This window comes from Cellulomonas sp. P4_A2, assembly GCF_056402515.1.
In genome coordinates, this window is record NZ_JBFUHG010000003.1 from 1 (window position 1) to 114,525 (window position 114,525).

Annotated in this window: 102 protein-coding genes, 2 tRNA genes and 2 riboswitches (1 of these 106 only partly in view); of the genes, 65 read left to right on the plus strand and 39 right to left on the minus strand. The window is 72.5% G+C overall.

What is annotated here, in order from left to right:
* The 5 genes from AC1DUE_RS03980 to pcrA all read left to right on the plus strand — a co-directional run.
* Positions 1-404: HNH endonuclease signature motif containing protein (locus AC1DUE_RS03980; protein WP_477038102.1), on the plus strand; the 404-nt coding region annotated here is incomplete at its 5' end.
* A gap of 224 nt (positions 405-628) precedes the next feature.
* Positions 629-1,051 carry an NUDIX hydrolase gene (locus AC1DUE_RS03985; protein WP_477038103.1) on the plus strand — a complete coding sequence of 141 codons (423 nt, stop codon included), beginning with the start codon at positions 629-631 and terminating at the stop codon, positions 1,049-1,051.
* 55 nt (positions 1,052-1,106) lie between these two features.
* Positions 1,107-1,457, plus strand: a complete 351-nt coding sequence (locus AC1DUE_RS03990) for a hypothetical protein (RefSeq protein WP_477038104.1) — start codon at positions 1,107-1,109, stop codon at positions 1,455-1,457.
* Between the two features lie 125 nt (positions 1,458-1,582).
* Entirely contained in the window at positions 1,583-2,065 is a 483-nt protein-coding gene (locus AC1DUE_RS03995) for a DUF456 domain-containing protein (protein ID WP_477038105.1), read from the plus strand.
* Positions 2,066-2,126: 61 nt separating this feature from the next.
* On the plus strand, positions 2,127-4,652 hold the full coding sequence (gene pcrA / locus AC1DUE_RS04000) for a DNA helicase PcrA (RefSeq protein ID WP_477038106.1): 2,526 nt from the start codon (positions 2,127-2,129) through the stop codon (positions 4,650-4,652).
* A gap of 49 nt (positions 4,653-4,701) precedes the next feature.
* Here the strand turns inward: pcrA and AC1DUE_RS04005 are convergent, their stop codons facing one another.
* The 3 genes from AC1DUE_RS04005 to AC1DUE_RS04015 form a co-directional block, all read right to left on the minus strand.
* Complete coding sequence (locus tag AC1DUE_RS04005) at positions 4,702-5,079, minus strand: hypothetical protein (protein WP_477038107.1); 378 nt, start codon at positions 5,077-5,079, stop codon at positions 4,702-4,704.
* A gap of 112 nt (positions 5,080-5,191) precedes the next feature.
* Positions 5,192-5,740 (minus strand): Clp protease N-terminal domain-containing protein, encoded by a 549-nt coding sequence (locus AC1DUE_RS04010; protein ID WP_477038108.1) that lies wholly within the window; start codon positions 5,738-5,740, stop codon positions 5,192-5,194.
* Positions 5,740-5,952, minus strand: coding sequence for an RNA polymerase subunit sigma-70 (locus AC1DUE_RS04015; RefSeq protein WP_477038109.1), 213 nt, complete (start codon positions 5,950-5,952; stop codon positions 5,740-5,742). The genes AC1DUE_RS04010 and AC1DUE_RS04015 overlap by 1 nt, the downstream gene beginning before the upstream one ends.
* A 189-nt stretch (positions 5,953-6,141) precedes the next feature.
* Here AC1DUE_RS04015 and sucC point away from each other — a divergent pair, with 189 nt between their 5' ends.
* The 3 genes from sucC to AC1DUE_RS04030 are packed head-to-tail and all read left to right on the plus strand — an operon-like array spanning position 6,142 to position 9,544.
* The gene (sucC, locus tag AC1DUE_RS04020) at positions 6,142-7,317 is read left to right on the plus strand and encodes an ADP-forming succinate--CoA ligase subunit beta (RefSeq protein ID WP_477038110.1); all 1,176 of its coding nucleotides are present in this window, start codon (positions 6,142-6,144) and stop codon (positions 7,315-7,317) included.
* A 33-nt stretch (positions 7,318-7,350) separates the two neighbouring features.
* Positions 7,351-8,226, plus strand: a complete 876-nt coding sequence (gene sucD / locus AC1DUE_RS04025; RefSeq protein WP_477038111.1) for a succinate--CoA ligase subunit alpha — start codon at positions 7,351-7,353, stop codon at positions 8,224-8,226.
* 40 nt (positions 8,227-8,266) lie between these two features.
* A complete protein-coding gene (locus tag AC1DUE_RS04030; protein ID WP_477038112.1) occupies positions 8,267-9,544 on the plus strand; it encodes a cell division protein PerM in 1,278 nt (425 codons plus the stop codon).
* A 3-nt stretch (positions 9,545-9,547) separates the two neighbouring features.
* On the opposite strand, the gene AC1DUE_RS04035 is transcribed toward AC1DUE_RS04030, so the two are convergent.
* The gene (locus AC1DUE_RS04035) at positions 9,548-10,099 is read right to left on the minus strand and encodes a hypothetical protein (RefSeq protein ID WP_477038113.1); all 552 of its coding nucleotides are present in this window, start codon (positions 10,097-10,099) and stop codon (positions 9,548-9,550) included.
* 146 nt (positions 10,100-10,245) lie between these two features.
* Between AC1DUE_RS04035 and purN the strand changes: the two genes are divergently transcribed.
* A complete protein-coding gene (gene purN, locus AC1DUE_RS04040) occupies positions 10,246-10,830 on the plus strand; it encodes a phosphoribosylglycinamide formyltransferase (RefSeq protein ID WP_477038254.1) in 585 nt (194 codons plus the stop codon).
* A 4-nt stretch (positions 10,831-10,834) separates the two neighbouring features.
* Positions 10,835-10,923, plus strand: a riboswitch (ZMP/ZTP riboswitch).
* Positions 10,919-12,538 carry a bifunctional phosphoribosylaminoimidazolecarboxamide formyltransferase/IMP cyclohydrolase gene (purH, locus tag AC1DUE_RS04045; RefSeq protein ID WP_477038114.1) on the plus strand — a complete coding sequence of 540 codons (1,620 nt, stop codon included), beginning with the start codon at positions 10,919-10,921 and terminating at the stop codon, positions 12,536-12,538. It overlaps the preceding riboswitch by 5 nt.
* A gap of 9 nt (positions 12,539-12,547) precedes the next feature.
* On the opposite strand, the gene AC1DUE_RS04050 is transcribed toward purH, so the two are convergent.
* Positions 12,548-13,792, minus strand: coding sequence for an NAD(P)/FAD-dependent oxidoreductase (locus AC1DUE_RS04050; RefSeq protein ID WP_477038115.1), 1,245 nt, complete (start codon positions 13,790-13,792; stop codon positions 12,548-12,550).
* A gap of 35 nt (positions 13,793-13,827) precedes the next feature.
* Here AC1DUE_RS04050 and AC1DUE_RS04055 point away from each other — a divergent pair, with 35 nt between their 5' ends.
* A complete protein-coding gene (locus AC1DUE_RS04055) occupies positions 13,828-14,277 on the plus strand; it encodes a DUF3017 domain-containing protein (protein WP_477038116.1) in 450 nt (149 codons plus the stop codon).
* A gap of 74 nt (positions 14,278-14,351) precedes the next feature.
* Here AC1DUE_RS04055 and AC1DUE_RS04060 read toward each other — a convergent pair whose 3' ends face one another.
* Entirely contained in the window at positions 14,352-15,371 is a 1,020-nt protein-coding gene (locus AC1DUE_RS04060; RefSeq protein WP_477038117.1) for an MIP family channel protein, read from the minus strand.
* Positions 15,372-15,676: 305 nt separating this feature from the next.
* Between AC1DUE_RS04060 and AC1DUE_RS04065 the strand changes: the two genes are divergently transcribed.
* The 4 genes from AC1DUE_RS04065 (at position 15,677) to AC1DUE_RS04080 (ending at position 18,671) form a co-directional block, all read left to right on the plus strand.
* Positions 15,677-16,894 (plus strand): NADP-dependent isocitrate dehydrogenase, encoded by a 1,218-nt coding sequence (locus tag AC1DUE_RS04065; protein ID WP_477038118.1) that lies wholly within the window; start codon positions 15,677-15,679, stop codon positions 16,892-16,894.
* Between the two features lie 104 nt (positions 16,895-16,998).
* The gene (locus AC1DUE_RS04070) at positions 16,999-17,988 is read left to right on the plus strand and encodes a malate dehydrogenase (protein WP_477038119.1); all 990 of its coding nucleotides are present in this window, start codon (positions 16,999-17,001) and stop codon (positions 17,986-17,988) included.
* Position 17,989: 1 nt separating this feature from the next.
* Entirely contained in the window at positions 17,990-18,400 is a 411-nt protein-coding gene (locus AC1DUE_RS04075) for a hypothetical protein (RefSeq protein ID WP_477038120.1), read from the plus strand.
* 1 nt (position 18,401) lies between these two features.
* Positions 18,402-18,671, plus strand: coding sequence for a DUF167 domain-containing protein (locus AC1DUE_RS04080; protein WP_477038121.1), 270 nt, complete (start codon positions 18,402-18,404; stop codon positions 18,669-18,671).
* A gap of 105 nt (positions 18,672-18,776) precedes the next feature.
* Here AC1DUE_RS04080 and AC1DUE_RS04085 read toward each other — a convergent pair whose 3' ends face one another.
* A complete protein-coding gene (locus tag AC1DUE_RS04085) occupies positions 18,777-19,403 on the minus strand; it encodes an alpha/beta fold hydrolase (RefSeq protein WP_477038122.1) in 627 nt (208 codons plus the stop codon).
* Positions 19,404-19,568: 165 nt separating this feature from the next.
* Between AC1DUE_RS04085 and AC1DUE_RS04090 the strand changes: the two genes are divergently transcribed.
* The 6 genes from AC1DUE_RS04090 to biuH all read left to right on the plus strand — a co-directional run bounded on the left by AC1DUE_RS04090 (position 19,569) and on the right by biuH (position 25,752).
* A complete protein-coding gene (locus tag AC1DUE_RS04090) occupies positions 19,569-21,119 on the plus strand; it encodes an ABC transporter ATP-binding protein (RefSeq protein ID WP_477038123.1) in 1,551 nt (516 codons plus the stop codon).
* Entirely contained in the window at positions 21,116-22,237 is a 1,122-nt protein-coding gene (locus tag AC1DUE_RS04095; RefSeq protein WP_477038124.1) for an ABC transporter permease, read from the plus strand. The genes AC1DUE_RS04090 and AC1DUE_RS04095 overlap by 4 nt, the downstream gene beginning before the upstream one ends.
* Positions 22,234-23,145, plus strand: a complete 912-nt coding sequence (locus AC1DUE_RS04100) for an ABC transporter permease (protein ID WP_477038125.1) — start codon at positions 22,234-22,236, stop codon at positions 23,143-23,145. Before AC1DUE_RS04095 ends, AC1DUE_RS04100 begins: the two co-directional genes overlap by 4 nt.
* A 59-nt stretch (positions 23,146-23,204) precedes the next feature.
* A complete protein-coding gene (locus AC1DUE_RS04105; protein WP_477038126.1) occupies positions 23,205-24,362 on the plus strand; it encodes a BMP family ABC transporter substrate-binding protein in 1,158 nt (385 codons plus the stop codon).
* Between the two features lie 62 nt (positions 24,363-24,424).
* Entirely contained in the window at positions 24,425-25,018 is a 594-nt protein-coding gene (locus AC1DUE_RS04110; protein ID WP_477038127.1) for a cysteine hydrolase family protein, read from the plus strand.
* Complete coding sequence (gene biuH, locus AC1DUE_RS04115) at positions 25,015-25,752, plus strand: biuret amidohydrolase (protein ID WP_477038128.1); 738 nt, start codon at positions 25,015-25,017, stop codon at positions 25,750-25,752. Before AC1DUE_RS04110 ends, biuH begins: the two co-directional genes overlap by 4 nt.
* On the opposite strand, the gene AC1DUE_RS04120 is transcribed toward biuH, so the two are convergent.
* On the minus strand, positions 25,749-26,192 hold the full coding sequence (locus AC1DUE_RS04120) for a MarR family winged helix-turn-helix transcriptional regulator (protein ID WP_477038129.1): 444 nt from the start codon (positions 26,190-26,192) through the stop codon (positions 25,749-25,751). The genes biuH and AC1DUE_RS04120 overlap by 4 nt on opposite strands.
* 213 nt (positions 26,193-26,405) lie before the next feature.
* Here AC1DUE_RS04120 and pulA point away from each other — a divergent pair, with 213 nt between their 5' ends.
* The gene (gene pulA / locus AC1DUE_RS04125) at positions 26,406-32,198 is read left to right on the plus strand and encodes a pullulanase-type alpha-1,6-glucosidase (RefSeq protein WP_477038130.1); all 5,793 of its coding nucleotides are present in this window, start codon (positions 26,406-26,408) and stop codon (positions 32,196-32,198) included.
* A 66-nt stretch (positions 32,199-32,264) separates the two neighbouring features.
* On the opposite strand, the gene AC1DUE_RS04130 is transcribed toward pulA, so the two are convergent.
* The 3 genes from AC1DUE_RS04130 to AC1DUE_RS04140 all read right to left on the minus strand — a co-directional run bounded on the left by AC1DUE_RS04130 (position 32,265) and on the right by AC1DUE_RS04140 (position 35,533).
* Positions 32,265-33,158, minus strand: a complete 894-nt coding sequence (locus AC1DUE_RS04130; RefSeq protein WP_477038131.1) for a carbohydrate ABC transporter permease — start codon at positions 33,156-33,158, stop codon at positions 32,265-32,267.
* Positions 33,155-34,060, minus strand: a complete 906-nt coding sequence (locus AC1DUE_RS04135; RefSeq protein ID WP_477038132.1) for a carbohydrate ABC transporter permease — start codon at positions 34,058-34,060, stop codon at positions 33,155-33,157. Before AC1DUE_RS04135 ends, AC1DUE_RS04130 begins: the two co-directional genes overlap by 4 nt.
* Positions 34,061-34,225: 165 nt before the next feature.
* The gene (locus AC1DUE_RS04140; protein WP_477038133.1) at positions 34,226-35,533 is read right to left on the minus strand and encodes an ABC transporter substrate-binding protein; all 1,308 of its coding nucleotides are present in this window, start codon (positions 35,531-35,533) and stop codon (positions 34,226-34,228) included.
* A gap of 414 nt (positions 35,534-35,947) precedes the next feature.
* On the opposite strand from AC1DUE_RS04140, the gene AC1DUE_RS04145 reads away from it, so the two are divergent.
* Genes AC1DUE_RS04145 through AC1DUE_RS04160 form a run of 4 tightly spaced genes read left to right on the plus strand, consistent with a single transcriptional unit; the run spans position 35,948 to position 40,222 of the window.
* Positions 35,948-37,132: an ROK family transcriptional regulator gene (locus AC1DUE_RS04145; protein WP_477038134.1), complete on the plus strand. Its 1,185-nt coding sequence runs from the start codon at positions 35,948-35,950 to the stop codon at positions 37,130-37,132.
* Positions 37,129-38,223 carry a substrate-binding domain-containing protein gene (locus AC1DUE_RS04150; RefSeq protein WP_477038135.1) on the plus strand — a complete coding sequence of 365 codons (1,095 nt, stop codon included), beginning with the start codon at positions 37,129-37,131 and terminating at the stop codon, positions 38,221-38,223. The genes AC1DUE_RS04145 and AC1DUE_RS04150 overlap by 4 nt, the downstream gene beginning before the upstream one ends.
* The gene (locus tag AC1DUE_RS04155) at positions 38,220-39,002 is read left to right on the plus strand and encodes an ATP-binding cassette domain-containing protein (RefSeq protein WP_477038136.1); all 783 of its coding nucleotides are present in this window, start codon (positions 38,220-38,222) and stop codon (positions 39,000-39,002) included. Before AC1DUE_RS04150 ends, AC1DUE_RS04155 begins: the two co-directional genes overlap by 4 nt.
* Complete coding sequence (locus AC1DUE_RS04160; RefSeq protein WP_477038137.1) at positions 38,999-40,222, plus strand: sugar ABC transporter permease; 1,224 nt, start codon at positions 38,999-39,001, stop codon at positions 40,220-40,222. Before AC1DUE_RS04155 ends, AC1DUE_RS04160 begins: the two co-directional genes overlap by 4 nt.
* A gap of 3 nt (positions 40,223-40,225) precedes the next feature.
* On the opposite strand, the gene AC1DUE_RS04165 is transcribed toward AC1DUE_RS04160, so the two are convergent.
* The gene (locus AC1DUE_RS04165) at positions 40,226-40,678 is read right to left on the minus strand and encodes a hypothetical protein (RefSeq protein WP_477038138.1); all 453 of its coding nucleotides are present in this window, start codon (positions 40,676-40,678) and stop codon (positions 40,226-40,228) included.
* Positions 40,679-40,685: 7 nt separating this feature from the next.
* Positions 40,686-41,549: a formyltetrahydrofolate deformylase gene (gene purU / locus AC1DUE_RS04170; protein ID WP_477038139.1), complete on the minus strand. Its 864-nt coding sequence runs from the start codon at positions 41,547-41,549 to the stop codon at positions 40,686-40,688.
* A 47-nt stretch (positions 41,550-41,596) separates the two neighbouring features.
* Here purU and AC1DUE_RS04175 point away from each other — a divergent pair, with 47 nt between their 5' ends.
* The 10 genes from AC1DUE_RS04175 to AC1DUE_RS04220 all read left to right on the plus strand — a co-directional run bounded on the left by AC1DUE_RS04175 (position 41,597) and on the right by AC1DUE_RS04220 (position 52,479).
* Complete coding sequence (locus tag AC1DUE_RS04175; RefSeq protein ID WP_477038140.1) at positions 41,597-42,088, plus strand: GNAT family N-acetyltransferase; 492 nt, start codon at positions 41,597-41,599, stop codon at positions 42,086-42,088.
* A 39-nt stretch (positions 42,089-42,127) separates the two neighbouring features.
* On the plus strand, positions 42,128-43,606 hold the full coding sequence (locus AC1DUE_RS04180; RefSeq protein ID WP_477038141.1) for a hypothetical protein: 1,479 nt from the start codon (positions 42,128-42,130) through the stop codon (positions 43,604-43,606).
* 36 nt (positions 43,607-43,642) lie between these two features.
* Positions 43,643-43,733: riboswitch (ZMP/ZTP riboswitch) on the plus strand.
* Between the two features lie 64 nt (positions 43,734-43,797).
* The gene (glyA, locus tag AC1DUE_RS04185) at positions 43,798-45,081 is read left to right on the plus strand and encodes a serine hydroxymethyltransferase (RefSeq protein WP_477038142.1); all 1,284 of its coding nucleotides are present in this window, start codon (positions 43,798-43,800) and stop codon (positions 45,079-45,081) included.
* The gene (locus AC1DUE_RS04190) at positions 45,081-45,965 is read left to right on the plus strand and encodes a bifunctional methylenetetrahydrofolate dehydrogenase/methenyltetrahydrofolate cyclohydrolase (protein WP_477038143.1); all 885 of its coding nucleotides are present in this window, start codon (positions 45,081-45,083) and stop codon (positions 45,963-45,965) included. Before glyA ends, AC1DUE_RS04190 begins: the two co-directional genes overlap by 1 nt.
* Positions 45,966-46,016: 51 nt before the next feature.
* A complete protein-coding gene (locus AC1DUE_RS04195) occupies positions 46,017-46,496 on the plus strand; it encodes a VOC family protein (RefSeq protein WP_477038144.1) in 480 nt (159 codons plus the stop codon).
* A 14-nt stretch (positions 46,497-46,510) separates the two neighbouring features.
* Positions 46,511-47,323 (plus strand): exodeoxyribonuclease III, encoded by an 813-nt coding sequence (locus AC1DUE_RS04200; RefSeq protein WP_477038145.1) that lies wholly within the window; start codon positions 46,511-46,513, stop codon positions 47,321-47,323.
* Between the two features lie 68 nt (positions 47,324-47,391).
* Positions 47,392-50,082 carry an Ig-like domain-containing protein gene (locus AC1DUE_RS04205; protein WP_477038146.1) on the plus strand — a complete coding sequence of 897 codons (2,691 nt, stop codon included), beginning with the start codon at positions 47,392-47,394 and terminating at the stop codon, positions 50,080-50,082.
* A 102-nt stretch (positions 50,083-50,184) separates the two neighbouring features.
* Entirely contained in the window at positions 50,185-51,387 is a 1,203-nt protein-coding gene (locus tag AC1DUE_RS04210; RefSeq protein ID WP_477038147.1) for a sensor histidine kinase, read from the plus strand.
* Complete coding sequence (locus AC1DUE_RS04215; protein WP_477038255.1) at positions 51,384-52,046, plus strand: response regulator; 663 nt, start codon at positions 51,384-51,386, stop codon at positions 52,044-52,046. Before AC1DUE_RS04210 ends, AC1DUE_RS04215 begins: the two co-directional genes overlap by 4 nt.
* A gap of 46 nt (positions 52,047-52,092) precedes the next feature.
* Positions 52,093-52,479, plus strand: coding sequence for an SHOCT domain-containing protein (locus tag AC1DUE_RS04220; protein WP_477038148.1), 387 nt, complete (start codon positions 52,093-52,095; stop codon positions 52,477-52,479).
* A 32-nt stretch (positions 52,480-52,511) separates the two neighbouring features.
* On the opposite strand, the gene AC1DUE_RS04225 is transcribed toward AC1DUE_RS04220, so the two are convergent.
* Positions 52,512-53,777, minus strand: coding sequence for an MFS transporter (locus tag AC1DUE_RS04225; RefSeq protein ID WP_477038149.1), 1,266 nt, complete (start codon positions 53,775-53,777; stop codon positions 52,512-52,514).
* A 56-nt stretch (positions 53,778-53,833) separates the two neighbouring features.
* Here AC1DUE_RS04225 and AC1DUE_RS04230 point away from each other — a divergent pair, with 56 nt between their 5' ends.
* A complete protein-coding gene (locus AC1DUE_RS04230) occupies positions 53,834-54,346 on the plus strand; it encodes a helix-turn-helix domain-containing protein (protein WP_477038150.1) in 513 nt (170 codons plus the stop codon).
* Here AC1DUE_RS04230 and AC1DUE_RS04235 read toward each other — a convergent pair whose 3' ends face one another.
* The 9 genes from AC1DUE_RS04235 to AC1DUE_RS04275 form a co-directional block, all read right to left on the minus strand.
* On the minus strand, positions 54,347-55,597 hold the full coding sequence (locus AC1DUE_RS04235) for an ABC transporter permease (protein ID WP_477038151.1): 1,251 nt from the start codon (positions 55,595-55,597) through the stop codon (positions 54,347-54,349). It abuts the gene before it with no gap.
* Positions 55,594-56,388, minus strand: a complete 795-nt coding sequence (locus tag AC1DUE_RS04240; protein ID WP_477038152.1) for an ABC transporter ATP-binding protein — start codon at positions 56,386-56,388, stop codon at positions 55,594-55,596. Before AC1DUE_RS04240 ends, AC1DUE_RS04235 begins: the two co-directional genes overlap by 4 nt.
* Complete coding sequence (locus tag AC1DUE_RS04245) at positions 56,385-57,413, minus strand: permuted SH3 domain-containing protein (RefSeq protein WP_477038153.1); 1,029 nt, start codon at positions 57,411-57,413, stop codon at positions 56,385-56,387. Before AC1DUE_RS04245 ends, AC1DUE_RS04240 begins: the two co-directional genes overlap by 4 nt.
* A 209-nt stretch (positions 57,414-57,622) precedes the next feature.
* A complete protein-coding gene (galK, locus tag AC1DUE_RS04250) occupies positions 57,623-58,837 on the minus strand; it encodes a galactokinase (protein ID WP_477038154.1) in 1,215 nt (404 codons plus the stop codon).
* Positions 58,834-60,027 carry a galactose-1-phosphate uridylyltransferase gene (galT, locus tag AC1DUE_RS04255; protein WP_477038256.1) on the minus strand — a complete coding sequence of 398 codons (1,194 nt, stop codon included), beginning with the start codon at positions 60,025-60,027 and terminating at the stop codon, positions 58,834-58,836. The genes galK and galT overlap by 4 nt, the downstream gene beginning before the upstream one ends.
* 2 nt (positions 60,028-60,029) lie before the next feature.
* Positions 60,030-60,854, minus strand: a complete 825-nt coding sequence (locus tag AC1DUE_RS04260; protein ID WP_477038155.1) for a DeoR/GlpR family DNA-binding transcription regulator — start codon at positions 60,852-60,854, stop codon at positions 60,030-60,032.
* Positions 60,855-60,929: 75 nt separating this feature from the next.
* Positions 60,930-62,084: an Mrp/NBP35 family ATP-binding protein gene (locus tag AC1DUE_RS04265; protein WP_477038156.1), complete on the minus strand. Its 1,155-nt coding sequence runs from the start codon at positions 62,082-62,084 to the stop codon at positions 60,930-60,932.
* 40 nt (positions 62,085-62,124) lie between these two features.
* Complete coding sequence (locus AC1DUE_RS04270; RefSeq protein WP_477038157.1) at positions 62,125-62,676, minus strand: DUF1003 domain-containing protein; 552 nt, start codon at positions 62,674-62,676, stop codon at positions 62,125-62,127.
* Positions 62,669-63,943, minus strand: coding sequence for a magnesium transporter MgtE N-terminal domain-containing protein (locus tag AC1DUE_RS04275; RefSeq protein WP_477038158.1), 1,275 nt, complete (start codon positions 63,941-63,943; stop codon positions 62,669-62,671). The genes AC1DUE_RS04270 and AC1DUE_RS04275 overlap by 8 nt, the downstream gene beginning before the upstream one ends.
* Positions 63,944-64,051: 108 nt before the next feature.
* On the opposite strand from AC1DUE_RS04275, the gene AC1DUE_RS04280 reads away from it, so the two are divergent.
* The gene (locus AC1DUE_RS04280) at positions 64,052-64,708 is read left to right on the plus strand and encodes a YflT domain-containing protein (protein ID WP_477038159.1); all 657 of its coding nucleotides are present in this window, start codon (positions 64,052-64,054) and stop codon (positions 64,706-64,708) included.
* Between the two features lie 195 nt (positions 64,709-64,903).
* Here AC1DUE_RS04280 and AC1DUE_RS04285 read toward each other — a convergent pair whose 3' ends face one another.
* A complete protein-coding gene (locus AC1DUE_RS04285) occupies positions 64,904-66,418 on the minus strand; it encodes an aminopeptidase P family protein (RefSeq protein WP_477038160.1) in 1,515 nt (504 codons plus the stop codon).
* 44 nt (positions 66,419-66,462) lie between these two features.
* Here AC1DUE_RS04285 and AC1DUE_RS04290 point away from each other — a divergent pair, with 44 nt between their 5' ends.
* Together AC1DUE_RS04290 and AC1DUE_RS04295 are read left to right on the plus strand one after the other, a co-directional pair.
* A complete protein-coding gene (locus AC1DUE_RS04290) occupies positions 66,463-67,305 on the plus strand; it encodes a PHP domain-containing protein (RefSeq protein ID WP_477038161.1) in 843 nt (280 codons plus the stop codon).
* Positions 67,302-67,925: a MarC family protein gene (locus tag AC1DUE_RS04295; protein WP_477038162.1), complete on the plus strand. Its 624-nt coding sequence runs from the start codon at positions 67,302-67,304 to the stop codon at positions 67,923-67,925. The genes AC1DUE_RS04290 and AC1DUE_RS04295 overlap by 4 nt, the downstream gene beginning before the upstream one ends.
* 66 nt (positions 67,926-67,991) lie before the next feature.
* Here AC1DUE_RS04295 and AC1DUE_RS04300 read toward each other — a convergent pair whose 3' ends face one another.
* A complete protein-coding gene (locus AC1DUE_RS04300) occupies positions 67,992-69,794 on the minus strand; it encodes a DEAD/DEAH box helicase (RefSeq protein WP_477038163.1) in 1,803 nt (600 codons plus the stop codon).
* A gap of 341 nt (positions 69,795-70,135) precedes the next feature.
* On the opposite strand from AC1DUE_RS04300, the gene AC1DUE_RS04305 reads away from it, so the two are divergent.
* Entirely contained in the window at positions 70,136-70,861 is a 726-nt protein-coding gene (locus tag AC1DUE_RS04305) for a ferritin-like fold-containing protein (RefSeq protein ID WP_477038164.1), read from the plus strand.
* Positions 70,862-70,924: 63 nt separating this feature from the next.
* On the opposite strand, the gene AC1DUE_RS04310 is transcribed toward AC1DUE_RS04305, so the two are convergent.
* On the minus strand, positions 70,925-71,149 hold the full coding sequence (locus tag AC1DUE_RS04310; RefSeq protein ID WP_477038257.1) for a DUF3107 domain-containing protein: 225 nt from the start codon (positions 71,147-71,149) through the stop codon (positions 70,925-70,927).
* A gap of 74 nt (positions 71,150-71,223) precedes the next feature.
* Positions 71,224-71,844, minus strand: a complete 621-nt coding sequence (locus AC1DUE_RS04315; RefSeq protein ID WP_477038165.1) for a TetR/AcrR family transcriptional regulator — start codon at positions 71,842-71,844, stop codon at positions 71,224-71,226.
* 168 nt (positions 71,845-72,012) lie between these two features.
* Between AC1DUE_RS04315 and AC1DUE_RS04320 the strand changes: the two genes are divergently transcribed.
* From AC1DUE_RS04320 to AC1DUE_RS04330, 3 genes are all read left to right on the plus strand, one after another.
* Positions 72,013-72,888 (plus strand): DUF3152 domain-containing protein, encoded by an 876-nt coding sequence (locus AC1DUE_RS04320; protein WP_477038166.1) that lies wholly within the window; start codon positions 72,013-72,015, stop codon positions 72,886-72,888.
* A gap of 83 nt (positions 72,889-72,971) precedes the next feature.
* A complete protein-coding gene (locus AC1DUE_RS04325) occupies positions 72,972-76,172 on the plus strand; it encodes a PD-(D/E)XK nuclease family protein (protein WP_477038167.1) in 3,201 nt (1,066 codons plus the stop codon).
* A complete protein-coding gene (locus tag AC1DUE_RS04330) occupies positions 76,169-79,729 on the plus strand; it encodes an ATP-dependent helicase (protein WP_477038168.1) in 3,561 nt (1,186 codons plus the stop codon). The genes AC1DUE_RS04325 and AC1DUE_RS04330 overlap by 4 nt, the downstream gene beginning before the upstream one ends.
* Positions 79,730-79,750: 21 nt before the next feature.
* On the opposite strand, the gene AC1DUE_RS04335 is transcribed toward AC1DUE_RS04330, so the two are convergent.
* Entirely contained in the window at positions 79,751-80,605 is an 855-nt protein-coding gene (locus tag AC1DUE_RS04335) for an NmrA family NAD(P)-binding protein (protein ID WP_477038169.1), read from the minus strand.
* A 91-nt stretch (positions 80,606-80,696) separates the two neighbouring features.
* On the opposite strand from AC1DUE_RS04335, the gene AC1DUE_RS04340 reads away from it, so the two are divergent.
* The gene (locus AC1DUE_RS04340; RefSeq protein WP_477038258.1) at positions 80,697-81,425 is read left to right on the plus strand and encodes a TetR/AcrR family transcriptional regulator; all 729 of its coding nucleotides are present in this window, start codon (positions 80,697-80,699) and stop codon (positions 81,423-81,425) included.
* Positions 81,426-81,439: 14 nt separating this feature from the next.
* Here AC1DUE_RS04340 and AC1DUE_RS04345 read toward each other — a convergent pair whose 3' ends face one another.
* Entirely contained in the window at positions 81,440-82,393 is a 954-nt protein-coding gene (locus tag AC1DUE_RS04345; protein WP_477038170.1) for a phosphotransferase, read from the minus strand.
* 127 nt (positions 82,394-82,520) lie between these two features.
* On the opposite strand from AC1DUE_RS04345, the gene nudC reads away from it, so the two are divergent.
* Positions 82,521-83,483 (plus strand): NAD(+) diphosphatase, encoded by a 963-nt coding sequence (gene nudC, locus AC1DUE_RS04350; RefSeq protein ID WP_477038171.1) that lies wholly within the window; start codon positions 82,521-82,523, stop codon positions 83,481-83,483.
* Here the strand turns inward: nudC and AC1DUE_RS04355 are convergent.
* Positions 83,480-83,740, minus strand: a complete 261-nt coding sequence (locus AC1DUE_RS04355; protein ID WP_477038172.1) for a mycoredoxin — start codon at positions 83,738-83,740, stop codon at positions 83,480-83,482. The two genes, nudC and AC1DUE_RS04355, sit on opposite strands and share 4 nt — an antisense overlap.
* Positions 83,741-83,865: 125 nt before the next feature.
* Here AC1DUE_RS04355 and AC1DUE_RS04360 point away from each other — a divergent pair, with 125 nt between their 5' ends.
* The gene (locus AC1DUE_RS04360) at positions 83,866-85,833 is read left to right on the plus strand and encodes an ATP-dependent helicase (protein ID WP_477038173.1); all 1,968 of its coding nucleotides are present in this window, start codon (positions 83,866-83,868) and stop codon (positions 85,831-85,833) included.
* A 480-nt stretch (positions 85,834-86,313) separates the two neighbouring features.
* The gene (locus tag AC1DUE_RS04365; RefSeq protein WP_477038174.1) at positions 86,314-86,661 is read left to right on the plus strand and encodes a WhiB family transcriptional regulator; all 348 of its coding nucleotides are present in this window, start codon (positions 86,314-86,316) and stop codon (positions 86,659-86,661) included.
* A gap of 3 nt (positions 86,662-86,664) precedes the next feature.
* Here AC1DUE_RS04365 and AC1DUE_RS04370 read toward each other — a convergent pair whose 3' ends face one another.
* Positions 86,665-87,594 (minus strand): ThiF family adenylyltransferase, encoded by a 930-nt coding sequence (locus tag AC1DUE_RS04370; protein WP_477038175.1) that lies wholly within the window; start codon positions 87,592-87,594, stop codon positions 86,665-86,667.
* A gap of 114 nt (positions 87,595-87,708) precedes the next feature.
* Entirely contained in the window at positions 87,709-87,867 is a 159-nt protein-coding gene (locus AC1DUE_RS04375) for a DUF5679 domain-containing protein (RefSeq protein WP_175348182.1), read from the minus strand.
* 193 nt (positions 87,868-88,060) lie between these two features.
* Here AC1DUE_RS04375 and AC1DUE_RS04380 point away from each other — a divergent pair, with 193 nt between their 5' ends.
* Positions 88,061-88,681, plus strand: coding sequence for a YgjP-like metallopeptidase domain-containing protein (locus tag AC1DUE_RS04380; protein ID WP_477038176.1), 621 nt, complete (start codon positions 88,061-88,063; stop codon positions 88,679-88,681).
* 6 nt (positions 88,682-88,687) lie between these two features.
* On the opposite strand, the gene AC1DUE_RS04385 is transcribed toward AC1DUE_RS04380, so the two are convergent.
* Entirely contained in the window at positions 88,688-90,070 is a 1,383-nt protein-coding gene (locus AC1DUE_RS04385; protein ID WP_477038177.1) for a zinc-dependent metalloprotease, read from the minus strand.
* An 83-nt stretch (positions 90,071-90,153) separates the two neighbouring features.
* On the opposite strand from AC1DUE_RS04385, the gene AC1DUE_RS04390 reads away from it, so the two are divergent.
* Together AC1DUE_RS04390 and AC1DUE_RS04395 are read left to right on the plus strand one after the other, a co-directional pair.
* Complete coding sequence (locus AC1DUE_RS04390; protein WP_477038178.1) at positions 90,154-91,233, plus strand: NAD-dependent epimerase/dehydratase family protein; 1,080 nt, start codon at positions 90,154-90,156, stop codon at positions 91,231-91,233.
* Between the two features lie 29 nt (positions 91,234-91,262).
* Entirely contained in the window at positions 91,263-92,384 is a 1,122-nt protein-coding gene (locus AC1DUE_RS04395; RefSeq protein WP_477038179.1) for a YlbL family protein, read from the plus strand.
* Between the two features lie 19 nt (positions 92,385-92,403).
* On the opposite strand, the gene AC1DUE_RS04400 is transcribed toward AC1DUE_RS04395, so the two are convergent.
* The gene (locus AC1DUE_RS04400; protein WP_477038180.1) at positions 92,404-92,955 is read right to left on the minus strand and encodes a PPA1309 family protein; all 552 of its coding nucleotides are present in this window, start codon (positions 92,953-92,955) and stop codon (positions 92,404-92,406) included.
* Positions 92,956-93,127: 172 nt separating this feature from the next.
* On the opposite strand from AC1DUE_RS04400, the gene AC1DUE_RS04405 reads away from it, so the two are divergent.
* Positions 93,128-96,106, plus strand: coding sequence for a UPF0182 family membrane protein (locus AC1DUE_RS04405; protein WP_477038181.1), 2,979 nt, complete (start codon positions 93,128-93,130; stop codon positions 96,104-96,106).
* Positions 96,107-96,200: 94 nt separating this feature from the next.
* Positions 96,201-96,274, plus strand: a tRNA-Met gene (locus AC1DUE_RS04410).
* Between the two features lie 61 nt (positions 96,275-96,335).
* Here the strand turns inward: AC1DUE_RS04410 and AC1DUE_RS04415 are convergent.
* Positions 96,336-99,590: an ATP-binding protein gene (locus tag AC1DUE_RS04415; RefSeq protein WP_477038182.1), complete on the minus strand. Its 3,255-nt coding sequence runs from the start codon at positions 99,588-99,590 to the stop codon at positions 96,336-96,338.
* Between the two features lie 195 nt (positions 99,591-99,785).
* Between AC1DUE_RS04415 and AC1DUE_RS04420 the strand changes: the two genes are divergently transcribed.
* The 3 genes from AC1DUE_RS04420 (at position 99,786) to AC1DUE_RS04430 (ending at position 101,724) form a co-directional block, all read left to right on the plus strand.
* A complete protein-coding gene (locus AC1DUE_RS04420) occupies positions 99,786-100,355 on the plus strand; it encodes a TetR/AcrR family transcriptional regulator (RefSeq protein ID WP_477038183.1) in 570 nt (189 codons plus the stop codon).
* A 151-nt stretch (positions 100,356-100,506) separates the two neighbouring features.
* Complete coding sequence (locus AC1DUE_RS04425; RefSeq protein ID WP_456824895.1) at positions 100,507-101,226, plus strand: alpha/beta fold hydrolase; 720 nt, start codon at positions 100,507-100,509, stop codon at positions 101,224-101,226.
* Between the two features lie 424 nt (positions 101,227-101,650).
* Positions 101,651-101,724 (plus strand) — tRNA-Met (locus AC1DUE_RS04430).
* Between the two features lie 59 nt (positions 101,725-101,783).
* Here AC1DUE_RS04430 and ligD read toward each other — a convergent pair.
* Complete coding sequence (ligD, locus tag AC1DUE_RS04435; RefSeq protein WP_477038184.1) at positions 101,784-102,749, minus strand: non-homologous end-joining DNA ligase; 966 nt, start codon at positions 102,747-102,749, stop codon at positions 101,784-101,786.
* A 367-nt stretch (positions 102,750-103,116) separates the two neighbouring features.
* Between ligD and AC1DUE_RS04440 the strand changes: the two genes are divergently transcribed.
* The 4 genes from AC1DUE_RS04440 to AC1DUE_RS04455 all read left to right on the plus strand — a co-directional run bounded on the left by AC1DUE_RS04440 (position 103,117) and on the right by AC1DUE_RS04455 (position 107,247).
* Positions 103,117-104,472 (plus strand): ABC transporter substrate-binding protein, encoded by a 1,356-nt coding sequence (locus AC1DUE_RS04440; RefSeq protein WP_477038185.1) that lies wholly within the window; start codon positions 103,117-103,119, stop codon positions 104,470-104,472.
* An 84-nt stretch (positions 104,473-104,556) separates the two neighbouring features.
* Positions 104,557-106,473, plus strand: a complete 1,917-nt coding sequence (locus AC1DUE_RS04445; protein ID WP_477038186.1) for an alpha-amylase family protein — start codon at positions 104,557-104,559, stop codon at positions 106,471-106,473.
* Between the two features lie 137 nt (positions 106,474-106,610).
* A complete protein-coding gene (locus tag AC1DUE_RS04450) occupies positions 106,611-106,808 on the plus strand; it encodes a hypothetical protein (protein WP_477038187.1) in 198 nt (65 codons plus the stop codon).
* A gap of 127 nt (positions 106,809-106,935) precedes the next feature.
* The gene (locus tag AC1DUE_RS04455) at positions 106,936-107,247 is read left to right on the plus strand and encodes a hypothetical protein (RefSeq protein ID WP_477038188.1); all 312 of its coding nucleotides are present in this window, start codon (positions 106,936-106,938) and stop codon (positions 107,245-107,247) included.
* A 4-nt stretch (positions 107,248-107,251) separates the two neighbouring features.
* On the opposite strand, the gene AC1DUE_RS04460 is transcribed toward AC1DUE_RS04455, so the two are convergent.
* Entirely contained in the window at positions 107,252-107,869 is a 618-nt protein-coding gene (locus AC1DUE_RS04460) for a class I SAM-dependent methyltransferase (protein WP_477038189.1), read from the minus strand.
* Positions 107,870-107,928: 59 nt separating this feature from the next.
* On the opposite strand from AC1DUE_RS04460, the gene AC1DUE_RS04465 reads away from it, so the two are divergent.
* The 3 genes from AC1DUE_RS04465 (at position 107,929) to AC1DUE_RS04475 (ending at position 110,676) form a co-directional block, all read left to right on the plus strand.
* Positions 107,929-108,909 (plus strand): helix-turn-helix transcriptional regulator, encoded by a 981-nt coding sequence (locus AC1DUE_RS04465; RefSeq protein WP_477038190.1) that lies wholly within the window; start codon positions 107,929-107,931, stop codon positions 108,907-108,909.
* 231 nt (positions 108,910-109,140) lie between these two features.
* Positions 109,141-110,175 (plus strand): hypothetical protein, encoded by a 1,035-nt coding sequence (locus AC1DUE_RS04470; protein WP_477038191.1) that lies wholly within the window; start codon positions 109,141-109,143, stop codon positions 110,173-110,175.
* An 18-nt stretch (positions 110,176-110,193) separates the two neighbouring features.
* Entirely contained in the window at positions 110,194-110,676 is a 483-nt protein-coding gene (locus AC1DUE_RS04475) for a hypothetical protein (protein WP_477038192.1), read from the plus strand.
* An 81-nt stretch (positions 110,677-110,757) separates the two neighbouring features.
* Here the strand turns inward: AC1DUE_RS04475 and AC1DUE_RS04480 are convergent, their stop codons facing one another.
* Positions 110,758-112,224, minus strand: coding sequence for an MFS transporter (locus AC1DUE_RS04480; RefSeq protein ID WP_477038193.1), 1,467 nt, complete (start codon positions 112,222-112,224; stop codon positions 110,758-110,760).
* A gap of 121 nt (positions 112,225-112,345) precedes the next feature.
* On the opposite strand from AC1DUE_RS04480, the gene AC1DUE_RS04485 reads away from it, so the two are divergent.
* Positions 112,346-112,963, plus strand: a complete 618-nt coding sequence (locus tag AC1DUE_RS04485) for a TetR/AcrR family transcriptional regulator (RefSeq protein ID WP_477038194.1) — start codon at positions 112,346-112,348, stop codon at positions 112,961-112,963.
* Between the two features lie 150 nt (positions 112,964-113,113).
* Positions 113,114-113,569, plus strand: coding sequence for a DUF5658 family protein (locus AC1DUE_RS04490; protein WP_477038195.1), 456 nt, complete (start codon positions 113,114-113,116; stop codon positions 113,567-113,569).
* 6 nt (positions 113,570-113,575) lie between these two features.
* Here AC1DUE_RS04490 and AC1DUE_RS04495 read toward each other — a convergent pair whose 3' ends face one another.
* Positions 113,576-114,525: the 3' portion of a glycosyltransferase 87 family protein gene (locus tag AC1DUE_RS04495; protein ID WP_477038196.1), read on the minus strand. The gene runs 568 nt beyond the window's last position; only the last 950 of its 1,518 coding nucleotides appear in the window; its start codon lies off the right edge, out of view; its stop codon occupies positions 113,576-113,578.

Here is a 114,525-nt window from a genome sequence, read left to right on the forward strand (position 1 = left end):
GGCTGGTCATCGACACCGGGACGGTCGGCTACCGGCCGGGTGCGGACCTGACCCGGACCGTGATCGCCCGGGACGTGACCTGCACGTTCCCCGGATGCCGACAACCCGCCACCCGCTGCGACCTCGACCACATCACCCCCTACGACCCCGCACTACCGGGCGCCGACCAGACCCACGCGAACAACTTGCACGCGTTGTGCCGGCACCATCACCAGGCCAAGACCAAGAAGCACTGGAACGTGCACCGCAACCCCACCACCGGGGTCACCTGGTGGACCAGCCCCGACGGCATCACCTACGCCCGACACCCCGCGCCACTCCTCATCAACCCCGACACACTCACCTGCCCACCCGGCAAGCACCGCCACCAACCCCACGAGGATGACGACGAACCACCCTTCTAGACGACGAACGGTCCACCCTTCTAGACGACGACGAACGTCCCCCTTCTAGACGACGACGAACGTCCACCTTCTAGACGACGACGAACGTCCACCCTCTAGACGACGACGAACGCCCACGCTTCTAGGCGACGACGAACGTCCATCCTCCTCAGGGAGAGCAGCGCTAGGCGCCGGTCGGCGCCGCCTCGGCTGCGTCGTCGTGCTGCCTGCGGAAGGGTGGGCGCATGGAGCAACGGGTTGCCGCGTATGCCGTGATCGTCGAGGCCGGGAAGGTTCTGCTTCCGCACTGGAACGAGTCCGGGCACTCGGCCTGGACGCTTCCCGGCGGCGGTATCGACTGGGGCGAGGATCCGGCAGACGCGGCGGTCAGAGAGGTGCTCGAGGAGACCGGGTTCGTCGCGGTTCTCGACGAGCTCCTCGGGATCGACTCGCTGGTCATCCCCGCCGAGGAGCGCTTCGAGCCGGGACGCGGACCGGCCCACGCGATCCGCATCGTGTACCGCGCGCACATCGTCGGCGGTGAGCTGCGCGACGAGCCGGACGGTTCGACGGACAAGGCGGCGTGGTTCGACCTGGCGGAGGTGGGCGACCTCGAGCGGGTCGAGCTGGTGGACACCGGGTTGCGGTGGGCGGGGTACCCAGGGTGACGCAGGTGGTCGGCGGCGTGGATTTATCTGACTCCGCGTCAGATAGACTCGCGCCATGCACCTCGTCTACGAACTGATCGTCGTCCTGCACCTCCTCGGCTGGGCGATCGTCCTCGGCGGCAGCCTGGTGAGCCTGCGCGAGCCGCGGATCGCGCCCGGCGTGCTGCACGGCATGCTCACCGCGCTGGTCACCGGGATCATCCTGGCCGGGCTCGCCTCGGCTGACGGCTGGACCGACCACGAGCCCAGCAGCACCAAGCTCGCGGTCAAGCTCGTGATCGCGATCATCGCGACCGTCCTCGTCGTCCGCGGCGTGCGCAAGCCCGCGGTGGTGACCCGCGGATACCTCGGTGCCATCGTCGGGCTCGTCGTGGTGAACGTGGGCATCGCCGTCATCTGGCACTGACCACCTGGCGTTGGCGATGTGGCACTGACGATGTGGCACTGACCATCTGGCACTGGCCCTCTCGCACGACCATCAGGCACTGACGCGCCGGGCCGCCGGTCCCGGTCTGATCTAGGGTTCCCGCCGTGGGAACCCTCGGAGAAGTCCTCGTCGGACTTGCGATCCTGGTCGGCCTGGTCGGGGTCGTCGTGCAGATCCTGCCCGGGCTGTTCCTCGTCGCGGCCGCCGTGATCGTCTGGGGGATCGTCACGGGCGGCCCGGTCGGCTGGACCGTCGTCGCGGTCGCGGTGCTGGCCACGGGGCTGGCGTTCGTCGGGGAGTACCTGCTCGCTGGCAGGCACCTCAAGCGAGCCGGAGTGCCGTTCTCGACGATGGTCGTGGGCGGGCTGCTGGGCATCGTCGGGTTCTTCGTGATCCCTGTCGTGGGCCTGGTCATCGGTTTCGTCGTCGGCGTCTTCCTGGCCGAGTGGCTGCGCTCGCGTGACCATCGGACGGCGTGGCGGTCGACCGTCGCGGCACTGCAGGCCACGGGGCTGACGATCCTCGTCGAGCTGGCGGGGGCGTTGATCACCACCGCCGCGTGGATCGTCGGGCTGCTCGCGTCCTGAGTCCCGCCGCGTCCACAGGCGGGCCGTCGATGTGGGCGGCGACGCCTACTCTTGGAGGGCCATGACCTCGCTCTTCGACAGCCTCTCGCTCTCCGTCCCCGGCGTGCCCTCGCGGCCGCCCAAGGACGCGTCCGCCGTCCTCCCGTCGGGCCTCGCGCCGCGCGGCACCGATGAGGACTCCGAGGCTGAGGCGGAGGAGAGGCGGGCTCGTCGGCAGGCCAAGGCCGACGCCCTCGTCGACGGGCTCAACCCGCAGCAGCGCGAGGCCGTGCTGCACCAGGGCGGTCCGCTGCTGATCGTCGCGGGTGCCGGCTCGGGCAAGACGCGCGTGCTCACGCACCGCATCGCGTACCTCATGGCCACGCGTCGGGCGCGGGCGGGCGAGATCCTCGCGATCACGTTCACCAACAAGGCCGCCGCCGAGATGCGGGAGCGGGTCGAGCAGCTGGTCGGGCCGGCCGCGGGCCGCATGTGGGTGTCCACGTTCCACTCCGCGTGCGTGCGGATCCTGCGCCGCGAGGCCGGCACGCTCGGGCTGCGGTCCAGCTTCTCGATCTACGACTCGGCGGACTCGCAGCGTCTGCTGACGCTCGTCGCGCGCGAGCTCGACCTGGACCCCAAGCGCTACCCGGCCAAGGCTCTGGCCAACAAGATCTCCAACCTCAAGGACGAGCTGGTCGACCCCGAGACGTTCGCGGCGACCAACGGCCACGGCGCCACCAACGACTTCGACGCGGCGCTCGCGCAGGTCTACACGCGCTACCAGGCGCGGCTCAAGCAGGCGCACGCGCTCGACTTCGACGACCTGATCATGTCCACGGTGCACCTGCTCCAGGCCTACCCTGCCGTGGCGGAGCACTACCGGCGGCGGTTCCGGCACGTGCTGGTCGACGAGTACCAGGACACGAACCACGCGCAGTACGTGCTGGTGCGGGAACTCGTAGGGCCAGGCGGCGGGGGCAGTTCGGAGGGCACAGCCGACGAGGAGGTGCCGCAGGGTGAGCTGACCGTCGTCGGCGACGCGGACCAGTCGATCTACGCGTTCCGCGGCGCCTCGATCCGGAACATCCTCGAGTTCGAGCACGACTACCCGGACGCCCGGACCATCCTGCTCGAGCAGAACTACCGCTCCACGCAGAACATCCTCTCGGCTGCGAACGCCGTGATCAGCCGCAACCCCGGCCGCGCCGGCAAGCGCCTGTGGACCGACTCGGGTGCCGGCGCGCAGATCGTCGCCTACGTCGCGGACACAGAGCACGAGGAGGCGCGGTTCGTCGCCGAGGAGATCGACCGGCTCGGCGACTCCGACAGCGTCCGGCCCGGCGACGTCGCGATCTTCTACCGCGCCAACGCGCAGTCCCGGGCGCTGGAGGAGGTGCTCGTCCGCGTCGGGCTGCCCTACAAGGTGGTCGGCGGCACGCGGTTCTACGAGCGCAAGGAGATCAAGGACGCGATCGCCTACCTGCGGGCGATCGCCAACCCCGACGACGACGTCAACCTGCGCCGCATCCTCAACGTGCCCAAGCGCGGGCTGGGGGACCGGTCCGAGGCGATGGTCGCGGGGTTCGCGGAGCGTGAGCGCATCTCGTTCGGGGCGGCGCTGGAGCGTCTCGACGAGGTCCCGGGACTGGGCACCCGCGCGATCGTCGGGCTCGGCTCCTTCGCGGAGATTATGTCCGAGCTGCGCTCGCTGGCCGCGGAGGCAGGCCCGGCCGAGGTGCTCGGTGCCGTGCTCGACCGGTCGGGCTACCTGGCCGAGCTGCGCGGGAGCGACGACCCGCAGGACGCCTCCAGGGTGGAGAACCTGGCCGAGCTGCACGCCGTCGCGGCCGAGTTCTCTCAGAGCGACCCCGAGGGCGACCTGGCCGACTTCCTCGAGCGCGTCTCGCTGGTGGCCGACTCCGACCAGATCCCGACGCCCGACGAGGCGGACCCGGACGCCCCGGCCCGCCCCGACCCGGGCGTGATCACCCTGATGACCCTGCACACCGCCAAGGGCCTGGAGTTCCCGGTGGTGTTCCTGACGGGTATGGAGGACGGGACGTTCCCCCACCTGCGCTCGCTGTCCGACTCCGACCAGCTCGAGGAGGAGCGGCGGCTGGCGTACGTCGGCCTGACCCGCGCCCGGGAGCGGCTGTACATCTCGCGCGCCGCCGTCCGCACCGCGTGGGGCGTGCCCAACGAGTTCCCGCCCAGCCGATTCCTCGACGACCTTCCCGACGAGCTGATCGACTGGCGCCGGCGCGAGTCGTCGACCTCACAGCTGCGCGGCGGGTGGGGCTCCGGCTACGGGACGAGCGGCGGCTACCGCAACCAGTCCTCGGGCGGCGGGTACCGCAAGGCCCCGGTCCGCGACGACCGTCCGGCGCTGCCCTCGACGGGCGCGACGTTCGGTTCCGCTACTCCGCGTCCCGATGCGGCGATCCCGCAGCTGGCGATCGGCGACCGGGTCACGCACGACTCCTACGGCCTCGGCACCGTGATCGCGATCGAGGGCGCCGGTCCCAACGCGGTGGCCAAGGTCGACTTCGGCACCGACGGGACCAAGCGCCTGCTGCTGCGGTTCTCGCCGGTCACCAAGCTCTGAGCCAGGGCCAGAGCCAGAGCCAGAGCCAGGGCGTGAGCCTGAGATCGCGCTAGACGTACCGGTGCAGCTCGACGGCCTGCTCGTAGGTCAGGGTCGGGATCTGACGGCGGATCTCGGTGATGCCGGCGGACTCGCCGTGCTCGACGCGCGCCGTGTGGACCTTCTCGACGTCGAGCGCGGCCCGCGCCTCGTCGAGCGGCCCGGGACGGCGGCGGGTGCGTCGCCGGTCGCCGCCGGCCGTCAGCGCCCAGGCGGCCAGCAGGACCGCGACCAGGATCACCACGGTGGTGACCGTCGCCGGCAGGTTGTCGGTCGAGACGTACACCAGGAAGGCGAGCGCGAGCACGCCGATCCCGAGCACGGTCAGCATGGTCCGGCGGCCGTTCGACCGACCTCGTCGCGCCCCGGGGACGTCCTGTGCCATCACGAGCCGAGCGTACGTCCCCGGCCTGGGCGGTCCGGTCCGTCGTCGCGCCGCGGCGGGCGGGTGCCCGACGGCGGACGCGGCGGGCGGAGCGTCCCCGACGACGGCAGGAAGATCACGACCGGCCGACCGGGGTCTGCGACCAGGCGACGGCGACGGCCTGGCGGACGTCGTCGTCGGCGAGGCCGAGCGAGTCCAGCGCGGCGGCCGCCCGCGGGTCGTCGAGACGGACGGCCGCGAGCAGCAGGTGCCCGGTGTCGATCCGCTTGTGCTTGAGCCGGACGGCCTCCCGCAGCGAGAGCTCGAGCATCTTGCGGGCGGCGACGTCGAGCGGCTTGCGGCCGCTGGTGCGCCCCGTGGCGACCACGTCGTCGAGCGCGCCGGGCCCGAACTCGGCCTCGACCTGCGCCCGGACGGCGTCGAGGTCGATGCCCACTCCCGCCAGGGCGTCGGCGTCGAGGCCGTCGGACGCCAGGGCGTCGACCGCGGCGCGCAGCCTGGTCCTGTCGACGCCGAGCTGCGCGAGCGCCCGGGCCGCGACCGTGTCGGGTGTGCGGACGGTGCCGAGCAGGAGGTGCTCCGCACCGATGCGGTCGGCGCTCGGCGCGTCCTCGACCGCGTAGGTCACGGCCTCGCGGGCGTCGCTCGCGAATCTCTCGAACATCAGCTGAACCTCTTCCCGTACTTCTTGTGGACCGCCTGACGTGACACCGCGAGCTCCGCGGCGACCTCCTGCCACGACCAGCCGAGCTCGCGGGCGCGTTGCACGTGCAGCGCCTCGAGCCGGTCGGCCAGCGCACGCAGGGCGCGCACCGCGCGCAACCCCTCGGCCGGCTCGGACGCCCCCGCCGCAGCGGTCATGAGTTCCTCGGACATGACTGTCAACCTACGTTGACAGGCAGGATGTGTCAACCCAAGTTGACGCCGTGGTGCGAATTCCGCATGAACGTCGCGCACGCCACATCTCTCGACGTCGAGGGATCTCCCCCCGGCCGCTACCATCGACCGGGGCGTTTCGGCCGTACCGAGGCCGTCGAGCGCCGGTGATGAGAGGACCCAGACCAGGTGGACCTGTTCGAGTACCAGGCACGTGACATCTTCGAGAAGCACGGCGTACCCGTGCTGGGTGGCGTCGTCGCCACGACCACCGAGGAGGCTCGCGCTGGCGCTGAGCAGCTCCTGGGCGGCCAGCCCGGCGTCGTCGTCGTCAAGGCCCAGGTCAAGGTCGGCGGCCGCGGCAAGGCGGGCGGCGTCAAGCTGGCGCGCTCCGCGGACGAGGCGGCCGAGAAGGCCGACGAGATCCTCGGCATGGACATCAAGGGCCACACGGTCCACCGCGTGATGATCGCGGCCGGCGCCAAGATCGCCACCGAGTTCTACTTCTCCCTCCTGCTGGACCGCGCCGAGCGTCGCTACCTCGCGATGTGCTCGGTCGAGGGCGGCATGGAGATCGAGCAGCTCGCCGTCGAGCGCCCCGAGGCGCTCGCGAAGGTCGCCGTCGACCCCCGCACGGGCATCGACCAGGCCAAGGCCGACGAGATCGTCGCCGCCGCGGGCTTCACGCCCGAGCTGGCCCCGAAGGTCGCCGCGGTCCTGCAGACGCTGTGGACCGTCTACAAGAGCGAGGACGCCACGCTGGTCGAGGTGAACCCGCTGGTCCTGACCGAGGACGGCGACATCGTCGCGCTCGACGGCAAGGTCACGCTCGACGAGAACGCCGGCTTCCGCCACCCGGAGCACGAGGCGCTCGAGGACACGGCCGAGACGGACCCGCTCGAGACCCGCGCCAAGGCGGCGGACCTCAACTACGTCAAGCTCGACGGCGAGGTCGGCATCATCGGCAACGGCGCCGGGCTCGTCATGAGCACCCTGGACGTCGTCGCGTACGCCGGTGAGAAGCACGGCGGCGTCAAGCCCGCCAACTTCCTCGACATCGGCGGCGGCGCGAACGCCCAGATCATGGCCGCCGGCCTGGACATCATCCTGACGGACCCGCAGGTCAAGTCGGTGTTCGTCAACGTCTTCGGCGGGATCACCGCCTGCGACGAGGTGGCCAAGGGCATCGTCGCCGCGCTCGAGATCCTCGGCGACGAGGCGTCCAAGCCGCTCGTCGTGCGCCTCGACGGCAACAACGTGATCGAGGGTCGTCAGATCCTCGCGGAGGCCGGCCACCCGCTGGTCACGCTCGCAGAGACCATGGACGGCGGCGCCGACAAGGCAGCCGAGTTCGCCAACGCCTGACGCGCCTGAACTAGAGAGAAGCTGACACACACCATGGCGATCTTCCTGACCGAGGCATCCAAGGTCATCGTCCAGGGCATGACGGGGGCCGAGGGCCAGAAGCACACGACCCGCATGCTCGCGTCCGGCACGTCCGTCGTCGGCGGCGTGAACCCGCGCAAGGCCGGCACGTCCGTCGCCTTCGGTGACGTCGAGGTCCCGGTGTACGGCACCGTGGCCGAGGCCGTCTCCGCCACCGGCGCCGACGTCTCCGTGATCTTCGTCCCGCCGGCCCACACCAAGGCCGCGGTCGTCGAGGCGATCGAGGCCGGCGTGCCGCTCGTCGTCATCATCACCGAGGGCGTCCCGGTGGCCGACACCGCCGAGTTCTTCGCGCTGGCGCAGGAGAAGGGCGTGCGGCTCATCGGCCCCAACTGCCCCGGCCTGATCAGCCCCGGAAAGTCCAACGTCGGCATCATCCCCGCCGACATCACCGGACCGGGCCGCGTCGGCCTGGTGTCCAAGTCGGGCACCCTGACCTACCAGATGATGTACGAGCTGCGGGACTTCGGGTTCTCGACGGCCATCGGCATCGGCGGCGACCCGATCATCGGCACCACGCACATCGACGCCCTCGAGGCGTTCGAGGCGGACCCCGAGACCGAGGTCATCGTCATGATCGGTGAGATCGGCGGCGACGCCGAGGAGCGGGCCGCGGCCTACATCAAGGAGCACGTGACCAAGCCGGTCGTCGGCTACGTCGCGGGCTTCACCGCCCCTGAGGGCAAGACGATGGGCCACGCCGGCGCCATCGTGAGCGGCTCGTCGGGCACCGCGCAGGCCAAGAAGGAGGCCCTCGAGGCCGCCGGCGTCAAGGTCGGCAAGACGCCGTCGGAGACCGCGGCGCTCGCGCGCCAGCTGCTGGCCTGACCTTCTCGACGACGAGGCGAACGGCAGCGACCATGGCACGGTGAGTGTCACCCGCAGCGTCCTGGACCGCACCCGCCCGCGGTCCCGCGGGCGACGCCGACCGGACCGCACCGACCAGTTCTTCAGCAGCGCGCTCGACGGCGCGCCGCGCTGGGTCGCCGGCGTCCTCGCGGCGCTGCAGGCCGCGCTGCTGTCGTTCCTCGTGCTGGTGCTCCCGTCGATCGCCGCCTACGTGGCCACGTCCGCCGACCCGTCCAACGACGGGGTCGGCTGGATCCGCTCCGTCGGGGTCGGGACGTCCGTCTGGCTGCTCGGGCACGGCGTCCCCGTGGCCGTGGGGTCGTTCACCGTGACGATCGTGCCCCTCGGCGTCACGGCCCTCGCCCTGTTCACCTGCTACGCCTCGGCTCGTCGCTCGGGCCTGGCCACCTGGCCCGGCTACGGGGCCGGTGTGGCCGCGTACGTCCTCGTCACCCTCGTCGCCGCGCTGCTCGTGCACGTCCAGGGCCTCGGGATCGCCCGCGCCGTGGTCGGGGGAGCGGTGGTGTCCGGGATCGGGCTGGGCGCCGGGCTGCTCGCCCGACCCGAGGCGCCCGCCTGGCGCGAGCTCAGCCGCCTCGTGTGGACGCGCGTGCCGACCGCGATGCGGACCGGTTCGGCCGCGGGACTCCTTGCGCTGGCCCTGCTCGTCGCGGTTGCCGCGGCGGTCGCGACGCTCTGGGTCGTCGCGGGGCGCGCGACCATCAGCGACGTCGTGCGCGGCCTCGGTCTCGACGCGATCGGCGGCATCGTGCTGGCGATCGCCGAGCTCGCCTTCGTGCCCAACCTCGTGGTCTGGGCGACCGCATGGCTCACGGGCGACGGGTTCTCGGTCGGCTCCGGCACGCAGTTCGCACCGGACGCGGTCGTCGGTGGGCCGCTGCCCGCGGTGCCGATGCTCGGGGCCCTGCCGACCCCGGACGTCGCCGGACCGGCCACGAGCATCGTGCCGCTCGTCCTCGTGGGGATCGGCGCCGTCGTCGGCCTCTACGTCCACCGCCGGCTGCGGGCGACGCGCTGGTGGGAGGTGCTCGCCGCGACCGGCACGGCGGCGCTCACGCTGGCCGTCCTGCTCGCCGTCCTCGTCGCCGTCGCGAGCGGCAGCGTCGGACCCGGGCGCCTCGCGCACGTGGGCGCCAACGGAGCGCTCGTCGGGCTGCTGGCGAGCGCGGCGGTACTGCTCGGTGCCGTGCTCGTCGCCGTGCCCGGTGATCCTCTGGTGCGCAGCCAGGTGCGTCGGCTGGTCACCCGGGCGCCTCGCGAAGCCGACGACGCCTGACCGTCAGGCGTTCAGGCCGAGCCGTTCGCGCTGCTCCTTCAGGGCCTTCTGGTACTCCGCCTCGCACGTGGTCTGCGCGGACACGGTGAGTGCCCCGTCGAGGCACGTCTGCCGGTCCAGCTCGGCCTGCAGGGCGAACAGGGGCGAGGCCATCGCCATCGACCACAGGAACGCGACGACCAGGCCCGCGGTGAGCATGATCGGCAGGCTGCCGCGCACCCGCGCGCGACCGGCGACGATGAGCGCCCACACGCCGATGCCGATGGCGGCGAGCCCGAGCACCGCGGCGATCAGGGAGAACGGCAGCCGCAGGAGGCTGACCAGCACGGACGCCAGCACCGTCAGCGCGAAGAGGCGAGCGATCCGGCCGGCCCGGGCGGCACCCTCGGGGTCCGTCGGTGCGGGGGCCGGGGCCGGTGCCGGCGGTCCCTGCTGCCACACCTGTGGCGGGTACGGGGGATAGTGCTGCGGGCGCTGGTCCTGCACGGGCGCACCCGACTGCTCGCCGTCCGGCTGGCGGGGGCGGTCCTCGGGGGGCGCGTACGGGTTGCTCACCTCTGCATTCTCGCCCACGAACCCCCGCGCGCGGGCACGCATCCCGGCCCAGCCTGCCGCCCGGGCGGTGCGCCCGGCACGGGTAGGGTCGGCGCGTGGTTCAGCATCCGACACCCTCCACCCGTGACACCGGCCGCCTCGTCGTCATGGTGTCCGGCACGGGTTCCAACCTGGCAGCCCTGCTCGAGGCGCACGGCGATCCCGCCTACGGCGCGCGGGTCGTCGCCGTCGTCGCCGACCGCCGCGGGATCCGGGCGCTCGACATCGCGGCCGAGGCGGGCATCCCGACCGCGGTCGTGTCGGTCAAGGACTTCGACGACCGCGCGGCCTGGGACGCGGCGATCGCCGAGACCGTGGCTGTGTTCCACCCGGACCTGATCGTGCTCGCCGGGTTCATGAAGCTGTTCGGGACGACGTTCCTCGAGCGCTTCGGCGGTCGGATCATCAACACGCACCCCGCCCTGCTTCCGGCCTTCCCGGGCGCGCACGGTGTGCGGGACGCGCTCGAGTACGGCGCCAAGGTCACCGGCTGCACGGTGATGGTCGTCGACGAGGGCGTCGACACCGGCCCGATCCTGGCGCAGGCGACGGTCGCGGTGGAGCCCGACGACGACGAGTCGTCGCTGCACGAGCGGATCAAGGTCGTCGAGCGGGCGCTGCTCGTCGACTGGGTCGGACGGATCGCGCGCGGCGGTCTGACGGTCGAGGGGCGCCACGCCACCGTCGGCTAGACTCGGTCCTGGTCGTGACTGGCGCAGGTGGGTTCAACCACCGGGAAGCGGCCGCAGTGCCCCCGCCACGCACCGCCCGCCTGGGTGCATGGGTCCGCCTCACCGACCCAACCCTCCGGGAGCTGCCGTGACGTCTGTCCGCCCTGTGCGCCGTGCCCTCGTCTCCGTCTACGACAAGACCGGCCTGACCGGCCTGGCGAGCGCCCTGCACGCCGCCGGCGTCGAGATCGTCTCCACCGGGTCCACCGCCGCGACCATCGCCGCCACCGGCGTCCCGGTCACGCGCGTCGAGGACCTCACCGGGTTCCCCGAGTGCCTGGACGGCCGGGTCAAGACGCTGCACCCGCGCGTGCACGCCGGCGTCCTGGCCGACACGCGCCTGCCCGAGCACCTGCGCCAGCTGGACGAGCTCGGCATCGCGCCGTTCGAGCTGGTCGTCGTGAACCTCTACCCGTTCACCGCCACCGTGGCCTCCGGCGCGTCGCCCGACGAGTGCGTCGAGCAGATCGACATCGGCGGGCCGTCCATGGTGCGCGCGGCCGCGAAGAACCACCCGAGCGTGGCCGTCGTCGTCGACCCCGCCCGGTACGACGAGGTGGTCGAGGCCGTGAACGCGGGCGGGTTCACGCTCGAGGCGCGCCGCCTGCTCGCCGCCGACGCGTTCGCGCACACGGCCGCCTACGACACGGCGGTCGCGAGCTGGTTCGCCTCGAGCTACGCCCCCGACGGCGACAGCGGCTTCCCGAAGTTCGCGGGCAGCACCTGGGACCGTGGCGAGGTCCTGCGCTACGGCGAGAACCCCCACCAGCACGCAGCCCTGTACCTCTCGCCGACCGGCGCGGCCGGGCGCGGGCTCGCGGGCGCCGAGCAGCTGCACGGCAAGGCCATGAGCTACAACAACTACGTCGACGCCGACGCCGCGTGGCGTGCCGCGCACGACCACGACGGCCCGACGGTCGCCATCATCAAGCACGCCAACCCGTGCGGCATCGCGACCGGCACGGACGTCGCCGACGCGCACGCCAAGGCCCACGCGTGCGACCCGGTCTCCGCGTTCGGCGGCGTCATCGCGACGAACCGCACCCTCACCGCGGCCGCGGCCGAGCAGATCGCGCCGGTCTTCACCGAGGTCGTCGTCGCCCCGGACTTCGAGCCCGAGGCGGTCGAGATCCTCAGCCGGAAGAAGAACATCCGCCTGCTGCGGGTCACGGGTCTCGACGAGGCGACGCACACCACCGAGCTGCGTCCGGTGACGGGCGGCATGCTCGTGCAGCAGATCGACCGGATCGACGCGCCCGGCGACGACCCCGCCGGCTGGACGCTCGCCGCCGGTGCGGCCGCCGACGAGGCGACCCTCGCCGACCTCGTCTTCGCCTGGCGCGCGGTGCGCGCCGTGAAGTCGAACGCGATCCTGCTGGCGAACGACGGCGCGTCGGTCGGCGTCGGCATGGGCCAGGTCAACCGGGTGGACTCGTGCGGGCTCGCCGTCGCGCGCGCCAACACCGGCGACGTCGAGCGGGCGCGTGGCGCGGTCGCGGCCTCCGACGCGTTCTTCCCGTTCGCCGACGGCGCGCAGGTGCTCATCGACGCGGGCGTCCGCGCGATCGTGCAGCCCGGTGGTTCGGTGCGCGACGAGGAGGTCGTCGCGGCGGCGCAGGCGGCCGGCGTGACCCTCTACCTCACGGGCACGCGGCACTTCGCGCACTGACGCGTCGCGCTAGCGCAGCGCGTCCCGCAGCGTGACGCTCGTGTCGCGCACGCGGACCCGGTCGAGCGTGGGCAGCCCGGCGGCGGTGAACAGCCGCCGGGCGGCCCCGACGTCGCGCGGTCGGTCGACGGTCAGGATCGCGCTGACCTCGTCGGACCCGGGGCGGAACCACAGGGCGCCCCAGCCCTCGCCGCCCGCGGGGTCGCCGCGCAGCACCACTTCGTCGTCGACGTGCCGGACGCCGAAGAGCGCGAGCTCGTGGCCCAGCTGCGTGGAGAAGACGTAGGGCGCGGCGTCGACGACGGGCGCGCCCGTGCCGAGCAGGTCCGCGACGAGGTCCGTCGGGCCGCGCAGGGCACCGTCCCAGTGGCCGCCGGGCACCCAGCCGTGCCGCGGTGACCGGCGTAGCGCGACGTCCCCGACCGCGCGGACGCGCCGCGGTGCGCCGAGCACGGCGTGGCGCTCGTCGACGCGCAGCGACCCGTCCGGCTCCTGGGGGAGCGCGGGCCCGAGCCACGCCGTCGTGGGACGTGCCCCGATCGCGGCGAGCACGACGTCGGCCGGGACCAGCGTCCCGTCGGCCAGCGCGACGCCGTTCGTGCCGACCTCGACCACGTGGGAACCTCGTCGCAGGTGGATGCCCGCGGCGGCGTACCAGGGTGCGGTGAGCGCGCCGACGACCGGTCCCAGCGCCGCGCCGAGCGGGTCGCCCGTCGCCTCCAGCACCGTGACCTCGACGCCCGCCGCCGCCGCGACGGTCGCCACCTCCGCGCCGATCCATCCGGCCCCGATGACGACCAGCCGGGTGCCCGGCGTCAGCGCGTCGCGCAGCACGGCCGCGTCGGCCGCGGTGTGCAGCGTCAGCGCGGCCTCCCACCCGGGCGGTCGCACGGCGTGCGCACCGGTCGCCAGCACCACCGCGTCGGCGCTCCGCGACCCGTCGTCCGCCTCGACCTCGACGCCCTCGTCGGTGATGCGCAGGCCGCGCGCCGGGGTGCTCAGGTGCACCTCGTCGGCGAGGGCGAGCAGGTCGACGCCGATCTCGTCGCTCAGCCAGGTGGGGGTCGGTCGGTCGAGCAGGTGCTTGGACAGCGGGGGCCGGTCGTAGGGCGCGACCGGTTCCGCGCCGAGCACCGCGACGTGTCCGCCGAAGCCCTGCTCGCGCAGCTCGGCGACGGTCCGGGTGGCCGCGAGCCCGCCGCCGACCACGAGCACGGAGCGCAGCGGGTGGGTCGTGGATTCCGGGTCGCTCACCCGGCAACGGTAGTCTCCGGACGGGAGGCGGATCGATGGTGCACGAGCGGACGAGCGGTGGTGCGGGGCTTCGCCCTGCCATCCCGCCGCGTGCCGCGGCCCCGGCGCCCGAGCCGGCACCCGAGCCGGTGCCGGACCCGCAGCCCGAGCCGCCCGCCCTCACCGGACCGATCCCGGTCGAGGAGGCGCAGCTCGATCCGCGGGCCATCGCCCGCGCGTCGCTGGCCGCAGGACGCAACGCCTCGCTCTGGTGGGTGAGTGCCGGGATCCTCGTGGCGGTCGTGGTCTCGCTCGTCGTCGGGACCCGCGCCGGCTCGGTCGTGCTCGCCGCGATGGTCACGGCCTGCGCGATCGTGCGGTGGGTCGCTCCCGTGCCGCCGGTGGTGCTGTCGGTGCGCAGCCGGTGGCTCGACGTCTCCGTGCTCTTCGCGCTCGCGTTCGGCCTCGGCGGGCTGGCGGCGATCCTGCCCGACGGCTGGGTCTGACCCTCCGCCCGCAGCCGTGACGCACGAGAGCCCGGGACCTCAGCGGTCCCGGGCTCTCGTCGTGGAACGGGGTGTCAGCGCTCGGTGACGATCAGCGTGTCCTCGGTGGTGATGTACGCGTCGTCCTCCTCGAGGAGGTTGTCCTCCTCGGGCGGCTCGGCCGCGAACGCCCGGTAGACCAGGCCGGCGAGGCCGGCACCCACGACGGGGGCGACGATGAAGACCCACAGCTGCTTCCACGCCCAGCTGTCGGAGAAGACGGCAGCGGCGAACGAGCGGGCCGGGTTGAGCGACGCGTTCGTTATCGGGATGGCGACCAGGATCAGCACCGCGAGGGCGAGGCCGATGGCCAGCGGCGCCGAGACGTTGGACGCGCGTCGGTCGGTGGCACCCAGGATGACGCCGACGAACAGGGCGGTGACGACGATCTCGACGAGCAGCGCGGAGACCAGCGTGAACTCGACCTGGCCCTGCGAGGCGACGGAGAGCGGGGAGTGCTCGGCGAAGCCGTTGGCGACACCCGAGAAGAAGGACTTCTTCGTGGCGTCGGCGCCCTGGGCGAGCAGGCCCGGGAGCTTGTCGGGGATCGTCGTGAACAGCACCGCGGCGGCAGCTGTCGCGCCGATGAGCTGGGCGAGCCAGTAGGGCAGCACGTCCTTCCACGGCGTGCGGCCGGCGATCGCGGCACCGATGGTCACGGCCGGGTTGAAGTGGCCGCCCGAGATGTGCCCGACGGCGATCGCACCCGCGAGGACCGCGAGACCGAACGCCAGGCCGACGGCCAGCGCGCTGCTGATGCCGCTGACGCTCAGGTAGAGCGCGACGCCCAGGCCCGCGATCACGAGCAGGAACGTGCCGAACGCCTCAGCGCCGAGCTTCGCGAACAGGCTGGGCCCGGTCACGACGACGGAGCCGGCGGGGACGTAGAGGGCGTCGTACTCCTCGTACTGCTCAGGAGCCTCGGGAGCGGCTTCGGGAGCGGCGGCCTCGGGAGCGGCTGCGGGGGCCGCGGGCTCGGGCGTGCTCTCGACGCTCGTCTCGGCGGGCTCGGGCTCAGGCAGGGCGTTGGCCTTGTCTGCGTTGTCCTGTGACATGTCGTTCCTGTCGTGAGAATCCGGAGATGTTGGGCAGGTGCGCGCGGAGCGTGCCACGCCCGCCTGTGCGGACGCACGGCTGGCCGATGCCTGCCCCGTGGGGCCAGCATGCCAGTCGGGGCACGCGTGGGTCACGGTGCGCGCCGATGCGCGTTCCTGATCGGTTCTGCGAGCTTTCTCCCGATCCGCATCCGGACGCGCCTGACGCAAGTCTCTCGATGTCGAGTAATCTTGCCCTCGGATCCGCGCCGGCACTGTGTCTCGTGCCGTGCCCCCACCCGTCCACAGCACAGGAGATCCCCCGCATGGCGAAGATCAAGGTTGTCGGCCCGGTCGTCGAGCTCGACGGCGACGAGATGACGCGCATCATCTGGCAGTTCATCAAGGACCGCCTGATCCACCCGTACCTCGACGTCGACCTGCGGTACTACGACCTCTCGATCCAGAACCGCGACGCCACGGACGACCAGGTCACTATCGACGCCGCCAACGCCATCAAGGAGCACGGCGTCGGCGTCAAGTGCGCGACGATCACGCCCGACGAGGCGCGCGTCGAGGAGTTCGGCCTGAAGAAGATGTGGGTGTCGCCCAACGGCACGATCCGCAACATCCTCGGCGGCGTCGTCTTCCGCGAGCCCATCATCATCAGCAACATCCCGCGCCTGGTCCCGGGCTGGAACAAGCCGATCATCATCGGCCGTCACGCGTTCGGCGACCAGTACCGCGCCACCAACTTCAAGGTGCCCGGCGCCGGCACGCTGACCATGACCTACACGCCCGCGGACGGCTCCGAGCCGATCACCCAACAGGTCGTCACGTACCCCGACGGCGGCGGCGTCGCCATGGGCATGTACAACTTCAACGACTCGATCCGCGACTTCGCGCGGGCCTCGTTCGCCTACGGCCTGCAGCGCAACTACCCGGTGTACCTGTCGACGAAGAACACGATCCTCAAGGCCTACGACGGCTCGTTCAAGGACATCTTCCAGGAGGTGTTCGACGCCGAGTACGCCGAGAAGTTCGCAGCCGCCGGCCTGACCTACGAGCACCGCCTCATCGACGACATGGTCGCCGCGGCCATGAAGTGGGAGGGCGGCTACGTCTGGGCGTGCAAGAACTACGACGGTGACGTGCAGTCGGACACGGTCGCGCAGGGCTTCGGCTCGCTCGGCCTGATGACCTCCGTGCTCATGACGCCCGACGGCCAGACGGTCGAGGCCGAGGCGGCCCACGGCACCGTGACGCGCCACTTCCGCCAGCACCAGGCCGGCAAGCCGACGTCGACCAACCCGATCGCGTCGATCTACGCCTGGACCGGTGGCCTGAAGCACCGCGGCAAGCTGGACGGCACGCCCGAGGTCACGCAGTTCGCCGAGACGCTCGAGCAGGTCGTCGTCGAGACCGTCGAGTCGGGCGCCATGACCAAGGACCTCGCGGCCCTCGTCGGCCCCGACCAGGCCTGGCAGACCACGGAGGAGTTCCTCGCGACGCTCGACGCCAACCTGGCGGCCAAGCTCGCCTGAGCAGGGCTTCTCCCGGAGGCGTCCACCCCTGTCGGGTGGGCGCCGTCGGTCGTTCCCGGGGTAGCGTGAGGGCGCCGCCGTCGCCGATCGAAGGAGCCTGTTCCGTGGTCAGCTCGCCCGTCATCGTGACCGTCACCGGAGCTGCCGGGCAGATCGGCTACGCGCTCCTCTTCCGGATCGCCTCGGGCCAGCTGCTCGGCCCGGACGTGCCCGTGCGCCTGCGCCTGCTGGAGATCCCGCAGGCGGTCAAGGCGGCCGAGGGCACCGCGATGGAGCTCGACGACTGCGCGTTCGCCACGCTGGACGGCGTCGAGATCTACGACGACGCGACCGCGGCGTTCGACGGGGTCAACGTGGCCCTGCTGGTGGGAGCCCGGCCGCGGACCGCTGGCATGGAGCGCGGCGACCTGCTCTCCGCCAACGGCGGCATCTTCAAGCCGCAGGGCGAGGCCATCAACGCCGGCGCTGCCTCCGACGTGCGGGTTCTCGTCGTCGGCAACCCGGCCAACACCAACGCGTTCATCGCGGCCTCGCACGCGCCCGACGTGCCCAGCGACCGCTTCACGGCGATGACCCGCCTGGACCACAACCGGGCCGTCGCCCAGCTGGCGAACAAGACGCGCTCGCGGGTGTCCGACATCTCGCGGCTGACCATCTGGGGCAACCACTCCGCGACGCAGTACCCGGACCTGTCGCACGCGACGGTCGGTGGCCGTGCCGCGCTCGAGGTGCTCGACGACGAGGTGTGGGTGCGGAACACGTTCATCCCGACCGTCGCCAAGCGCGGCGCGGCGATCATCGAGGCCCGTGGAGCCTCGTCCGCGGCGTCGGCGGCGAACGCGGCGATCGACCACGTCTACTCGTGGGTCAACGGCACGCCCGCCGGCGACTGGACCTCGGCGGGCATCGTCTCGGACGGCTCGTACGGCGTGCCCGAGGGGCTGATCTCGTCGTTCCCGGTCACCTCCGAGGGCGGCGAGTGGCGGATCGTGCCCGACCTCGCGATCGACGAGTTCTCCCGCGGGAAGATCGACGCTTCGGTCGCCGAGCTGGTCGAGGAGCGGGACGCGGTCCGGGCGCTCGGCCTGATCTGACGTGTGGGCGCAGGACGTCCCGGTCCCGCGCAAGGGCACGAGCGTGCCCGCGTTCCTCGGCTGGGCGGTGCTCGGGGCCTGCATCGGCGCGGGGTTCGGGCTCCCCGCGGTGGTCGGCCTGGTCGTCGGCATCGCCGCCGTGCTGCTGGCGGGCGTCCTCGTCGCGCGGCAGGGTCTGCTGCCGGCGCAGTGGGGACTCCTCACCGGCCTGAGCGCGCTGCCCTTCTCGCTCGCCTGGAAGAACCGGAACTGGCCGGACGCCGCCTGCACGGCCGTCGGGCCGACGTCGTGCAGCACGTCGATGTCGCCGGTGCCGTTCCTGCTGGTCGCGGTGGTGCTCGTCGTCCTCGGCGTGCTGCTGTTCGCGCGCATGCGGCGCGCGCCCCGGCTCATCGACCCGCCGAGGCGGTGACGTGCGCGTCGCCGTGCGGGTGAGGCCGGGCGCGTCGAGGACCTCCGTCGGCGGGACGTACGGCGACCGGCTCGTGGTCGCGGTGACCGTGCGCGCGGTCGACGGAGCGGCCACGCAGGCGACCCTCGCGGCGCTGGCGACGGCGCTCGGGGTGCGGCCGCGCCACGTGCGTCTGGTCTCGGGAGCGACGAGCCGGGACAAGCTCGTCGAGGTCGACGACGCCGCGGCGCCGGACCTCGACGCCCGCCTCGTTCGGCTGTATCACACATAATGTGAACAATGCAGTACGTGACTGGTTGATAGCGCTCGCCGTCACAGCGCTGAACCTCGTCGTGCTGGTCCCGGTCCTGCGCTCGGTCCGACGCGAGACGCCCGCCTAGAGCCCGTCCAGCACGGAGCGCACCGCGGCGGCGAGGGCCGCGGGGTTGTCGTGCTGCACGAAGTGCCCGCTGCCGGGGAGCACGGCGACCTCGACGCCGAGGCGGTCGTGCAGGGCCGCCGCGGCCGCGTGCCGCAGGGGAGGGGAGCCCTGGCCGACGGTGACCAGGACGCGACCGTTGCCGTCGACCAGCGGTTCCGGCTCGAACCGGCGGAACATCGCGAGGTCGCGCGCGACGGCGTCCGGGTCGGCCGGCGCCATCGTCGGCTCCCACGAGGGCCCGTAGAGCGCCGAGCCGAACCCGGCGACGCCCCCGGACGCCCAGCCCGCCACGACGTGGTCCAGCAGGCCGGGCGCCAGAGACCCGACCGCCGGTTCATGGAGCACGGCGCCCGCCAGGTGCGAGGATGCACACCCGAGCGCGAGTCCGAGCGTCGCACCACCGCTCACCCCCACGACGACCGCCCCGTCGGCGACCGGCGCCAGGGCGGCGAGCTCGACCGCGAGGTCGCCGCTGGAAGGGCGGTCCGGAACGACCAGCTCGACGTCCGGGAGCCACGGGCGCAGGCGGTCCCAGACGCGGGCTGTGGTGGCGGCGCCGTGGACCAGGAGAACGCGAGTCATGGCGCGAAGCGTAGGCCGTGAAATCGCACCAAATCGTGCTCCGCCGGACACGAGAGCGTTACGTGTCCCGTCCGATTCGGAAACATCGCGCTCCTAGCCTCCAGGCATGGATACAGCCACGGATACATTGCTGGATACGGGACGTGCGCGTCCCGGATCGCGGCCATGACCTCGGACGCCGTCGCCCGCGCCGAAAGCCGCGTCGGGAAGCCCACGGCACTCCTGGAGGTGCGCAGCCTCACCAAGCGCTTCGGCGAGGTGCTGGCGAACTCGGACGTGGACCTCACGGTCATGCCCGGCACGGTGCACGGCCTCATCGGTGAGAACGGGGCTGGGAAGAGCACGCTCCTGAAGATGATCTACGGCGTCTACACCCCGGACGAGGGGCGGATGTTCGTCGACGGGAACCTGGTCGCCCCCGGCAACCCCGCCGACGCCCGCGGCCTCGGGATCGGCATGGTGTTCCAGGACCTGCGGCTCGTCCCGGCTCTCACCGTCGCGGAGAACATCGCGCTGGCCCTGCCCGACGGTCCGACGCTCAAGCTCAAGACGCTGTCCGCCAAGATCGAGGCGGCGTCCCGGGAGTTCGGTCTGGCCGTGGACCCGACCGCGAAGGTGCGGCACCTGTCCATCGGCGAGCGGCAGCGGGCGGAGATCCTCAAGGTCCTCATGACGGGGGCGCGGCTCGTGATCCTCGACGAGCCCACCAGCGTCCTGGCCCCGCAGGAGGTCGAGGCCCTGCTCACGGTCGTCGCCTCGCTGCGTGACCAGGGCCTGGGCATCGTGCTGGTGACCCACAAGCTCAACGAGGTCCGCGCGATCGCGGACCAGGTGACCGTCCTGCGGGGCGGCCAGGCTGTCCTGACGTCGGCCGACCCGAAGGAGTTCTCCGACGAGGAGCTCGTCGAGGCGATGGTCGGCCGTCGCGTGCCGCCGCTGTCCCGGGAACGGGAGCCGGTGCCGCCGAGCGAGCGCGCGGTGCTGGAGCTGCAGGGCGCCACGGCGCTCGGCGACCGCGGGCACGTCGCGCTCAAGGGCGTCGACCTCGAGGTCCACCCGGGCGAGCTCGTCGGCGTCGCGGGCGTGGCCGGGAGCGGTCAGAAGGAGCTGTGCGAGGTGGCCCTCGGGCTGCGGCCGGTCTCGGCCGGCTCGGTGCGCGTGGGCGACTCGCCCGCGTCGGGGCTGGGGCCGTCCGAGGCCATCGCCGCCGGCGCGGTCGCGATCCCCGAGGACCCGGTCGCGGACGCGGTCGTGCCCGGGCTGTCGGTCCTCGAGCACATGGTGCTCGACGGGCGCGAGGTGCCGCGGCGCGGGTTCGGGATCGACTGGCCCGCGGTCGAGACGAGGACCACCGCCCTCGACGAGCGCGTCGGCCTGCACATGGCGCCCAAGAAGCGCACGCTCGCTTCCCTGTCCGGCGGCAACATCCAGCGTGTGCTCCTGACCCGGGAGCTGGGCCAGGACGCCACGCTCGTCGTCGCGGCGTACCCCAGCCGAGGCCTCGACGTGGCCAACACGCGCCGCACGCAGGAGGTGCTGCTCGAGCACCGCGCCCGCGGCGCCGCCGTCCTGATGGTCTCCGAGGACCTGGACGAGCTCATCTCGGTGGCCGACCGGATCGCGGTCATGCACGACGGGCACCTGGTGGGCGTCATCGACACCGCCGGCGCCGACCGGATGTCGATCGGCCGACTCATGCTCGGAGGTGTCGCATGACGCAGGAGACGCAGGGTGTCGACGAGACCGCAGCGGTCGCCGCGGCCATCGTCGCGACCGCGGTCCCGGCGGAACCACCGACCGACCGAGGGCCGAGGGTCAGCGCAGGCTGGTCGACGGCGTTCCGCTGGCTGGTCGCGGTGCTCGCGGGCCTGATCCTGTTCAGCGCCTTCGTGCTCGCCAACGGCGCCGACCCGATCGCGGTCTACGCCGACATCTGGAACTCGACCCTGACCCAGTCCGGGCAGTTCCAGCAGATCATCCTGCGCGCGGCGCCCATCGCGCTCGCGGGCCTCGCGGTGGTCGTGCCGGCCCGCGCGGGACTGGTGAACGTCGGTGGCGAGGGGCAGCTGATCATCGGCGGAATCGGCGCGGCCGCCGCCGCCCTGTGGCTCACGCCGCTCATGTCCCCGTGGGTCGTCGTGATCGCGATGATGGTCAGCGCGATGATCGCCGGCGCGCTGTGGGCCGGGATCGCGGCCGCGATGCGGCTCGTCGTGAAGGTCAACGAGGCCGTCACGACGATGCTCCTCAACTACGTCGCGCTCTACGCGATGCTCTTCCTCATCCTGGGCCCCTGGAAGGACCCGGCGGCGCTCGGGCAGTCCACGAGCGTCGAGCTGAACGACGCCGCCAAGCTGCCCGTGATCGCCGGCACCCAGATCCACATCGGCGTGATCATGGCGGTCATCGCGGCGTTCGCGGTCTGGTTCGCCCTGACCCGCACCACCTGGGGCTTCCGCCTCTCGGTGGTCGGTGGCAACGGTGAGGCGGCACGACGTGCCGGCATGCCGGTGGTCACCCTGATCCTCACCGCGCTGCTCATCGGCGGCGCGCTGGCCGGGCTGGCGGGCTTCGTGCAGTTCGCGGGCATGGAGTACAAGCTCCGGCCGACGTTCGGCCTGACCATCGGCTACGTCGCGTTCCTGGCCAGCTGGCTGTCGCGGCACAAGCCCTTGCCCCTGCTGCTGGCCTCGGTGGTGCTCGCCGCGATCGCGGTCTCCGGCAACAGCCTGCAGATCGGTTCGGGCCTGCCGGCCGCCAGCGTCAACATCCTCATGGGCCTCCTGCTCGTCGCCGTCCTCGGCTGGACGAGCCCGCGAAAGGCGACGTCATGATCATCGACCTCCTCGCCGGAGCCGTCCGCGGCGGTACCTCCATCATGTACGCGGGCCTCGGGGAGACCATCTCCGAGCGCGCAGGCATCATCAACCTCGGCACCGAGGGCTCGATGCTCCTCGGGGCGCTGGGCGGCTACGCCGTCACCGCGCAGACCGGCAACCCGTGGATCGGGGTGCTCGGCGGCGCGCTCGCGGGGGCGCTGCTGAGCCTCGTGCACGCCGTCCTCGTCGTGAGCCGCGGGGCCAACCAGTTCGCCAGCGGCCTGACGCTGTACTTCCTGGCGCTCGGCATCACCGCCCTGTTCGGCGTCGACTACGTGAGCCGGCAGATCAACTCGTTCACGCCGTACGCGATCCCAGGCCTGTCCGACATCCCGGGGATCGGGCCGATCCTGTTCGACCACGACCCGCTGGTCTACATCGCGTTCGTCGCGGCACCCGCCATCTGGTGGGTGCTGTTCCGGACCCGGGTCGGCCTGCTGATCCGGACCGCCGGCGAGCGCTCGGAGGCGCTCGGCGTCAACGGCTACAGCGTGAAGTCGGTGCGCTACTGGTCGACGATCGCGGGCGGCGCGCTGGCCGGGATCGGCGGTGCGCACATCTCGATCGCCTACGCCAACAGCTGGTTCGAGAACATGATCGCCGGCCGCGGGTTCATCGCGGTGGCCCTGGTGATCTTCGCGATGTGGAACCCGATCCGCATCATGGCGGGCGCCTACCTGTTCGGCATCGCGCTCTCGCTCGCGTCCGTGCTCCAGACGGCCGGCTACGCCGTGAACCAGTTCGCGCTGGCCGCCGTCCCCTTCGTCCTGACGCTCGTCGTCCTGGCAGTCCTGGGCAAGCGCACCATGCTCGCCGCCCCGGACGAGCTCTCCAAGGTGTTCGACAACAGTCGCACCGCTTGACCCTGCTCCGACCCTCCACCCACCCAGCCCGCCCCCGCGGGCGACCGGAAGGATCATCCATGCGGATTCGACGTTCAGCAGGTGCCCTGATCGCAGCGGCGGTGGTGGCAGTCCTCGCGGCCTGCAGCCCGGCCGTCTCCACCGACGACAGCGCCGGCTCGTCGGCGGCCCCGGCGTCCGACTCGGCCCCCGGCAAGGACGCGACCACGGTCGGCGTGATCGCGGTGGGCCCGAAGGACGACTTCGGCTACAACCAGGCGGTCTACCAGGGCGTCGAGGCGCTCCGGAAGAACTTCCCCGACATCAAGGTGCTCGACGCCTACAACATCCCCGAGGACGACACCGCCGCCACGACGATGGAGAGCATGATCGCGCAGGGCGCGACCATCATCTTCGCGACGAGCTACGGCCACCTCGACGCCGCCAAGCAGGTCGCGGCCGCGCACCCCGACGTCGTCGTCGTCCACCAGGGCGGTCTGCTCGACCCGGTCCCCGGGAACATGGGCACGTACTTCGGCAGCGTGTACGAGCCGGTGTACCTGGCGGGCATCGCCGCGGGCGCCGCCACCAAGACCGGCAAGCTCGGCTACATCTACGCCATCCCGATCCCGCAGACGCTGGCCAACATCAACGCGTTCACGCTGGGCGCCCAGTCCGTGCGGCCCGACGTCGAGGTCACGGCCGTCTCGACGACCAGCTGGTGCGACCCGGCCACGCAGGCGGACCGCGTGCAGTCGCTGCTCGGCTCCGGCGTCGACGTGGTCACGCAGCACCAGGACTGCACCAAGACGATCATCGAGGCCACCGAGGACGCCGGCGCGTACACCGTCGGCTACCACGCGGACGCGTCGTCGCTGGCCCCCAAGGGCTGGCTGACGGGTTCCGAGTGGAACTGGGGCCCGCTCTACACGGACATCGTGACCACCGCGATCGCCGGTGACTTCACGGGCAGCGAGTACAACGCGAACTACCGCGCCAACATGGCGAGCGGCGAGAACCCGTTCGTCGCGTCGAAGTTCGGTCCGAGCGTCACCGACGAGACGAAGGCCCTGATCGCCGACGCCGCCGCGAAGATCCAGGCGGGTGGCAGCCCGTTCACGGGTCCGATCACCGCGCAGGACGGGACGGTCAAGGTGGAGGCCGGCGTGACCCCGCCGATCGAGACCATCGAGCAGATGGACTACTTCGTCAAGGGCGTCACCGGCACCATCTCCTGACCACCGCCCCGGGGCCGGCCGCACGGTCGGCCCCGGGGCTCTCTCCTACCTCGAGGGGAACCATGAGCCCGTACGTGAACGCCACGACGCCGTACCCGTGGCCCTACGACGGTGACCTCGGCGGCGCGCAGACCGCGCTGCTGGTCGTCCTGACCGCGGACGCGGGGCCCGCCGCCACGGCGATCGCGCCGCAGCTCGACGCGCTCGCCGACGCCGTCCGAGCCGCCGGTGGAACGGTGGTCGTCGTCCGCACGACCGCGCCGCCGCCCGGGGGATCGCGCCTCCGAGTGCCCCTGACGGCCTCCACCGAGCTCCTCGACATCGCCCCGGACATCGACATGGTGGCCGGGGGCATCGACGGCTACTACGCCAGCGACCTCGACATCGTCCTGCGCACCGGCCGCTACCGGCGGCTGATCCTCGCCGGCGTCGGCCTGGAGACCTGCGTCCACTCGACGATGCGTGACGCCAACGACCGCGGCTACGAGTGCCTGCTCGTGGTCGACGCCTGCGTGCCGGTGGACCCGGCCCTCACCGACGCCTCGGTGTCCAGCATCGAGATGTCGGGCGGCATCTTCGGCGCGGTCGGCCTGACGGCCGACGTCGTCGCCGCCCTGACCCCTGTTCACGCGCTCACCCCTGGAGACCTGAGATGACCACCGACCAGCTCGCCACCTCGACGGACACCTCCGTGGGACCGGTGTTCGGCCCGGTCGACGCCGAGCCCTACCCCTGGCCGTACGACGGCAGCTTCTCGCCGTCGACGACCGCGATCATCAACATCGACTGGCAGCAGGACTTCTGCGGCCCGGGCGGCTACGTCGATGCCATGGGTTACGACCTCAACCTCACGCGCGCGGGCCTGGCGCCCACCGCGGCGATGCTCGAGGTGGCCCGTGAGCTGGGCTTCCACATCATCCACACGCGCGAGGGACACCGTCCGGACCTGTCCGACCTGCCGGCGAACAAGCTGTGGCGGTCGCGACGGATCAACGCGGGCATCGGCGACTCGGGCCCGTGCGGCCGGATCCTGACGCGCGGCGAGCCGGGCTGGGAGATCGTGCCGGAGGTCGCACCGCTGCCCGGCGAGGTCATCATCGACAAGCCCGGCAAGGGGTCGTTCTACGCCACCGACCTGGACCTGATCCTGCGGTCCAAGGGTGTCACGCACATCATCCTGACGGGCATCACCACGGACGTCTGCGTGCACACGACCATGCGCGACGCCAACGACCGCGGCTACGAGTGCCTGCTGCTGTCCGACTGCACGGGCGCCACCGACTACGGCAACTACCTGGCCGCGCTCAACATGGTCAAGATGCAGGGCGGGGTGTTCGGCGCGGTGGCCGACTCGGCCGCGCTGCTGGCCTCGCTGAGCTCGCCGCTCTAGCCCTCGATCGACCCCGCAGGCCGGTCTCCTCGCACGAGGAGGCCGGCCAGCGTCGTGTGCAGGGCCTCGCGCTGCGTCGCGTCGAGGCCGGCCAGGAACTCGTCGTCCTGCTCCGCCGCAAGCGCCACGGCCTGGGCGAGCAGCGTGCGTCCGGCCGGCGTGAGCTCGAGCGTGTGCCGACGACGGTTCGCCGGGTCGACCACGCGGTGCAGGGCGCCGAGCTTCTCCAGGTCGTCGACCATCGGCACGATCGCGCTCGGGACGAGCCCCAGGGCCTCGCCGATCTCTCGCTGCGAGGCGTCCGGCGCGGCGTCGACGGCGACGAGCAGCCCGACGTGCCTCGGCCGCAGCCCGAGCGGCGCGACGCGCCCGGCGAAGTCCGCCGTCATCGCCTGGCCGACCTTGCTCAGCAGGAATCCGGTCGTCGGGAACCTCTCCACGTGACCACCCTACAAGCGCCGCACTATTCACCTCGTCAACGATCGAGGGAGGGCTGAGCGGCGGGTGAGCGGACGTCTGCGCGCCCGGTACCTGCGGTTCCGCACGAATTGCCCGCAACGGTTGCTGCAAGTTACTGCAAGCGGATACCGTCTGCGCATCACCCGGCACAGCCCGCGCACAGAGACGTCCGCGGGAAGACGAAGGAGTCGCGAATGTCGCCTGCGGACGCCCCCCGACACGCCGATCGCTGGCGTCGCCCGATCGCCGCCCTGACCGCGCTGGCGGTCACCGGCCTCGGGCTGGTGACCGCGGCCGTCGTCGCGACCCCCGCCGCAGCGGCCGAACGGACCGTCGCCCTGGTCGGTGACCTGCAGAGCGAGCTCGGGTGCCCGGGGGACTGGCAGCCGGACTGCCCGCAGACCGAGCTGGCACCGACGGACGTCGCGGGCCGGTACTCCGCGGAGCTCACGGTCCCCGCGGGGACGTACTCGTACAAGGTCGCGATGAACGACGCCTGGGACGAGTCCTACGGCGGCGACGGCGGCAGCGGCAACACGCCGCTCGTGCTGGCCGGCCCGTCGACGATCCGCTTCACGTACGACGACACCACCCACCGCACGGCACTGACCCCGGTGAGCCTGGCGGACGGCTACACGCCGGCCGATGACGCGATCGTCGCGAACCCGGTGCGGGACCCCGGTGCGGCCCAGCAGTTCTACTTCGTGATGACCGACCGGTTCGCCGACGGGGACGCGACGAACGACACCGGCGGGCTGACCGGCGACCGCCTGACCACCGGGTTCGACCCGACGGACAAGGGCTTCTACGAGGGCGGCGACCTGGCGGGCCTGCACAGCAGGCTGGACTACATCCAGGGGCTCGGCAGCACGGCCATCTGGCTGACGCCGTCGTTCAAGAACCGGCCGGTTCAGGGTACGGGCGCCGACGCATCGGCCGGGTACCACGGCTACTGGATCACCGACTTCACGCAGATCGACCCGCACCTGGGCACCAACGCCGAGCTCGAGTCGCTGATCGCCGACGCCCACGCGCGCGGCATCAAGGTCTACTTCGACATCATCGCCAACCACACCGCCGACGTCATCGACTACGCGCAGCAGACGTACGGCTACGTCGACCAGGCGACGAGCCCGTACAAGGACGCGGCCGGCAACGCCTTCGACCCGCACACCTACGCGGGCACCGACACGTTCCCGACGATGGACCCGGCGACGAGCTTCCCGTACACGCCGGTGATCAAGCCGGAGGACGCCCACGTCAAGGTCCCGGACTGGCTGAACGACCCGACGCTCTACCACAACCGCGGAAACTCGACCTACACCGGGGAGTCGACGACGTACGGCGACTTCTCGGGTCTGGACGACCTCATGACCGAGAACCCGGCGGTCGTGAACGGCTTCGTCGACGTCTACGACCAGTGGGTCGACCTCGGTGTCGACGGCTTCCGCATCGACACCGCCAAGCACGTCAACTTCGAGTTCTGGCAGAAGTTCACGACGGCCGTCCGCGACCACGCGACCTCCGTCGGCAACCCCGACTTCTTCATGTTCGGCGAGGTCTACGACGCCGACCCGGCCAAGCTCTCGCCCTACCTGCGCAAGAGCGACATGAACGCCGTGCTCGACTTCACGTTCCAGTCTGCGGCGTCGAACTACGCCAAGGGCTTCTCGGCGGCAGGCCTGCACGCGCTGTACGCGGGTGACGACATGTACACGACCCCGACGACGAACGCGCAGGCGCTGCCCACGTTCCTCGGCAACCACGACATGGGCCGCATCGGCTACATGGTCAAGGACGGGACCACGCCCGAGCAGCGCTCGGCGCTCGCCCACGACCTCATGTACCTGACGCGCGGCCAGCCGGTCGTCTACTACGGCGACGAGCAGGGCTTCGAGGGCGCGGGCACGCTCAACGGGACCGACAAGGACGCCCGCCAGTCGCTGTTCGCCACGCAGGTGCCGGAGTACGCGAACCAGCAGCTGCTGGACGGGACGACCGCCGGATCGGTGGACCGCTACGACACCGACTCGGTGCTCTACCAGCACATCGCGTCGCTGGCCGCCCTGCGGGCCGGGAGCAAGGCCCTGACCGACGGCGCCCAGATCGAGCGCTACGCCGACGGGTCCGTGTACGCGTTCTCCCGCGTCGACGCGACCGAGAAGATCGAGCACCTCGTCGCCCTGAACAACGGCACGACGCCGGCCACGGTGACCGTCGACACGCTGACGCCCGGTGCCACCTTCGCCCCGCTGTACGGGACGAGCGCGACCGCGACGGCGGCCGCCGACGGCACCGTGAGCCTGACGATCCCGGCGTTGAGCGCGGTCGTCCTCAAGGCCGGGACGACGGTCGGGGCGCCGGCGACGGCGGGCCCGGTGGTTCTCAGCTCCCCCGCGCCCGGGTCCGCCCTCACGGGTCTCGTCCCGGTCACCGCTGACGTGGCGACCGACGTGTGGAGCCAGACGTCGTTCGCCTACCGGATCCTCGGCGACGACACCTGGACGCCGCTGGGCACCTCGGAGTCGACGGCCCCGCGCGTCTACGCGGACGTCAGCGCGCTCCCGGCCGGTGCCCTGGTCGAGTACCGCGCGGTCACGGTCGACGCGGCGGGCCACAAGAGCGCCGCGTCCACCTACGCGAGCGTCGGCAACGCGGTCGACGGCGTCGCACCGCCCACCGAGCCGGGTGACCTGCTCGTGACGGTCCCCGGCAGCCACAACGCCGAGATGGGCTGCCCGGGCGACTGGCAGCCGGACTGCCTGGCGGCGAAGCTCACCAAGCGGGCCGACGGGATCTACTCGGGCACGTTCACGCTGCCGGCCGGGACCTACGACTACAAGGTCGCGATCGGCGGCAGCTGGGACGAGAACTACGGTGCCGGCGGCGTCGCGGGCGGTGACAACGTGACCTACACCGTCGCCGCCGACGGACCTGTGACGTTCTACTACGACCCGACGACGCACTGGTTCACCTCGACGGCGCAGGGCCCGATCCTGACCGTCCCCGGCTCCGACAACAGCGAGCTCGGCTGCTCGGCCGACTGGGCGCCGGACTGCATGAAGACCTGGCTGCAGGACCCCGACGGCGACGGCACCTACACGTTCGTCGCCCCCGACCTGCCCGCCGGCGCCTACGAGGTCAAGGTGGCGCACAACCTGTCGTGGGACGAGAACTACGGCGCCGGGGGAGTGCCCGGCGGCGCGAACGTCCCGTTCACCGCACCCGGCGGCAAGCCCGTGACGTTCACCTACGTGCTCGCCACGCACGTGCTCTCGATCGAGGTCACCGACCCGCCGCTGCCGGGCACCGGCGTCGACCGGGCGCAGTGGATCGACGCGTCCACGATCGCGTTCCCGGACGAGTGGGTGCCGGACGGCACCGACCCGGCGACGCTCGGCTGGCGCCTGTACGGGTCGCCGACCAAGCAGCCCGTGGTCGCCGACGGCGCCGTGACCGGCGACGACGGGTCGCCCGTGGCGCTCACCTTCGTGCCGGGCGGACTGTCGAGCGCACAGCTCGGACGCTTCCCGGCGCTCGCGACCGGCTACCTCGCGCTGCACGTCGAGGCGTCGTCGCAGCGCGTGCAGGACCTGCTGCGCGGAGCCCTGCTCGTCACCCAGAGCGACGGTGAGATGGTGCAGGCCGCGACCGGGGTGCAGATCCCGGGCGTCCTGGACGACCTCTACGCCGCGAAGGCCGCCAAGCGCGCGCTCGGCACCACGTGGTCCCGCGGCGTCCCGTCGCTGGCCCTGTGGGCACCGACCGCGCAGGACGTCGACCTCCTGGTCTGGACCGGTGCCGGGGATCCCACCCGGGTCGCGGCCCAGCGGCAGAAGGACGGCTCCTGGACGGTCGCCGGCAAGAAGGCGTGGGCCGGCAAGCAGTTCCTCTGGGAGGTCACGGTCTACGCACCGACGACCGACGCCGTCGAGGTCAACCAGGTCACCGACCCGTACTCGGTCGCGCTCACGCTCAACTCGACGCGCTCGGTGCTGGTCGACCTCGCCGACAAGGCCTTCCGGCCGAGCCAGTGGGAGAAGGCGAAGCAGCCGGTCGTCCGACCCGTCGACCAGACGATCTACGAGCTGCACGTGCGTGACTTCTCGATCAACGACCTCACGGTCCCGGCCGCCCAGCGCGGCACGTACCTGGCGTTCGCGGGCAACGGCGCCGGTCGCCAGCACCTGCGGTCGCTGGAGAAGTCGGGCCTGACGACGATCCACCTGCTCCCGACGTTCGACATCGCGTCGATCCAGGAGGACCGCACGCTGCAGACCACTCCGGAATGCGACCTGGCCGCGCTGCCGCCGGACTCCGACCAGCAGCAGGCGTGCGTCATGGCACAGGCCTCGACGGACGGCTTCAACTGGGGCTACGACCCGCTGCACTGGCAGGCGCCCGAGGGCTCCTACGCGGTGCACCAGGACGGCGGCGGCCGCGTGGCCGACTTCCGGACGATGGTCGGCGCCCTGCACTCCGACGGTTTGCAGGTGGTGCTCGACCAGGTGTTCAACCACACCACGGCGAGCGGGCAGGCTCCTCAGTCGATCCTCGACCGGGTGGTGCCCGGCTACTACCAGCGGCTGAACGCCGTCGGGAACGTCGAGACGTCCACCTGCTGCCAGAACGTGGCGACCGAGCACGCGATGGCGAACAAGCTCATGGTCGACTCGGTGGTCACGTGGGCCCGCGACTACAAGGTCGACGGGTTCCGGTTCGACCTCATGGGGCACCACTCGGTGGACACCATGAAGGCGGTCCGCAAGGCGCTCGACAAGCTGACGCCGCGCAAGGACGGCGTCGACGGGTCGAACGTCTACCTCTACGGCGAGGGCTGGAACTTCGGCGAGGTCGCGAACAACGCGCTCTTCACGCAGGCCACCCAGGGCCAGCTGGGCGGCACGGGCATCGGGACGTTCTCCGACCGACTCCGTGACGCCGTCCGCGGCGGCGGACCGTTCGACACCGACCCGCGCATCCAGGGCTTCGGCTCGGGCGGCGGGACGGACCCGAACGGCAGCGCTGTCAACGGCACGGACGCCGACCAGGCGGCCCGAGCCGCGCACGACGCCGACCTGGTCCGGCTGGGCATGGCGGGCAACCTGCGGGACTTCGCCTTCGAGACGAGCTCCGGGACGGTCCAGACCGGCGCCCAGATCGACTACAACGGGCAGCCGGCGGGCTACGCCGACTCCCCGGAGGAGGTCATCACGTACGTCGATGCCCACGACAACGAGACCCTGTGGGACTCGCTGACGTACAAGCTGCCCACCGACACGGCGATGGCGGACCGCGTCCGGATGAACACCGTCTCGCTGGCCACCACGGCCCTCGCGCAGACGCCGTCGTTCTGGCACGCGGGCGCCGACCTGCTGCGGAGCAAGTCGCTCGACCGCAACAGCTACGACTCGGGTGACTGGTTCAACTCGCTCGACCTGTCCGGCAAGGACAACGGCTTCGGCCGCGGTCTGCCGCCCAAGGCCGACAACGAGGCGAAGTGGCCTCTGCAGGGGACGCTGCTGGCCGACCCGGCGCTCAAGCCGACGCCGGCCGACATCGCGGACGCCTCGGCGGCGGCCGACGACCTGCTCCGGCTGCGCTTCTCGACACCGCTGTTCCGGCTCGGCTCGGCGTCGCTCATCGAGCAGAAGGTGGCGTTCCCTGGCTCCGGCCCGGACGCCGATCCCGGCGTCGTCGTCATGACGATCGACGACACACCCCGCTGGGACCGGTCCGCGAGGCGGTGGACCACGGACGTGGACAAGAAGCTCGACGGTGTCCTCGTCGTCGTGAACGCCTCCGACGAGGCGACGACGCAGTCCGTGCCCACGCTCGCTGGGCACCGGCTGACGCTCTCGCCGGTGCAGGCGCGGGGGAGCGACCCCGTCGTCCGCACCACCACCTGGGACAAGGCGTCGGGCACGGTCACCGTGCCGGCCCGCACGGTCGCGGTCCTCGTGGAGAAGGCGGGCGGCAGGTCCTGACACAAGGCGAAGGGCCCGCGACCGTGATGGTCGCGGGCCCTTCGGCTGTGCGGATGGGGAAGAGCGTCAGCCCTTGACCGAGCCGGACATCAGACCGCCGATGAAGTACTTGCCCAGGAGCACGTACACGAGCAGCGTCGGCAGCGAGGCCAGCAGGGCGCCGGCCATCGACACGCCGTAGTTGGTGAGCAGGGCACCGTTCGCGAGGTTGTTCAGCGCGAGGGTGACCGGGCCGTTCTGGCTGGAGGAGAAGAACACCGCGAAGAGGAAGTCGTTCCAGGCCGAGGTGAACTGCCAGATGAGGACGACCACGAAGCTCGGGATCGAGATCGGGAGCACGACCGACCAGTACGTCCGCAGCATCCCGGCACCGTCCATGCGGGAGGCCTCGATGAGCTCCTCCGGCACGGACATGTAGTAGTTGCGGAAGATCAGGGTCGTGATCGGCAGACCGTAGATCACGTGCAGGATGATCAGCGACGGGATGCCCGACGGGACACCGATGCCGTTCATCAGCTGCAGCAGCGGGATCATCACGGCCTGGTACGGGATGAACATGCCGAAGAGGATCAGCGTGAAGACGAGGTCCGCGCCCTTGAAGCGCCAGCGCGCCAGGACGAACCCGTTCATCGAGCCGAGCATCGAGGAGATGATCGCGGCCGGGAGGACCATCGAGAGCGTGCGGAAGATCGACGGCGAGAGCGCCGTCCACGCCGCGCTCCAGTTCTCCATGGTCCAGAGCTGCGGCAGGTTCCAGGCGCGCGCCGGGGTGGCGTCGCCCTGCCCCTTGAAGCTGGTGACCAGCAGCACGTACACCGGGATCAGCACGATGATCACGAAGAAGATCAGCAGCGCGTACTTCAGGGTGCGACCCGTGGAGAACCGGCCGCCCGGTGCGCGCTCCGGGTTCGGAGCCTTGCCGAGGGGAGCGATCAGCTCGTCGGCTGCGACGGTCGTCATGAGGTCTTCTCCGTCCGGTTGAGGTGCACCAGGTACGGGACGATCAGCACCGCCACGATCACCAGCAGGATCACGCCGACGGCCGCGGCGTCGGAGTAGTTGAAGCTCGACTTGAAGACGTACATGTCGATCGACGGCACCTTGGTCTGGTAGTTCGCCGGCTTGGAGATCGACATGATCAGGTCGAAGGACTTCATGGACATGTGGCCGATGATGATGATCGCCGACAGCGCCACCGGGCTGAGCTGCGGGAAGATCACGTGGCGGTACATCTGCCAGGTGGACGAGCCGTCCACCTTCGCGGCCTCGCGCAGCTCCTCCGGGACGCCGCGGAAGCCGGCGAGGAACAGCGCCATGACGTAGCCGGACAGCTGCCAGATCGCGGGGATGGCGATGGCGGCGATACCGACGCTCACGTTGTTCCACCAGTTGTTCTGGAGGAACGGCAGCCCGATCATCTGGAACAGGCGGTTCAGGCCCGAGGCCGACTCACCCTGGTTGGAGTTCAGCAGCCAGCGCCACACGACACCCGAGGCGACGAACGAGACCGCCATCGGGAAGAGGTAGATGGAGCGGAACACGCCCTCGAACTTCACCGGGCGGTCCAGCAGCCACGCCCAGACGAACCCGAAGACCATCGTCCCGACGAGGAAGACGACCGTGTAGAGCGCCAGGTTCTTCAGGGAGTGCTGGAAGCTGTCCGACGAGAGCAGGTCACCGTAGTTGGTGAGGCCGACGAAGCCGGACGGCTCGCGGCCCGTCGTCTGCGCAGCGGTGTGGATGTCCTTGGTCGACGTGACCCCGTTGAGGAAGAGCAGGCCGTAGACGAAGACGGCCAACAGGATCAGGGACGGCGAGATGAGCAAGAGGGGCGGGCCCCACTTGCGGATCTGACGGGGCACGAGTGCCTCCAGTGGTTCGGAACGAGCGTGTGGACGGGCCGGGAGGTCGTCGCCGGCCCGGGTACTACTCGGCAGACGCGCCGAGACGGTCCCGCCCCGGCCCTGTTGCCAGGACCGGGACGGGACCGGATCTCAGTGCACGTGCGTGATCAGCGGATCGTCAGATCAGCTGTTCGCGGCGGCGGCGTCGGCGAGCTCGGACTGGAAGCCCGCAACGTCGGACGCACCGGTCGTGAACTTGGACGTGGCGTCGCTGATCGCGTTCGACCAGGCGGCCGGGGCAGCGGCACCGTGCGCCAGCGAGGAGACGATGGTGTCCTCACCGAACGACTTGATGGCCGACTGCTGGTACGCGGAGAAGTCAGCCGGGTCGGCGTCCGTGCGGGCCGGGATGGAACCCTTGGCCTTGTTGAACGCGACCTGGCCCTCGAGCGAGCCGATCGTCTCGAGCCAGTTCTTCGCGCCACCGGGGTGCGGGGCACCGACGGGGAGCGTGAAGGAGTCGGCCAGGAAGTCGAACACGCCGTCCGTGCCGGGGACCGGGAAGTAGACGTAGTCGGCCGGGGAAGCCTTGCCGGCCTCCTCGAACGCGGCCACGGCCCAGTCGCCCATGACGTTGAACGCGGCGTTGCCGTCGATGACCTGCTGCGTGGCGTCCGGCCAGTCGAGGCCGTCACGGTCCGTGTTCGTGTAGCTGATCAGCTTGCCGAAGTCCTCGAGCGCCTTGCCGACCTCGGGGCTGGTCCAGTCGGTCGACCCGTCCCACAGGCCGGAGTAGCCGTCGGCACCCAGGTCGGAGAGGAGGATCGTCTCGAGCAGGTTGACCTGGGTCCAGGTCGTGGCGACCGAGAGCGGCGTGCGGCCGGTCTTCTCCTTGACGGCGTCCAGCGCGACGAACCAGTCGTCGAGCGTGGCGTACGTCGCGGCCGGGTCGAGGCCCGCGTCCGTGAGGAGCTGGGTGTTGGCCCAGACGACGTTGGCACGGTGGATGTTCGACGGGATCGAGTAGATCTTGCCGTCGACCGTCAGGCGGTCCACGAGGTCCGCCGGGAAGGCGTCGCGCAGGCCGAACTCGTCGTACAGCGCCGAGACGTCCTCGACCTGACCGGCGTTGATGTAGTCGGTCAGCTCCGCGCCCGCGTGGGCCTGGAACGTGTCCGGCGGGTCGTTCGCCTGGAGGCGCGACTGCAGCAGGTCCTTGGCGGCCGAACCGGCGCCACCAGCAACCGCACCGTTGACGAACTCGGTCTCCGGGTGCTGCTCGTTGAACACGCTGACGAGCGCGTCGAGGCCGAGCTTCTCGGAGCCGCTGGCCCACCAGGTGAAGACCTCGACCTGGTCGGCGCCCTCGGCACCGGCGCTCGCGCCGTCCGAGGAGTTGTCGCCGCTGTCACCGTTGCTGCAAGCAGCCAGCGCGAGGCTGGCAACCGCGATACCGGCGGCGACCGCTGTGATCCTGCGTCCTGTACGCATCTGTCTCCTACGCCTTCTTTGCCGTGGATAGGGGGGTGCTGCTGGACGAGGGACCCGAGGGTCCCGCGGCCCGGAGTTCGCCATCCGATGCGGGAGCGTTCGGGTGGCGTTCGGACGGAGGCTCGGCAGTGCGCCTCGTCCGATCCGCGTCACATCTCATCGTCGGAGAGGCCTTGAAGTCAAGAAATGAACGAATGCGTCGCCAAATCGTGATCTGGGCTTCATCTCGCGCAGCCACGGGGTGCGGCCTCGGCGTTCACACCCCGGGGTGACAAGGTCGGACCTGCAGGTTCACCCGTCCAGCCGCAGGTGAACGGGCAAGTCGTGCTCAATGCCCTGTTCTACGCATATCGGACCGGGTGAGGTCCGAGCCGCGCACGAGTCCGCTCAGATACGCGTGTGTATCCTGCGCGCGTGGGCAATGACCGGGTCACTCCGGGCTCCCAGACTTCACTGCGTGAAGCCAACAGGGCGCGGATCGTCAGCGCCGTCCAGCAGCGTGGCTCGCTCACGCAGGTCGAGCTGGCCGGCGTCACTGGCCTGTCCCCAGCCACCGTGTCGAACATCGTCAAGGAGCTGACGAGCGCCGGCGTCCTGCACACCGCGCCCACCTCGCGCTCGGGTCGTCGGGCCCAGCAGGTCACGCTCGCCCGCAACCTCGGCCTCGTCGCCGGGATGCACTTCGGGACCCGCTCGCTGCGGGTGGCCCTGTCCGACGTGGCCCACCGGATCGTCGCCGAGCAGCGGATGCCGCTGCCGCCCGACCACCGCGCTGACCAGGGGCTCGAGCGCGCCGCGCTGCTGCTGACCGAGATGGTCGACTCGGTCGACGCGTCCCTCTCGGAGGTGCTGGCGATAGGCGTCGGCGTGCCCGCTCCCGTCGACGTGCGCACCGGCCGGATCTCCTCGATCGGCATGCTGCGTGGGTGGGACGGTGCCGCGGTCCCGGACCTTCTGGGCAAGCGGCTCGGGCTGCCCGTCTACGTGGACAACGACGCGAACCTGGGGGCGCTCGCCGAGGTCCGGCTGGGTGCCGCGCGCGGACGGGCGGACGTCGTCTACATCCACGCGTCGCACGGCGTCGGCGGTGGACTGGTGCTCAACGGCGAGGTGTTCCACGGCCGCGCGGGCGGGGCCGGCGAGATCGGGCACTCGACGGTCGACGACAACGGGCCGGTCTGCCGTTGTGGCAACCGCGGGTGCCTCGAGATGTACGTCGGGGCGCCGATACTTCTGGACATGCTGCGCCCGAGCCACGGGAACTTGACGCTGCGCGGAGCGATCGCGCGCGCCGAGGCCGGCGACGCCGGGTGCCGACGCGTCATCGCCGATGCCGGGCACCACCTGGGTGTCGTCGCCGCGGGCGTGAGCAACCTGTTCGACCCCGAGCTCGTGGTCATCGGCGGTGAGCTCGCGGACGCCGGCGAGCTGCTGCTGGAGCCGATCCGTGCCGTCATGGCGCAGCGCAGGATCCCGAGCACGGCCGGCCCGATCCCGGTCGTCGGGGCCGAGCTCGGCGCTGCGGCGGAGGTGCGCGGAGCCCTCGCGATCGCGCTCGACAGGGTGACCATCGGTGCGCCCGGGACGGTGCTCGCATGAGTGCTCGCGCAAGGCTGCGACGCAAGGTGGTGGCGCTGGTCCTCGCCGCGCTGTCGCTCGCCCTGGTCTCGTGCGTCCCCGCCAGCACGCCGCACGCCGAGATGGCCATCGCCCTGCTCCTGCCGGAGTCCAAGACCGCGCGGTACGAGGCCGTCGACCGGCCCTCCTTCGAGGGTCTGGTGGCGCGCCGGTGCGCGGAGTGCAAGGTGCTCTACGCCAACGCCGACCAGGACGCCGCGCTCCAGCAGCAGCAGGCCGAGGCGGTGCTGACCCAGGGGGCCGGCGTGATCGTCCTGGACGCGGTCGACGCCGACGCCGCGGTCGGCATCGTCGCGGAGGCCAACCGCCGGGGCGTGCCCGTGATCGCCTACGACCGGTTCATCGCGAACGCCGGCATCGACTACTACGTGTCCTTCGACAGCCGTCGGATCGGCCAGCTCCAGGGTGAGGCCCTGGCACGTGCGCTCGCCCTCGAGGGGATGAGTCCGGAGAACCCCAAGGGAGTGCTGATGGTGAACGGCGCGGCCACGGACCCCAACTCCGCGCAGCTAGAGAGCGGTGCCAGGGGCGCGTTCGAGGGGCTGCCGATCACGGTGCTCGCGGAGTACGACACCCCCGACTGGAGCCCGGACAAGGCGCAGGAGTGGGTGACCGGGCAGCTGACGGAGTTCTCCGGGCAGGTCGATGCGGTGCTCGCCGCGAACGACGGCACCGCGGGCGGAGCCATCTCGGCGATGCGCGCGGCCGGTCTGAACCCGATCCCGCCCGTCACCGGTCAGGATGCCGAGCTCACCGCGATGCAGCGGATCGTCACGGGCGACCAGGTGATGACCGTCTACAAGGCCATCAACGAGCAGGCGCGCACGGCCGCCGAGCTCGCGGTCCGGGTGCTGCGCGGCGAGTCGCCCATGACCACGTCGCGGGTGCAGGGCGTGCCGGCCCTGATCCTCGAGCCCGTGTCCGTCAACATCGGCAACCTTCGCCGCGTCATCATCGACGGCGGCGTCTACACGACCGAGGAGATCTGCGTGCAGCCCTATACCGAGGCGTGCGCCCAGGCCGGACTGTTCGACGAGAGGGGTGCCCGGTGAACGACGTCCTCGCCGGCCCCGACGGTGCCGTGAATCACGGCTCCGCGACCCCCGTGCTCTCGCTGCGCGGCGTCTCCAAGAGCTACGGCGCGGTGCGCGCGCTCGTCGACATCGACTTCGAGGTGCGCGCCCACGAGGTCGTCGCCGTGATCGGCGACAACGGCGCGGGAAAGTCCACCCTCGTCGGAACGCTGACCGGAGCGCTCGCGCCCGACAGCGGCGAGGTGGTCGTCGACGGACGACCCGTGACGCTGTCCGACCCGGCCGTCGCCCGCGGGTACGGGATCGCCGCGGTGTTCCAGGACCTAGCCCTCTGCCAGAACCTCGACGTCGTCGAGAACCTCTACCTCGGGCACGAGGTCGAGCGCGGGATGCTGCTCGACGAGGTCGCGATGGAGAAGCACGCCTGGGAGCTGCTCAACCAGCTCGCCGCGCGCGTTCCCTCGGTGCGGGTGCCCGTCGCCGCACTCTCGGGAGGCCAGCGCCAGGCGGTCGCGATCGCCCGGTCGCTGCTCGGCGACCCACGCGTGATCGTCCTCGACGAGCCGACCGCCGCGCTCGGGCTGCGGCAGACCGCGGAGTTCCTCACGCTGGTCGAGCGCCTGCGCGAGCGCGGCCACGGCGTGGTCCTGACCAGCCACTCGCTCGCCGACGTGCAGGCCGTCGCCGACCGGATCGTGGTGCTGCGCCTCGGCCGGACCAACGGGGAGTTCGACGCCGCCAAGACCAGCTACGAAGAGCTGCTCGCCGCCGTCACGGGAATCCGGAGCGAACGATGAGCGCCCTGAGCACCATGAGCGCCCTGCCCGAGGAGCAGCCGAGCATCTGGGCGTCCTCGTGGCAGCGCCTGCGCACGGGCGACGCGGGCGTGCTGCCCATCAGCGCCGTGCTCGTCATCATCTGGCTGGTCTTCCAGGTGCTGAACCCGCACTTCCTGTCCAGCGACAACATGGTCAACATCACGCAGCAGTCCGCGTCGACCGGCGTCATCGCGCTCGGCGTCGTGCTCACGCTGCACATCGGCCAGATCGACCTCTCCGTCGGCGCGGTCTCAGGGCTCGCCGCGGCCGTCGTTGCCGTCTGCTCGGTCCAGCTGGGCTGGGCCTTCCCGCTCGCGTTCGCGGCGTCGCTGGCCGTCGGTGTCGTCGTCGGCTCGATCTACGCCGCGCTGCAGACGAGGCTCGCCGTTCCCAGCTTCGTGTTCACGCTGGCCGGCCTGCTCGTGGTCACCGGCCTGCAGATCCGGGTGCTCGGCCCGACCGGCTCGGTCAACGTGCCCTTCGAGTCCCCGCTCGTCGAGTTCTGCCAGACGGCGTTCCTCGACCCGGCCCTGTCCTGGGCGCTCGTGCTTCTGGTCGTCGCCGGCTACTCGGCCGGGCGCCTGATGGACCGGACGCGCCGCGCGCGCGCAGAGCTGCCGGTCAGCTCGGCGTTCGAGCTCGTCACGCGGGTGGCGGTCCTCGCGGTCGTCCTGTCGATCTCGGTGGCTTACCTGAACACCAACCGCGGCGTCGGGGCGGTGTTCGCGCTGTTCGTCGGCCTGGTCGCCGTCGTCGACCTGCTGCTGCGCCGCACCCGCTGGGGCCGCTCCGTGCGGGCCGTCGGCGGCGACGTCGAGGCGGCCCGCAAGGCCGGCGTGCCCGTGCGCCGGGTCTTCTTCACGGTGTTCGTCCTCTGCTCGACGTTCGCGGCGCTCGGCGGCGTGCTCGCCGTGGGCCGTCTGGCCGCCGCCAACCAGGGCACCGGCGCGAGCGACACCAACCTCACGGCCATCGCCGCGGCGATCATCGGCGGGACGAGCCTGTTCGGCGGGCGCGGCTCGGCGTGGTCCGCGCTCGTCGGCATCCTGGTCATCCAGTCGATCGCGACCGGGCTGACCCTGCTCAACCTCGACACCTCGGCCCGGCTCGTCGTCACCGGCCTCGTGCTCGCGCTCGCGGTCACCATCGACGCGCTGCAGGCCCGGGCTCGGGAGAGCTACCGCTCGGTGGCCACCTGACGGCTAGTAGTGGGCCATCACCTGGCGCAGAGGATGCCCCAGGGCGGTTGCGACTTCGGCGAGCTCCGCCTCGGTCAGCCAGCCTCGCTGCGGGTTGAGCACGGACAGCTCGGACTGGGCGAAGCCGGCCGGCCAGTCATAGGTCAGGTCGTTCAGGCTCGTCGCCTTGCCGCAGCAGGGGGTGCTCACGCGCAGGTCCGCGAACCCGCCGGCGCCCGCCGCCGCCATCTGCTCGCCCCACCAGACCTCCGCGAGCTCCGCGCCGCACAGTGGACAACCCAGACGCTCGAAGTTGGCGCCCTGATCGATGAAGGTGACGCCGGCGTACAGCTCGGCCTCGACCTCGTCGGCGCCCGGGACGAGAGCGGAGAGGACCACCGCCGCGCGTTCCGCCGCGTCGCGCTCCGGCCGCCAGGCGGGGTCGGTCGGGATGAGGCGCAGGTAGTTGTCGCTCATTGGCGGCCTACTTGAAGACGATGGTCCGGTGGCCGTCGAGCAGCACGCGGTGCTCGGCGTGCCAGCGCACGGCGCGTGCCAGAGCACGGCGCTCGACGTCCTGACCCAGTGCGACGAGGTCCTCGACGGCCCGCGAGTGGTCGACGCGCTCGACGTCCTGCTCGATGATCGGGCCCTCGTCGAGGTCGCCCGTCACGTAGTGCGCGGTCGCGCCGATCAGCTTGACCCCGCGGTCGTGGGCCTGCGCGTAGGGGCGGGCGCCCTTGAACGACGGCAGGAACGAGTGGTGGATGTTGATCACTCGGCCCTGCAGTCGTCGGCACAGGTCGTCGGACAGGATCTGCATGTACCGCGCGAGCACGACGAGCTCGACGTCGAGCTCATCGACGAGCTCCAGCAGCCGGGACTCGGCCTGCGCCTTCGTCGCGGAGGTGACCGGGACGTGGTGGAACGGGATGCCGTAGAAGCTCGCGAGCGGTTCGAGCGCGGTGTGGTTGGAGACGACCGCGACGAGGTCGACCGGCAGGTTCTCCGACCGCTGCCGGAACGCCAGGTCGTTGAGGCAGTGCGCCGCGGTGGAGCCCATGACGAGCGTGCGGACGGGGCGCCCGACGACGTCGAGGGACCACTGCATGCCGAACTGCTCGCCCAGCCGGGACAGTGCCGCCGTCAGGGTGTCGCGCGGCGTGGACGCCGTGACCTGCACGCGCATGAAGAAGAGCCCCGACAGCGGGTCGCCGAACTGCTGCGACTCGGTGATGTTGCCGCCGTGCTCGGCGAGCAGGCCGGCGACGGCGTGCACGATGCCCGGCCGGTCGGGGCAGGACAGCGAGAGCACCCAGTGGGTCGGTTCGATCGTGGCGGAGGACACGAGGTCCGAGAGTAGTGGTCGCGGTGATCGGCTGACACGATGGCGTCATGACGACCGCCGACCTCGACATCCGTTCGGTGACCCTCGACGACGCCGGGGAGCTGCTGACGCTCCGTCGGGCCGCCTTCGTGACCGAGGCCCAGCAGTACGGTGACCCGCACATCCCGCCGCTGACGCAGACCCTCGAGGAGCTCCAGGCGGACCTGGAGGCCGAGGGTGTCATCACGCTCGGCGGCTGGTACGGGCACCGGCTCGTCGGCTCGATCCGCGTGCTCATCGAGGGCTCGAAGGCGACGCTCGGCCGGTTCGCGGTGGCCCCTGACCTGCAGGGACAGGGTTTCGGCACGCAGATGCTCATGGCGATCCTGCCGTTCCTGCCCGACGGCATCGAGGAGGTCTGGGTGTTCACCGGCCGCGACTCGGTGCAGAACATCGCGCTCTACGCGAAGCACGGCTACGAGCACCAGCACGACCAGACCGCCGGCGACCTGACGTACGCGTACCTGCGCAAGCTGCTGGGTGACGGATCCGAGGCCTGACGGCTCAAGTGAGGTCGTCCGCGGACCGATGTCCGTTCTGTGACGGAAGCGCACCAGCAGGGGGCAGGCGCGGCGGCAGGGGTCGACGACCCTGACCGGGCCGACCTCGTCTACGCCTGGGCGAAGGCTGCGGACCAGGTCGACGAGCTCGACCTGGCCGCCACCCTCATCGCGCACGCCGGGCACCCCGCGACCGCGACGGCCACCCGTCGGGCGGGACTCGCGTACCTGAGCGGTGACGCCGCGCTCGTCCTGACGATCCTCGCCGAGATCGGCGCGAGCGAGGTACCGACGGACGGCCCGCGGTCGATGAACCACGTCCTCGTGCTCGGAGCCCAGGCGATCGAGGGCGACCAGGCGGCGTTCGCGACCCTGGTCGGGCTCGGGGCCCTCCTACCCGTCGACCACCGCCCGTGGTACCTGTACATCCTGGGCGTCGCCGCCGAGCGGACCGGCCAGCGAGCAGTCGCCGCCGACGCCTGGCGGGCGCTGTTCGTCGACCACGGCGTGCGTACGACCTACGTCGTCGGTCGGTTCGCCAGCAGCTGGATCGCGACGCGGAACCGCGTGGTCGACCCGATCGAGCGAGTCGCACAGGCGGCCCATGCCGTGCGGTCGGCGACACCGCGACCGTGGCACGACACGTATGCGCTCGAGCGCGCGGTCGAGGCTCTGGAGGCGAGCGACGACAGGGCAGGCGCGATGCTGCTGGTGGGCGCCGTTGCCCGTACCAGCCCGCGCTCGGCGCAGCTCGACGACCTCTCCCGGCGGACGCGGCCGGTCGTCCGCACCGCACCCGCTCTGCTTCCCTGGGTCGGCGCGACGGTGCTCACCCTGCTGCTCGGCCTCGTCGGTCTGGCGGCCGGGGTCCTCGGGATCGCTCTCCTGCGCGGACGCTGGCGGGTCGTGCCCGACCTGTCGCCGACGGACGAGCGCACGTGGTTCGCCCTCGATCGGTTGCCCCTCGACGACGAGCAGCGACGGCTGCAGAGTGCCGACTCGCAGCTCAAGGGCCTCGCCGTCCTGTTCGCGCTGCTCGGCCTCGTCCTGGGCGCGGTCGCCGCGGCAGGGATCGCCGCCGTCGTCGCCGACGCCTGGCCGGGAGCACCCCTCGTCCTGGTCGCAGGATGGTGGCTCGCGCCCGTGCTCGCCCTGCCTCTGCTCGGCGTCAAGCTCGGCCGCCGGCTGATCAGGCTCTCGGACGCGAGGGTCCTGCGCCGTCGGGAGGCGGAGGCCGACCGTGCCCGGCTCGTCGACACCGCCGCCTGCGGCTGCTGGGAGCGCAGCGTCCACGTCGGCCCGTACGCCGTCGCCTATGCGGCACACCACCTGCGCCCCGCCGCGCCGGTCGTGTCGGCGACGTGGCGGCCCGTCGTGCTGGAGTGCCCCCTGTCCGGCCTGCGCTGGCTGTCGACCGCCTCCGCGTCCGGCGTCTCCATGCTGCTGCTGCGGGGGACCCCGCCGCAGGCCGTCGCCGAGCCCGAGCCGCTGCCGGTCGGCACGGGCGGCTATCTCTGAGACACGTCGACGGCCCCGTCGAGCCGTTGCTAGTCTGTGCGGCGTCGCGACTGGCGAAACGGGTGGGTCACCACCGGGGAGCGACGTAGCAGCAGCAGACCATGGGTCGGACGCCTGGGCCCCCGGTCACCCCACCGGTCCGACTACCGAGTGCGCGGTGACACCGTGCGCGCTGACTGCCAGGGAGTGCCATGAGCAACACCCCGATCCTCGACCAGAACATCTCCGAGCTCGACCCCGAGATCGCCGCCGTCCTCGACGGTGAGCTGGCCCGCCAGCAGGGCACCCTCGAGATGATCGCGTCGGAGAACTTCGTGCCCCGCGCGGTCCTGCAGGCGCAGGGCTCCGTGCTGACCAACAAGTACGCCGAGGGCTACCCGGGCCGCCGCTACTACGGCGGCTGCGAGCAGGTCGACATCGCGGAGAACATCGCGATCGACCGCGCCAAGTCGCTGTTCGGCGCCGAGCACGCGAACGTCCAGCCGCACTCGGGCGCCACGGCCAACGCCGCCGTCCTGCACGCGCTGATCAACGCGGGCGACAAGATCCTCGGCCTCGAGCTGGCCCACGGCGGCCACCTCACACACGGCATGAAGATCAACTTCTCCGGCAAGCTCTACCAGGTCGGCGCCTACGGCGTGGACCCGGACACCTTCCTCGTCGACATGGACGCCGTTCGGGCCAAGGCGCTCGAGCAGCGGCCCGACGTGATCATCGGCGGCTGGTCGGCCTACCCGCGTCACCTCGACTTCGCGGCCTTCCGGTCCATCGCCGACGAGGTCGGCGCCAAGCTCTGGGTCGACATGGCGCACTTCGCCGGCCTGGTGGCCGCGGGCCTGCACCCGAGCCCCGTCCCGCACTCCGACGTGGTGTCCAGCACGGTGCACAAGACGATCGGCGGCCCCCGCTCGGGCTTCATCCTGAGCCGCGAGGAGTACGCCAAGAAGATCGACTCGGCCGTCTTCCCGGGTCAGCAGGGCGGTCCGCTCATGCACGTGATCGCCGCCAAGGCCGTCGCGTTCAAGGTCGCCGCCACCGACGAGTTCAAGGACCGTCAGCAGCGCACGCTCGACGGCGCCCGCATCATCGCCGAGCGCCTGTCCGCACCCGACGTGACCAAGGCCGGCGTCTCGGTCCTCACCGGCGGCACCGACGTGCACCTGGTGCTCGTGGACCTGCGGCACTCGGACCTGGACGGCCAGCAGGCCGAGGACCTCCTGCACTCGGCCGGCATCACGGTCAACCGCAACGCGGTGCCCTTCGACCCGCGCCCCCCGCGCGTCACGTCGGGCCTGCGCATCGGCACGCCGGCGCTCGCGTCGCGCGGATTCGGCGACGCTGAGTTCACGGAGGTCGCGGACATCATCGCGACCGCCCTGATCGACGGCGCGTCGACGGACCTCGACGCGCTCAAGGCCCGCGTGCTGAAGCTCACGGACGGCTTCCCGCTCTACGACGGACTGCGGCAGTACTGATGACGGCCCAGCTTCTCGACGGCACCGCCACCGCGAAGCGGATCAAGGCCGAGCTGACCGAGCGGGTGGCCGCACTGGCCACCCGCGGGGTCACGCCCGGCCTGGGCACGCTCCTGGTCGGCGACGACCCGGGTTCGCAGTGGTACGTGGCCGGCAAGCACAAGGACTGCGCCGAGGTGGGCATCGCCTCGATCCGCGAGGACCTGCCCGCCACGGCCACGCAGGACGAGATCGAGGCGGCGGTCCGACGGCTGAACGAGGACCCGGCCTGCACGGGGTTCATCGTCCAGCTGCCGCTGCCGAAGGGCATCGACACCAACCGCGTGCTCGAGCTCGTCGACCCCGACAAGGACGCGGACGGCCTGCACCCGACGAACCTCGGGCGCCTGGTGCTGCGCGTCAACGAGCCCGTCACCTCGCCGCTGCCGTGCACGCCGCGCGGGATCATCGACCTGATCCTGCGGCACAACATCGACCTGCGTGGTGCGGACGTCGTCGTCGTGGGACGCGGCGTCACCGTCGGCCGCTCGATCGGGCTGCTGCTCACTCGTCGCGAGATCAACGCGACCGTGACGCTCACGCACACGGGTACCGACGACCTCGCGGAGCACACGCGGCACGCCGACGTGATCGTCGCGGCGGCGGGTGTCCCCGGGATCATCACGGCGGAGATCGTCAAGCCCGGCGCGGTCGTCATCGATGTCGGCGTCTCGCGGACCGTGGACCCGGAGACCGGCAAGAGCCGCGTCGTCGGCGACGTGGACCCGAACGTGCGGGAGGTGGCGTCGTGGGTGTCGCCCAACCCGGGTGGCGTGGGTCCCATGACGCGCGCGATGCTGTTGAGCAACGTCGTCGACACCGCCGAACGGCTGCTCGGAGCCTGAGACCCTCGGGAGTGCCCCGGGTCGGCCGGGGCGCTTCCGAAGGAGTCCGTCATGGGCATCGTCCGTCCGCACCTGTGGTTCGACGACCAGGCCGAGGACGCGGCCAACTTCTACGTCGCCGTCATCCCGAACACCTCGATCCTGTCGGTGGTGCGGGCCCCCGCCGGTACGCCCGGGGTGGCCGAGGGGTCGGCGTTCATCGTGGAGCTCACCCTCGACGGCATGCCTGTCACGCTCCTCAACGGCGGTCCGGTGCTGAAGCTCGACGACGCGTTCTCGTTCGTGCTCGAGTGCCAGACGCAGGCCGAGATCGACCACTACTGGGACGCGCTGCTGGCCGACGGCGGCGTGGAGTCGCAGTGCGGCTGGCTGAAGGACCGGTTCGGGCTGTCGTGGCAGGTCACGCCCGCGGGCCTGGACCGGTGGATGGCCGCTGACGCCGACCCGGAGGGCACCGCGCGCGTGATGGCGGCGCTGCTGCCGATGGTCAAGCTGGACATGGACGCGCTCGAGGCCGCCTACCGGGGCTGATGCAGGATGGTCGGGTGCTGACCATCGCCTCTGTCAACGTCAACGGGATCCGCGCGGCCTACAAGCGCGGCATGGGCGCCTGGTTGGAGGCGCGCAGGCCGGACGTGGTGCTCCTGCAGGAGGTCCGGGCGTCCGACGAGATCCTGGCCGACCACCTGCCGCCGGGGGAGTGGCACCTGGCGCACGAGGCGAGCGAGACGGCCGGCCGGGCCGGGGTCGCGATCGCGTCCCGGCTGCCGATGTCCGCCGTGCGGATCGGGCTGAAGACGGGCGTGACCAGCGACTCGGGCCGCTGGGTCGAGGCCGACCTGACGATGCCGGCCCACGAGGGCGCGCCGGGCCGGACCATCACGGTCGTCTCGACGTACCTGCACTCCGCCACGGCGGGGCAGCCGTCGATGGACGAGAAGTACGCGTTCCTCGACCATGTCACCGCGCGGCTGGCCGACATCGCCGAGGGCGGTGGGTACGCGGTCGTCGCGGGGGACATCAACATCGCGCACCGCGAGGTGGACCTCAAGAACTGGAAGGGCAACCTCAAGCACGCGGGCTTCCTGCCGCGCGAGCGGGCGTACCTCGACCGCTGGTTCGACGACCTGGGCTGGCACGACATGGGCCGCGAGCTCGGCGGGGAGGGCCCCGGGCCGTTCACGTGGTGGTCCTGGCGCGGTCAGGCGTTCGACAACGACGCCGGCTGGCGCATCGACTACCAGCTGGCGACGCCCGACCTCGCGGACGCGGCGGTGACGGCGACCGTCGACCGGGCGGCCACGTACGCCGAGCGGTTCAGCGACCACGCGCCCGTGGTGGTCGAGTACGACCTCTGACCGACGAGCGTGTGACCTGCGTCGTCGGGCGGTACGTTGGCGGCACAGGGGTCGACGAACGGAGCCGCATGACGCGTCGGCGCTCGGCCGGGCCGGTGGCGGCGCTCGTGTCCGCGCTGCTGGTGCTCGTCGGCCTCGTGCTGGTGCCGGCCTCCGCGGCACGCGCCGACTTCGCGTCGCAGTGCGCGTCCCCGGACCGGGTGGTCAGCGCCACGGACCCCGCGATCACTGTCGCGTCGGGCGAGGTGGTCCTGGTGGCGGCCGACTTCACCGGTGGTGTCAACGCGCTCCCTCGGGGCGGGACGCTCTGCGTGGCACCGGGCGCCACCCTCACGGGCTTCTACCTGAACAACGCCGAGGGGGCGATCGTCGTGGCAGCCGGAGGCGCGCTCGACCTCCCCTCCGTCGTCGTCGCGGCGGGGTTCTCGCTCGAGCTCGAGGGGGCGGCGCAGTTCGACGGCCTCGGCGCCAACGGCAGCGTCGACGTGCACGTCCACCCCGGAGGCGAGCTCGTCGTCGGCAGCTCGCTGTCGCCCGGCGGCGGAGCGTTCCGCAACGAGGGCACGTTCGAGGTCCAGGGCGCACTGAACGTGAACTCCACGGTGCGCGTCGAGAACAGCGGCTCGCTGGACGTCGCCGGCTCCGCGAACCTCGACGGGACGCTCGACAACTCCGGCGTCGCGACGTTCGGATCCACGGTCACGATCAACGGCTCCGGGTCGCTGCAGAACACCTGCACCTTGAGCACGGCCGCGAGCCTGGTCAACAACGCCTCCGGCTCGGAGAACGCGGGGATCGTGACGGCGACCGGGAGCTTCCTCAACAACGGCACCTGGCGTCAGTCGAGCGGCGGCGTGCTGACCGCCGCGACCCTGACGGACGACGGCGTGGTCGGCGGCTTCGGCGGCTACCAGTTCTCCGGTCACACGAGCGTCCAAGGCGCCTTCGTCGGGGACTCGGCGACCGATCCCGTCCGGGTGCAGTCCGTCGCGCCACCGGGGCAGATCTTCGACGTGCAGACCGGCACGGTCCAGAACGTGCTCCGCGCGACCGTCGATGCGGGTGGCAGCCCGGCGGGCTGCGCGGTCCCCGACGGCCCCATCGCCGACGTCGTCTCGTTCAAGACCGGCCCGGCCAAGGCGCTCCAGGGCGACACCGTGGTGTACGAGATCGTCGTGGCGAACCGCGGCCCCGACGCGGCGGCCGACGTCACGGTGAGCGACCCGCTGCCTGCGGGCTTCGTGCTCGACCCTGCGTCGACGATCGGGACCGTGGTCGGCGGCGCCCTGACCTGGCACTTCGCGACGCTGCCGGCTGGATCCACGCTGTCGCTCAAGTACTCGGGCGTCGTCACGGCGCCGCCGGGCTCCACGCTCGTCAACGTCGTCAGCAGCACGTCGACCACGACGGACCCGTCGCCGTCCAACAACGACGGCAGTGCCCAGTCGAGCCGGGTGAGCACGGAGGTCGTCGGCGCCGTGCCGCCTCCGAACACCCTGCCGGTCGCCCAGGACCTGGTCCGGGACACGACCACCGCCGCGCTCGTGCTCGGGACCGTGACGGCGAGCGACCCCGACGCCGGGCAGGTGCTCACCTTCACGCTGCAGGTGCCGCCGACGGACGGTGCCGTCGACCTCGGTCCGAGCGGCGAGTTCCAGTACCGGTCGGACTCCGACTTCGCCGGCGTGGACACGTTCACCTACCAGGTCTGCGACAACGGGTCCGCGCCAGGCTGTGACGAGGGGCTCGTGACGATCAACGTCCGGCCGCGCGCCGTCGACGACCTCGCGGAGTCGTTCCCCGCCGTCCCGGTGACCGTGCCGGTGGTGGCCAACGACACCGACGGCGCCCCGCTCGACACGACCCCGGTGACCCCGCCGACGAACGGGACGGTGGCGCTCGACCCCGCAACCGGTGCGGCGACGTACACGTCGTCTGCCGGCTTCACGGGCGTGGACACGTTCGAGTACCGGATCTGCTCGCCGAGCGAACCGACGTTCTGCGACACCGCGCTCGTCACGGTCACCGTCGTGGCCCGCAACGACCCGCCGACGATCGCCCCGCTCCTGATGCGCACGACGACCGACGTCCCCGTGACCGACGACCTGGTGGTGGCAGACCCCGACGCCGACACGGTCACGACGTACTCCGGCATCCCCCCACGGAGCGGGACCGAGGTCGTCGAGCCCGACGGGTCGACCACGTACTCGCCGAGGTCGGGGTTCGCCGGGCGTGACCAGTACGGCGTGTTCGCCTGCGACGACGGTGTCCCGCGGCTGTGCGCGACGGCGCGCGTCGACGTCGAGGTGCTGCCGGTCGCTCTGCCCGACAGCGCGCAGACGACCGCGGGGACCGCCGTCCCGGTGGACGTCTCCCCGAACGACGCGGGCCTCGTCGGGCCGCCGGCACTGGCGTCGCCGCCCTCGAACGGGACGGCGACGTTCGGCGGGACGGTCGCCCGCTACGTCCCCAGCGCCGGGTTCGTCGGCACCGACAGCTTCACCTACACGATCTGCGCGACGACGGCTGCGGATCTCTGCGCGACGACGACGGTCACCGTCGTCGTGAGTGCCGTCGTCGTGACGCCCGGGCCGACGCCGCCGCCCGTGACGCAGGTTCCCGGCCCGGCACCTGGTCTGGGCCCCGGTTCGGGCGCGATCGCGGCCACCGGGGCGGAGCCGGTCCCCATGCTCCTGCTCGCTCTCGCGCTCCTGCTCGGCGGTGGCGCGCTCGTCCGGGTAGCGCGTCGTCGCGCGTAGCGGGCACCGGGCTCGGTGGTCGAGCCGGACCTCCGCGCGGAGCACCCGACCCGCTCCGTGCGGAGGACGCGCCCGGCTCCCCGCCGTGGCTACCGTGGTCGGATGACCGAGCCCCTGCCCCGAGGCGGACCACCCTGGGGAGCCGGTCCTCCGTGGGGCCCCTGGTCGGGGGAGCGCCCGCGCGCCGCCTGGCTCGCGCTGCCGGTCACCGCCCTCGCGGTCGTCACGATCATGGGCTGCGTGTTCGTCGGGTTCTGGCACACGCACGCGCGGCCGTTCGATCTCGGCGCGGTGGCCCTGCTGCTGCTGGCACCCGCGTCGATCCTGCTGGTGATGCGGCGGCGCGGTCCGTGGGCGGTCGTCGGGGGCGTCCTCGCCGTCCTGGGACCGGTGTCGTACCTCGCCCTGGGCTACCCGCCGGGTCCGGCGGTCGTCCCGCTCGGGTTCGTCGTCGTGGCGGCCGGCGCGACGAGGCAGCGGGCCCTGTCGATCGCCGCGGCGGCCGCGGGAGCGGTCGGGGTCGGGGTGGTCGCGCTGGGCACCGGGGCGCCGACCGCCGTGTACGCGTGGTTCACCGCGATCGGGCTCGGCGTCGCCGTGGGCATCGGCGAAGGGGCTCGCGAGCGTCGCGAGCGGATGCGCGCGCTGCGCGTGGCGCGCGAGTCGCGCGAGGAGGCCGTGGCTGCGGCCGAGCGCCTGCGGATCGCGCGCGAGCTGCACGACGTGCTGGCCCACTCGCTGTCCGCGATCACCGTGCAGGCGGGCGTCGGGCTGCACCTCATGGACCGCGAGCCCGAGCAGGCGCGCAAGGCTCTCGGCGCCATCCGGGACACCAGCAGGGACGCGCTGGACGAGGTGCGCGAGGTCCTCGGGATCCTGCGCGCGCAGGGCGAGGCACCCCGCGAGCCGGCGGCGGCGCGCGATCTCGGCGGGCTGCTCGACCTGGTGCGGATGGCGCGCGACGACGGCCTGGCGGTGGACGACGACGGGGTCGCGCAGGCCGTCGGTGCGTCCCTGGAGGTGGTCCCGGAGGCCGTCGTGGTCGTCGTGCACCGCGCGCTGCAGGAGGCGCTGACCAACGTGCGACGCCACTCGACGTCGACGTCCGTGCTGGTCAGGCTCGTCGTCGGGCCGGGATCGGTGACGCTCGACGTCCGCGACGATGGTGATGTACAAGAGCCGGTGGCCGAAGGGTACGGACTGCGCGGCATGCGCGAGCGCGTCGAGGCGATCGGCGGGGCGCTGGCCGTCGACAGCGCCGCCGGGTTCCACGTGCACGTCGAGATCCCGTGGGCGCAACGATGATCCGGGTCCTGCTCGCCGACGACCAGGCGCTCGTGCGCGGCGGCTTCCGCGCGCTCATCGACGCGGAGCCCGACCTGACCGTGGTCGGCGAGGCGGCCACCGGCGACGAGGCCGTGCACCTGGCCACCCAGCTCCTGCCCGACGTGGTCCTCATGGACATCCGGATGCCCGGGAGCGACGGGCTGGCGGCCACCCGGCGCATCGTGCAGGACCCGCGGGCGGGTGGTGTCCGGGTGGTCGTCGTGACGACGTTCGAGCTCGACGAGTACGTCGCGGAGGCGATCCGCGCCGGCGCGTCCGGGTTCCTGGTGAAGGACACCGAGCCGGCGGACCTGCTGCGGGCGGTGCGCGTGGTCGCGGCCGGCGACGCGCTGCTCTCGCCGACGGTCACGCGACGCCTGCTGGCCACCGTCGCCCGGGCGACCCGCGAGGTCGTCGAGGTGCCCGGGATGAGCGACCTGACCCCGCGCGAGCGGGAGGTGGTCGTGCTCGTCGCCGAGGGGCTGTCGAACGACGAGATCGGCGCTCGGATGTATCTGTCGCCGCTCACCGTCAAGACGCACGTGCTCCGGGCGATGTCCAAGGTGGGCGCGCGCGACCGGGCGCAGCTGGTCGTCGCCGCGTACGAGTCCGGCATGGTGCGGCCCGGCTGGGCGTAGGAGGTCCGTTCGCAGCACCCACGACGGTCCGCCTGGACGACGACGGGTGCCGGTGCCGCGAGCGATCGTGGTGGTGCGGTCGAACGACGGCCGCCCATACGACCCGGAGGTCATCATGTTCAGCTCGCTCGCCACGCTGGCGGCACACCCCGTCGGCTGGGGCTGGGGCTGGGGTCCCGGACCCTGGTTCCTCATCTTCCCGCTGTTCTGGTTCGGCGTGATCGCCCTGTTCCTCGTGCTCGGCGGTCGTCGTCGGCGCGCGTACTGGGCCGAGAACGGCGGGTGGGGTCCGCGCAGCGGGTACCAGCAGGGCGGCACGCAGAGCGCCCGCGCGGTCCTCGCGGAGCGGTACGCCCGCGGCGAGATCGACGAGGCCGAGTACCGCGCCCGTCTCGAGGTCCTGCTGGCGACCGGTCCTCAGCCGCAGGGCTGACGCGCAGCGTCCGAGCAGATGCGGGTCGGGGCCTACATCTGCTCGGACGGTGCGGGTTCCGGAACGGGTGCCGCGGGGAGGTCGCGCATGCCGAGCAGCGGGGAGATCAGCACCGGCAGCACGGACAGCGCGGTGATCGCGACCGCGACCCAGAGCGTCGGGACGACGCCGAGGTGGGTGCCCAGCCAGCCGCCCAGCACCCCGCCGATCGGGATGGTGCCCCACACGATGAACCGGACCGACGCGTTCATCCGGCCGAGCAGGGCCGGTGGGCAGACGCGCTGTCGGAAGCTCACCTGCGCGACGTTGTAGAGCACGACCGCGAACGAGAAGGTCACGCCACCGACGATGAGCACCACGGACGGCGGGAACGGCAGCACGAACGCCAAGGGGGTCAGCGCGGCGGCGGGCACCGCGGCGAGCATCGACAGCGGCACGAGCCGTGCCTCGCCGACCCACCGGGCGAGCCGGCCGGCGACGACCGCGCCGACCAGGCCGCCGACCGCGGACGCCGACACGACCGTGCCCCAGGCGGCGGTCCCGAGGTCGAGGACGCGCAGCGCGTAGATGACCAGGACCGCGGTCTGGATCGAGTTGGCGAAGTTGCCGAGGCCGGTGGTCGCGACGATCCGCCGCAGGATCGGCTGGTGCACGACGAACGAGAGCCCCTCGGCGATCTCGGTGCGCAGCGGGCGGTGGGTGTCGGGGTGCGGGGGAGTCTCGACGTGCCGGATGCGCCACACCGCGAACGCGGAGGTCACGTACATCACGACGTTCACGGCGATGAGGGCGGGTGCCGTGATGACCTTGAGCAGCAGCCCGCCGACCGCGGGGGCGGCGACGGCCGCGACCGACTGCGTGGCCTGCAGCTTGGAGTTGCCCTCGACGATGTGGTCGAGGCCGACCAGCCCCGGCACGTAGCTCTGGTGCGAGACGTCGAAGAACACGGACGCGACGCTGATCACCAGCCCCGCGCCGATGAGCAGCGGGATCGAGGCGTGGCCCGTCATGGCCGCGACGACGACCACGGTCAGCACGGCCGCTCGGGCCAGGTCCGAGGCGAGCAGCACCCGGCGCTTGCGCATCCGGTCCACCCAGGCGCCCGCGGGCAGGCCGATCACCAGGAACGCCGCGGTCTCGGCGGCGGTCAGCAACCCCATCTGCCACTCGGTCGCGTCGAGCGACTGCACGGCGTAGACGGGCAGGGCGAGCCCGGTCAGCTGCGCGCCGAACTGACCCAGGGCGTCGCCCGTCCACAGTCGGCGGAAGTCGGGATGGTGCACGAGGGACTGGCTCACGGACCCAGGATCGGCAACTGATTGGGAAAAGTCAATCAGTGTGCGAGGATCGTCCCGTGACGGAGAACGAGGCGGAGGTCGACGCCGACGCACGCGCGCTGGCCAGCACGCTGCGCCTGCGGATCCTGCGCCTGTGCCTCGACGAGCCGATGACCAACAGGGAGATCGCGGCACGCCTCGACCGCAACCCGGCGACGATCCTGCACCACGTCCGCACACTCGCCGACCGTGGCTTCCTGGCCGCCCAGCCGGCGCGCCGCGGCACCCGGGGGTCGCGCGAGGTGCCGTACCTCGCCACCCGGAAGTCGTGGCGGACACCGGGCGCCCTCAAGTCGTCGCGGGTGCTCATCGACACGTTCCTCGAGGAGGTCGCCCTCGTCGACCCGGGCGAGATCGTGGCCACCCGGCTCGGCCTGCGGCTCGACGAGGCGGGGCACACCGAGCTCGTCGACCGGGTGCGGGCCCTGTTCGAGGAGTTCGCGAGCCGCCCCCCGACGCCGGACGGGACGGCCTACTCGGTCTTCTACGCCCTGCACGAGGACGTGACCCGCAACGAGGCCACCGGCTGATCAGTACCGGATGGCGTCGATCACCCTCACCCGCACGGCGAAGCTCGCGGGGATGATCCCCGCCAGCGCACCGACCGCGGTCGCGCAGAGCATGCCCACCACCGCGGCCGAGACCGGGAACGGGGGCATGTCCTGGATCCCGCCGCCGAACAGCTTCTCCACCGGGATGTTCTTGACGATCGCCACCGACAGCGTCACCCCGACGAGCCCGGCGACGAACGTCGCGACGACCGACTCGAGCAGCACCCCGAAGAACACGCGGCCCGAGGTCGCACCGAACGATCGCCGGATGCCGATCTCGCGGATCCGGTAGCGCACGGTCACCAGGGCGATGTTCACGAGCCCGAGCCCGCCCAGCAGCAGGGCCATGCCGCCGATGCCGATGCCCACCCACTTCGCCGCCCGGTCGAGACCGCCGTTGCCGTAGTCGTTGTCCTGGACGTCGACCTGCCAGCCGGGCGCGACGGTCTGCATGTCCTGCTTGATGCGGGCCGTCAGGTCGCGCGCCTGGTCGGTGGGCACCCAGAGGTACATGGTCGGGACCTGCTGGTTCATCGACGCCTGCATCGACCCGGCGGCCGGGGCGGCGCCGCCCGACTGGATGCCGGAGCCGTCGTCGCCGATCCACCGGTGGTACTGGTCGTACAGGACCATCGCGGTCGGTTCGGCGCCCGGCCAGTCGTCGGCCAGCACCCCGACGATCGTGGTGGTCACCGGGGCGCGGTCGCCCATCTCGACGGTGGGGTGGCTGGACAGGTCCGCGACGCCGATGGCCGTGAGGAACGACTGGTTCACGACGAGGGTCGGCCCGAAGGCCGTCTCGTCGGTCTCCGTGAACCAGCGCCCGGTCGTCGGCACGATGCGGTTGATGGTGCCGAGGTCGGTGTCGACGGTGCGGATCTGGACGGCCCGCTTGCCGTCCGCCATCCGCATCGGCACCTGGAGCCACGCGTCCCGGCTCGCGTAGGTGATCGAGTAGCGGTCGAGCAGCTCACCGAACGCGTCGTCCCAGTCGGTCGGCGCGGCGGCCGCCTGGTCCACCGGGTAGGCGCTGACCATGAGCGTCACCAGGCGCCCGTTCTGGCGGTCGGTCTGCTCCTGGGTGGCCTGCTTGAGCATCGCGATGACGGCCGTGACGCTCGTGATCGCCGTGACGGCGCACGCGACGCCGATCAGCGCGAGCAGCACCCGCAGCTTGTGGATCCGCAGCTCGTCCCAGGCCTCGACGATCGCCCCGACGATGCCCGTCATCCGTGGAGCCCACCCTCGGCTAGCGGGAGGGCCGGCTCCGGCAGCCGGCGCTCGACCGCCTTCGACCGGTTCGCGACGACGTCGCCGACCCAGTCGGAGTCGGTGTCCAGCCGGATGGGCACGAGGACCCCGTCGCTGAGCCGGAACTGACGCTCGGCGCGGGAGGCGACGGCGAGGTCGTGCGTGATGGTGACGAGCGCGGCGCCGGTCTGGGACGCGATCTCGTCGAGAAGGTCCATGACCGAGCCGCCCGTCTCCACGTCCAGCGCGCCGGTCGGCTCGTCGGCGAGGATCACGCGCGGACCCCGCACGAGCGCGCGGGCGATGGCCACGCGCTGCTGCTCGCCGCCCGAGAGCTTGTCGGGCATGGTGTCGACGCGGTCGCCCAGGCCGACGCGCTCGAGCATCTGCGTGGCCAGTCGCCGGCGGTTCCAGAACTGCTTCCCCCGGGCGTACATCAGGGGAGCGGCGACGTTCTCCAGCGCGGTCCGGCCCGGCAGGAGGTTGAACTGCTGGAAGACGAACCCGAAGTCCCGCCCTCGTCGTCGGGTGCGCGTGCGGTTCGAGAGGCGTCCGATGGGCACGCCCTCGAGCAGGTACTCGCCCGTGGTCGGCGCGTCCAGCAGGCCGAGGATGTTGAGGAGCGTCGACTTGCCGGTGCCGGAACGTCCGACCACGGCCACGTGCTCGCCCGCGTCGACCGAGACGGTGACCCCCTGCAGGATGTGCAGCATCCGGTCGTCGGGAAGCCGGACGGACCGCGTCACGTCCGTGAGCTCGAGGAGGCTCATCCGCCGCACACCGCCGGGTCGTAGCTCAGGTTGCAGTCCACCGGGAGGCCCGCGCCGCCCGGCACGGGGATGAACTGGAGCACGGTGTCACCCGCGGCCAGACCGTCGGTGACCTGCACGACCTTGCCGTCGGTCAGCCCGAGCGTGACGGCCTTCTTCTCGTTCTCGCCGTCCGTGCCGACGAGCCACACGTTGCCGGTCTGGACCGTGCCCTGCACGGCCGAGATCGGGACGACGACGGCGCCCTCGACCGATCCGTTCGTGATCTCCACCGTCGCGCCGAGCCCGGCGAAGGCCGTGACGCCGGCGGGGATGGCGCAGGAGACGGTGCCGCTGGGCGACGGCGCCCCCGTCCCGGCCTGGTCGGGGTCGCCGGTCGTGGTCGCGGGGGCGGCCCCGACCCGCAGGCCCGTGCAGTCGAAGGGGGCCGGGCCGCCGTTGAGCGTGACGCTGGCCTGCGTCGGCGCCCCGACCAGGCGGTACTGCTGGTCGGGGGTCAGCGTGCCGCTCACCGACAGCGTGCCCGGGGCGACGGTCGCGACCTGCACGCCGACCGAGACCTCCTGGTCCTTGAGCGTCGGCAGCGTCAGCGTGCCCGCGACCGGCGACTTCACGACGACGGTCTCGACCTTGGGCTTGCGCTCGGTCGTCGTCGTCTCGCCGGTCTCGGCGTTGGTCGTCACGACCGGGTCCTGCGGGGTCTCCTTGCGGATCTCCAGGACGGGAGTGCCGACCGCGACGACGGCGCCGTCGGTGGTGAGGAGCCTGCTGACCTTCCCGGCGAGCGTGGCCTTGACGACGACGGCCGGGTCCGCCACCACGGAGGCCTGGATGGTGACGGCGTTCGTCACGGTGGCCGTCTCCACCTGCACCGTGGGCTCCGCCGACGCGCCGGTGGGCTGCAGCGAGGTGTCCACGCCTCCGACGTCCGCACCCGTGAAGGCGATCTTCACGAGGGCGACGGCGATCACCGCCCAGATGACCAGGCGGATGATCGGGAAGACGATCCGGCGGGTGACTCCCACGGTAGGACTCCTCGCGTCGAGTGGCTCGTGCGTGCGCGTCGGGGTCTGCCCCCGGGTCGGTGCTGGTGGAACGCTGGCTGACCGTAGCGAGGTCCACCGGGGCGTCGGATCCGCCCCGGGGATGATCTCGGCGACAACCGCGCGACAGACACTACTGCGCGATACGCGATACCGCGCACGACACGCCACCAGCTCGCGTGGCGCGGGCCTCAGGCTGCGGGGGCCTGCGCGGTCGCGACGAGGAACGCGGGAGCGCGCAGCCCGGCGTCGGCGAAGGCGTCCGCCACGGCCTGCGCCACCTGGCCGACGCCGTCCGCCGCGACGAGGGCGATCGCGGAGCCGCCGAAGCCGCCCCCGGTCATCCGGGCGCCGAGAGCGCCGGCCTGCACGGCGGTGCTGACCACGAGGTCGAGCTCGCGGCAGGACACCTCGTAGTCGTCCCGCAGCGAGGCGTGCGACGCGTTCATGAGCGGGCCGACCTCACCGACCTCGCCCGAGTCGAGGAGGGCGACGAACCACGTCACGCGGTCGATCTCGGTCACGACGTGCCGGACGCGGCGCACCTGGACCTCGTCGTCGAGCTTGTCCAGCGCCCACTCCAGGCCGCGCGGGTCGGTGGTGATCTCGCGCAACGTCTCGACGCCGAGGTGGGCCGCCGCGGCCTCGCAGGACGCGCGGCGGGCAGCGTACTGGCCGTCCACGAGCGCGTGCTCCGCGCGGGTGTCGACGACGAGCAGCGCGAGCCCCTGCGCGGCGAGGTCGAACGGCACGTGCCGCACGGAGCCGTCGAGGCAGTCGAGCAGCAGCGCGTGGCCGGCCCGGGCCCGCAGCGACGCCGCCTGGTCCATGCCGCCGGTCGGGGCGCCCGCGATCTCGTTCTCGGCGCGAACGCAGAGCTCCGCGAGCCGCGCACGGCCCGCGTCGTCGTCGGCACCGGCCAGACCGAGCCCGAACACGGCGTCGAGCGCGACCGCGACCGAGGCCTCCAGCGACGCGGACGACGAGAGCCCGGCGCCGTACGGGACGCACGAGTCGACGGCGACGTCGAAGCCGCCGACCGCGAGGCCGGCCTCTCGCATCGCCCACGCGACGCCGACGACGTAGCCGATCCAGCCCTCCACGGTGCCCGGTGCCACGTCGCCGAGCGTGACCTCGCGGTGCCCGGAGGGCTCCTGCGCGGACACGAGCCGGACCACGTCGTCGTCGCGACGCCGCAGGGCGACGTACGCGCGGTGGGGGAGCGCGATGGGCAAGCACAGGCCGCCGTTGTAGTCGGTGTGCTCGCCGATCAGGTTGACCCGGCCGGGAGCCGACCAGGTGCCGTCGGGCGCACCGTCACCGAACCGTGCCTCGAAGAGGCTCCTGGCTCGCTCGGCGCCTTGCTCGGGCGTCCACGGCTCGACCCAGGTCACGACTGCGTTCACGCGATCTCCTGCAGGCGGGCGGCGATCCGCTCGGGGGTCGTGTCGCTGATCCAGGCGCCGACGCCCGACTCGACGCCCGCGAGGTACTTGAGCTTGCCGGGCGCGCGCAGCACCGAGAACAGCTGCAGGTGCAGACGGGAGACGTCGCGGCCGTCGCCGACGGGCGCCTGGTGCCAGCCGGAGATGTACGGCAGCGGGATCGCCTCGCCGTCGGGACCCACGAAGAACCGGTCGAGCCGCTGCAGCAGCGACAGGTACACGGACGCCAGGTCCTCGCGCTCGTCGTCCGTGAGCGACGGGAGGTCGGGAACGTCTCGACGAGGGGCCAGGTGCACCTCGACGGGCCAGCGCGCGGCGAACGGCACGTAGGCCACCCAGTGCTCCGACTCGATGACGATGCGCTCGCCGTGCTCGAGCTCGGCGTCCAGCACGTCCCGTCCGAGCAGGCGGCCGGTGCGCGAGTGGTAGGCGCGGGCCTCCGTGAGCATCGCCTGGGTGCGCGGGGTGACGTACGGGAACGCGTAGATCTGCCCGTGCGGGTGGTGCAGCGTGACGCCGATCTCCTTGCCGCGATTCTCGAAGATGAACACCTGCTCGATGCCGGGCAGGGCGTTGAGCGCCGCGGTCCGCTGCGTCCACGCCTCGACGATCGTGCGCATGCGCCGCGGTCCGACGGTGCTCAGGGACGCGGTCGGGTCCGACGAGAAGCAGATGACCTCGCAGCGGCCGGCGGCCGGGCGCACGGTCCACAGCGGCTCGTGCGAGCGCAGGGTGGGAGCGTCGGGCACGCCGGGAACGGCGAGCAGCGACGGGAACCGGTTCTCGAACACGACGACGTCGTAGTCCTCCGCCGGGATCTCGCCGTCCTGGTAGACCGCCCCGGGCTTGGCGGGGGCCAGCGGGTTGGCGTCGGCCGGCGGGAGGAACGTGCGGTTCATCCGGTGGGCCGCCATGGGGATCCACTCGCCTGTCAGCGGGTCGCGACGCAGCTCGGGCCCCGTGACGGGGGTCGCGACACCGTCGGGACCGACGACCGGCGCGAAGCGGTCCGGCAGCGGCCTCGGGTCGTCGAGGCGACGGGTCTTCGTGCCGGAGACGTACGGCTCGCTGTCGTCGAAGTAGAGCAGCTCACGACCATCGGCGAGGCGGGTGGGGGTCAGGCGGACGGGCAGGGTGCGCGCGTCGGGCATCGTCACGTGGTGGCTCCAGGGTGCGGGGCGGTCGGGGAGCTGTGGGGTCCCACGGTGACGAGGCGGAGCTGGGTGGCTCCTCCCGTCAGCTGCCGACGGGCGTCGGAGGGAAGGGAGTCGTCGCTGATCACGGTGTCCACGTCGTCGAGCGGGACGATGCGGGCCAGGCCCACCGCACCCCACTTCGTGTGGTCCGCCAGGACGGTGGTGACCGCGGCGCACGACATGAGCGCGCGGTCGGTGGCGGCTTCCGCCAGGTTCGGGGTGGTCAGGCCCGCGGCGTCGAAGCCGTGCACGCCGAGATACGTGCGGTCGACGCGCAGGCTGGCCAGCGTGGCGTCCGCGACGGGACCGACGAGGGCGTCCGACGGCGTGCGCACGCCACCCGTGAGGATGACCTGCACGCCCGTGGCACTGTGCAGCACGTCCGCGATCCGCAGGCCGTTGGTCACGACCGTGAGCGGCCGCAGCGTGGGGTCCGAGGCGATGAGCTCGGCCAGGAGGTACGTCGTGGTGCCGGCGGACAGGGCGATGGCCTGCCCGGGCTCGATCGTGCCGAGCGCCGCCTGCGCGATGACGGTCTTCTCGGCACTGGCCCAGCCGCGCTTGGCGTCGAAGCCTGGTTCGTCGGTGGGCCGACCGGGTGCGTCGGGCGCGACGGCACCGCCGTGGACGCGACGGACGAGGCCGGCGCGGGCGAGCTCGGCGATGTCCCGACGGACGGTCATGTCCGAGACGTCGAGGCTCTCTACCAGGTCCGCTACGCGGGCAGCCCCGTGTGCACGGACGGCAGCAAGGATGCGCTCCTGGCGCTGACTGGCGAGCATATGAACATCGTCACACAGGTTCGAACAGACTCCAACGAGCATTCCGAGTACGTCACCGGACGAGCGGGTGATTTTTCACCGCGCAGCCGGAGACAACCCCAGTGACCGCCCTGCCAGGCCACGACGTCGTGCTGCAAGGGACCGCGCCACGCCGCGCAGGACCTCCGCCGCCGGCGAGTCTGGTTCGGACAGTACCACCGGGTAACCCCCGTCTCCGGCCTCCCTCAGACGCACGTCCAGCGGGACCTGTCCGAGCAGGGGGACGTCGCTGCCGGTGAGGGTCGAGAGGTTGTCCGCGACGCGCTGTCCGCCGCCTGACCCGAACAGCTCGAGCCGCGACCCGTCGGGCTGGGCCAGCCAGGACATGTTCTCCACCACGCCGACCACGTTCTGCCGGGTCTGCAGGGCGATCGAGCCCGCGCGCTCGGCCACCTCGGCGGCCGCCAGCTGCGGGGTGGTGACCACCACGAGCTCCGAGCTCGGCAGCAGCTGGGCCACGGAGATGGCGATGTCGCCGGTGCCGGGCGGAAGGTCGAGCAGGAGCACGTCGAGGTCGCCCCAGAACACGTCCGCCAGGAACTGCTGGAGCGCACGGTGCAGCATCGGTCCGCGCCAGACGACCGGCTGTCCCGCCGGGACGAACATGCCGATGGAGACCACCGACACCCCGAACGCCTCGGGCGGGAGGAGCATGTCGTCGACGCGGGTGGGCTGGCGCGTCACGCCGAGCATCCGGGGGATCGAGAAGCCGTAGATGTCGGCGTCGACGATGCCGACCTTCAGGCCGTCGGCTGCCATCGCGACCGCCAGGTTGGCCGTGACCGAGGACTTGCCCACGCCACCCTTGCCGGACGCGATGGCGAAGACCTTGGTGAGCGACTGCGGCTGCGCGAACGGGATGACCGGCTCCCCGCCCGGGCCGCGCAGGAGGGTGCGCAGGTCGGCCCGCTGCTCCGCGGACATCACGCCGAACACGACGTCCACCGTGCCGACGCCGTCGACGGTCGCCGTCGCCGCGGTCACGTCCCTGGTCAGGGTGTCCTTGAGCGGGCAGCCGGGCGTGGTCAGGTCGATGCCGACGCGCACGTGAGCGGCGCCCGGCCGGCCGCCGGCCAGCTCGATCGACCGGACCATGCCCAGGTCGGTGATCGGCCGCTTGATCTCCGGGTCCAGCACGCCGGCCAGGGCGGCACGGATCGCGTCGGTCAGCGGGTCGGTCAGATCGGGCATGTCTCCATCGTAGGTGGCGCGGCTCGGCGTCCCGGCCGCGCTATGGGCGCTGGGCGCGACGCCCCTTCTTCGGTTCCTTGGGCGACGAGTCCGCCTCGGCGTCCTTGTCGCCGTCGCGCTCGGCCGCCATGTCCTCGAGCAGCGCGCGCAGCTCCGAGCGGACGAAGTCGCGGGTGGCCACCTCGGACAGCGCGATGCGCAGCGCGGCCATCTCCCGGGCGAGGAACTCGGTGTCGGCCAGGTTGCGCTCGGAGCGCTGGCGGTCCTGCTCGGCCTGCACGCGGTCGCGGTCGGTCTGCCGGTTCTGCGCGAGCAGGATGAGGGGCGCGGCGTAGGACGCCTGCAGCGACAGGACGAGGGTCAGGGCGGTGAACCCGCGGGCGGCGGAGTCGAACTGCGGCCGGTCGGGTCCGATGTCGACGTTCCACAGGATCCAGGCGATGCAGAAGATGCTCAGCCAGATGATGAACCGCGGCGTGCCCAGGAACCGCGCGATGCTCTCCGAGATCTTGCCCGAGGCGTCCTCGTCGATCTGCGGGCGGCGGATCAGGACGCGGCGCGTGGACCGTGGGGTGTCGAGACGCTCAGGCACGCGACACCCCCAGCTGGCCCTCGTCGTCGGTCTCGCGCCAGTCCTCGGGCAGCAGGTGGTCGAGGACGTCGTCGACCGAGACCACGCCGAGCAGGCGCTTCTCGGCGTCGACGACCGGCAGCGCGAGCAGGTTGTACGTCGCCAGCTGGCGAGTCACCGCGAGCAGCGGGGCGTCCACGGGCAGGGCGTCGATGTCGGTGTCGATGATCGAGCCGATCGACTCGTGCGGCGGTTCGCGCAGCAGCCGCTGGAGGTGCACGACGCCGATGAACCGGCCCGTCGGAGTCTCGAGCGGGGGGCGCGCGACGAACACCATGGACGCGAGCGCGGGCGTGAGGTCCTGCCGGCGGACGTGCGCGAGGGCGGCCGCGATCGGCGTCTCCGGGCCCAGGATCACGGGCTCGGTGGTCATCAGCCCGCCCGCGGTGTTGTCCTCGTACGCCAGCAGGCGCCGGACATCCTTGGCCTCCTCGGGCTCCATCAGCTCGAGCAGCTCGGCCTGCTGGTCGTCCGGCAGCTCGTTGAGCAGGTCGGCGGCGTCGTCGGGCTGCATGGCCTCCAGGACGTCGGCGGCGCGCGTGCGAGCAAGGCCCTGCAGGATGCCGACCTGGTCGTCCTCGGGCAGCTCCTCGAGCACGTCGGCGAGCCGCTCGTTGTCCAGCGCGCTGGCCACCTCGAGGCGTCGGGTCAGGCCGAGGTCGTGCAGCACGTCCGCGAGGTCGGCGGGCTTGAGGTCCTCGTACTGCGCAAGCATCAGCTCGGCGCCCTGGGCCGCGGTCGCCTGGGCGAGCCCCGTGACCTCGTCGATGGAGATGAGCAGCGTCTCGCCGCGGCGGCGCAGGATGCCCGGCCGACCCGAGGGACGGCGCCGGACGAAGAGCTTGGAGATCACCCAGTCGCCGTTGCGCTGCAGCTCGATCGCCACGTCCTCGATGCTCGCGACACCGGTCCCGTCGACGAACTCGACCGTCCGGTCCAGCAGCTCACCGACCGCGAGGGTCTCGAACGCGCGCTGCTCGAAACGGCGCATGTTCACCAGGCCGGTCGAGATGACCTGCCCGGAGTCGATCGACGTCACGCGGGTCAGCGGCAGGAACACGCGGCGCCGGCTGCCGACCTCGACGACGAGGCCGACGGCTCTGGGCGCTCCCTTGGGGCGCACCAGCACGACGACGTCGCGCACCCGTCCCACCTGGTCTCCGAGGGGGTCGAACACGCTCGTCCCGGCAAGGCGCGCGACGAAGACCCTGGTCCCGACGCTGCTCACGCCGGTCAGCCTAGACCGCGCCCCCGGGCACGCCCGACACCGACGCCGGGTGTTCGGTCGACGGCCACCGGGTGGTCTCCCGGACGACCGCTGGGAGAGGATGACGGCATGTCGTACTCCGGCTCGGCCCGCGCACCACGCAACCCGACGCAACCGCAGGGTGAGACCGTGGCCGCCTACGGCACCTACCTCGAGGCGCAGCGCGCCGTCGTGCACCTCGCGGACAAGGACTTCCCGGTGCAGCTCGTCACGATCGTCGGCACCGACCTGCGGATGGTCGAGCGCGTCACGGGCCGGCTGTCCTACCCGCGGGCCGCCCTCGGCGGCTTCCTCACCGGCGCGTGGCTCGGTCTGTTCGTCGGGCTGCTGCTCACGCTCTTCTCGACGGACGGGACGAGCACCCCGATCGTGTCGGCGATCCTCATCGGCGGCGCGTTCGGGATGCTCTTCTCGGTCGTCACCTACTCGGTCACGCGTCGGCGCCGCGACTTCACGTCGACCAGCCAGATCGTCGCGTCGTCGTACGCGGTGCTGTGCCGGGCGGAGCAGGCGAACAAGGCTCGCAACCTGCTGCGCGAGATCGGCGGCGTGCAGTCCGGCTGGCCGGCGCGTCCCGTCGTCGCTCCGGCGGTCACCACCACATCGTCGACGGGTCCGTCGGCTGCGTACCCGCCTGCCGAGCCCGTGGCGCCGCCGGTCGAGGACGAGCCGACCGCACCACCCGCTCCGCCGAGCGGACAGCCTTCGCCGCCGCCCGCGCCCTGACCCGCGCGGCCCGACGCTCCGCCGACGTGGGCGGAGGGTCGATCGTGGGCGCGTCGGGCAGGGCGCTGCGCATGTCCTGGTGCGCGATCCTCGAGAACAGCAGAGCGGACAGTCCTTCCATCGTGCGCCTCCCGGTGCTCGCGGGACGTGGATCGTCCCGGCGCAGGGGTGACGCGCGACGCGCGGTCGGCTCGACTACTCGCTGCGAAGTCCTGCCATCCAGGCCTCGACCGCGTCGGGGTCGCGGGGGAGCGCCGCGGACAGGTTCTCGTTGCCGTTCGCGGTGATGAGCACGTCGTCCTCGATGCGCACCCCGATGCCGCGGTACTCCTGCGGCACCAGCAGGTCGTCGGACTTGAAGTAGAGGCCCGGCTCGATGGTGAACACCATGCCCGGCTCCAGCACGCCGTCGAGGTACAGCTCGGCCCGCGCCTGCGCGCAGTCGTGCACGTCGAGGCCGAGGTGGTGGCTGGTGCCGTGCACCATCCAGCGGCGGTGGTGCTGGTTCTCGGGCAGCAGCGACTCCTCGGCGGAGACCGGCAGCAGGCCCCACTCCGAGAGGCGCTCGGCGATCACGCGCATCGCGGCGGCGTGCACGTCGCGGAACTTGGCGCCCGGGACGGCGGCCTCGAACCCCGCGTCGGCGGCGTCCAGCACGGCCTGGTAGACCCGTCGCTGCACCTCGGTGAAGGTGCCGTCGATCGGCAGCGTCCGCGTGATGTCGGCGGTGTACAGGGAGTCGACCTCGACGCCCGCGTCGATGAGCACGAGCTCGCCCTCGCGCACCTGGCCGTCGTTGTCGGTCCAGTGCAGCGTCGTCGCGTGCTCGCCCGCGGCGGCGATCGTCTCGTAGCCGACGGCGTTGCCCTCCTGGCGTGCGTGCCCGACGAACGTCCCCTCGATCACGCGCTCGCCGCGCTGGTGCGCGATGGCGGCCGGCAGCGTTCGCACGACCTTCTCGAAGCCCTCGATGGTCGTCGCGACGGCCAGCCGCATCTGCTCGACCTCGTGCACGTCCTTGACCAGCCGCAGCTCGGAGAGGGCCTCGGCCAGCACCTCGTCGCGGACACCGGCCTGCTCCGCCGCTCGGATGTCCTCGACGACCGCCTCGATGGCCTCGTCGACGTCGGGGACGATGCGCAGCTGGACGCCGTCCTCGCCGACGTCCTTGGCGAGCGCGTCGCGCAGGTCGTCGACGTGGGCGGTCCGCACGCCCGTGAGCGTCTCGATGTCCTCGAGGGTCGGACGCGCGCCCACCCAGAACTCGCCGTAGCGGCTGTCCGAGAAGAACTCCTCGGTGTCGCGCCCGGCCAGGGGGCGGATGTAGAGGACGGCCTCGTGCCCGCTGCCGTCGTCGCCCGAGCCGTCCTCGACCGGGTGCAGCACGAGCACCGCGTCGGGCTCCTGCTCCACGCCCAGGCCGGTCAGGTGCGCGAAGGCGGAGTGCGGACGGAACCGGTAGTCGGTGTCGTTGGAGCGGACCTTGAACGTGCCAGCGGGGATCACCAGACGCTCGCCGGGGAACCGGCTCGAGATCTCGGAGCGCCGGGCGGCGGTCGAGTCCGCCGCGGGGCCGCGCGTCACCGTCGAGGCGGGTCGCTCACCCCAGCCCGAGGTGATGAAGCGGAGGAACTCCGCGGACGACGGCCGCTGCGACCTGTTGGTACCGCGGTCCGCCAGGGGCTGTTCGGTGGAGGTCTCCTCGCTCATGGGCCACATCCTCCCACCGCAGACCCACCGCTACCGTGGGGGTCGTGCGCATCGACCTCCACACCCACTCGACCGCGTCCGACGGCAAGGACGCTCCCGCGGAGGTGATCGCCGCCGCGGCCGCTGCGGGGCTCGACGTCGTCGCGCTGACGGACCACGACACCACGGCCGGCTGGGACGAGGCGTCGGACTCCGCCCGGCGGCACGGGATCGACCTCGTGCTCGGGACCGAGGTCTCCGCCCGCGCGCACGGCATCAGCATCCACCTGCTCTCCTACCTGCAGGACCCCACCGACCGCGCGCTGACGGTGGAGCTCGACAGGACCCGCGAGGCGCGCGTGAGCCGGGCGCGGGCGATCGTCGAGCTGCTCGCCGAGGACTTCCCGATCACCTGGGAGGACGTCATGGAGCAGTCGCAGGACGCCGTCGTCATCGGCCGCCCGCACATCGCCGACGCCCTCGTCGCGCTCGGGATCGTGCCCGACCGGGACGCCGCGTTCGCCCGCCTGCTGCGCGCCGACGGCCCGTACCACGTGCCGCACTACGCCCCCGCCGGGGTCGACGCCGTGCGCGCGATCCGCGCCTCGGGCGGGGTGCCCGTCTTCGCGCACCCGGGCGCGGACGCCCGCGGCGAGGTGGTCCCGGACGCGGTGTTCGACGCGCTCGCGGCCGCAGGGCTGGCCGGCCTCGAGGTCGACCACCGCGACCACAGCCCCGCGCAGCGCTCCCGCCTCACCGCGATCGCCCAACGGCTCGGGCTGTTCGTGACCGGGTCCAGCGACTACCACGGTTCCGGCAAGGTCAACCGGCTCGGGGAGAACCTCACCGACCCGTCCGTCCTGTCGCAGATCGAGGACCTGGGCACGACGAAGGTCGTCCGCCCGTGAGCAGCGTGATCGACCTCCAGCTGTTCGGGTCGGTGTTCATCACGCTGTTCGTGATCATGGACCCGCCCGGCACCGTGCCGATCTTCCTCGGCCTGACCGCGGCGATGACCCGCGCGCAGCGCAACCGCGCCGCGCGGCAGGCAGTTCTCGTCGCGCTCGGCGTGATCGTGGCGTTCGCGCTGTTCGGGCAGAAGCTGCTCGACTACCTGCACATCACCCTGCCCGCCCTGCAGGCGTCCGGCGGCCTCCTGCTCCTGCTCGTCGCCATGGAGCTGCTCACCGGGAAGATGGAGCAGCCGCAGCCCGCCGGGGACGGCAAGGTCAACGTCGCGCTCGTCCCGCTGGGCACCCCGCTGCTGGCCGGGCCTGGCGCCATCGTCGCGACCATGGTGTTCGTGCAGCAGTCCGACCAGACCGCAGCCGACTGGGTCGCGATCGCGCTGGGCGTCCTCGCCGTGCACGTCTGCCTCTACCTGGCCATGCGGTTCGCCAACGTGATCCACCGCGTGCTCGGCGACGGCGGCACCATCCTGGTCACCCGGATCGCCGGCCTGCTGCTCGCCGCGATCGCCGTCCAGCTCATCGCGAACGCGGTGGAGGCCTTCATCAAGGCCGCGTAGGTCCCTGGGCGACGACGAAAAGGGCACGCACTCCGTGGGGAGTGCGTGCCCTTCGTGGTGCTGGTGTCAGGCGTCCGTCGAGGGAGCCGGTGCGGCGCTCTCCGTACCTGTGCCGGTGCTCGCGCCCGTGCTCGCGCCGCTGCGCGTGCGACGACGGTTGCGGCTGCGGCGTGCTCCGGTGCTCGTGCCCGGCTCGCCGCTCGGGCCGTCGGCCGTGATGTTCGCTGCCGCATCGGGAGCCGACGTGTTCGTCGTCGAGCCCTCGCCGCCCTGCCCGCGACCGCGGCCGCCGCGACGGCGGCTGCGGCCTTCGCGCGACTCGCTGCTCTCGCCGGCCGTGCCCTCGGACGCGTGCGGGGCGCTGCTGCGCGGAGCAGACGAGCCGGAGCCACCCGAGCGCGGTGCGCCGGAGCCACCCTGGCGGGAGCCGCCGGAGCGCTGGTCGGGACGGGCGCCACCGCTCGCCTTGCTGTGCTTGCCGGTCTCGCCCAGGTCCTCGAGCTTCTCCGCACCCAGGCCCTCGCGGGTCTGCTGCGCCTTGGGCAGGCGGCCCTTGGTGCCCTCGGGGATGTCGAGGTCGGTGAACAGGTGGGCCGAGCTGGAGTACGTCTCGATCGGCTCGGGGATGCCCAGGCCGAGCGCCTTGTCGATCAGGCCCCAGCGGGGGATGTCGTCCCAGTCGACGAACGTGACGGCCGTGCCCTTGGCGCCCGCGCGGCCGGTGCGGCCGGTGCGATGCAGGTAGGTCTTCTCGTCCTCGGGGCACTGGTAGTTGATGACGTGCGTGACGGCCTCGACGTCGATGCCGCGGGCGGCCACGTCGGTGGCGACCAGCACGTCGACCTTGCCGTGGCGGAACGCGCGCAGCGCCTGCTCGCGGGCACCCTGGCCGAGGTCGCCGTGCAGCGCACCGGCGGCGAAGCCGCGCTCGATGAGGTCGTCGGCCACCTTGGCGGCGGTGCGCTTGGTGCGCGCGAAGACGATCGTCAGGCCGCGGCCGCGGGCCTGGAGGATGCGGGCGAGGAGCTCGACCTTGTCCAGGGCGTGCGCGCGGTAGACGACCTGCTTGATGTTCTTGACCGTCTGGCCGTCGTCGTCGGGGTCCGCGGCACGGATGTGGGTCGGCTGCGTCATGTAGCGGCGGGCCATCGCGACCACGGCGCCCGGCATGGTGGCCGAGAAGAGCATGGTGTGGCGGCTGGCCGGGGTGGCGCTGAGCAGCGTCTCGACGTCGGGCAGGAAGCCCAGGTCGAGCATCTCGTCGGCCTCGTCGAGCACGACAGCCTTGACCCGCGAGAGGTCGAGGTGACGCTGCTTGAGCAGGTCGATCATGCGGCCCGGGGTGCCGACGACGACGTCGACGCCCGCGTTGAGCGCGGCGATCTGCGGCTCGTACGCGCGGCCGCCGTAGACCTGCAGAACGCGGACCGCGCGGCGCGAGCTCATCGTCGCGAGGTCGCCGGCCACCTGCACCGCGAGCTCACGGGTGGGGACGACGACGAGGGCCTGCGGCTTGCCGGGCTCGGCCAGCTGCTCGTAGCCCTCCTCGCCGGGGGCGATCACGCGGTGCAGCATCGGGACGCCGAAGCCGAGGGTCTTGCCGGTGCCGGTCTTGGCCTGGCCGATGATGTCGTGGCCGGACAGCGCCACGGGCAGGGTCATCGCCTGGATCGGGAACGGGTGCGTGATCCCGGCGTCGGCGAGCGCCTGCACGATCTCGGGGCGCACGTCGAAGTCCGCGAAGGAGGCCTCGACGGCCTGCACGGAGGACCAGGTGTTCTTGAGGGGCCGCGTCATCGGCTCGGCCAGGGCTGAGATCTGGTCGGGCGTGTCGCCGGGCGTGGTCGGGTTGGTGTCGGTCGTCGTCACGAAGGCTCTTCACTGCGAAGGGTGGTGACCCGCGCGCTGCCGGGATGGCGACAGACCGACAGAAGTTCGACGGATGTCCGTCGGAGTCTCGTCGGATCGTTCCCGGGCGACAGCGGAGCTCACCACGCGATGTGGCCGGCAGCCGATCGTGAAAGGCGACTCGCGAGCGTCTTCCGGCCGAGGCCGGGGCTGAGCGAGGTGGGTCAGACTCAGGTGAACGAGACGACCGGGCAACCGAATTACCGTGCCAGTCTATCTGACGGGTCCGCGCCCCGGGCCCACGTCGCACCGACCCGCCGCACGCCCACGCGTGTCGTCCACGACCGGACTACGATCCTCGGATGACCACCACCCCCTCGCGACCGGACAGCGCCGCCCTGCGCAGCGACGGGACGAGTGCGCTGGAGCAGGCGGACGCGATCGAGCTGCTCGGCCTCGTCGCCCAGCTCGAGCACGTCGCCTTCGGGCGGCTCGCCGCCGACGCGGCCCTCGCGCCGACCATCGAGCAGCGGCTCGAGCTCAGCAGGTTCGCCGCCGGAGCCGTCGAGCGCCGGGACCGGATCCTGGCCCGCATCGTCGAGATCGGTGGCGACCCCGTCGAGGCCGTGCGGCAGTACGACCACGTGCTCGACGACTTCGACGCCCGCACCCAGCCCAGCACCTGGTGGGAGCGGCTGCTCAAGGCCTACGTCGGGTACGGCGTGGCCGACGACTTCTGCCGGCTGGCCGCCGAGGGGCTCGACGAGGGGTCGCGCGCGATCGTCCTCGAGGTCCTCGACGACGCCTCGCACGCCGAGCTGGCCGTCGCCGAGCTCGACGCGGCCGGTTCCGCGGACGGTGTGCTGACCGCGCGGCTGGCCCTGTGGGGTCGGCGGCTGGTCGGCGAGGCGCTCGGTGTGGTGCAGCGGCTGCTCGTCCAGCGCCCCGCCCTGGTGCGGCTCGTCGCGCTCGGCTCGGCGCGGACCCCGGCCGAAGGCGGGCCGGCCGACGGCGCACCGACGAAGCTCTTCAGCGAGCTCACCGCGCAGCACACCCGCCGCATGGCGCGGCTCGGGCTCACCGCCTGACCCCTTCTCGCGGACGCACGAGAGCCCCGGACGTCTCGTCGTCCGGGGCTCTCGTCCTGCGGGTCAGCTGTTGGCGAAGCCGACGCGGCCCTTCTGCTCCGAGCCGATCTCGACGTATCCCAGGCTCGCGACCGGCACGATGATCCGGCGACCGCGAACGTCCGTGAGCTCGAGCGTCGGCCGACCGCTGAGTGCCGCCGCGACGACCGCGCCGATCTCGTCGGCCGTCTGGTCCGACTCGAGGCTGATCTCGCGGGGTGAGTTCTGCACGCCGATGGTGATCTCCACCGTCATCTCTTCCACGTCCTTACTCAAGCGGTCCGTTGCCCTTCGACCGATGGGCCGGGGCACATCGTCCGATCCTAGGCGTCCTCGTAGACGAAGTCGGGCCGGATCAGCGCCGACACCCCGCCCCAGGCCAGCTGCGTGACGAGCTCGACGGTGCGTTCGGGCGCCACGTCGTCGGGCTTGCGGAGGCGATGCGTCGCGGCGCCCTGCGCCATCGCGATCAGCGAGACGGCCAGCAGACCTGCGTCCTCGAGCGACAGGGCTGTGACCTCGGACAACACGGTCGTGATGCGCAGGGCCGCCTGCGAGGAGGCGTGCTCGACGCGGGCGCGCACGTCGGCGTCGTGCGTCACGTCGGACTCGAAGAGCAGCACGGACGCCTCTCCTGCGCCCTCGACGAACATGACGTACGCGCGCACGATCGCCGCGATGACGTCGCGCCCGTCGCCCCGGCGGACCGGTCCCTGCTCGATCCCGGCGACGGCTGCGTCGACGGCGACGAGCAGGTCGGTGCCGCGCAGGTCGACGACGGCGAGGTAGAGGTCGAGCTTGGACGGGAAGTGGCGGTACAGCACCGGCTTGCTGACCTCGGCGCGCTCGGCGATGTCGTCCATGGAGACGTGGTGGTAGCCCTCGGTGGAGAAGAGCTCCTGGGCGATGCGGAGCACCTGCGCACGGCGCTCGTCTCGAGCCATCCGCGGACTGCGCGGACGAGGGGTGGAATCGTCTGTCCCGGCCGTCATCCCGTGATGGTAGCGACGTGATGTGTCAACGATGCGACGATGTGCGGTGTGACAATCCCCGGCAAAAGCCGGAAAGCCGACAGCACGAGGCGCCCGCACCGGCCGCCGCGCCACCGTGGTGTGCCTCTGCACCGTCGCGGCGCCCTCGTCCTGGCCGTCGCGCTCGGGCTCGTCGCAGGCGCCGGGAGCGCGTTCGCGGCGTCGAACGATCCTCGCGCGGCCGGGCTCTTCGGGGTGCCGACGAGCACCGCGACGACCGCGGCCGACGAGCTCGGAGCCGTGACGCCGGACGGCGACCTGCTCGACCGGACCGGGCTGCAGAGCCGCACCGCCGGGGACCGGCCGTTCGGCGTGCCCGACCCGGTCGTGGCGCCATCGTCGGCGCCGCCGGTCGTGGACCCCGTGCCGAGCGTGACGGCCCTGCCGCCGGGCCTGACGGCCGCGGACGTCTCCGCGGGTCTGCTCTCGGCGGTGGTGCCCGAGGTCGCGGAGGGCACGTTCGTCGTCGTCCCCGGCAGCGACCCGGGGCCGGGTGTCGGTGCGGTGCGGACCGTGCGCGTAGAGGTGGAGGCCGGGCTGGCGGTGGACGGGTCCGCGTTCGCCGCGACGGTCATGGCCACGCTCAACGATCCGCGCGGCTGGGGCGGGGACGGGTCGATGTCGTTCGCGCGCACCGACGGCGACGCCGAGCTGCGCGTCCTGCTCGCCTCGCCGGAGACGGTCGACGACCTCTGCGCCCCGCTGCGAACGGACGGCGAGGTCTCCTGCGGCCGGGCCGGGCACGCGGCGCTCAACCTGCGGCGGTGGGTGGAGGCGACGCAGGAGTACGCGGCCGACAAGACCCTCTACCGCCAGTACCTGGTGAACCACGAGGTCGGGCACCTGCTCGGGCACCAGCACGAGCGCTGCGGGGGTGCCGGGCAGATCGCCCCGGTCATGCAGCAGCAGTCCTACAAGGTCGCGCCGTGCGTCCCGAACGCGTGGCCGTTTCCCTGAGCGTCCGCTAGTTCTTCGCCCGATCCACCGTTCGTCGCGGGTCCTGCACGAGCCTGTCGGTGGCTCGTGATGGACTCGTCTGCGTGACCACCGCGACGCCCGCCCTGCGCCTCGTGCGCCCGGCGTTCGCCGACGTCCCGTCCTCCGGGCCGGGGTCGCTGGTCCAGCTCGACACCGACCAGGCCGCCGTCGTGGCGGCCGTCGCCCGCGGGGCCGATCCGGCGCTCCTGGTGCTCGGTGCCCCGGGCACCGGCAAGACCACGGTGGCGGTCGAGGCCGTCGTCGCGGCGGTCGACGCCGGGCTCGACCCGCACGACGTGCTCGTGGTCGCCGCGAGCCGGCGCGCCGCGGCCGACCTGCGCGACCGGCTCTCGGCCCGCCTGCGCGCGACGTCCGGACGCCCGCTGGTGCAGACCGCCGCGGCGGCCGCGTTCTCCGTGCTGCGGGCGCGCGCCTCCCTGCTCGGGGAGCCGCCCCCCACGCTGGTCTCCGGCGCCGAGCAGGACCTGATGCTGGGCGAGCTGCTGGCCGGGCACGCGGCCGGCGACGGCGTCCCGCTCGCGTGGCCCGCCGAGGTGCGGCCCGACGTCCTCGGGCTGCGCCCGTTCCGCGACGAGCTGCGGGACCTGCTGATGCGCGCCGCCGAGCGCGGGGTGCGGCCCGCGGACCTCGCCGAGCTCGGCGACCTGCACCGGCGGCCGTCGTGGGTGAGCGCGGCGCGGCTCTACGAGGAGTACCTGGACATCGTCGAGCTGCGCACCGGGACGCCGGACCTGGGCGCGCGGCTCGACCCGGCGGTCGTCGTCGACGAGGCCGCGCAGGCGCTCGTCACCTGGGAGGACGAGGTCCCCGGGGCGGTCCGGCCGCGCTGGAGCCTGGTCGTGGTGGACGACTACCAGGAGAGCACCTCGGCGACCGCCCGGTTCGTCGGGGCGCTCGCCGACGACCGCGCCCGCGTGGTCCTGCTGGCCGACCCCGATGCCGCGGTGCAGACCTTCCGCGGTGCCACGCCGTCCCTGGTCGGTCGCGCGGTCGTCACAGGATCGGGCCCCGGCGAGCTCGGCGCGCGCACCACCACCCTGCGGACCGTCTGGCGGCACGACGGCCCGATGCGGCGGGTGGTCGAGCGGATCACCGAGCGCATCGGGACGGTCGGCGTCGTCCGGCACCGGCTGGCGACCGCGGTGGGTCAGGCGGGCACCGGCGCGCGCGTGGCGCTGCTGCCGAGCACCGCGCAGGAGGCGGCCTACGTCGCGCACGCGCTGCGCACCGCCCACATCGAGCAGAACGTGCCGTGGGCGCAGATGGTGGTCGTCGCACCGACCGGCGCGCAGGTCACGACGCTGCGGCGCGCGCTCGCCGGGGCGGCGGTGCCCGTGAGCGTGCTCGGCAGCGACGTCCCCCTGCGGGACGAGCCGGCCGTCGCGCCGCTCCTGGACGCCATGCGTGTGTGCGTCGGGGCCGTGGAGCTGGACGCGGGAACCGCAGCGCGCCTGGCGTGCTCGCCGCTCGGCGGGCTGGACGCGGTCGGGCTGCGGCGCGTACGCCGCGCCCTGCGAGCGCACGAGATCGCCTCCGGCGGCGGCCGGGCCAGCGACGTGCTCCTGGTGGAGGCGCTCGGCGGCCAGACCGCCGACGAGCTGCCGCTCGCGGCCCGCCAGCTCGTCCGCCTCGCCCGGGTCCTCGACGCCGGCAGGGCCGCGGCCGCGCGTGCCGACGCCGACGCGCAGACCGTCCTGTGGGCGCTGTGGGCCGCCGCCGACCAGGCCGAGAGCTGGCGCAGGTCCGCGCTCGCCGGCGGCGCGGCGGGGGAGCGGGCCGATCGCGACCTCGACGCGGTGCTCGCGGTCTTCCGCGCGGCCGAGACGTTCGTGGACCGGATGCCGCGCTCGACCCCGGCGGCGTTCGTCGACTGGCTCCAGGCGCAGGACCTGCCGTCCGACTCGCTCGCCGCCCGCGCCCGGCGGGCCGCCGTTCAGGTGCTCACGCCGGCCGGTGCTGCCGGCCGGGAGTGGGAGGTCGTCGTCGTCGCCGGGGTGCAGGACGGCACCTGGCCGGACCTGCGCCKGCGCGACTCCCTGCTCGGCGCGCAGGCGCTGGTGGACATCGTCGCCGGTCGCGCCGGCACGGTCTCCGACCCGGGCCGCGAGGCCGCCGAGGCACGGCAGGCGGTGCTCGCCGACGAGCTGCGGACGTTCGCCGTCGCCTGCTCGCGCGCCCGCACGTCCCTGCTCGTGACGGCGGTCGACGACGTCGACCACCAGCCGTCGCTGTTCGTCGAGCTGGTCGAGCCGAACGACGAGGACGTCGACCCGCGCCGGACGAGCGCGCCGGCGCCGCTGGACCTGCGCGGCCTGGTCGCCCAGCTGCGTGCCCACCTCGAACAGGCCGCCCTCGACGGTGTCGACCCCGACCCGGCGGCGGCGCGGACCCTGGCCCGGCTGGCCGCCGAGGGTGTCGCGGGTGCCGACCCCGGGGAGTGGCTGGGACTCGCCGCCCCGTCGAGCGACGCCCCGCTGTGGGCGCAGGACGAACGGGTGCCGGTCTCGCCGTCCAAGGTCGAGACCGCGCAACGGTGTGCGCTGCGCTGGGCCCTGGAGGCTGCGGGCGGCACCGCGTCGGCGAGCGGTGGGCAGAACCTCGGCACGCTGCTGCACGCGATCGCGCAGGAGCACCCGCAGGGCACGCACGCGGAGCTCTCGGCCGCGCTCGACCGCCGCTGGGGCGAGCTCGGCCTGGGCACGGGCTGGCCGGCGATGGCGACGCGTCGCCGCGCGGACGCGATGGTCCAGCGCCTGGCGGGCTACCTGCGCACCGCGGGCGAGCCCCTGCTGGTCGAGGGCGCGTTCTCCCTCGAGACGGACCGGGCCACCCTGCGCGGCAGTGTCGACCGCGTCGAGCAGGCCGACGACGGCGCGGTGCGGGTGGTCGACCTGAAGACCGGCGCGAGCCCGCCGAGCGTGGCCAAGGCGGTCGAGAACCCGCAGCTCGGCGCCTACCAGCTCGCGGTGGACGCCGGAGCGTTCGCGGACCTGCCGCACGGGGCGACGAGCGGCGGCGCGCAGCTGGTCTACCTGGGCACGGGCGTCTCGGCCACCACCCGTGTGCAGCCGGCCCTCGGCCCGGAGACCGACGGGCCCAGCTGGGCGCGCGTCATGGTGGACCAGGTCGCGGACAAGATGGCCGCCTCCACGTTCGAGGCGACCGCGAACGACCTCTGCGACCGGTGCCCGGTCCGCCGCTCGTGCCCGGTGCGCGGCGAGGGCGGACAGGTGGTCGCATGACGAGCGTCCTGACGGAGCAGCCCGTGCCGCACCCGCACCCGGCCCCGGTCCTGTCCGCCGCCCAGATCGCGGAGCTCGTCGGCCAGCCTGCGCCGACCGACGAGCAGCGCCGCATCATCGAGGCGCCGCTGGCCCCGTCCCTCGTGGTCGCGGGAGCGGGGTCGGGCAAGACGGAGACGATGGCGGCCCGCGTGGTCTGGCTGCTGGCCAACGGCGTGGTGCAGCCCGACCAGGTGCTCGGCCTCACGTTCACGCGCAAGGCCGCCGGCGAGCTGGCCGAGCGGGTGCGCAAGCGCCTGCGGACGCTCTCGCGCGCTGCGGCGGCCCAGGGGGTCGAGCTGGCGGACGTCGGCTCGGGGGACGCCCTCGTGGGCCTGGCCCGGCCGACGATCTCCACCTACAACTCCTACGCGGCCTCGCTGGTCGCCGACCACGCCCTGCGGCTCGGCCTGGACCCGTCGGCCCGCCTGCTCGGCGAGGCCGCCCAGTGGCAGCTGGCCGCCGACGTGGTCGAGGCGTGGGGCGACGACCTCGACACGGACGCGGCGACCTCGACGGTCATCGAGGCGGTGCTCACGCTCTCGGGTGCCCTCGACGAGCACCTGCTCGAGCCATCCGCGGCGCGCGACGGCATCGAGGACATCATCGAGGCGCTGCTCGCGACGCCCGCTGGGACGCCGGCGCGCGAGCCCTACGCCGAGATCAAGAAGCTGCTCCGGTCGCTGGGCGAGCGCGTCCGCGTGGTCGAGCTCGTCGCGGAGTACCGCCGACGCAAGCGCGCCGCCGACGCCATCGACTTCGGCGACCAGGTCGCGCTCGCGGCACGGCTGGCCCTCGACGTCCCGGAGGTCGGCGCAGGTGAGCGCACCCGGTTCCGGGTGGTGCTGCTGGACGAGTACCAGGACACCTCGTACGCCCAGCTGACCCTGCTCGGAGCGCTGTTCGGCGACGGCCACCCGGTGACCGCCGTCGGCGACCCGCACCAGTCGATCTACGGCTGGCGGGGCGCCAGCGCGGGCGGCCTCGAGGGCTTCCCGACGCAGTTCCCGCAGGTCCACGACGACGGGACCCGCACCCCGGCCGACGTCCACCAGCTCTCGACGTCGTGGCGCAACGACGCCCGCATCCTCGCTGCCGCGAACCACGTCGCGGGTCCGCTGCGCGCGGCCAGCACGCGGGTCGAGGTGCCGGTGCTCACGTCGAGGCCAGGAGCGGGCGACGGTCGGGTGCACGGGTACGTGGCCGCGACGGTCGAGGACGAGGCGAGCGCGGTCGCGACGTTCGTCGCCGAGCGGTGGCGGCCGGCCGTGAACGGCGCGGGACGCGTGAGCGCCGCGGTGCTGTGCCGCAAGCGGTCGCAGTTCGAGCCGCTGCGTCGCGCGCTGCGGGCCCGTGGCCTGCCGGTCGAGGTCGTGGGGCTCGGCGGGCTCCTGTCCGCCCCCGAGGTGGTGGACCTGGTCGCCGTGCTGCAGGCCGCGCACGACCCGTCGCGCGGCGACGCCCTCATGCGCCTGCTCACGGGTGCGCGCACCGCGCTGGGCGCGTCCGACCTGCACGCCCTGGCGGCCTGGGCCGGCGAGCTCGCCGCCCGGCACACGGGGGTGTCGCGGTCGGAACGCGTCACGACCGGCGACACCCCGGCGGTCGACGGGTCGGTCGTCGTCGAGGCCGACGCGGTGGACGAGCGCAGCATCGTCGACGCGCTGGACGCGATCGGGGAGCTGCCGGCCGCCGGGTGGACGAGCCGTAGCGGGCGGACGCTCAGCGCGACCGGCCGGGCGCGGCTGGTCGAGCTCGCAGCACTGCTCCGGGTCGTGCGGTCGCACACCTATCTGTCGGTGCCCGAGCTCGTCGCCGAGGCCGAGCGGCTGCTGGGGCTGGACATCGAGGTCGCCGCCCGCGCGGGCACGACTCCGGGCCGCGCCAGGGCCCAGCTCGACGCGTTCCGCGACGTCGCCGCCGACTTCGCGCGCTCGGCCGACCACCCCAACCTCGGGGGCTTCCTCGCGTGGCTGGAGGCGGCCGAGGCGAAGGAGCACGGGCTGGACATGCCCGTCGCGGAGCCCGACCCGGATGCGGTCCAGCTGATCACGGTGCACGCGGCCAAGGGGCTCGAGTGGGACGTCGTCGCGGTCGCGGGACTGGTGGACGGCGGCCTGCCCGCGACGGCGACGCAGGGCAAGGAGGGCCCGAAGGACTCCGCCTGGCTGACCGGGCTCGGCTCGCTGCCGTACCCGCTGCGCGGCGACCGCCACGACCTTCCGACCTTCGACCTCACGGGCGCGGCCGACCCGAAGGACCTCGAGGAGCGTCGCAAGGACTTCGTGCTCCGCGCCGGCGACCACCAGGTGGCCGAGGAGCGGCGGCTCGCCTACGTCGCCCTGACGCGCGCGCGCACCGACCTCTTCCTCACCGCGGCCTGGTGGGGCGACGGGTCGCGCCCGCGCAAGGTGTCGACGTTCCTGCACGAGCTGGCGGAGGTCGGGCTGGTCGAGCTCGACGCGTGGGAGAGCGCGCCGCTCGACGGCGAGGAGAACCCGCGGGGCGCTCTCGTGCTGACGGCCACGTGGCCCGCGGACCCGTTCGCGACCGACGGGGTGTCGGTGCGGCGCGCGCACGTGGAGGGCGCCGCGCAACGCGTCCGGGAGGCGATGCAGGTCCCCGACGAACCGTCGCCCGAGGCGAGCGCGGGCCACCCGTGGGAGCTGCTCGCGACGCGGCTGCTGGTCGAGCAGGAGCGCGTCCGCAGGCCGTCCGGCGAGGTCGAGGTGCCCGCGCACCTGTCGGCGTCGGCGCTCGTCCGGCTCGAGACCGACGCGGCCGAGTTCGCACGGCACCTGCGTCGGCCGGTGCCGGCGGAGCCGTCCAGCCAGGCTCGCCGCGGCACGCGGTTCCACGCGTGGGTCGAGAGCTGGTACGGCTCGGCGGCGCTCGTCGACGTCGACTCGCTGCCCGGCGCGGACGACGAGAGCGCGACGACCGACCTCGACGAGCAGGCGCTGCAGGAGGCGTTCCAGGCGTCCGAGTGGGCCAACAGGTCGCCGATCGCGATCGAGGTGGACGTCGAGACGCCCGTGGACGGCTACGTGCTGCGGTCGCGGATCGACGCGGTGTTCGCCGACCCCGCCGCCGACCGGCCCGGCGGTGTCGTCGTGGTCGACTGGAAGACCGGCGCCCCGCCGCGGGACGACGAGGCGCGTGCAGCCCGCGAGGTGCAGCTGGCCGTCTACCGGCTGGCGTGGTCGCGGTGGACCGGCATCCCGCTCGACCGGGTGCGCGCAGCCTTCTGCTACGTCGGCTCGGGCGCGACGGTCTACCCGGAACGGCTGCTCGACGAGGCGGAGATCACCGCGCTCCTGAGGTCGGCGACGACGCGCGAGGTGCCCCTCGCCCCGCGCCCCTCCCGCGCCGCGGCGCCGGGCACGAACCGCGCCGGTCGTCGCGACAACGCCCCCGCACACGCCCGGTCGGGGTGGACGGGCGGCAAGACGCGTCGACCCACGAACCAGCCGACGCTGGACCTCGACGGGCTCGTGGGCGACGGTCCCGATCGCTGACCGCGGCCGCCACCTGCGGGCTCAGCCGACCGGGGCCGCGAGGATCTCCCGCGCGGTGACCGGCTCCCGACCCAGCAGGGTGCGGAGCAGCGGGTCCACGCCGGCGAAGTAGCCGGCCTCGGCGGCCTGGTACATGCCGAGGACGAAGCGCACGGCGACCTCGGGCCGGCCCGCGGCCACCTGCGTCGCGACCCAGTCGTCCTCGTCCATGACGACCCGCTCGATCGTGCGCCCGGTGAGCTCGGACGCCATGACGGCCAGGTCCTCGAACGTCGGAGCGGCGGTCGCGGTCAGGGTGATCGGCCCGTTGAACGCGCCGTCCGAGGCGAGGATCAGTGCTGCGGCCTCGGCGGCGTCCTCGCGAGCCGTCCACGAGACCGGCCCGTCGGCGGGCACGGTCATCACACCGGTCTCGCGCCAGGCGCCGGTGAGCCAGCTCAGGCTGTGGGCGTAGAAGCCGTTGCGCAGCGACGTCCAGGCGATGCCCGAGTCGTCGAGCAGCTGCTCGGTCACGGCGTGGTCGTGCCCCGGGCCGAACGGGCTGCCGACCGCCGCTCCCTGGTGGCTGGTGTAGAGGATGCGACCGACCCCCGCGCTCACGGCCGCCTCGATCGCGTTCCGGTGGAGCGCGACGGCGTCGGCGGCCGGGTCGCTCGACGAGACGAGGAGCAGCTGGTCCGCGCCTCGGAACGCTGCGCGCAGCGTGCTCGGGTCGGCGTAGTCGCCGTGTCGGACCTCGACGCCGCGGTCGGCGAAGCGCTCGGCCTTGCCGGCGTCGCGGGCCACGACCGCGAGGTCGCTCGCGGGCATCCGCTCGAGCAGGTGGTCGACGGTGGCGCCGTTCAGGGCGCCGGTCGCGCCGGTGACGATGATCATGGTGGGACCCTTCGTGCTAACGATGATATCGACCGGACGATATCACGGGTAACGCATAGCGCTATCAGGTCTGCGTTATCGTTGCTACGTGATGGATGCCACGAGCAGCCGGGACGCCACGAGGGCGCGGATCGTCGACGTCGCGGCGCGTCTGCTGCGCGAGCAGGGTGCCTCGGCCGTCACCACGCGCGCGGTCGCCGAGGGCGCCGGGGTGCAGGCGCCGACGATCTACCGGCTCTTCGGCGACAAGGACGGCCTGCTCGAGGCGGTGGCCGAGCGCACCATGGCGACGTTCGTCTCGGCCAAGGCGGAGGTGGTCGAGGCCGCGTCGACGAGCGGTGTCGACCCGCTGGCCGACCTGCGCGACGGCTGGCGGTCGCAGATCGACTTCGGCCTCGCCAACCCGGACCTGTTCCGCCTCCTGACCGACCCGACCCGCGCCGAGCGATCGGCGGCGACGGTCTCAGGGCTGCGCGTCCTGGAGTCCCGCGTCCGACGTGTGGCCGAGACCGGACGGCTGCGGGTGAGCGAGCGACGCGCGGTGAACCTCATAGCGGCCGCCGGGACGGGCGCGATCCTGACGCTCCTGACGGCACCGCCGGACGAGCGAGACGACGGCCTCGCGGACGACATCTACGAAGCCGTCCTGCGCCAGATCCTCACGGACGGGGACGATCGCCCCGCCGGCGGGGTCCTGGCGGCGACCGTCGCGATGCGGGCGATCGCCCCGCGGCTCGACATGCTGAGCGCTCCCGAGCGGGACCTGCTGACCGAGTGGCTCGGCCGTGCGGTCGACGCCCTCTCGGAGCAGCAGGCCTGACGACCCCGAGGGCGTCACGCCATCTGGCGCTCGGCCTCGGCCTCCGCGTCGTCGAGGACGCGCGTGTGGTCGTCGAGGTCCACGAGCATGGCGACCGCGTCGTCGATGATCTCGGCGTCGTCGGTCCGCACCCCGTAGAGCAGCCACCGTGCCAGCGCCAGCTCGCCGGCGAGCAGTGCCCGGTCCACCAGGTGCGGGTCGATGAGCTCGGTGCGGCGCAGCTGGTACGCCTCCATGATCGAGTCCGCGGCGTCCGACGGTGCGGCGACGAGCAGCCAGGCGAGGTCGTCGGCGGGGTCGGCCACGCAGGCGTCGCCCCAGTGCAGGATCCCCGTCACGGTCTCGCCGGCGACGAGCACGCGGTCGGCGCTCAGGTCGCCGTGCACGACGGTGGGCCGGAACCGCCAGAGGGCGACGTCCTCGAGGCGGGCCTCCCAGCGGCGCAGGAGCGCGGGCGGGACCTTGCCGGTGCGCGCGGCCTCGTCGACCTCGGCCTGCCGACGCTGGCGGTACGCCGAGGCGTCGTACACGGGAAGGCCGGCGTTCTCGACGATGCTCGTCGGGAGCTCGTGCAGCGCGGCGAGCGCTCGACCGAGCGACGCCGCGAGGCCCGGACCCGGCTGCAGGTGCTCGAGGTCGAGGGACTGACCGGGGATCTCCTGGTGCACGGTGGCGCGCCCACCCTCGGGCAGGTGCGCGAATCCGGCGGGCACGGGGACGTCGAACGGCAGGCGACCGGCGGCGGCCTCGGGGCCCAGCAGCCCGAGCAGGACCACCTCGGCCTCGAGCGCGGCACCTGCCGCGGCGTGCTGCGGCGCGCGGACCACCCAACGCTGCCGGGTCGAGTCGATGACGACGGCCGTGTCGTAGTCGGTCCCCGGTCGGGGAGGACGACGGACGTCGAACGCGTCGAGGCCCGGCACGGCAACGGTTGCCAGTGCGGCCAGGGCGAGGGGTGAGCGGACCACGCGCTCAGGATAGGAGCGACCCACCGTCCATCCTGGGGAGCCGCCCGGCGTGTCCGCGCCCGAATCGTCCGGTTGGCACGGCCTTGTCCGAATCGTCGGACCGCGATCTCCGCGTAGCGTGGCGCGAGTGATCGTTTCCGAGGACCTGCCGTTGTCCCGTGCCGACATCGACCGAGCCGCGCACCGGCGGAGCGATCCGGACGTCGTCGCGACGGCGCTGGCGACTCCCTCGACGCGCATCCTGCTGGTCCGGGGCGGGTCGGTGAGCACCACCCCCGAGCGCTCGCTGGCGTTCCGGTCGGCGGCCGACGCGGCCGACCTCCCGCACGCGGACGGTGACGAGCCCGGCGCCGACTGGCTGCTGCTCGGCGAGGACCACGACGGCGTCACCTACCTCGCCCGCCGGGTGCCCGAGCCGGACCCGCTGCCGCTGGCCGGTGAGCCGTCGGACGTGCTCGTGCACCGCCGGGCCACCGTGGAGCCGACAGGCTGGACGTCGCTGCGCGAGCTGGGCGCGACGCTCGACGGAGCCGAGGCCGGGCTGGCGACCACGGCGGTCGCGCTGGACGCGTGGCACGACCGGCACGTCCGCTGCCCGCGCTGCGGCGCCGCGACGCGCGTCGAGCAGGCGGGCTGGATCCGCGTCTGCGTGGTCGACGGCTCGGAGCACTACCCTCGCACCGACCCCGCGGTGATCATGGCGGTCGTCGACGCCGCCGACCGGATCCTGCTGGGCCACGCCGCGCAGTGGGCGCCGGGACGCTGGTCGACGCTGGCCGGGTTCGTCGAGTCCGGGGAGTCGCTCGAGCACGCGGTCCGGCGCGAGGTGCTCGAGGAGACGGGGGTCGTCGTCGGCGACGTGTCCTACCGCGGCAGCCAGCCGTGGCCGTTCCCGGCCTCGCTCATGCTGGGCTTCCGGGCCGTGGCCCTGAGCACCGACGTCGTCGTCGACGGGGTCGAGCTCGCGGACGCGCGCTGGTTCACCCGCGACGAGCTCGCCGCCGCGGTGGCCAGCAAGGAGGTCGTCGCGCCGGGGCGGACCTCGATCGCGCGCGCCCTCGTCGAGGAGTGGTTCGGCGGACCCCTCTAGGAGAGGCGCGCCTTGACCTCGACCAGCGACGGGTTCGTCGCCGCGGTGCCGTCGGGGAAGATCACGGTCGGGACGGTCTGGTTCCCGCCGTTCAGCGACGCGACGAGCTCGGCGGCGTCCGGGACGTCCTCGATGTCGATCTCCGTGTACCCGATGCCCGCCGAGTCCAGCTGGGTCTTCAGTCGACGGCAGTAGCCGCACCAGGTCGTGGAGTACATCGTCACGGTGCCGGTCGCGGGCAGGGTCTGCGTGGTCATCGGTCCTCGGTCGTTCGTCGGGTGGTCGCCGAAGGCGTCAACATACTGGACGGCCGTTCGATTCCCGACGACTGCCGTCCACAACCCGTTCGGCCCTGTCGGTGCGGGCTGCGAGACTGGGCGCGATGTCCTCCGAACCCCTCCTCGACGCGCTCGATCCCGAGCAGCGGACCGTCGCGACGACGCTGCGCGGCCCCGTCCGCGTGCTGGCGGGCGCCGGGACGGGCAAGACGCGGGCGATCACCCACCGGATCGCCTACGGGATCCAGGTCGGCGCGTACCGGCCGGGCAACGTCCTGGCCGTGACGTTCACGGCGCGCGCCGCCGGGGAGATGCGCACGCGCCTGCGCCTGCTGGGCGCCTCGGGCGTCCAGGCGCGCACGTTCCACGCGGCCGCACTGCGCCAGCTCGGCTTCTTCTGGCCCAAGGTGGTCGGCGGTGCGCCGCCGCGGATCCTCGAGAAGAAGCTGCAGGTCGTCGCCCACGCCGCGCAGCTCGTCGGGGTCGAGACCGACCGGGAGAGCGTGCGGGACCTGGCCTCGGAGATCGAGTGGGCCAAGGTCTCGCTCGTCACGGCGGACGACTACGAGAAGGCCGCCGCCGCGACGGACCGGCCCGCGCCGGGCGGCGTCGACCCGCAGTCCGTCGCCCGCCTCATGACCGCGTACGAGACGGCCAAGGACCAGCAGGGCGTCATCGACTTCGAGGACGTGCTGCTGCTGCTGGCGGCGATGCTGGGTGAGCGCCGCGACGTCGCCGACTCGGTGCGCGAGCAGTACAAGTACTTCGTCGTCGACGAGTACCAGGACGTCAGCCCGCTGCAGCAGTACCTCCTGGACCAGTGGCTCGGGGGGCGCGACGAGCTGTGCGTGGTCGGCGACCCGAGCCAGACCATCTACTCGTTCGCGGGTGCCACGGCCCACCACCTCACGGCGTTCACGGCGTCGTTTCCCCGAGCGACCACCATCGAGCTGGTCCGCGACTACCGCTCGACGCCGCAGGTGGTGGGCCTCGCCAACCACCTGATGCGGCGGGCGGACGGTCCGGCCGCCCTCGCCCTGCGCGCCCAGCGCCCGGACGGCCCCGACGTCTCGTTCGTCACGTACGCCGACGACGACGCGGAGGCGGTCGGCGTGACCACCCAGATCGCGGGGCTGATCCGCAGCGGGGTGCCGGCCGCCGAGATCGCGGTCCTGTTCCGGACGAACGTGCAGTCTGAGGCGTTCGAGGCCGCGCTCGCGGACCGGGGGATCGGCTACCAGGTCCGGGGCAACGCCCGCTTCTTCGACCGGGCCGACGTGCGCAAAGCGCTGGTCCTGCTGCGCGGCGGCGCCCGCAGCGCGGACCCCGAGGTGCCGATGCCGGAGGCGGTGCGCGACATCCTGCGCTCGGCCGGCTGGACCGAGAAGGCGCCCGAGGGTCGCGGTGCGAGCCGCGAGCGCTGGGACGCGCTCCAGGCACTGGTCTCGCTCGCCGACACGCTGGCGGCCGCCCCGCCGACGGCAGCCGCGCCGACGGTCTCGGACCTCGTCGCGGAGCTGGACGAGCGCGCCGCGGCGCAGCACGCGCCGACCGTCGAGGGGGTCACGCTCGCGTCGCTGCACGCCGCCAAGGGCCTCGAGTGGGAGGCCGTGTTCCTCGTGGGCCTCTCGGACGGGCTCCTGCCCACCGTGCAGGCCCAGACCGATGCGGCCGTCGCCGAGGAGCGCCGGCTGCTCTACGTCGGGATCACGCGTGCGCGCGAGCATCTCGAGCTGTCGTACTCCCGGGCGCGGCACCCGCGGGCGCGGGCGTCGCGCAACGTGTCGCGGTTCCTCACCGACCTGTGGCCGGGCGAGCGCCGCTCCGTCAAGGTGTCGACCGCCGAGCCCGACGAGCAGCTCGTCGGGTCGCTCACGCGGTGGCGTGACGCCCGGGCGGCGGAGCTGAACCGGCAGCCGGGCTCGGTGCTGACCACGGCGACGATCCGCGCGATCGCGGAGCGCCGACCGGCCACCCTGGAGGAGCTCGGTCAGGTGCGCGGCGTCGGGCCGAGGATGCTCGCGGACGTCGGGGAACAGGTCCTCGAGGCGCTCCGGAGCCCGGTTCGTTGAGCCGAACGGGCGATGGCAAAAACTCGTCGAAGATTTGTCGCTAATTAGGTTGTCGACCCTCGGAACCCCGCCCTAGGGTGACGATGTCCCTGTTGATGGGCCGCGCGGAAGACGCGAGGGCCCGAGTGCGAAGGAGGTGGGTGCCCCGATGAACATCACGATGATCGAGACGACGAACGCCGTTTGCGCGTTCCTTCCGCGATCTCTCGCACCCGTCGCCTTCGGCTACCAGGGGAGCGCTCTGCCTATCGGCGGTGCCGCTCTCGAGCCGATCGGTCGTGCCGTGTCGAAGCGCACGTGGACCGATCGTCACCCCCGTATCTGGACTCCCATGATCTAGGCCCTCCACGAGGGCACAGGCCGCGGAGTCCGAACTCGGACCCGCGGCCTTTCTGTTTCTCCCGATGACTCGGGTGGGCGAAGGCGGACGGTCCGGCACCGACGCAAGACGCTCACCAGCAAGGACATCAGGAGGACATCGTGCGGCTCACGACGCTGCTCGACACGGTGAACCAGGGCGGATCCGGCCCCTGGCCCCTTACCGACAGCACGACCGACGACCGTCAGCAGTTCGACCAGATGGTCGCCGACTTCATCCCTTGCCGGTCCAACGACCCCGAGCTCTGGTTCGCGGAGCGCACCGCCCAGGTGGAGCAGGCCAAGGCCCTCTGCCGGGAGTGCCCGCTGATGGAGGGCTGCCTGGCCGGCGCCCTCGAGCGTGCCGAGCCGTGGGGCGTCTGGGGTGGCGAGGTGTTCATCGGCGGTGTGGTGGTCGCGACCAAGCGTGGTCGTGGACGTCCCCGCAAGGACGCGGCTCCCGCGGCATGACCGCTACGGGACGGCCGGGAGGGCGGTGCACCCGCAGTCAGGGTGCACCGCCCAGGCGCGTTCCCGGGGGACCGCGCCCGGAGCGCTGACCTCGAAGACCGTGCCCGGTGGACGACCACCGGCACCGTCGAGGTGGGCGAGCACCGCGGCCGTTCCGAGTCCCGAGGCGACGACAGCGGTCGCGGCGGCCTCGACGGCCGGGTCGGAGCGACCGAGCTGGTCGAGCAGGCTCGGCCAGGCCGGGTCGGCATCCGTGCGGCGCAGGTCGAGGCACCGCAGGCACGGGCCTCGCCCGGGCACGACGAGCGGGCCGACGACGACGTCCGCCTCCCGGAGCACGACCGACAGGTGCACGGTCCCCGCGGCGACGAGGGCAGGTCCGCGGAGCGGGTCGGCGACGTCGGTCTCGACGAGCACGACGACGTCCGGTGAGCGCACCGGTTCCGTCGACACCCGCGGCGCGACGTCCCGCAGCCGGCGCGCGGCGACCGAGGTGCGCGAGGCCCCGACGTCCGTCCAGGAGTATCCCGTCGGCCCGACGTCGAACGGGCGGACCGCCGCTTCGTCGTCCAGGAGGACCGTGCCGACGCCGGCCGCGGCGAGACCGACAGCGATGCCCAGGCCGGTCGGACCGAGCCCGAGGACCGCGACCACCCGCTCCTCGCGCGCTGCTACCACCGACGGACCGTCCGCGGCCGGGCGCAGCAGCGACCAGACCTGCGCATCCACCGCCGACGGCCCTCGCAGCACAGGCTCGTCGTCGTCCTGGGTCAGGTGGGCCTGGGACAGCAGGCCCGCGACCACGGGGTCGACCAGGAGGTCCGTGTCCGACGGGGGGAGGTCGGTGAGCCGGACCGCCCAGCGCGGATCTGTTCCGACCTGCACCTCGGTCGCGCTCCGGCGCAGCACACGAAGCCCTCCACGCAGTCGCATCCGTGGACTCTGGCACCTCGTCGGAGCGGGCGTCGGGGGTCGTCCACAGGCCCCGGACATGCCGAAGGGCACCGTCCGTCCGGACGATGCCCCGTGGCGCGGTGCTGGGTGTGGTCAGGCCTTGCCGAGGATCCGGTTCAGCTTGGTGCCGCAGACCGGACAGACGGCCTTGGCCATGCGCCGACCCGATTCCGAGATGACGACGTCGCCCTCGGCCTCGCGCTTCTCCTTGCACTTCACGCAGTAGAACTCGCCCGCATACGTCTCAGCCATGGTGGCCTCCCTCGGTGTCGTGCACCGGACCGGGGATCCGCCGGCCGGCGGCCGGGCGTGGTGAAGCACCGACGCCCGCGCGACGATCACAGTAGTGGGCTCGCGCGCCCAGATCGGCGAGATTCCGCGGGACGCGCCGTGCGCAGACGGGGGAATTCCCGTGGGTGTCGGACGGCCGCGCTAGCGTTCAGGGGTGCCGTCCACGCAGGACCTGTCACAGGTCGAGATCCGCCGGTCGCGCAAACGCGTGCGCACGGTCTCGGCCTGGCGCGAGGGTGAGCGCACGATCGTCGCCGTCCCCGCGCGGTTCACGCGCGCCCAGGAGAACGAGTGGGTCGAGCGGATGCTCGCCCGGCTGGACGCCCAGGAACGTCGTCGAAAGCCGTCGGACGTCGAGCTCGCGGCCCGGGCGCTGGACCTCTCCGCCCGGTACCTGGGCAGCCGCGCGATCCCCACGAGCGTGCGCTGGGCCACCAACCAGGGGCGCCGCTGGGGCTCCTGCACACCGTCGGACGGCACCATCCGGATCTCCGACCGCGTCCGCGGGATGCCGCGGTGGGTCCTCGACTACGTGCTGCTGCACGAGCTGGCGCACCTGCTGCACGCGGGCCACGGCCCGGACTTCTGGGCCGAGCTCGACTCCTACCCGCGCACCACCCGGGCGCGGGGCTTCCTCGAGGGCTACGCCTACGGGGCGGACCGCCCGGCCGGGGAACCGGCGGACGAGGAGGACGACGAGACGCCGGACGCCGTCGACCACGTGGACGACAGCCTGGACGACGACTTCAGCACCACGCTGTTCGACGAGGTCTAGGACCCCTCAGGCCTTGTCGTCCGGGTCCTCGCCGAGGATCTCGGCCAGCGCGCGGTCGATCTCGGCGGCGTCGTCGACCGCGGTCGCGCGGCGGGCCGCGTAGCCGGAGGGGTCGTCGAGGTCCTCGGTGCCGGGCAGCAGGTCGGGGTGGTCCCAGACGGCGTCGCGCGCGGCCGGGCCGTTGTCGCGGGCGATCTGGGCCCAGAGCGCGGCGGCGTCGCGCAGCCGGCGGGGTCGCAGCTCGAGGCCGACGAGGTTGGCGAACGTCTGCTCGGCCGGACCGCCGGCGGCCCGGCGGCGGCGGATCATCTCGCGCAGCGCCATGGTGTGCGGCAGGTGGGGGAGCGCCGCGTTCGACGCGACCTCGTCCACCCAGCCCTCGACGAGCGCCAGGGCCGTCTCGAGCCGTTCGAGGGCCGCGACCTGGTCGGGCGTCGTGTGCGGGGCGAAGACGCCGCCCGACAGCGCCTGCTGCAGGGCAGCCGTGTCGGTGGGGTCGATGGACGAGACCGCGTCCTCGAGCTGGTCGACGTCGATCGTGATCCCGCGGGCGTAGGCCTCGACCGTCGCCAGCAGGTGCGAGCGCAGCCACGGCACGTGCGTGAAGAGCCGGGTTGCGGCTGCCTCCCTCAGCGCGAGGAAGAGGCGCACCTCGTCGGCCGGCGCGTCGAGGCCCTCGGCGAACTCGTCGACGTTCGCGGCCACGAGCGCGGGAGCCGGCCTGTCGAGCAGCGGCAGCCCGATGTCCGTCGTGCCGAACACGTCGCGCGCGAGGGTCCCGGCGGCCTGGCCGACCTGCATGCCGAACACCGCCGACCCCAGCTGGCGCAGCAGGTGGCTCGGGTCGAGGCCGGGCAGCTCGGGCGCGTCCAGGCCCCCCGGCAGCGAGCCGCCGAGCGCCTCGACCAGCGCCGAGGACAGGGAGGAGGCCACGGGCTCGGTCAGGGTCCGCCAGGTCGGCAGGGTCGCCTCGACCCACTCGGCGCGGCTCCATGCGTGCGGGGTGCCGGTCGAGGGCGGCAGGTCGGTGGCTGCGTCGAGCCAGAGCTCCGCGACGGCGAGCGCGTCGAGCACCTGCTTGGACTGGTGGGCCGTGAGCGACGGGTCGCCGCCGGCGGCGGCCTGCTGGCGGGCGAGGTCGTGCGCCATCTGCCAGTTGACGGGCTCGTCTCCCGACGCCGACAGGAGCGCCTGGACCTGGGCGACCACCTGCTGGAGCGCGGCGGGGTCGTCGGGGAGTCCCGAGGCAGCGGCCATCGCGGCGGGGTCGAAGCCGCGCGACTGGAGCTCGCGGATCGCCTCGTCGGCGCCCTCGCCGAGCATGGCGCGCATCATCTGCTCCCAGGCAGGGACGCTGTCGCCCGGCACGGCGGAGTTGTCGGGACTCACTGTGTCCTCCTCGAAGAACCACCTGAGACGATTGGGTCGGCTGCGTTTCCAAAGTAACCATGCAGCCCGGGGATCGGGGAACGGTGGGGGAGCAGGTTCGCTCAGGGCGCAGCCCGCGGCGGGGGGTCGCGACGACGGCCGACGACGACGCAGCCGTCGTCGTCGKGGTGGGGCGCGGCCCGGTCGCGCGCGGCCTCGCGACCGGGTGGCAGGACCCCCGGAGCACCGTCCGAACGGTCGACGAGCTGCCGCCCCAGGGCGCGCGGGACCTGCTCGCCGGCGCGACGGTCGTGGTGCTCGTCGGGCACCCCGGCGACATGGTCGGCGCCGGCTCGCGTGGTGCCAGCGAACGGCAGAAGGCCGTGGTGGCGCACACCCAGCGCACCCTGGCCGCGGCGCGGGCCGTCGGTGCACGGCACCTCGTCGCGATCTCGTCGGCGGCCGTGCACGGGGCGTGGCCCGACCGGCCCGAGATCCGGGACGCAGATGCCGCGGCCACGTTCGACGAGGCGTCCCGCGACGGGCTCGTCGGCGACCTGCTCGCCATGGAGGCGGTGCTCGAGCGCGGTGCGCGACGCGGGAGCCCGCTCATCACCGTCCTGCGGCCGGCCGCGCTCGCGGGTGCGGGCGTCGACACGTTCGTCACGCGGCACTTCGAGGCGCCCAGGTTGCTGACGGTGCGCGGCGCCAGGCGGCAGTGGCAGTTCGTGCACGTCGACGACGTGGCGTCGGCCGCGCGGTTCGCGGTGGAGCACGGGCTCGTCGGACCGCTGACGGTCGGGGCGACGGACGCGCTCGAGCCGGGCCAGGTGCTGCGGGCCGCCGGGATGCGCGGGATCGAGCTCGCCGCGACCACCGCCTTCGGCACCGCCGAGCGCCTGCACAAGGTCGGGGTCCTGCCCTCGCCGGCCGGTGAGCTGGCGTTCGTCGTGTACCCGTGGACCGTGGCGTCGGACGGGCTGCGGGCCGCGGGCTGGGAGCCCGCGTGGTCGAGCGCGCAGTGCCTCGACGTGCTGCTCGAGGGGGTCCAGGGCCGGGTGGCCGTGGCCGGTCGGCGGCTGGGCACGCGGGACGCCGCGGCCATCGGTGCGGCCGGTGCGGCGGTGGCGTTCGTCGGGACCGCGGCCGTATGGCGGCAGGCCCGTGCGCGGCGAGGGCGCTGACGCACCCCTGCGTAGGGGATGATCGGCAGGTGCTCGAGCAGCCCCCGGTCGCGCCGGAACCGCAGACGCCGTACGACTTCGACGAGCCGGCGCCCCGCGCCACCCCGCGCTCGATCATGCTCTCGGTCGCGATGCTCGCGTCGGCCGTGCTCCTCGCGGTGCTGATCGTGCTGCCGACGCCGTACGCGGTGAACAGCCCCGGTCCCACGCGCAACGTGCTCGGCGAGCACGACGGCACCCCGCTCATCACGATCAGCGGCGCCGACACCTTCCCGACGACCGGCGAGCTGCGGCTCACGACGGTCTCCGGGACCGGCGGGCCGGGGTTCCCGTCGACCATCCGCGACGTCATCTCGGGCTGGGTGTCGCCGTCGTCGGTGGTGCTCCCCGTCGAGCTGCTCTACCCGCCGGACGCGTCGCAGGACGAGATCAACGAGTCCAACAACGCCGAGATGGTCTCGTCGCAGGAGAACGCGACCGTGGCCGCGCTGACGGAGCTGGGCTACGAGGTCCCCGCCACGCTCGTCGTCGCGGGAACGGTCGAGGACTCCGACGCCGACGGCAAGGTCGAGAAGGGCGACGTCATCGTCGCCATCGACGGCATCCCGGTGCCGGACTACACCACCCTGCTGGACCACCTGGGCGAGGTCGACCCGGGGTCGACGATCACCCTGACCGTCACGCGGCAGGGCCAGACGGTCGACGTGCCGGTCGTCACGGGCACCAAGGACGACGGCACCGCGCAGATCGGCATCTACATCGACCCGTCGTTCGACTTCCCGGTCGACGTGACGATCAGCATCGACGACATCGGCGGCCCGAGCGCCGGGACCATGTTCGCGCTCGGGATCATCGACAAGATGACGGCGCAGGACGAGACCGGCGGCAAGGACATCGCCGGGACCGGGACGATCGACGTGAACGGCGACGTCGGCCCCATCGGGGGCATCCGCCAGAAGATGCCCGGAGCGCTGCGCGACGGTGCGTCGTGGTTCCTGGCGCCGTCGTCGAACTGCGACGAGGTGGTCGGGCACGTGCCCGACGGGCTCCGCGTGGTCAAGATCGCGACGCTGCACGAGGCCCGCCTCGCGGTCGAGGCGATCGGCGCGGGCAAGACGAGCGACCTGCCGACCTGCACGCCTGCTCCGTAGGCGGGCCCGGCTCGCTCGCTCAGTCGAAGGTCGAGCGCACCGCGGCGACGAGCCCGGGGACGAGGTCGGGTCCCTGACCGACCTGCTGGGGGTCGTCGTCGGCGCGCATCCGCACGGCGCACCACGACGGTCCGCCGCGCAGCGCCCCGACCGCCAGCCGCACGTCCTGCCGCTCGGGATGGGCAAGCAGGTACTCCAGGGCCGCACCGGCGTCGTCGGGCATGGCCTCCTCGGCCGCGGGCGGCAGCACGACGCGCTCGACCGTGACGGCCATCCCGTCGACGGTGGCCGGCCACGAGAGCCCGGCCAGGAGCGTCTCCAGGTCCGGCGCCGAGGGCAGCTCCTCCTGCTCGATCGAGGTGAGGTGCCAGGGCTGCGCGGTCGCGGCCGCCAGCACCGACGGTTCGAGCTGTGCGGCGAGGCCCGGCTCGGTCAGCAGGGCCTCCTGTGTCCGGACCAGCGCGAACACGCGCACCGGTCCGTCCCAGCCCGCCTCGGCGACGTGCCGCTCGATCTCGAGGACGGATTCGGCGAGCGCGCTCAGCGCGGGGTCCGGAGCAGTTTCGGTCACCCCTCATGGTCGCATCCGGACGCCTCGGGACTCGAACTGGTAACGGTGGGAACTGGCGCCGTGAACGATGCGTTCTGGGATCGAGCGGTTCGCCCGGTGCGGCCGTTCAGGCAGGTCCGGTACCGTGCCAGACCAGCCAGGACGCTTTGCCGACGACGAGGACCGCAGCACCGTGACATCTGCCAATCCGCCCCGCCCAGCCCCGGCACGCCAGCGCCGGCGGGGAGCGCTCGTACCGACGCTGATCACGCTCGGCGTGCTCGTGATCGTCGTGCTGATCCTCGCGCAGGTGTGGACCGAGGTGCTCTGGTACCGCCAGCTCGGCTTCGGCCAGGTCCTGGCCACCGAGTGGGGCACGCGCCTGATCCTGTTCGTGCTCGGGTTCGCCATCATGGCGGGCGCGGTCGGCTGGAGCCTCAGCTTCGGGTACCGGTCCCGGCCGGTGTACGCGCCCTCCACGCAGGAGCAGGCGAACCTCGACCAGTACCGCGAGGCGATCGAGCCGCTGCGTCGGCTCGTGATGATCGTCGGCCCCGCGGTGCTCGGCCTGTTCGCCGGCGCCGCGGCGTCCCAGCAGTGGGCGACCATCCAGCTCTGGATCCACGGCGGCACCGTCGGCCAGGTGGACCCGCAGTACCACATCGACCTCGGCTTCTACATGTTCACGCTGCCGGGCCTGCGGTTCGTCGCGTCGTTCCTCATGGCTGTCGCGGTGCTCGCGGGAATCGGCGCCGTCGCCACCCAGTACCTCTACGGCGGCCTGCGGATCGGTGGCCAGCGCGGCGGGGCGCCGCGCACCACCCGCGCGGCCCGCGTGCACCTGTCGGTCATCGCCGCGGTGATCATGCTGCTCATCGCCGCGAACTACTGGCTCGACCGGTACTCGATCCTCACCAAGAGCCAGAGCAACAAGTTCGCGGGCGCCTCGTTCACCGACGTGCACGCCGTCATCCCGTCCAAGCTGATCCTGGCCCTCATCGCGATCTTCGTGGCCGTGCTGTTCATCGTCACCGCGATCCGTGGCAACTGGCGCCTGCCGGCCATCGGCGTCGGGCTCATGATCGTGGCGGCGATCGCCGTCGGCGGCATCTACCCGGCCGTCGTGCAGAAGTTCCAGGTGCAGCCGAACCAGCAGGACGCCGAGTCGGAGTACATCTCCCGCAACATCGACGCGACGCTCGACGCCTACGGGCTCAAGGACGTCGAGACCACCGACTACACCGCCAAGGTCACGGCCGAGGCCGGCGCCCTGCGCCAGGACGCCGAGACGACGGCGTCGATCCGGCTCCTCGACCCGCAGGTGGTCAGCCCGTCGTTCAAGCAGCTCGAGCAGATCCGCGGCTTCTACGACTTCCCGGACTCGCTGGCGGTCGACCGCTACGAGGTCAACGGCGAGAGCCGCGACACCGTGATCGCGGTGCGCGAGCTCGACCTGGCCGGCCTGGACGCGCAGCAGCGCAACTGGACCAACGACGCGACGGTCTACACGCACGGCTTCGGCGTCGTCGCCGCGTTCGGCAACACGACCGCCGCGCGCGGTGCCCCCGACTTCTGGGAGGGCGGCATCCCGTCGACGGGCGACATGGGCCCCTACGAGCCGCGCATCTACTTCAGCCCGAAGTCGCCCGAGTACTCGATCGTCGGCGGCCCCGGGGGCACGACCGGCTGGGAGCTCGACTACCCGGACGACGCGTCCTCCGGTGCCGTCAACACGCGCTTCCCGACGCAGACCGTGAGCGCCGGCCCGAGCATCGGCAGCCCGCTGAACAAGCTGCTCTACGCGCTGAAGTTCGGGCAGGGCAACATCCTGTTCTCCGACCGCGTCACGCCCGACTCGCAGATCCTGTACGACCGCGACCCGCGCGAGCGCGTCCAGAAGGTCGCCCCGTACCTGACGCTCGACGGCCGCGTGTACCCGGCGGTCGTCGACGGACGCGTCAAGTGGATCATCGACGGCTACACCACGACCGACCAGTACCCGTACTCGGCGTCCCGGTCGCTCGACGCCGCCACGACCGACTCCCTCACGGAGACGTCGGACACCATCCAGGCGCTCCAGCCGAAGAACGTGAACTACATCCGCAACTCGGTGAAGGCCACGGTCGACGCCTACGACGGCTCGGTCACGCTCTACGCCTGGGACGCCAAGGACCCGATCCTCAAGGCGTGGTCCAAGACGTTCCCGACGTCGCTCAAGCCGATCTCGGACATCGACGGCGCGACGATGAGCCACCTGCGCTACCCCGAGGACCTGTTCAAGGTGCAGCGCAACCTGCTCACCCAGTACCACGTGACCGACTCGGTGCAGTTCTTCTCGGGCAACGACTTCTGGAACAACCCGGACGACCCGACGAGCACCGTCAAGGTCCCGCAGCCGCCGTACTACCTGACGCTGAAGATGCCCGACCAGGACAAGGCGAAGTTCTCGCTGATGTCCACGTTCATCCCGCGGGGCGCCAACGCGCGCAACGTGATGACGGGCTACCTCGCCGTCGACGCGGACGCCGGCAGCGAGGCGGGCAAACCGTCGGCCGACTACGGCAAGATGCGGCTGCTCGAGCTGCCGCGCGACTCGACGGTGCCCGGACCCGGGCAGATGAACAACAACTTCACGTCCGACCCGACGGTCTCCAACGAGCTCAACATCCTGAGCCGCGGCGACTCCAAGGTCCGGCGCGGCAACCTGCTCACGCTGCCCGTCGGTGGGGGACTGCTGTACGTCCAGCCGGTCTACGTCCAGGCAGCCAGCGGCACCACGTACCCGACCCTGCAGCGCGTGCTCGTCGGCTTCGGCGACAACATCGGGTTCGCGGACACCCTCGACGGTGCCCTCGACCAGGTGTTCGGCGGCGACTCAGGTGCGGACGCCGGCGACGCCGGGACCGATCCGACTGCCGGGGAACCGACGACGCCACCCGACGCGGGCACGGGCGACACCGGTGGCGACACCGGCACCGCTCCCCCCGACTCGGACACGCAGGCCCAGGTGCGAGCCGACCTGACCAAGGCTCTCCAGCAGGCGAACAAGGCGATCCAGGACGGCCAGGCCGCCCTCGCGATCGGCGACTTCGCGGCCTACGGCGAGGCGCAGAAGAGCCTCGACGCGGCCATCGACGCCGCGCTCGCGGCCGAGGAGAAGCTCAGCCCGTGACGGCGTCCGACCGGCGGTTGTGACGTACGCAACCGCCGGTCGGGGCCCTGCGATTTGGGTGCCCCTGCGGTCTGAGGTAGGTTGTACTCACCGACGCGGGGTGGAGCAGCTCGGTAGCTCGCTGGGCTCATAACCCAGAGGTCGCAGGTTCAAATCCTGCCCCCGCTACAAGAAGACGAAGGCCCGGACCTGATGGTCCGGGCCTTCGTCGTTCACGCGATCTCCCTGCTCAGCGATGCACCGCTGAGACCGCTCGGGGAACCGGCGAGACCTGGAGCGAGCTCAGCAGCAGCTCGGCCCGACTCGCGAACAGGTGCGCGCCCCGGCCGAGCGCGACCGCCCGGGCACGCTCGGCCAGGCGGACGGCGCCGAGATGGTCGCCGGCGGCCGCAGCCAGCTGCGCCCTCACCAGGACCACGAGCCCTTCTGCCGAGCGTTGGCCGTAGCGTTCCAGGCAGTCGTCGGCACGATCGAGGGCCGCGGACGCGGCGGACAGCGACCCCGCGGCGATGCGCATCTCGGCGAGCAGCGCGTACCAGGTCGAGACGCACGAGCGAACCGGGTTCGACAGGTTCACCAGGATCAGTCGTTCCGCCTCGTCCGACGCCGGCCCCGGGTCGCGCCCGCTCATCGCCATCGCCCAGCACCGGGCCAGCCGTAGGTAGGTCCCGAGGAAGACGAAGGAGAAGTGCGGGTCGACCGCGATCCCACGCTCGCTGCGGCCGAGTGCCCACTCGGGATCACCGACGACTGCGGCGGTCCGTGCCGCCATGGTGGTGGCGACGGTGACCGCGTAGGGGTCGTCACCGGCCGCTGTCTCGAGCCGGTCGTGGAGCACTCGCGCCTGTGCGGCGTCCCCGTGGTACGCGGAGATCTCGGCGAACGTGCCGGCGGTGAGGAGCTGCAGACCGTCCCGGACCGGGTCGGGGTCTGCCGCGCGTTCCTCGGACCGGCCGTCGGAGTGCATCGCGCTGAGGGTACGGAACGACTCTCCGACGTTGCCCAGGTGCCATTGGTGGATCCCCCAGGCGGCCTGCCCGTAGATGCGGACGACCAGGTCGTCGGACGCCGTGCCCTGCGTGAGCAGCCGACGAGCGAGGGGGCCGCTGGTCTCCAGCTCGAGGCCCTGGCCGTGCGCGGTCCAGCGTGAGAAGAGGAACCCGGCGGCATCCCGCTCGCGAACGAGGCCCCGGGCCACCTGCTCCGCCCGCTCCAGCAGGCTCACCGACGTCCGGCCGTACATCGAGCGCATGCCGACGACGGCGATCAGCTGCGAGAGCGCCTCGAGCTCCAGCTCGAGCAGGGACGATCGGCGCGCGAGCTCCACGGCAGATCTGAGCTGACGCTCTGCCGCGCCCAGAGCGGTCTTCTCCTTGGCCCGGGCTCCGGCGCGGATCAGGGCGTCGACCGTCCGGGCCGCATCGCCCAGGGGACCTGCCGCCCACAGGTGGTGGGCGACCCTCTCGGCGACGGACTCTCCGCCGAGCCCGGCGCCCTCGAGGGCATCGGCGATCCGTCCGTGGAGCGCGGCGGCGCGGCCCGGTGGGATCGCCTCGGACACGGCCTGCCGCACGAGGTCGTGGACGAAGCGGTAGCTGTACGGATCTCCCGGGTTCGGGCCGATCAGGCCGAGGGCGCGCACGGGCTCGAGGCGTCCGAGGCTGGCTGACACGTCCAGAGATGCTGCCCGGGCGAGCACGGCGATCTCGACGTCCCGGCCGACCAGCGCTGCGACCTCCAGGAGCTCCTGCGCATCGTGGTCGAGTGCGCCGAGGCGGTCGCGGACGACGTCGCGGACCGTCAGGGGCACACCGGTGCTCAGCACCGCCGGCCTGGACGCCGCCTCGCCGGCCGTCCACAGCCGGCCCAGCTCCTGCACGAAGAAGGGGTTGCCCCCCGTGCGGCTGTGCACCAGCGTGGCGATCTCCGTGGTCGGGACGACGCCGGTCTCGAGCTGGACCAGCTCGGCGACCTCGGGCGGACTCAGAGGCCCCACCCTGACCCGGCGGTGTCCGGGCGCGCGGCTGGCTGCGGCGAGCGTGTGGGACAGGTCGGGGCTGGGCGAGGGGCAGGAGTCGCGAGATGCACCGACGGCGGCGCTGCCGGCAGGGAGCCGGGCGATGACGTGCTCGAGCACCTGCAGAGAGCTGGGGTCGGCCCACTGGAGGTCGTCGATCACCATCACCACGGGTCGTTCCCGGGCCGACTCCGCGATGAGGTCGACCAGCTGCTCCTGCAGGCGGAACCGGGCGCTGCTGTCAGGGATCGGGAGCGTCGGCCACGAGGCCGCGTCGGTGCCGACGAGGTGGCCGAGATCGCGCGAGAGCCATCGTTCGCGCCGGTCCGGCGCCATGGCGTCGACGAGGCCGGTCACCACCTCGATCCACGGCCACATCGTGGGGGTCCCCTCGCCCTCCAGACAGTGGCCCCGCACGACGAGAGCGCCACGTGCCGCAGCGTGGCAGGCGACCTCCTCCAGGAGGCGGCTCTTCCCGGCCCCGGGCTCACCCTCGAGGAGCACGACTGCTGTTCTCGCGGCGAAGGTCGGTTCGAGCGCGTGGCGCAACGTCGCGATCTCGTCCGAGCGGCCGACAAGTCGTCCCGGGACGCCCGTGTCCCCAGCCGCAGTGCCCGAGGGCGGGGCAGGCTGCGTGGCGGAGGTCGACGATCGTGTCTGCGCGAGCACCCGGTGGTGCGCGGCCGCGAGCGAAGCTCCAGGATCGATGCCGAGGTCGTTCACCAGGCGGCTGCGCACCGTGTCGAACACGGCGAGCGCCTCGGCCTGGAGGCCCGCAGCGCCCAGCAGGTCCATCAGGCACGACTGCACCGGCTCGTGCAGAGGCGCCATCGTGGCGGCGAGGTGCAATGCGGGCAGGACCCGTTCGGGGCAACCGTGGGACAGCGCGACCCCTGTGGCGTCGACACAGGCCCGGAAGAACTCGTCGTCGAGGCCGGCGAAGATCGACGCGGCCGCAGGCCCGTGCGCCCACCCGTCGCCCGCCGGGCCGCTCCACAGACCGAGCGCCTCGACGAGTTGGTCGAGTGCCGTCGTCCCGTCGGCTGCGGCGAGGGCTGATCGTGCAGCGCCGGTGAGATGGCGGAACGCCGCGAGGTCGAGGACGTCCGCTCCTGCCGCGCACAGGTAGCCGGCGCCCCGGCGCACCAGGTAGGTGCCCGCGTCGCGGGACGGGAGGTCGGGTTCCAGGAGACGCCGCAGCGAACCGATGTGCTTGTGGATCACGTTCAACGCGCTCGCGGGCGCGCCCTCGCCCCAGATCAGGTCGATCAGCTCCGCGGCGCCGGTGGGACGGCCGCCCCGAGCGAGGAGCAGCGCCAGCAGATAGCTCTGCTGGCGCGGTCCGGCGTCGAGCTCGGTGGTGCCTCGCCACAGCCGGAGCGGACCGAGCACCTGCAGGCGCAACGGCTGCGTGAGCTCCGGTGGCCCGACCCGGTCGGGGCCCTCGTGCACGAGCGTCACGCTCATGTCCGTCTCCTGTCCGCCGGCTCCGCCTCTGGTCGTCTGAGTGGCGTGGTGCGAGTTGGAGCGCTCGTGCGGTTGCTCGACAGATAATCTAGGCGCTGGAGTACCTCTCTAGCCAGATCTCACGACCGAGGGACGGGACCACCGACGGTGCCAGGCGAGTCACGACCACCCAGCCGGCGCGACGAGTACGCCGAGATGACCCGGCAGAGCGTCGTGGAGGCGGCCCGCAAGCTCTTCGCCGCGAACGGCTACGAGCAGACCACGGTCCCGTCGATCGCCCGCGAGGCGCGGGTCTCCGCCGCCACCGTGTACGCCCAGTGCGGCGGCAAGGAGGGTCTGCTCCGGACGCTGATGGACATGTGGACCCGGAGCGACCTGGTGACCCGCATCATCGCCGACTGTGCGGCGGCCACCACGGGACATGCCAAGCTGACGACGCTCGCCGACGGCTACGTCGAGCTCTACGCCGCGGACGACGACATCATCCGCATCGTCACCCGGGCGGCCGCGAGCGCTCCGCCGGCAGCGGACTTCGTCGGCATCGCCGATCAGCGTCATCACGAGGCGTTGGCCGTGATCGTCCAGGGGATCGAGGACGTCGGTGACCTGGCCGATGGTCTGTCGGTGGACGATGCGGCGCGCATCATCTTCTTCCACTTCCGGCACGCCCAGTTCGTCCTCGCCGTCGAGACCTTCGGGTGGGGAGTGGACCGCACGAGACGGTGGATCCTCGAACGGGTCGAGGCTGCGGTGCTGAAGGACTGACGTCCGCCGGTCCCGCGGACGGCGGTCCACTCGTTCGTCACTTCTTCTCCACACCGGCTCTCTAGCGTCGGCGGCACAGGGAGCGATCCGAACAGCCGTCTACCGCCGCGAGCAGACCCGTCCCGTCGGCGGTGCGATCCGAGGAGAAGCCATGTCAGTCACACCCACCGTGGTCCTGGTCCACGGAGCCTTCGCCGATGCCTCCAGCTACGCCCGCGTCGTCGCCGAGCTGCTCGACGACGGCACGAAGGTCGTGGTCCCGGCCGGTCCGAACCGCGGCCTGGTCGGTGACGCCGCGTACATCGCCTCCGTCGTGCGCCAGATCGACGGCCCCGTCGTCCTCGTCGGGCACTCCTACGGGGGCGCGGTGATCACCGTGGCCGGTGTCGAGGACAACGTCGTCGGACTGGTCTACCTCGCCGGCTACGCGCTGGACGAGGGGGAGAGCCTCGGTGAGCTGCAGGGACGCTTCCCGGAGTCACCGCTCGCGGGGGCCCTCGCCTACGCCACGTTCCCCGTCGACGGCTCCGACGAGCCCGGCACCGACGTCTTCGTCGACGTCGCCAGGTTCCCGGAGATCTTCGCGCCCGACGTCGACCCCGACCTCGCCCGCGTGCTGGCCGTCTCGCAGCGCCCGCTGGCTGCGGTCGCGTTCGCGCAGCCGGCCAGCGTCGCCGCCTGGAAGACCAAGCCCGCCTGGGGCGTGGTGGCCTCCTCGGACACCGTGATCAACCCCGACGTCGAGCGGTTCGGCTACGAGCGTGCGGGGATGAAGGTCTCCGAGATCGACTCGTCCCACCTGCTGATGCTCTCCCACCCCAAGGAGGTCGTCGAGGTCATCCGCGAGGCTCTCGCCTCCGTGACCGCCTGACCTCCTCTCGGCAGCCGTCGCGGCGGGAGCGCGGACGCCCGCACGACCCGGACGACAGGGAGCCGACGTGAGAAGGCAGTACGGGTGCATCGCCTCACTGATGACGTCCGCGAGGACCAGCAGCACTACGGCAGCGACGAGTTCTACGACCGGGTGCGGTCAAGGGCGACGGGTGCCTGCGGGCGCCGACCCGTTGGGTCAACGAGAGGCTGCTTTCCCGGCCCGGATGGACGGCTTGTACCTCGCGACGGTCAGCCAGACCGGATGGCCCTACGTCCAGTTCCGCGGGGCCCCGCCGCGCTTCGTCTCGGTGCGGGACGCGCACACGGTCGGCTGGGCGGACTTCCGTGGCAACCTCCAGCACGTCTCCACCGGGTACCTGAGGGGGCACCGGCGTGTGGCGATCATCGCGGTGGACTACCGACGCGGGGTGGAGCAGCTCGGTAGCCGGCTGGGCTCATCACCCAGAGGTCGCAGGTTCACATCCTGCCCTCGCTACACGATGACGAAGGCCCGGACCGGATGGTCCGGGCCATCGTCGTTCGACGGAGGTCGGCTCACCCCTCGTCCTCCGGGGGCTCCGGGACCCCCTCGCGTTCGTCGCGCTCGGCCCAGTCCAGCAGGGGCGCCAGGTCGAACACCGCATCGTCGATGCCGGCATGGAGGTCGCCGAGCTCGGCAAAACGTGCGGGGACCGTGCGCAGGGTGCAGTCGCGGGGATCGACGTCGTCGATCTCGTCCCAGCGCAGGGGCGTCGACACGGTGGCGTCGGGGGTGCCGCGCACCGAGTAGGCCGAGGCGATGGTGTGGTCGCGCGCGTTCTGGTTGTAGTCGACGAACACGAGCGACGGATCCCGGTCGCGCCGCCACCACGTGGTCGTGACGTCGTCCGGTGCACGGCGTTCGACCTCCCGCGCGAAGGCGAGCGCTGCTCGTCGTACGTCCGCGAACCCGTGCTCCGGCGCGATCCGGACGTAGACGTGCAGGCCGGAGCCCCCGGAGGTCTTCGGCCAGCCGACTGCGCCCAGCTCGTCCAGGACCTCGTGCGCCACGTGCGCCACCCGTCGTACCCGGTCGAAGGGGCAGTCCGGCATCGGGTCCAGGTCGATGCGCCACTCGTCGGGGCGTTCGGTGTCGGCCCGACGGCTGTTCCACGGGTGGAACTCGACGGTCGACATCTGCACCGCCCAGATCACGTGGGCCAGCTCGGTCACGCACAGCTCGTCGGCGGTGCGGCCGTAGCGCGGGAAGTAGACCTCCACCGTCTCCATCCACGGTGGAGCGCCTCGCGGCAGCCGCTTCTGGTGCACCTTCTCCCCGGCGACGCCCGTCGGGTAGCGATGCAGCATGCAGGGGCGATCCCGCAGCGCACGCACGATCCCGTCACCGACGGCGAGGTAGTAGTTCGCGAGGTCGAGCTTGGTGGCGCCGCTGGCGGGGAAGTAGACGCGATCGGGGTTGGAGAGCCGCACGGTGCGGGACCCGACCTCGAGCTCGACGGCGGGTGAGTGTTCCGGGGCCATGGCTCATTCAAGCGCGCCGCGTGCCTGCACGTCGGCAGCGCGAAGCACGAACAGAGGAGGGGCTGGCCGTCCGGTCGGTCCCGAGATCGGACCGGGTGGAAAATCCTGCCGGGCAAATCGGCACATCCCTCGCCAACACTCGCGTTTCGCCGTCGATTCGTGTCGGAACCTGACCCCTCCTGTTCCCCCGTGGTGATTCGCTTACTGCGCTGTAAGTGAATGTCTTGTGCTCACGATTCCGGCGTCCTAATCTCACCTCGTTCTCATTGCCGGACGACGAGGTCCGGTCGACCATCGACGGTCGGCCATCGCTGATCCGGAACCTGTCTCTCCGCGCGCGGGCGGAGCCCCCTCACAAGGAGTTCTGATGCGCGCGAGTCGACGGTGGAACGGGCATGTCCGTGGGCGGTCCCGGCAGCGGGCTGCGGGCGTCGCCGTCGCGTCGCTGGTCGCGCTCGCCCTGGCGGGCTGCGGCGGTGCGGGCGGCGTGCCCGAGCGTGACCACGAGTTCCACATCGCGGTCCTGAACGACGGCTCGGTCGCGGCGGAGGAGGCGGCCGTCGCACGGTTCAACGAGACGTCCGACGTCAAAGCCGTTCTCGACAAGGTGGCCGACAACAGCTCGCAGTACCAGGCGTACGTCCGGTCGCGGCTGGGCAGCACGGCCGCGCCCGACGTCTTCATGAGCGGGGGTGCCCGCGACATCCAGGCGCTGGTCGAGCAGGGTCTGGTCCTGCCGCTGGACCAGCTCGTCACCGAGAACCCCGCGCTCAAGGACTCGTTCCTCGCGACGGTCTTCGAGAAGGAGGTCATCGGCGGCAGCGCCTACGGGATCCCCGTGCGGGGCGTGGAGCCAGCGTTCCTCTTCTACAACAAGGCGGTCCTGGCCGACGCCGGCGTCGAGCCCGCCACCACCTGGGAGGACCTCCTGGCGCAGGTCCAGCCGCTGACGGACTCGGGGCACCTGCCGATCGCGCTGGCGGGCCGCGACCTGTGGCCGACGCAGCTGTGGTTCCAGTACCTGTACGCCCGGCACGCCGGCAGCGCCGCCGTCGCGGCGGGGCTGGGCGGCGACGCGAGCGTCTGGAGCAGCGACGCCAGCCGCGCGGCGCTGAGCGACCTCGCCGACCTGCGGGACTCGGGTGCATTCGGGCCGGTGTTCGACACGGAGGGCGCGGGTGCCGCCGGCACGGCCCGGCTGATGGTCCAGGGGACGTCCGCGTACGAGCTCATGGGCAGCCGGAACTACGAGTGGCTGAAGTCGGCGGACCCGGAGTTCGTCGCGACGAACCTGGGCTGGACCGCCTTCCCCGACCTCGCGGACGCGGGTGGGGAGCCCGGTGCGATCACGGGCGGCACCGGGGGCTTCTACAACGTGAGTGCACAGACCACGTACTCGGCGGCGATCGCGCAGTTCCTGGCGCAGCTCTACAGCGACGAGTTCGTCACGGACCAGCTGGCGCTCGGCAACCTGCCCGCCACCACCAACGCGCTCGCCGTGATCCAGGCGGACCCGCAGATCGACGACGCCGAGAAGGGCTACCTGGGGTTCGTGGTCGACCTGATGAGCAAGGCACCGGTGTTCCAGAGCTCGTGGGACGGCGTCGTCTCGTCGGACCGCACGTCCCGTCTGCAGCGCCCGATGGAGGACTTCGTCGTCGACGAGACGGACGCCGACGGGTGGATCGCGTCGATGACCACGGTGACCGCGCCGGAGGAGTGAGGCGTTCGCCGCGCTGAACGTCGTCGGGTCTGGTGACAATGGACCTGTCGCGGCCAGTCACCTCCTGGCCGGCAAGGAGCTGACATGGTTCCGCCCGCGGACGTCAGGGCTGCCGCCGCTGCTGCGCTCGCAGACCTCGATGCGGCCCGCGCAGAGCTGTTCGAGCTGCGGCTCGAACGCTGGTGGCCCGATCTGCGGGACGGCGTCGAGACGGTCTACCCGGGCGAGGCCGGCCAGGCGCTCCTGGTCGACCTCGTCGGGTCGGCGGCCCGCGCCTACGCCGAGCGCGACCCCGAGCTGCACCGCCTCGACCAGCAGCGCACCCTGGCGCCCGACTGGTTCCAGCAGCCGCAGATGCTGGGCTACGCCACCTACGCCGAGCGTTTCGCGGACGACCTGGACGGGGTGCGTGGCTCGGTGGACTACCTGCGCGAGCTCGGCGTGACGTACCTGCACCTCATGCCGCTGCTGCTGCCGCGCGACGGCGACAACGACGGCGGCTACGCGGTCGCCGACTACCGGACGGTGCGTCCGGACCTGGGCACGATGGATGACCTGCGGGCCCTGGCCACCGACCTGCGGCGCGCCGGCATCAGCCTGGTGCTCGACCTCGTGCTCAACCACGTGGCGCGCGAGCACGAGTGGGCGCGCCGGGCACGGGCGGGGGAGCAGCACTACCGCGAGTACTTCCACGTCTACCCCGACCGCGCCGTCCCGGACGCGTTCGAGCGCACCCTGCCGGAGGTGTTCCCGGACTTCGCACCGGGCAGCTTCACGTGGGACGACGACGTGGCGGGCTGGGTCTGGACCACCTTCAACGCGTGGCAGTGGGACCTCGACTGGTCGAACCCGCGGGTGTTCGCGGAGCTCGTGGACGTCGTGCTGTTCCTGGCCAACCAGGGCGTCGAGGTGTTCCGGCTGGACGCGATCGCGTTCCTGTGGAAGCGGATGGGCACGACGTGCCAGAACGAGCCCGAGGTGCACGCGATCACGCAGGCGATGCGGGCGGTGGCGCGGATCGCGTGCCCCGCGGTGGTGTTCAAGGCCGAGGCGATCGTCGGGCCCGGGGACCTGGTGCGCTACCTGGGCACGGGCGTCCACCACGGCAAGGTCAGCGACCTGGCGTACCACAACGCCCTCATGGTCCACGTGTGGTCGATGCTCGCCTCGAGGGACACCCGTCTCGCCTCCCGCGCCCTGCGCGCGCTCCCGCCGACCCCGACCACGACCGCGTGGGTCACGTACCTGCGGTGCCACGACGACATCGGCTGGGCGATCGACGACGCCGACGCGTGGGCGGTCGGCCTGGACGGCTACCTGCACCGCCAGTTCCTCTCGGACTGGTACGCCGGGTCGTTCCCCGGCTCCGACGCCCGCGGGCTGGTGTTCCAGCACAACGCCGCCACGGGCGACCGCCGGATCAGCGGCACCGCGGCGAGCCTCGTCGGCCTCGAGACCGCCCGGGACACCGGCCACGGGACCGACGCCGCGATCGCCCGCCTGCTCCTGGCGCACGCCGTGGTGATGGGCTGGGGCGGCGTCCCGGTGCTGTGGTCCGGCGACGAGCTGGGGCTGCCGAACGACCCGCACTGGGCGTCGGAGGCCGGGCACGCCGACGACAACCGCTGGGCGCACCGACCGCGGCTCGACCCGGCGGTCGTCGCGCGGCTGGACGACCCCGGCACCGTCGAGGCGCGGGTGTACGGCGGCCTGCGGCACCTCGCCCGCGTGCGGGCGTCGCTGCCGCACCTGCACGCCTCGGTCGCGAGCGAGGTCCTCGAGCCCGACGACCCCGGGGTGCTGACGATCGTGCGTCGGCACCCGCTCGGGCCGATGCTCGCCGCCTACAACGTCACGGGCGACTGGCGGCCGGTGGTCAGTTCCCGGCTGCGCGAGCACGGGCTCGTGAACGCCCGCGACGCGCTGACCGGCACGAACGTGGAGCTCGGCGACGACGGCGCGCTATGGCTGGCGCCCTGGCGGGCGGTCTGGCTGACCTGAGCCAGACACACCCGCCGGTGACCGTGGTCAGGGGTGTTCGGCCGCTCGCGCTGACTCCAGACACCAACGGTGGAACCTCCGGGTGAGGCTGCTCCGGGACGATGGTCACAGCGCTTGCGGTGGGCGATGCTCGGGTCATGGACCTGCGCGTGGAAGTGTCGAACGCCGACATCGCTGCGGCCAAACGGCTCTGGAAGGGGGCGTCCGAGGCGGGCGCCCGGCCGGAGCTCGTCGAGACGCTGCTCTCCGACTACGTCCAGCTGATCAGCGCCCAGGCGCAGCAGATCGCCGACGACTTCCGGCGCAGCCGCACGGTCGAGCGCGGCGAGGCGTAGGCACCTGACGCGTCCGGGTCAGCGAGCTCGTTGCGGCGAGCTCCCGGCCGGGGCCGTGCGCCGGACCTTCCACCAGCGTTCCGACGACGTCCGTCTGGTGTTCGCCGCAGGCGGCGAGACTCGGTTCATGAGCACAACGGCACCCGCGGGTATCAGGCTCGGGGACCCGGTCGTGGGGTCGATCGTCTGGGCCGTCGTGCACCCCATCGGACCCGTGCCGCTCGACGGCTCGGCCGACGAACGCTTCGTGTCCGTCATGGGCGAGGTCAACGGTGCGCGGCTGGACGCACCCGGGTGGGGCTACGCGCAGGTGTGGTCGTCCGAGGAGCTGTGCCGCGAGCACGCCTGGTCCATGCAGTGCGTGGGCCGACGGTTCTACGAAGGCCTCGAGGTGCGTCGCGTGCGCGTGGTCGGCCCCGCGCTGTTCCGGCTCGCCTGAGCAGTCACGGCCGACGGGCGGCCAGCTGCTCGACCATGCCGAGAGCCCGCCGCTCGTGCGCCTCGAGCGTGAACCCGAGGGACTCCACCTGGCGCAGCGGCCGGTGGCAGAAGCGCTCGCCCTGGAGCGGCACCGACACCACGTCGACGAGCCTCTGCAACGACCGCACGGCCCAGCTCGACGACTCCACGTGGTCCGCGAGGAGCAGCAGCCCGCCCGGCCGGAGCACGCGGGCCAGCTCGTCGACCGCACGACGTTCGTCGGGGATGCTGCACAGCGAGAACGTCATGAGGACCGTGTCGAACGAGGCCTCCGCGAAGGGAAGGTCGCGCGCGTCTGCCTGCCGCAGGTCCGCGGTGATGCCGAGGTCGGCGGCCCGCCGCACCGCGACCGCGAGCATCGACGGGCTCCACTCGATCCCCGTGAGGTCCAGACCGGCAGGGTAGTGGGGCAGGTTCAGCCCGGTGCCGACCGCGACCTCCAGCGTGCGGCCGGTGGCTCGTCGGCACAGCCACGGACGGGCGGCGCCGAACCACTTCCGCTCGGCCGTGCTCATGCGTCTGTCGTACGCGCTGGCGCGGCGGTCCCAGGAGCCGCGCAGCCGGTCGTCGCGGCTCGTCACGTCGACAACCCTACGTTCTAGGGTGGTTCCGGACGGGAAGCGTCCGGAAGGCAGGGATGGTGAGCGAGGACCAGAACCCCACGGCGCGAGCGTTGACCGCACTCGAGCTCATCCAGGCGAGCCCCGGGATCAGCGCGGACCGGATCGCCGACCGGCTCGGCGTCTCGCCGCGGGCGGCCCGGCGCTACGTCGCGACCCTGCGGGAGGCCGACATCCCGATCGTCTCGACGCGCGGGCCGTACGGCGGCTACCGGGTGGGACGCGGCCTGCGACCGCCGCCGCTCGTCTTCACCGCCTCGGAGGCCCTGGCGCTGGTGATGGCCGTGCTCGACGGGCACCACGAGGCCGACGACCCGACGCAGCCGGTGGGGACCGCGCTCGGCAAGATCGTTCGATCGCTGCCCGAGTCCGTCGCGGCCCCCGTGCGGGCCGTGCGCGAGGTCGCGGCACCCGCGCCCGACCGTGCGGCGGCGCGTCCGGACCCGACGATCGCGACCGCGCTGGTGCAGGCGTGCTCGGCGCGGACCAGGGTCCGGCTGACGTACCGCTCGGAGGGCGGGAACGCCTGGCAGCCCGAGGTCGAGCCGTGGGCGGTCGTCGTCCGGCACGGCCGCTGGTACCTGCTGTGCCACTCGCCGGCCGCGGATGCGCGGCGCGCGTACCGGGTGGACCGGGTCGGCGGTGTCGAGGTGCTCGCCGAGACGTTCGAGCCGCCTGCGGACCTCGACCCCGTCGCGGAGCTCGAGGAGCACCTGGCGGTCGGCTGGGAGTACGCGGTCGACGTGGTCGTCGAGGCCCCGGCGCACCGAGCGGCCCGCTGGCTGCCGCGAGATCTCGGCCGGATCGAACCGGTCGACGGCTCGTCGTGCCGTCTCGTGGGCAGCACGAGCGACCCGCCCTGGTACGCAGGCCGGCTCACGGGCATCCCGGTCCCCTTCCAGGTTAGGGGTGGCCCGGAGCTGCGTGCGGTGGTGCGGTCCGTCGGGGAGCGCCTGATCGCGGCGACGGACGCGGAGGCCGTTGACAAAGCCTATGACTGAGAGCACGGTCATCTGGGGGACAGTCAGGTCGGTCAGCAGCGGCCGGTCCTGGCCTTGCGCCGCACTGAGCAGGCACGATAGGCATCGCCCGAGAACGTCATCCGTATGGCTGAGGTTCTACCACCCAGACGAGTGATCTCCACAACATTTGTTGGTCATAGGTGCCTATGACCTTCATTGGAAGCCCCGACCTGCCGAAGGAAAGCGTGTTCCCCCGGAGAGGCGCTTCCCTTGTCGACACTCGATCTGCCCCGTGTCCCGCGCATCACCCTGGCCGATCTTCGTCGCGTCAACGGCCACGTCGTCCTCGTCGCGCTGGTCGTCGTCCTCGTCGCGTGGACCACCGGGCTCGTTGCCAGCGCGGGCGTCCAGGCGCGTCGGCATGCCGAGCTGGTCGAGCACCAGCGGCAGGTCGCGCACCAGGTGCACGCCCTGTCCGCCGACTGGCGCACCGAGCTGGCCTTCCTCGACACGGCCCGTGACGGCGCGGTCCGCACGCGGCTGGAGTCGATCGAGGCCGAGCGCGCCGCCGTCGCCGGGAATCGGGACGTCGCGCTCGCCGACGCGGCCGCCGCTCTGGCCAGCTCGGCCGGAAAGGTCGACGACGCGCACCGCGCCGAGCTCGAGTCGGCGGTCGGCGCACTCGCCGCGCCCGAGACCGTCTACTCGCGCGTGGTCGTCGCGACCGGCGAGGTGTCGCGGCTGACCGGGGAGGTCACGGCTGCCGAGGTGGCGTGGAACGCCGAGCAGGCACGGCGCGCTGCTGAGGCCGCCGCGCGCAACTCCGTCACTCCCGTGAGCCACCAGAGCAGGAGCCGGGTTCCCGCGCCGCCGTCAGCTCAGGGTGGCGGGACCGTGCAGGAGGTGGGGGAGGCCGCGCTGCGCGCGCTTCCAGGCAACGCCGGGGTCTCGATCCACTGGGACGACCCGGACCTCGCCGGCCACCTCGGCGCGGTGTGGTCCGGCAACACCTCGTACATCATGGTCAACGGCTCAGCGCTCGCCGGGAACCCCGGTAAGACGCAGGACGTGGTCCGGCACGAGATCGCCCACATCTACCAGGGGCGGCTCGCCGCGGCGTACGGCCTGTCGTGGGGCGAGCTGGGCGACCGCATGGCCCCCGCGTTCGGGGACCGCCCGCAGGAGAGGGCCGCCGACTGCGTGGCCCGGCGGTTCGGTGCGTCGTGGACGCACTACACGTCGGACTGCTCGAGCGCCGACAAGCAGGCGTGGGTGGACGCAATGATCGGCGGCTACCTGCCCTGAGGGTGTAGATACGAGACCGTGACCCAGACCTTCCGAGACGGTGAGCAGCTCTGGCGGGAGCGGATGTCGGCGAGCACCCTGGTGGCCGGCTGGCTCGGCGTCGCGCTCGGGCTGCTCATGATCGGGGTCGGGGCGTCGCGCGGGTCGGCGGTCTACGTCGTGCTCGGCGTGATCCTGGCGGCGTTCAGCGTCCTCGGGTCCCTGCTGCCGGTCGTCGAGGCCCGCACGACCGGCATCTATGTCCGCAACGTGCTGCACGAGACCTGGGTGCCCTGGGCGGCCGTCGTCACGATCGTGCCGAGCACCCGCGTGAACGTGATCCTCGACGCCGGGCGGTTCGTGGGCGCGTGGGCCGTGCAGCCCGGCGCCGCGCGTCGTCTGGGTGGTCGTTCGCGCGTCGAGGTCGTCGCCGAGAGGCTGACCGAGGCGTGGAACGCGCACGGCACGGCCCGCGGTCCGAGCACGGTGGTGCGTCGGCTGGCCGTGCCCGGGCGCCGCTGACGACCCTGGACGACGAGAGCGGCAGCCCGCCACGCGAAGGTGGCGAGCTGCCGCTCTCGTCGAGCAGCCGGACCGGCGGGGTCAGTCCAGAGCGAGCTCGAGGTCGCGCTCGAGCTGCGTCTCGACGGCCGGAGCCTTGGGCGTCCGCACCATGACGGCGAGGAGCACCATGGTCGCCGCGATGAACATCGCCGCGACGAAGAACGCCCGGTCGGCGCCGACGACGAACGCGTGCTGCGCGATCTGGGTCGCGGTGCTGCCCGTGGGGGTCGCGCCCCGTGCGGCCGACGAGGCGACCGTCACCAGGATCGCCAGCCCGAGCGAGCCACCCACCTGCTGGCTGACGTTGACGAGCCCGGAGGCCGCACCGGCGTCCTTCGGCGCGACGCCGGCCAGCCCGAGCGACGTCAGCGGGACGAACGCGAGCCCGTTGCCGGCACCGAACAGGACGAGCGGCACGAGGACGGCCCAGTAGGAGCTGTCCGCCGAGATCTGGGACAGGATCAGCAGGCCCGTGGTGGACAGCGCGAGGCCGCCCACCATCAGCGGCCGGACGCCGAGCCGGGACACCAGCGACGCGCTGACGCGGGACGCGACGAAGAGCACGACGGTCAGCGGCAGGAACGCGAAGCCCGTCGCGAGCGGCGAGTAGCCGAGGATCTCCTGCAGGAACTGGGTCAGGAAGAAGAACATGCCCATCATCCCGGCGACGAGCAGCAGGCGGGCGACGTAGGACGAGGACCGCGTGCGGTCCGCGAACAGCCGCAGGGGCGTGATCGGGGCCGGCGCGCGCAGCTCGACCATGATGAACGCCGCCAGCAGCAGGACTCCGGCCGTGAACGCGAGGATCGTGCCGGGGTCGCTCCAGCCCGAGCTCGCGGCGCGGACGAACCCGTAGACCAGCGACGTCATGCCGAGGGTCGAGGTCGCGGCGCCGAGGAGGTCGAAGCGGCCGGGGTGCCGGGGCGTCTCGGGCAGGACGACGCGGGCGAGCACGATCAGGGCGATGCCGATCGGCACGTTGACGAAGAACACCCAGCGCCACGACACCCACTGGGTGAGCATGCCGCCGGCGATCAGGCCGAGGGCCGAGCCGCCGATCGAGACGGCCGAGTAGTAGCCGATGGCACGCGTGCGCTCGCGCCCCTCGGGGAAGCGGGCCATGAGCAGCGCGAGCCCGGACGGAGCGGCGAACGCCGCGCCGGCGCCCTGGACCGCGCGGGCGACGAGCAGCTCGGTGGGGGACTGGGCGAACCCGCCGACGAGCGAGGCGAGCGTGAACAGTGCGACACCGCCGATGAGGACGCGGCGCCGGCCGAGGATGTCGCCGGCGCGGGCGCCGAGCAGCAGCAGGCCGCCGAACGCGAGCGTGTAGGCGTTCATGACCCAGGACAGGCCGGTCGGCGTGAACCCGAGGTCGGTGCGGATGTCGGGCAGGGCGACGTTCACGATCGTGGCGTCGAGGACGAGCATCAGCTGGGTGGTGAGGATGGCGGCGAGCACGAGTCGCGACGAGGCGACTCGGGCAACGGGAGATGGGGCAGACACGCGGACCTCCGCGACGTACGATGGGATAAGTGGAAGGAGCCTCCACTTAGAGGAACTATACGGAGGCTGCCTCCGTTTAGGCAACAGCTGACGACGACGAACATGCGAACAGGGGTGGAACGTGGGGCAGTCCGGTACGGCGACCGAGCCGACGGCCCAGCCGGACGCCGCGGTGCGGCCCCTGCGCGCGGACGCCGCGCGCAACCGCGACAAGATCCTGGAGGCGGCCGCCGAGCTGTTCGGCGACGAGGGCACCGACGCCTCGCTCGAGGAGGTCGCCCGCCGCGCGGGCGTCGGGGTCGGAACCCTCTACCGGCACTTCCCCAACCGGACGGTGCTCATCGAGCAGGTCTACCGGCGCAGCGTCGACGAGCTGTGCTCCGAGGCGCCACGCCTCGCCGCCACGCTCCCGCCCGGTGAGGCGCTGGAAGCCTGGATCCTCGGCTTCGTGACATATGTCGGCCGGAAGAAGGGCCTCGCGACAGCGCTTCGCGGCGCGCTCGGCGACGACGCCTCGGCGATCTTCGCCGACGTCCATGCGCGGCTCAAGGCGGCGGGCGACGTGCTCCTCGTCACCGCCCAGGACGCCGGTGTCGTCCGCACCGACGTCGAGACCATGGACGTGCTGCGCGCGGTGAGCGGGGTCTGCTCGGCGACCGCGGACGCCCAGGACCCCGAGAGGACGCGACGGGTGCTGCGTCTCCTGCTCGACGGGCTCAGGTACGGCGCAGCCGGCTGACGAGGTTCGGTGATCATCGTGGGTCGGCGCCCCTGCACGGACGGGTGAACGGCCACGCGTTCCGCTCACAGGTGCTAACACCCAGTCGATAGTCGTCACTGTGCAGCGGGACAGAGGCAGGGTGGCGACGGAGGCGCAGGTGAGCCTCCGATGAGCGTGCTGACGTCCGGCTCCGCGGCGACGGCCACCGCCGACCGGTCCCAGCAGCCCGCACCGGCCACGATCTCCGACCAGCTCGCGGACTCCGTGGACTGGTTCGAGGGCACGCTGCCGGCGTGGCGTCGGAGCAGCTGGTGCCGCGCGGTCGCGGTCCTGGCCATGCTGGGGGCGATCGGCGACGCCCTGACGACCTCGACGCTCCCGCACGTCGAGGGCATCCACGAGGGGAACCCCGTGTCGGCAGCCGGTCAGGCGTTCGTCGGCTCGGTCCCCGTGTTCATGCTGGTCGTGACCATCCCGCTGGTGCTCGTCTTCCTCGTCCTGGCCAACCGGCCGACGTCCCGCTACACGTGGTTCATCTGGCTCGCGGTGGCGAGCGTCGGCGCCGTGAAGCTCGTCGTGACGTTCTCGAACCTCGTGGTCCTGGGAACGGTCTTCACGACCTGACCGGCCTCAGCCCGGGGGCAGCCGCAGCTGGATCCCGCGCGAGTCGACCACCGTGGGCCACCGGTCCAGGGCGTCGAGCGTCTCGGTGTCGAAGTAGTTCCCACGCGTGCGCGCCAGGACCATCGCCTCGCCGGACATGAGGTACTCGCGGGCGGCGCGCTGCCACTGCGCGTTGTCGATCCGCTCCACGGGCGAGCCGCTCCCGTCGGTGTGGCCCGCGTCGAACGTCTGGCCCGACAGGTCGACGGCGACGTCGCAGCCCTGGTCGAGGTTGCGCGAGAGCACGTCGAGGAGCGCGAGCGCCGTGGGCGCATCCGCCTGCACGCAGCCGGCGGGCAGCTGGGCGGACATCTGCGCGGCCGGGAAGTCGACGAGCGGCGACTCCCGGAAGGCGCCCATCGTCAGACCGAGCGAGACACAGCCCAGCACCGCGATGGGGACGCGCGTGCGGTCGGGGAGCGCCGCGACACCCGCCGCGACGACGAGCACGAGCGCCGGCGCCGTGTAGGCGGCGTAGTGCGGCAGGTACGACGGCGACAGCAGCAGCACGGCGCCCTGGGCGGCGAGCATGACGACCCACAGGCGACCGCGGCGGCCGCGCCAGGCGAGGACCGCCGCCGCGACGACGGCCGTGCAGGCGAAGACCAGGAGCAGGTGGCGGTGCGACTCGTCGAGCGTCAGGTTGGTGACGTTCACGCCCGTCATGCCCAGCAGCCGGTCGGTGGTCGGACGCCCGTCCCGCGGGCGACCCAGCTGGTCGAGCACGACGTAGCGGAACATCTGCGAGCCGCCCGTCAGCACAAAGGGCAGGATCGCGACGACGACGGCGGCGCCGGCCGCGAGCGTCGCGCGCAGGGCTGGTCGCCAGCCGCGCACCACGAGCTGCCAGAGCAGCACGACGAGCACGGGCACGACGTCCCAGATCTTCACGACCACGCCCAGCCCCAGCACCGCGC

Excerpts from the sequence above, each read along its gene's own strand:
- AC1DUE_RS03985 (WP_477038103.1), top strand. The coding sequence starts at position 629 with ATGGAGCAACGGGTTGCCGCGTATGCCGTGATCGTCGAGGCCGGGAAG.
- AC1DUE_RS03990 (WP_477038104.1), top strand. The coding sequence starts at position 1,107 with ATGCACCTCGTCTACGAACTGATCGTCGTCCTGCACCTCCTCGGCTGG.
- pcrA (WP_477038106.1), top strand. The coding sequence starts at position 2,127 with ATGACCTCGCTCTTCGACAGCCTCTCGCTCTCCGTCCCCGGCGTGCCC.
- AC1DUE_RS04010 (WP_477038108.1), bottom strand. The coding sequence starts at position 5,740 with ATGTTCGAGAGATTCGCGAGCGACGCCCGCGAGGCCGTGACCTACGCG.
- AC1DUE_RS04015 (WP_477038109.1), bottom strand. The coding sequence starts at position 5,952 with ATGTCCGAGGAACTCATGACCGCTGCGGCGGGGGCGTCCGAGCCGGCC.
- sucD (WP_477038111.1), top strand. The coding sequence starts at position 7,351 with ATGGCGATCTTCCTGACCGAGGCATCCAAGGTCATCGTCCAGGGCATG.
- purN (WP_477038254.1), top strand. The coding sequence starts at position 10,246 with ATGGTGTCCGGCACGGGTTCCAACCTGGCAGCCCTGCTCGAGGCGCAC.
- purH (WP_477038114.1), top strand. The coding sequence starts at position 10,919 with ATGGGTCCGCCTCACCGACCCAACCCTCCGGGAGCTGCCGTGACGTCT.
- AC1DUE_RS04055 (WP_477038116.1), top strand. The coding sequence starts at position 13,828 with ATGGTGCACGAGCGGACGAGCGGTGGTGCGGGGCTTCGCCCTGCCATC.
- AC1DUE_RS04060 (WP_477038117.1), bottom strand. The coding sequence starts at position 15,371 with ATGTCACAGGACAACGCAGACAAGGCCAACGCCCTGCCTGAGCCCGAG.
- AC1DUE_RS04065 (WP_477038118.1), top strand. The coding sequence starts at position 15,677 with ATGGCGAAGATCAAGGTTGTCGGCCCGGTCGTCGAGCTCGACGGCGAC.
- AC1DUE_RS04085 (WP_477038122.1), bottom strand. The coding sequence starts at position 19,403 with ATGACTCGCGTTCTCCTGGTCCACGGCGCCGCCACCACAGCCCGCGTC.
- AC1DUE_RS04090 (WP_477038123.1), top strand. The coding sequence starts at position 19,569 with ATGACCTCGGACGCCGTCGCCCGCGCCGAAAGCCGCGTCGGGAAGCCC.
- AC1DUE_RS04095 (WP_477038124.1), top strand. The coding sequence starts at position 21,116 with ATGACGCAGGAGACGCAGGGTGTCGACGAGACCGCAGCGGTCGCCGCG.
- AC1DUE_RS04100 (WP_477038125.1), top strand. The coding sequence starts at position 22,234 with ATGATCATCGACCTCCTCGCCGGAGCCGTCCGCGGCGGTACCTCCATC.
- AC1DUE_RS04105 (WP_477038126.1), top strand. The coding sequence starts at position 23,205 with ATGCGGATTCGACGTTCAGCAGGTGCCCTGATCGCAGCGGCGGTGGTG.
- AC1DUE_RS04110 (WP_477038127.1), top strand. The coding sequence starts at position 24,425 with ATGAGCCCGTACGTGAACGCCACGACGCCGTACCCGTGGCCCTACGAC.
- biuH (WP_477038128.1), top strand. The coding sequence starts at position 25,015 with ATGACCACCGACCAGCTCGCCACCTCGACGGACACCTCCGTGGGACCG.
- pulA (WP_477038130.1), top strand. The coding sequence starts at position 26,406 with ATGTCGCCTGCGGACGCCCCCCGACACGCCGATCGCTGGCGTCGCCCG.
- AC1DUE_RS04130 (WP_477038131.1), bottom strand. The coding sequence starts at position 33,158 with ATGACGACCGTCGCAGCCGACGAGCTGATCGCTCCCCTCGGCAAGGCT.
- AC1DUE_RS04140 (WP_477038133.1), bottom strand. The coding sequence starts at position 35,533 with ATGCGTACAGGACGCAGGATCACAGCGGTCGCCGCCGGTATCGCGGTT.
- AC1DUE_RS04150 (WP_477038135.1), top strand. The coding sequence starts at position 37,129 with ATGAGTGCTCGCGCAAGGCTGCGACGCAAGGTGGTGGCGCTGGTCCTC.
- AC1DUE_RS04160 (WP_477038137.1), top strand. The coding sequence starts at position 38,999 with ATGAGCGCCCTGAGCACCATGAGCGCCCTGCCCGAGGAGCAGCCGAGC.
- AC1DUE_RS04165 (WP_477038138.1), bottom strand. The coding sequence starts at position 40,678 with ATGAGCGACAACTACCTGCGCCTCATCCCGACCGACCCCGCCTGGCGG.
- AC1DUE_RS04175 (WP_477038140.1), top strand. The coding sequence starts at position 41,597 with ATGACGACCGCCGACCTCGACATCCGTTCGGTGACCCTCGACGACGCC.
- glyA (WP_477038142.1), top strand. The coding sequence starts at position 43,798 with ATGAGCAACACCCCGATCCTCGACCAGAACATCTCCGAGCTCGACCCC.
- AC1DUE_RS04190 (WP_477038143.1), top strand. The coding sequence starts at position 45,081 with ATGACGGCCCAGCTTCTCGACGGCACCGCCACCGCGAAGCGGATCAAG.
- AC1DUE_RS04195 (WP_477038144.1), top strand. The coding sequence starts at position 46,017 with ATGGGCATCGTCCGTCCGCACCTGTGGTTCGACGACCAGGCCGAGGAC.
- AC1DUE_RS04205 (WP_477038146.1), top strand. The coding sequence starts at position 47,392 with ATGACGCGTCGGCGCTCGGCCGGGCCGGTGGCGGCGCTCGTGTCCGCG.
- AC1DUE_RS04210 (WP_477038147.1), top strand. The coding sequence starts at position 50,185 with ATGACCGAGCCCCTGCCCCGAGGCGGACCACCCTGGGGAGCCGGTCCT.
- AC1DUE_RS04215 (WP_477038255.1), top strand. The coding sequence starts at position 51,384 with ATGATCCGGGTCCTGCTCGCCGACGACCAGGCGCTCGTGCGCGGCGGC.
- AC1DUE_RS04235 (WP_477038151.1), bottom strand. The coding sequence starts at position 55,597 with ATGACGGGCATCGTCGGGGCGATCGTCGAGGCCTGGGACGAGCTGCGG.
- AC1DUE_RS04240 (WP_477038152.1), bottom strand. The coding sequence starts at position 56,388 with ATGAGCCTCCTCGAGCTCACGGACGTGACGCGGTCCGTCCGGCTTCCC.
- galT (WP_477038256.1), bottom strand. The coding sequence starts at position 60,027 with ATGCCCGACGCGCGCACCCTGCCCGTCCGCCTGACCCCCACCCGCCTC.
- AC1DUE_RS04260 (WP_477038155.1), bottom strand. The coding sequence starts at position 60,854 with ATGCTCGCCAGTCAGCGCCAGGAGCGCATCCTTGCTGCCGTCCGTGCA.
- AC1DUE_RS04265 (WP_477038156.1), bottom strand. The coding sequence starts at position 62,084 with ATGCCCGATCTGACCGACCCGCTGACCGACGCGATCCGTGCCGCCCTG.
- AC1DUE_RS04280 (WP_477038159.1), top strand. The coding sequence starts at position 64,052 with ATGTCGTACTCCGGCTCGGCCCGCGCACCACGCAACCCGACGCAACCG.
- AC1DUE_RS04285 (WP_477038160.1), bottom strand. The coding sequence starts at position 66,418 with ATGAGCGAGGAGACCTCCACCGAACAGCCCCTGGCGGACCGCGGTACC.
- AC1DUE_RS04305 (WP_477038164.1), top strand. The coding sequence starts at position 70,136 with ATGACCACCACCCCCTCGCGACCGGACAGCGCCGCCCTGCGCAGCGAC.
- AC1DUE_RS04315 (WP_477038165.1), bottom strand. The coding sequence starts at position 71,844 with ATGGCTCGAGACGAGCGCCGTGCGCAGGTGCTCCGCATCGCCCAGGAG.
- AC1DUE_RS04330 (WP_477038168.1), top strand. The coding sequence starts at position 76,169 with ATGACGAGCGTCCTGACGGAGCAGCCCGTGCCGCACCCGCACCCGGCC.
- AC1DUE_RS04335 (WP_477038169.1), bottom strand. The coding sequence starts at position 80,605 with ATGATCATCGTCACCGGCGCGACCGGCGCCCTGAACGGCGCCACCGTC.
- AC1DUE_RS04340 (WP_477038258.1), top strand. The coding sequence starts at position 80,697 with ATGGATGCCACGAGCAGCCGGGACGCCACGAGGGCGCGGATCGTCGAC.
- AC1DUE_RS04355 (WP_477038172.1), bottom strand. The coding sequence starts at position 83,740 with ATGACCACGCAGACCCTGCCCGCGACCGGCACCGTGACGATGTACTCC.
- AC1DUE_RS04360 (WP_477038173.1), top strand. The coding sequence starts at position 83,866 with ATGTCCTCCGAACCCCTCCTCGACGCGCTCGATCCCGAGCAGCGGACC.
- AC1DUE_RS04370 (WP_477038175.1), bottom strand. The coding sequence starts at position 87,594 with ATGCGACTGCGTGGAGGGCTTCGTGTGCTGCGCCGGAGCGCGACCGAG.
- AC1DUE_RS04375 (WP_175348182.1), bottom strand. The coding sequence starts at position 87,867 with ATGGCTGAGACGTATGCGGGCGAGTTCTACTGCGTGAAGTGCAAGGAG.
- AC1DUE_RS04415 (WP_477038182.1), bottom strand. The coding sequence starts at position 99,590 with ATGAGCGTGACGCTCGTGCACGAGGGCCCCGACCGGGTCGGGCCACCG.
- AC1DUE_RS04420 (WP_477038183.1), top strand. The coding sequence starts at position 99,786 with ATGACCCGGCAGAGCGTCGTGGAGGCGGCCCGCAAGCTCTTCGCCGCG.
- AC1DUE_RS04425 (WP_456824895.1), top strand. The coding sequence starts at position 100,507 with ATGTCAGTCACACCCACCGTGGTCCTGGTCCACGGAGCCTTCGCCGAT.
- ligD (WP_477038184.1), bottom strand. The coding sequence starts at position 102,749 with ATGGCCCCGGAACACTCACCCGCCGTCGAGCTCGAGGTCGGGTCCCGC.
- AC1DUE_RS04440 (WP_477038185.1), top strand. The coding sequence starts at position 103,117 with ATGCGCGCGAGTCGACGGTGGAACGGGCATGTCCGTGGGCGGTCCCGG.
- AC1DUE_RS04445 (WP_477038186.1), top strand. The coding sequence starts at position 104,557 with ATGGTTCCGCCCGCGGACGTCAGGGCTGCCGCCGCTGCTGCGCTCGCA.
- AC1DUE_RS04450 (WP_477038187.1), top strand. The coding sequence starts at position 106,611 with ATGGACCTGCGCGTGGAAGTGTCGAACGCCGACATCGCTGCGGCCAAA.
- AC1DUE_RS04455 (WP_477038188.1), top strand. The coding sequence starts at position 106,936 with ATGAGCACAACGGCACCCGCGGGTATCAGGCTCGGGGACCCGGTCGTG.
- AC1DUE_RS04490 (WP_477038195.1), top strand. The coding sequence starts at position 113,114 with ATGAGCGTGCTGACGTCCGGCTCCGCGGCGACGGCCACCGCCGACCGG.